Raw genomic sequence first — 114,157 nt, 5'->3', positions numbered from 1 at the left:
GGCTCGCCGCCGCCGGGCTGCAAACCGTGGAAGCCACCAGTTTCGTCCACCCCAAGTGGGTTCCGCAGCTGGCCGACGCGGAGGAGCTGATGCCCGAGCTCGCCGGGCTCACCGACCGCCACCCGGGCCTTCGGCTGCCGGTACTGGTCCCCAACGAGCGCGGCCTCGACCGCGCGCTCGCCCACCGCGCCACCGACATCGCGGTCTTCGCCAGCGCCACCGAGACCTTCGCGCGGCGCAACCTCAACCGGTCGGCCGACGAGGCCCTGGAGATGTTCCGGCCGGTCGTCGCCCGAGCCGCCGAGGCGGGCGTCCCGACCCGGGGCTACCTCTCGATGTGCTTCGGCGACCCGTGGGAGGGGCCGGTCCCGCAGGCCCAGGTCATCGATTTCGGTCTGCGCCTGCTCGACCTGGGCTGCACCGAGCTGAGCCTCGGCGACACCATCGGCGTGGCCACCCCCGGGCAGGTCACCACCCTGCTCGCGGGCTTCGTCCGGGCCGGCGTGCCCGTCGAGCGGATCGCCGTCCACTTCCATGACACCTACGGTCAGGCCCTGGCCAACACCCTGGCCGCGCTGCGCAGCGGGGTGACCGTCGTGGACGCCTCGGCCGGCGGTCTCGGCGGCTGCCCCTACGCCAAGAGCGCGACCGGCAACCTCGCCACCGAGGACCTGGTCTGGATGCTGCACGGGCTCGGCATCGAGACCGGCGTCGATCTGCGCGCCCTGGTCGCGACCAGCGGCTGGATGGCGCAGCAGCTCGGCCGCCCGAGCCCGTCCCGCGCGGTCCAGGCCCTGTTCCACCAACCGGCCTGACCGTCCCGGCCCGCACCCGGCCCGGGGTGCCCTGCTCCGGGGCCGCTCCGGGCCCGGGTCCCTTCCCGGGGCTCCCGCCCATGGACCACCGGCCGCTGCGGCCGCCCCACAGTCGACACCGTCGGCCTTCCGAGCCGCGACCCAGGAGGATCACCATGCTCGACCACCGCCTCGACCACGAATACGAGGAACTGCGGCGCACGGTCGCCGAGTTCGCCCAGGACGTGGTCGCCCCGAAGATCGGGGAGTTCTACGAGCAGGGCGAGTTCCCGTACGAGATCGTCCGCGAGATGGGGCGGATGGGGCTCTTCGGCCTGCCGTTCCCGGAGGAGTACGGCGGCATGGGCGGCGACTACTTCGCGCTCTGCCTCGCACTGGAGGAGCTGGCCCGGGTGGACTCCTCGGTCGCCATCACCCTGGAGGCGGCGGTCTCGCTCGGCGCGATGCCGATCTACCGCTTCGGGACGGAGGAGCAGAAGCAGGAGTGGCTGCCCCGGCTGACCTCGGGCGAGATGCTCGGCGCCTTCGGGCTGACCGAGCCGGAGGGCGGCTCGGACGCGGGCGCCACGCGGACCACCGCACGCTTCGACGAGGCCACCGACGAGTGGGTGATCAACGGTACGAAGTGCTTCATCACCAACTCCGGCACGGAGATCACGGGCCTGGTCACCGTGACCGCACTGACCGAGCCGATCACCCGTTCGAGTGAAGATGGCTCGGAGCCCTCGCCAAAGCGGGAGATCTCCTCCATCATCGTCCCCACCGGAACCCCGGGCTTCACGGTCTCGAAGAAGTACTCCAAGGTCGGGTGGAACGCCTCCGACACCCGCGAACTGTCCTTCACCGAATGCCGAGTCCCGGCAGCCAACCTGCTGGGTGCGCGTGGCCGCGGTTACGCGCAGTTCCTGCGGATCCTCGACGAGGGCCGTATCGCCATCGCAGCCCTGGCCACCGGCCTGGCCCAGGGGTGCGTCGACCAGTCGGTCCTCTACGCCGGTACCCGCCGGGCCTTCGGCCGGGCGATCGGCGCCAACCAGGCCATCCAGTTCAAGCTCGCCGACATGGAGATGCGCGCTCACACCTCCCGCCTCGCCTGGCGGGACGCCGCCTCCCGGCTGCTGCACTCCGAGCCCTTCAAGAAGGAGGCGGCGATCGCCAAGCTGTACTCCTCCGAAGCCGCCGTCGACAACGCACGGGAGGCCACCCAGATCCACGGCGGGTACGGCTTCATGAACGAATTCCCGGTCGCACGGTTCTGGCGCGACTGCAAGATCCTCGAGATCGGCGAGGGCACCTCCGAGGTCCAGCGGATGCTGATCGCAAGGGAGTTGGGCGTCACCTCCTGAGGTCGCACCACGACGACCACCCGGTGGTTTCGAGACCGCGCCCTGCGGCAGCCCGAGCTTCGGGCCGCCGCAGGGCGATCCCGGTATCGATCGGTGCGAGTCCGGCGACGGGCCCCGGACCTGACCGGGCCGGTCTGCCTGCCCCGACCGGCTCATCCCGCCTGCCCGGACTGACTCATTCCGTCAGCCCGGCCCGACCCGACCCATCAGTCCGGACCGATCCGTCTGCCTGACTCGACCCATCGGCCCGGGCCGATCCACCAGCCCGACCTGCTCCGTCTGACCGGACCGGTCCACCACCCCGGTCCGACCCAGCTGGGGCCACGTCAGGGGATCACGATCACCGGCCGGTTGGCCCGCCTGGCCAGCCTTCCGGAGACCGAACCGAAGAGCTTGCCGAGCAGGCCGTGGGTGCTCCCCACCACGATCGCGTCGGCGGCGTACTCCCGGCCGACCTCCTCGATCTCGTGGCAGATGTCGCCGCCGCGCTCCACCAGGATCCAGGGCACCCCGGCGAGGAAGTCCGCGCAGGCCAGCTCAAGGCCGAGGATCTCCGTACGGTGATCCGGGAGGTCGACGAAGACGGGGGGTTCACAGCCGGCCCAGACCGTGGCCGGCAGGCGGTTGGCAACGTGGACGATCACCAGCCCGCACTGGGAGCGACGCGCCATACCGACCGCGTACGCCAGCGCGCGCTCGCTGGAGAGCGAACCGTCGAAACCGACCACGACACCGTGCTGGAAGGCCGGGTCGCAGGGGCGCACGGGCTGCTCCTGCGGCGTCGCGCCGCTCTCCCCGTCGGCACTGCCGGCTGCGCGGGCACCGCGCGGTCGGCCGACGGGCACACCGGCACCGTCCGTCACGGCGTCCCCCATCTGCTCTCCCCTGTGATCGCCTCTCCGCTGCCGGGGCTTCGGCCAGCCCCTGCGGTCGATGTCCCGGGCAGAGGCCGCTGAAGGCCGTCGACTCTCCGGCACGGCCGATGCGGCGCCCCCGGGTGCGGTCGCGACACCGCGCACGAGGGCGGGCGCACCGTGCTCAGCGGGCTCACCCGGCGCAGGGGGCGCGGGGTCGTTCGGGACCGCGTCCGCCGGCGGCGCGACAACATCTGCGTCAGCAGATCTGGAGGACTCAAAACCAGCCATGGCTCAAGGCTCTTCGAGTGGGGTCGGCCAACAGGAAAGGACGTGGTTGTCGAGGCAACAGGCCCGCCCATGACACCGATTCGGTCTCCGCAGAGCAGCACCGACTGTGACCTGTTCCTTTCAGAGTACGACGAGGGCGAGGCCCGGCCCAGCAGCAGCGCCCCGTAACGGCGACGATCCCGCTAACGAGCGATGCGTGCACCGATATTTCGCGCCCCCTCTCGGCAGTCTCGCGCCTGCGAGAAAAGAGGTTCCCTGGAGCTTCGCCGAGGAGGCGCGCCGATGCAACAGCGCCCGCGCACAACGTGACCCGACTGTCATCGAGCACTTTCGCTCCGTCGGCGCTCCCCGGGCCAGCTGGCCGATCCAAACACCCCTACTGCCCCATGCGCCCCAGCTGTTCCGTTGGTCCATGACGCTCCGGTTTCAGCCAATTACGTACGGTTCGGGCCTACGTCTGGCAATTGCCTCATGCATACCCCGGGGCACTGGCAGCATGCTGCGCATGCCGCTGCTCTTGTTCGATCTCGACAACACCCTGCTGCCCAGGGATGCCGCGTTCCTGGCCTGGGCCCGGGACTTCCTCGACGAAAACCGACTGCCCGCCGGCGACCTGAGCTGGTTCGCCACCATCGACGGCGGCGGCTACGTGCCGCGCAGTACCGTCCTCGGGGCGGCCAAGCGCCGCTACGGGCTCGACCACTCCCTCGAGTTCCTCCTCGCGCACTACCGGCGAGGCATCAACGCCCACATCCACTGCCCCGCCTCACACGTAGCAGCGCTGCAGTCCGCCCGGGCGGCAGGCTGGACGCTCGGCATCGTCAGCAACGGCAACACCAAGCCGCAGCTGGAGAAGATCCACCGCACCGGCCTCGGCCCCCTGGTGGACGGGTGGGTGATCTCCGAGGAAGCCCGCTGCGTGAAGCCGGACCCGCAGATCTTCGAGATCGCCGCCAGGCGCTGCGGGGTCGTGCCGGCCCGCGACTGGACCTCCCAGACCTGGATGGTCGGCGACTACGGCCCCGCCGACATCGCGGGCGCCGAGGTGACCGGGCTGCGCAGCGTCTGGCTGCACCACGGCCGCCCTTGGGCCGAGGACGGCTACCGCCCCACCCTCAGCGCGGCCGGCCTGCCGGAGGCCGTCGGGCTGGTCCTGAGCGCCCGCACCGCCCCCGGCTCCCAGCCGCGCCAACGGCCCACCACCCGGTCCGGGTTCGCCACCGCAGCGTCAAGCCTCGCACCGCTGAGAGGAGTTCCGGAGGGGAAGCAGGTTCTGGGCGTCGGTGGTGCGCCGTCACCGCACCGGTACGCCACCGTCTCCCGGCTCGCCGACGGTGCGACCGGCTGAGCCGGCACCACGGGACCCCAGAGCCTGAGCAGTGCCCCCCCAGGCCCCAGGCCCCAGGCCCCAGGCCCCAGGCCCCAGGCCCCAGGCCCCAGGCCCCAGGCGCAAGGATGCAGGCGGAGGGAGCGGGGAGGCGGAAGGCACGGGGAGACGGAGGAAGCGCGGAAATCGGGGCGCCGGACCGGGGAGCACCGGGGAACGACCCTGCCCGGGGCCACGGCCAGGCCGGCCCCGCCCCGGCCTCCGACCCGACCGCCGTACCGGTCCGCGGTGGGCCGACCGAAGTGCTACCGCGAACGCCACCAGCGTGCCAGGCCCTGTTCGGTGAAGCCGAGTCTGCGGTAGAGGGGTTCACCGAGCAGTGTGGCCGTCAGTGTCGCCACCCGTCCCGGGTGGGCCGCCAGGGCCTGCGAGAGCACGGCGCGAGCAAGACCCTTCGAACGGTGGACCGGCAGGGTGGCGACCCAGTAGACGCCCACCGTCTCACCGTTGTCGTACGTCACACAGGCGGCGGCCGGCTGCCCGCCCACAGCCCGGCCACCCGTACCCCGCCCACCCATACCCTGGCCGCCCGCACTCCGGCCGATCAGTCCCCGACCGGAGGAGGCCGACCACCCGTCAGCTCCGTCAGCTCCGCCGACTCCCCCCGCTCCATCCGCTCCGCCCGCCGCGTCCACCCGGGCCAGCCAGAAGCGGAAGCCGGGTTGCTCCAGCAGCTCCGGTGGCAGCAGCCCGCCCCGGCCGCCGGGACTCCCGGCCGCCGCCAGCGCCGTCGCCACCGGGAAGCCGTCCACCACGGTCCGTTCCACCTCGGCGAGGCCTTCGGCGCCGGTCTCCTCACCGACCGTCAGAAGCGCTGCGGGGGCACCGCCTACCCCGTCCGGCCGGGCCGTCCCGGTGCGGCGCGGACTCGGCCGGTCCGCCACCGCATCGGGTTCGCGCGTCATCACCGGCATCGACAGCGAGGATTCGAGACCGGAGGCAGCGAGTTCCAGCCCCTGGTACGGGTCCTCCAGACAGCACCGTCCGGTGTCCCATTCACGGAGCAGAGTGCGTATTTCCGCAGTCAGTCGCTGCGGATCCGAGTAGGGGCGGGTGATCACGACCCTGGGGAGATCGGCGCCGTCGCGGGTACAGCGCACCGCCGTGAATCCGGGTCTGCGGAGGTGATCCCAACCACGCGCCCGCGCCTGGGCGGACCAGAAGTCCGCTGCGTTGTCGTTGGCCTGTTCGAGCCTGCTCCGCAGCTCCGAGGTGGGTCTCATGAGCCGACCCTAACCACCCGTCACAAAATCCCGGTCAGGCCCTTGAAGTCTGGGGAGTGGGCCGCGCAATGGGCTCGCAGCGGCGCACGGCGAAAGGTCGCGCGCCCCCTTCTCCAACCGTCTGTTTTCAGTCAATCTCGGCCCACCCCCTACCCATTGGGCAAAGCCGCAGCCCAGACCGCTCGGCGCAGCGCCGCCCGCCTCGATCCCCGGCAACGGGTCGTGCAACAACAAGCCACCGTTCCCCCCGCCCCCTTCCCAGAGGGGTCGCGGGATGCCACGCTTCGTGATCGAATGCATCACGCCAAATTGCCATGTCGACATAGCGTCGGATGGTGAACTTGTCACAACGGCAACGGTCCACCCAGTAGATTCGATCTTGGCGAACAGTGCGGCACCACCACACCACACCACCGAGGGGGCTGGAGCGCCTTGAGCAGGGTGAGCAGGAGCGACGCGGGTCCTGACGGCGGCCAGTCGCCGACCGGTCGCACGAGCCGGGCCGCCAGAGGCGACGCGCCCGCGCAGCCGCCGATGCCGACCCCGACGACCAGACTGCCCCGGGTGCCGCAGGCCGGCCCGCACACCGCCGTCCCCCGCTCCGCCAACGCCCCCGCCCCCCAGTCCGCGAAGCAGTACTACGGGCCGCAGAGCCCGCTCGCTTCCCGTCCGGGCACCACCGCGTTCACCAACCTTCCTGCGGGACAGGCGGGTTACCCGGCGCCCGCGCCCTCGTACGCGACTGCGGGCCCGACGGTGGAGCTGGTGCCCGACGGCGGCCCGCTGGTGGCCCCGGGGGGCGGCCCGGGTCAGTTCCCCACCCAGTTCAGCAGCCACCTCGCCGGGCAGCACGGCGGTCAGCACGGCGCAGCGGCGGGCACCACGGCCGCGACCGGCACCGCCGCAGCGGTCACGGTGGTCACCGCCGCAGCCGCCGCGGCTGCCGCTGCCGCCGGCTCCGCGGGCTCCTCGACGGCCGTCCTGGCCGCCGCGCCAAGGAAACTGTCGGGTCGTCGGCGGCGCGAGACGGTCGCCGTGCTGATCTTCGGCGGCGCTCCCATCTTCGAGAGTTCCATCCCGCTCTCGGTGTTCGGCGTGGACCGCCAGGACGCGGGGGTGCCCCGGTACCGCCTGCTGGTCTGCGCGGGCGAGGAGGGCCCGCTCGCCACCACCGGCGGCCTCACCCTCACCGCTCCGTACGGCCTGGAGGCTCTCGCCCGGGCCGGAACGATCGTCGTACCGGCCTGGCGGTCCATCTCCCAGCCGCCGCCGGTCGAGGCCATCGCCGCGCTGCGCAAGGCCCACCACGAGGGTGCCCGGATCATCGGGCTGTGCACGGGTGCGTTCGTCCTTGCGGCGGCGGGCCTGCTGGACGGCCGTCCGGCCACCACCCACTGGATGTACGCCCCGACGCTGGCCAAGCGCTACCCGCGGGTCCACGTCGACCCGCGCGAACTCTTCGTCGACGACGGGGACGTGCTCACCTCCGCCGGTACGGCTGCCGGGATCGACCTCTGTCTGCACGTCGTCCGGACCGACCACGGCGCCGAGGCGGCCAATGCGCTGGCCCGCCGCCTGGTGGTGCCGAGCCGTCGCGGCGGCGGCGGACAGGCCCAGTACATCGATCAGTCATTACCTGAAGAGATCGGCAACGACCCGCTCGCCGAGGTCGTGACCTGGGCGCTCGAGAACCTCAACCAGCAGTTCGACGTGGAGGTGCTCGCCGCCCGCGCCTACATGAGCCGCCGGACCTTCGACCGGCGCTTCCGTACGCTCACCGGCAGCGCGCCGCTGCAATGGCTGATCACGCAGCGGGTGCTGCAGGCGCAACGGCTGCTGGAGACCTCCGAGCTGTCCGTGGACGATGTCGCGCGCCGCTGCGGCTTCCGCTCCCCGGTCGCTCTGCGGGGCCACTTCCGCCGCCAGTTGGGGGTCTCACCGGCCGCGTACCGGACGAGCTACCGCGCCCGGCGGCCGATGCCGGCCAGCGCCACCGTACCGCCGCAGGGGCACCCGGGGCTGGGGCACCCGACGCCGGGGCATCCGGCATCGGGCGGCTACCCGGTGGAGCGTCTGTCGAGCCTGACGGGTGCTGCCGGTTCGCCCGGCACGGCCCCCGGCCCGGCGGGCGCGCCCGTCTCCGGGTCGAGCGGGTTCGCCGGAGCCGCAGGCGGCGTCGGCACGGCCGCCGCAGCGGTGGCCGGGACTGCGGCGGCCGGCGGTCCGGCGGGCGGCAGCTCACCGGCCGGCTCCGCGACGGGTTCGCCCTCCGGGTACCCGTCGTCGAACATGCCGGGCGCCGGAACGGCCGCGACCTCCGCCGTGTCGCCCGCCAGGGGGCGGTTCCGTCCGGTCGTTCCGCCGCAGCCGGGCGCGGGCGGCAGCCGGCCGTCCAGGCCCGGTGAGCGACCCGTGGAACGGTCGGTCGACCGCCCCTCGGAACGGCACGACCGGCAGGAGCGGCAGGGACGGCAGGCCGAACGGCCGGGGGAGCGGCTGACCGAGCGTCCGGCGGACCGTTCGCCGGAACGGGCCGTCGAACACGCGGTAGCGGAGGACGAGGCGCACGGCCGCCCCACCGCCCGGGGGCTCGGCCAGCGGCACCTCGCCGAGGGCACCGCCCTTCCGCACGCCCACGCGTCCGGCAGCCCGGCCCCCGGCAGGCGCCCTGCCGGTGACCGGCCGGGCGGCGGCTTCGCGGGCGCCGACAGCGGCCACGCGGGCGGCGCCGGCGCCGAACACCGCGAGCAGCACGGCGCGGACCGAACGGCCGACGCCCCGGACGGGGGTGCCGGGACCGGCGGCACGGCGCGCTCCTCGGAGGCGGGCCGTCAGCTGTCCGGCTCGCGTGATCGCGCCGTAGGCTGAGGTGCGTGAATGACCGTCTGGTATGGATCGACTGTGAAATGACGGGGCTCGACCTCGACCGGGACGCCCTGGTCGAGGTCGCCGCCCTGGTGACCGACTCCGAGCTGAACATCCTCGGCGAGGGGGTGGACGTCATCATCCGCCCGCCGGCCGAGGCGCTGGCCGGCATGCCCGAGATCGTGCGCACCATGCACACCTCGTCCGGGCTGCTGGACGAGCTGGAGCACGGCATGACGCTCGCCGAGGCGGAGGAGCGGGTCCTCGCCTACATCCGGGAGCACGTCCCGGAGGCCGGCAAGACGCCCCTGTGCGGGAACTCGGTCGCCACCGACCGGGGTTTCCTCTCCCGCGACATGCCCGCCCTCGAAGGCCACCTGCACTACCGGATCGTGGACGTCTCCTCGATCAAGGAGCTGGCCCGCCGCTGGTACCCGCGCGCCTACTACAACAGCCCGCAGAAGGGCGGCAGCCACCGAGCTCTCGCGGACATCCGCGAGAGCATCGCCGAACTCCGTTACTACCGCGAGGCCGTGTTCGTCGAACAGCCCGGCCCCGACACCGACGCCGCCCGCGCGATCGCCGCGAAGTACCAGCTTCCGGCCGAGTGACCGAGGTCCGGCCGCCCGCCCCCGCGACCCGGACGTCGACCCTGGCGCGAGCACCCTCTCGGATCCTGTAGAGTTCTCTGTGTCGGAGCGGGAACGCGAAAGCGGGAAAGCGCCGGACAGATGGTGGGTGTAGCTCAGTTGGTAGAGCACCTGGTTGTGGTCCAGGTGGCCGCGGGTTCGAGTCCCGTCACTCACCCCAACACCCTTGAGGGGCAGATCTCCTGGAGATCTGCCCCTCAAGGCGTTTTCGCGTTGCGGGTTTTCGCGCCGCACCGCCCCCGCCTCACCGCCCGCCTCCCCCCGCCTGCGCCGCCCGAGCCGCAGCCGGGCCGCCCGGGCGGGAAAGATTTCCGGCGCCCCTCCCCGAACAAGCTACCCGCTAGTAACATCATCGCCATGACCACACCTTCGATCGGCCAGCTGCTCGACTCCACCGTGCCGATGGCCCGCACCCTCAAGCTCGAGTACCTGGAGACCAGCCCCGAGCAGGCCGTGCTCCGGCTGCCGGACCAGCCGGAGTTCCACAACCACGTCGGCGGCCCGCACGCCGGTGCGATGTTCACCCTGGCCGAGTCGGCGAGCGGCTGCATCGTCCTCGCGGCCTTCAGCGACCAGCTGTCGCGCGCCGTGCCGCTCGCGGTGAACGCCGAGATCTCCTACAAGAAGCTGGCCATGGGCGTGGTCACCGCCACCGCGACGCTCGGCCGACCGGCCGCCGACATCGTCGCCGAGCTGGACAAGGGCGAGCGCCCCGAGTTCCCGGTGACCGTCGAGATCACCCGCGCCGACGGCGCCGTCACCGGCGTGATGACCATCACCTGGACCCTGCGCCCCAACTCCTGAGCCTGCGGCTCCGGGCGTCCGCTCGGCCCGGCCCCAGGACCCCGGCGGGGTTCCGTGGGGCCGGGCCGAGCGGACGACGCGGCGGGCGGCCCGCCCGACTCCGGGCCGGAATCCCGACGGGGCACCCCGGCAGGTCCTGACGCCGGACCTTTCCGAGGCATCGGAACCGGGAAGTACGCCGCCCACCCGAAGCGCCGTCAGATCGGCTGAAAGCCGCCCTCCGGACCACCTCCGCTCCGGCCCGGCGCGGTTGGCGCCTCCGCCGGGCCGGAGCGCCGGGCTGCGGCAGGCACCCGCGGCCGGTCCGCCGCGATGACGGAACGTCACCACGCTGCGTGACCAAACGGCCTCGCCGCTCGTTCTCCCATCACATGCGAGCCAATCACGCGGTCCCAGCGCAGCCGGCAGCCTCCCCCGTCCGACCCGACGGCCCGGGCCGCAGTGCGCGGCGGTCCAGCAGGCGGCTGCCCCGCGTCCTCGCCGCGGGCGGCGCGGTGCTCGCCCAGGCGTGGGGTCTGGGCCTGGGTGTCACCAGCGCGTACGCGGCGACGGCCGAACCCGACACCGACCTGGTCCGCAGGACCGACGCCCCCGCCCTGCTGGACGGGCTGACCGGCACCGCCGCACCCGTCCTGCAGCATCCGACCGCGCCCGTCGAGCAGGTGCTCCAGGACCGGATCAGGGCCGGCGGACTGCCGCTGCCGGGACAGGCGACCACCGTGCCCGACGCCTTCGCGATCGCCGCCGTGCTGCTGCCCGCCGTCCCGCCGCAGCCTCGCGGGGACGGCGTCCCACGCGCCTCGCGGTCGGACCCGGCCGGGGCGGAGGCCCGCCCGGCGGTCGGGACGGGCGTACCGGCCCAGCAGGCCGCCGCGCTCGTCGCCGGCCCCGCCGCGGTGCCGCCGCCGGTCGCGCCCGGTGACGCCGGTACGGGCGGTACGGTGCTCGCCCCCGGTGCGGCCGGGCCCGCCGACGAGGCCCGGGCGCTCTCCGTCCAGTTCCGGGATCCGGCGCAGCCGCTCACCGACGACGGGCTCGCGCTCACCGCCGCCGCCCCCGTCGAGGCGGGCGACGAACTCACCGCCGTACTCGTCCCGATCGCGGGGGGCATGCTGCTCACCGGTGCCGCGATGTACAAGCACCGGGGACTGCCGCGCGGCCACTGAGCGCGGACCGGGGCCCGGCCGATGGCTCGGGTCCGGGTCCGGGCAGGCAGCGCCGGCGCGGCCGGGGAGCGGGGCGCGCGCCCGGGCTCAGCGGAACACTCCGGGTGGCGGGGCGGGCGAGGGGGCTGCCGTGGCATCGGTGGCCGGTGCCGCACCGGCGGTGAAGTCGGCCAGCGACCGGCCGTGCTCGACCCGGCCGAGGTAGGAGTCCGAGGCCACCCGGCGGCTCAACTCGTCCAGCGGAAGCGGCTGCTGCGCCGCTGCGAGGGTCAGGTTCCCGAACCGCTTGCCGCGCAGCACCGCCGGGTCGGCCACCAGGCAGACCTCGGGGAAGACCGCACGCAGCGTGGCCACCTGGGACCTGGCGAAGAGCAGTGCCGAACCGTCCGCGATGTTCACGGCGTACCGTCCGCCGGGGGTCAGGGCCCGGGCGGCGAGGGTGGCGAACTCCACCGTCGCGCAGTGCGCCGGAACCCGGGCTCCGGCGAAGACGTCGGCGATGACCAGGTCCACCGCGCCTTCCGGGGTGCGCTCCAGCACGGCCCGGGCGTCGGCACCGCGGACCTTGATCTGCCAGCTGCGCTCCAACGGCAGTTCCGCCCTGACCAGTTCGGTCAGCGCGGTGTCGATCTCGGCGACCTGCTGACGCGAGCGGGGGCGGGTGGCGGCTACGTAGCGTGCCAGGGTGAGGGCGCCGCCGCCGAGGTGCAGGACGGTGACGGGCTTTCCGGGAGGGGCGGCGAGGTCGATCAGGTGGCCGAGTCGACGCTGGTACTCGAATCCCAGGTAGCCGGGGTCGGCGAGGTCCACCAGGGACTGCGGCGCGCCGTCGACCAGCAGCGTCCAGGCCTGCGGACGGTCCCGGTCGGGTACCAGTTCGGCCAGTCCGGAGTCCACCCGGCGGGCCAGCGGGCCCTGGGCGTGCGTCCGGGCGGCGCCGGGGGATCCGCCGGGGACGACGGGGGTCGGCTCGGTCTCGGTACGAGCCCTGCCGGCCCTGTTGCTGCGTCCCATGACGACCATTATCGCCGGGGCGACGGACGACGGCGCAGCTCAGCAGTGGTGGTGCAGCAGTGCGGCAGCAGTGTTCCGGGCGGTGGCGGCTCGGACCACGACCCTCGCGAGACGGGTGGAGCGGCTCCGGCGCGAGCGTGGTCGCAGCCCGGCGGAGCAGCTGCGGCCCGAGTCCGGGCGGCCTCAGAAAGGCCCGAAGCCGCCTGCGGTCAGCGTGCAGGCGGCTTCACAGAGTGCCGAGCGCAGCACCCACGCGTCCGTGGGCCGGGCCACGGAGTCGGGGCCGGAAGGCGGCATCACCCAGCGTGGATCGGTGGGCGGGTAGAGCACGGCTCCGGGTGTACAGCTACTGCCGGGCAGGTGCCAGAGATCGGCGGTGCCGGCCGGGACGAGGAAGGAGATCGCGGAGCCGCCCGCGGTCTGGAGCACCGCCCCGCAGGCGCGGCGGAGCCGCAGGATGTCGACCGTCTCCAGCCCGTGCCGGACGGCGACGGTGACCGTGTCGTAGCCGACCGGTGCTGGGGGTGGTGCGGTCGCGCCGCCGCCTCCGGCGAAGGTCGAGGGCCCGCCCTCGACGCCCCCGGCGGCCCTGGCCCCCCGGGCCCCTTCGGCACCGCGCGGGCCGTCCGGGAGCAGGGCGGGCGCGAGGCCCTGGGCGACCCCGCCGGCGACCGTCCGTCGGTACTGCGGCAATCCGATGGCCATGGCGGCCCTCCTGTCACCTCGTCAGGTTCGGAAGCCGGACCGCTGGGTCAGGTGGGGGCGCGGACCGGGGCTTCCAAGTATCAGGACAACGCGAAGAGTGCGCCCGAGGCCACGGGGCCGCCTACAGCAAGCCATGGCATTTCATGGCAGAACTCGGCAATGACGTCCGAAATATGGGGAATTGAGGGTACATCATCCGGCGACTCACCGTATTCATCACGTGACTCCGGGTACTGTCAGGAGCGCCCCGCCCGACCCACGACCCCATGCCATCACAACAGCCACCCGCGACACCAACCGGACCCGCACCAATCGCAGTTCACACCCCGAACAGCCCAACTCCACCGCCCCTCAACCGCCCTGGCGACAGCCGGCGGCAGCATCCAGACCAGCACCCCGCAACGACACCCCCCAGCGACATCCACAGCCCGAGCCCGGAGCGCAGACCATGGCAGCCAAGCGACCCGGCGGGCCGCAGTCCACGCCGACTGCCGCCGCCACCCCCCACGTCGCCCTCCCCGGCACCGCTGTTCCCGACGCCGCCGTCCCCAACGCCGCCGTCCCCAACGCCGTGATGCGGGCCCTGCGGGGCGACCGCTCCCCCGGCGAGTTCGCCACCGCGATCCGGCGGGCTGCCCGTGAGATCGGCGAGCACGTGTCCTGCGACGCCCGCTACGTGGGGCGGGTCGAGTCCGGTGAGATCCGCTGCCCCAACTACGCGTACGAGCGGGTGTTCCGGCACATGTGGCCGGACCGCTCGCTGCAGGACCTCGGCTTCGCCCCACGGACGGCGGTCCGCCGCCGGACCGTCGGCACGGCGGCACCGCGACCGCCCGCCCCGGGCGGCAACGGCCTGCTCCTGCTCACCGATTCGCACCATCCCCACGAGGAGAACGACGACGTGCGTCGCCGTACGTTCCTGAGCGGCGGCTCGACCGCCCTGGCGGCAGCGCTCGGCCTTGACCGGCCGGCCCACGCCGCAGCCCCCGCGCCCCCCGCCTCCGCTGCCGTGGCCGCCGTCGGCGCCCGGTCGCTTCTCGACCGGGGCGGGTCCCTCGACCGGGGCGGGTCGTTGTCCGCCGGGCCGACCGGTGTCCAGCCCACCGGCGCGGCGCCCGAGCTCGCCGGTCGTCCTGAACTCGGCTTCCCACAGGTCGGGTTGCCCCGGCAGGTGACCCAACTGCCGCCGCCGCGCAGGGTCGGTGCCGCCGAGGTGCGCGGGGTCGAGCAGGCGGTCCGGAACATCCGGCTACTGGACGACGCACACGGCGCGGACACCCTCTTCGAGTTGGCCGGCCAGTCGCTGCGCAATGCGTACGTCCTGCTCAACGACGGTGAGTACAGCGCCGACACCGAGCGCCGACTGCAGTCCGGGGCCGGGGAGCTGGCCATCTCGGTCGGCTGGCTGGCGCACGACTCCAACCGGCTGGCCGACGCCAGGTCGTTCTACTCCGAGGCGCTCGCCACCGCCCGGATGGCCGACGACGCATCGCTGGAGGCCCACGTCTTCTGCAACAGCGCCTTCCTCGCCAGGGACGCCGGGCGGCCGCGCGAGGCGCTGCGCGCCGCGCAGGCGGGCCAGGCCGCGGCCCGCAGGCTGGACTCGGACCGGCTGCTCTCGCTGCTCGCCATGCGCGAGGCCGGCGGCTGGGCCCTGCTCAAGGACCGGGCGGCCTGCGAGAGGTCGCTGGCGCGCGCCTACACGCTGTTCGACCGGGGCGAGTCGGAGGCCGACCCGGAGTGGATGTCGTTCTTCGGCGAGGCCGAGATCGCCGGCCTGGAGGCACAGTGCTGGTCCGCCCTGGGCGAGTGGGACCGGGCGAGCGAGCGGGCCGGGCGGGCCATAGCGCTTCAGGATCCGCACTTCGTCCGGAACCGTGTGCTGTACACCGCCGAGCTGGCCCACGACCGGCTCGGCCGGGGGGATCTGGCCGGGGCGGCGAACCACGGCTCGGCCGCCGTGGCACTGCTCCGCGAGGTCCGCTCCGCGCGGATCCGGAGCATGCTCGCCGACACCGCCGAACACCTGCGGCCGCACCAATCGGTGGCCGAGGTCGCCGAGTTCCTGACGGCGTACCGGAACGCGGTCGCGGCCTGAGCCCGGGCACCCGGTTGACCGGGGCCGCTCCCGGGGCCGCGGAACCGCAGGACCGCCGGGCCGCCTCCGCAGCGGGCTGTCGCACGTCCCGGATGCGGCGCTCCCACCACCGGTGACCGGTGGGAGCGCCGCATCCGGGACGGCCGCGCGGCCGCCGGCGGACGACGCCCCGGGATCAGTGGCCCTGGAGGTGGCTCAGGTCGTTCCAGACCTCCACGGCGGGCAGCCCGTACTCCCAGGACAGCACCGAGAGCGCTGCCGTCCCCAGCTTGAAGCGCTGGGCGTACTCGGGCGGCAGGCCCAGCCAGCGGGCCGTCAGGATGCGCAGCAGGTGGCCGTGGGCGAAGAGCACCACGTCACGGTCGGCGCAGTGCATGGTGGTGGTGTCGGGGTGCGGGGTGCCGTGCTCGTCGTTGAGCCCGGCGAGGAAGCCGTCGACCCGGGCGGCCACGTCCGAGAGCTTCTCGCCGCCGGGTACGCCGTCCCGCCAGATCAGCCAGCCGGGGTGGTCGGTGGCCCGGATGTCGGCGCCGGTGCGGCCCTCGTACTGCCCGTAGTCCCACTCCATCAGTTCCGGGCGGTCGACCGCCCGGTCGCCGAACCCGGCCAGTTCGCAGGTCGCCCTGGCCCTGGAGAGCGGACTGGTGTAGACGATGGCGTCCGGCAGGCCGTTCCACGGCTCCTCCGCCAGGCGGACCCCGAGCGCGCGCGCCATCGCGCGGCCCTCCTCGGTGAGCGGGATGTCGGTACGGCCGGTGTGCTGACCGGTGGCCGACCACTTGGTCTCGCCGTGCCGGACGAGCACGATTCGAGCGGGCATGGGGGTACTCCTCGCAGCTGGGGTGGCGGGTAGCCAGGGTGGGGTGCGGGCCGGGCTCACCATCGAGTCGCCGGGGACCATGATCCCCCACCGCCCCGTGCCCTCCCGGCACCGGCCCGCGACCCGCGCCGTGCCACCCCGTACCACCCCGCGCCGAGGGCGCGGTGCACCCTGGAGATCCGGCCAGGACGGCCGGCCGCGCCGAATTGTCGGACCCGGATGCGACACTGGGCCGCACCATGAACGTCTCGACCATCGGGCACGCGGAGTCGCCAGCACAGCGGCTCTCCGAGCTGCGCGGCCGGGCGCCGCAGCGCAGCCTCGACGCCCGCGCCCTCGCCGCCCTCGCCGCCAACCCGGGCTGCCGCCGCCGCGCCGTACTGGACGCCGCCGGGGTGGACAAGGCGGCCGTCGCCGGTCACCTCGGCCACCCCGCCCCCTTCGGCCAGTCGCCGTTCGCGATAGCGCGCGGCCATGTCTTCGAGGCCCGGCTCAAGGAGAACGGTTACGCCGCGCTGCTGGAGCCGCTGCGCCGCCACCTCGGACTGCTGCCCGAGCCGACCGCGCTCGCGGTGCCCGACCTGCTGACCCGGTCCGCCCCGGCCGTGCGGGCCGAGCGCACCCGGGAGGTACTGGCCGAGGCCGCGTCCGCGCCGGGGGTCTGGACACTGCTCGACCACCCGATGCTGCGCCTCACCGTGGCGGGCAGCCCGACCTACCTCGAGCCGGACGCCGTGGTGGTCCACGGCGGCCGGTGCACCGTCGTGGAGATCAAGTCGTTCCCCGTGCTGGACGGCGCCGCCGACCCGGCGAAGGTCGGGGCCGCGGCCAGGCAGGCGGCGGTGTACGTGCTGGCGCTCCAGGAGGCGGCGGCCGCGGCCGCGGGCCGGCCGGCCGACGACTCGCCGTACGCGGAGCAGCGACTGCCCGGCAGCCCGGAGTCGAGCGTGCTGCTGGTCTGCCCGAAGGACTTCGGCAACCGGCCGACGGCCGTCGCCGTGGACGTCCGGCGCGAGGTGGCCACGACCCGCCGTCAGCTCGGCCGGCTGACCCGGGTCGAAGAGCTGCTGGCCGCGCTGCCGCCCGGCATCACCTTCGACCTGGTGCCGGACGAGGCGGGCAGCCCCACCCGCCCCGCCGAGGAGCTGGCCACCGCGGTCGAGGCGCTGCCCGCCGCCTACAGCCCGGACTGCCTCTCCAGTTGCGATCTCGGCTTCCACTGCCGCGCGCAGGCGCGCTGCGCCGACTCGGTCGAGCAGCTCGGTCGCGGTGTGCGGGGCGAGCTCGGCAGCCTGCGTACCGTCACCGAGGCGCTGGCCGCAGCGACGCGGCACGTCACCGGCGACCCCGACCCCACCCGTGGCGTCGGTGACGCCGGCCCCGCCCGTGACGCCGACGGCGCCGAGGAGACCGAGGCCGCCGCCCGGCTGGCGCACGCTGCCGCGCTGCGTGCCGAGGCCCTGGGCAGGAGTACCGGATGACCCCGCCGCACGCACACCCGGCCCCGCACGCGCCCTCGTCCGCGCTCCCGTCCGCCGGCCGCCCGTCCACCCGCCCGGCCGGGCACCCGGCCGGGCACCGGGCCAAAGCCGCCGGGGAGTTCGTCCGATGAGCCTGTTGAGCACCCTGGCCAGGTTGGAGGCCGTCCGCAGCGGGCGGGCCGAGCCGCTCGCGACGGTGCGGCACCGGCACCTCTCGGAGCGGCCCATGGTGGTCGTCCCGCTCGCCGCCGCCGGCGAGTCGGGCGCACCGCTCGCCGTGCTGCTCGGCACCGACCGGTCGGCGCCGCGCCTGCACATCGTGCCGCAGCCGCTGAACCGCACCCAGCGCTTCGACTTCCTGGCCCGGTTCGCCGCCGACCTGCTCCCCTACCTGGAGTCCTTCGGCGGCGAGGTCGAGCAGATCGAGGGTTCCACGACGGACCCGGCGACCGGCGAGAAGACCCAGGTCCTCCGTGAACTCTGCACGGACGCCCCCCAGTTGATCGTCCCGAACGGTTCGGCCGTCCGGCACCTGGCGCTGCTCGGCCGGTCCACCCGGTTCCGCCGCACCGCCGAGGACGCCGACCCCGGCCCGTACCCGGCACCGACCCGGGTTCCCCTGCTGGGACGCTGGCTGACGCATCTGACCGAGCGGGCCCAGGTGCCCGGGTCCAGCCTGCTGCTGCCGATGACGGCGCTGCTGGCCCGGCACTGGGCGACCGGGCAGAGCCACCTGGAGGACCAGCACCTCGCCGCCCAGCTGGCCTGGCACTTCCCGCACCCCGGCCTGACCGGCGCCCAGACCGCCCTGCTGGCGGAGACCGAGCGCGACGCGCACGGCCGGCTCACCCACCCGCCGGCCGGTCCGGTCACCGATCCGCGCTTCGACGAGCTGCTGCTCGCCCCGGCCATCACCCGCCACGACACCGCCCTCGCCGCGCTGGCCGCACTGCAGGAACGACCGGTCCACGCCGACCACCTCGACCACGACGAACGGGTCGAGCAGGCCGAACGGGCCGAACGGGCCGAGCAGGCCCGACTCCGGGTCGACGAGGCGTCGCAACAGCTGCACGCGGTCCTGTCGCAGGCGCTGCTGCCCACCTGGGAGGACGTCTGGCGCGGCCTCGACCTGCTGCACGCGCTGCCGCCGGCCGCCCATCTCGGCGAGCGCTGGGAGTCCGACCGCTGGTCCTACACCGGCCACCGGGACCGGCTCGCCGCCGGGGAGCCGCCGCAGCCGAAGCAGGACGACGCGGTGACCGCCGCCCGCAAGCTGGCCCAGCGCGAGCGCGAGCAGGCCAGGCTGGACGTCCAGGAGGCGCTGGACGATCCGCTCGCGATGGCCGAGCACCGGCTGGCGGGCGAGGCGTTCGCCGGGACGGTGGTCGAGGTGACGCCGGACTACGACACCTCCGGCCGCTCGCCCAAGCCCCGCCCGCTGGTCACCGTCCGCACCGCCGACCGGCCGCACGCCGACCCGGGCCGCGAGGTGCACCGGGCAGGGGGGTCCGCCGGGCCGGCGTCCGGCGGCCCGTCCGCGCAGAAGGCCGTGATCGTCGAATCCGATCCGGCCGGTGGCACCGTCACGGTCCGGGTGCTGTCCGGAATGGGCCGGAAGAAGGAGCCCGAGCCGGGCAGTCTGCCGGAGCCCGGCGACCGGATCGTCTTCACCCTCTTCGAGCTGACGCCCCGCCAGTCGGCCCCGCTGCCCGAACCGGACGACACCCCGTGGACACACGGTGGCCCGCCGGGCGCCGCCGACCATTCGCTCACCGCTGCCGAAGAGTGGGAATGACCAGCACCATGACCTTCGACCCGAGCGCCTTCGACCCGGCCCCCGCAACCGCAACCGTCCCCACCGCACCGCCCGCCTCCCCCGGCGCCGCCGCGGACGCCGCCGTGGCCAGGATCCTGGCGGCCACCGTCCGCCCGGCCCCCGGTGCGCCGCGCGGCGTGGTGGTGGACTCGCCACCCGGCGCCGGAAAGTCGACGCTGGTGGTGAAGGCCGCCAGGGAGCTGGTCGGCGCGGGTGAACGGCTGATGATCGTCGCGCAGACCAACAGTCAGGTGGACGACCTGGTCGACAGGTTGGCCGAGAAGGGCCCCGAGCTGAGCATCGGCCGCCTGCACGCGAGCGACTCCCGCCCCTCGCCCGAGGCACTGCGGCACGCCAACGTCACCCCGTCCGACAAGGTGAGCGCCCTGCTGGAGCACGACGTGGTGATCTCCACGGCCGCCAAGTGGCAGTGGGTGAAGACGGAGGCGCCGTGGCGGCACGCGATCGTGGACGAGGCGTACCAGATGCGTTCGGACGCCCTGCTCGCGGTGGCCCGGCTGTTCGAGCGGGCGCTGTTCGTCGGTGACCCAGGCCAGCTGGACCCGTTCACGGTGGTCGGCACGGACCAGTGGGCGGGGCTCTCGTACGACCCGTCCGGCAGCGCGGTGGTCACGCTGCTCGCGCACAACCCGGAGATCGAGCCGCACCGGCTGCCGGTCTCCTGGCGGCTGCCCGCCTCGGCGGCGCCGCTGATCTCCTCCGCGTTCTACCCGTACGCGCCGTTCCGCTCGGGCACCGGGCCCGGCGAGCGACGGCTGACGGCATCGACGGCATCGGACGGCTCTGCGTTCGACAGGGCGATCGACGAGGCCGCCGAGCACGGCTGGGCACTGCTGGAGCTGCCCGCCCGGCACACCGTACGGACGGACCCGCAGGCCGTCGCCGCCGTGGCCTCGACGGTCGGGCGACTGCTGGAGCGCGGTCTCACCGCCCACTCCGAGCAGGGCGCGGTTCCGCTCGCCCCGGGCCGGATCGCGGTCGGCACCGCGCACCGGGACCAGGCCGCAGCCGTCCGCACGGCGCTGGCCGGGCTCGGCGTGCCGGTGGACCCGACCACCGGGCCCGCCGTGACGGTGGACACCGCGAACCGGCTGCAGGGCCGGGAGTACGACGTCACCGTCGTGCTCCACCCGCTCTCCGGCCGCCCCGACGCGACCGCCTTCCACCTGGAGACCGGCCGGCTGTGCGTGCTCGCCTCCCGACACCGGCACGCCTGCATCGTGGTCGCCCGCGCGGGCATCGCCGAGGTCCTGGACGAGCACCCCGCGACCGAGCCGGTCCAACTCGGCGTCACCGTCAAGTTCCCGGACGGCTGGGAGGCCAACCACCGGGTGCTGCAACACCTGGAGGAGCACCGGGTCCGACTGTGAGCCGGACCCGGCCGCACGGCGGGAGCGTGCCGTGCGGTGGCGGGCCGGGCCGGGCCGCTGCGGCGCAGCGTGGCGGGCCGAACGCACACCGTGGTGAACCGTCCGACCGGGCGCCCCGGACAAGCCACCCCGGCGCGTGGGCCGGGAATAGCGCTCTGCTCTCACACCGTTCCGCTACGGGCTGCCGTCGAGTGACAATGGACGGCGGCCGATACCGGTGGCCCATACCGGCCGCCCGTGCCCCGAGGCAGCAACCGACCCGTCACCCCGGAGGTGTCCCCCCATGCCCGATCGCCACTCGCCGGTCTCCGGCCAGAGCGGCCAGCACATCCCGAGCGGCCCCGCCGAACCGGCCGCACCGGGTCCGGGCACCCCCGTCCGCCGGCTGCGCCCGGCCCAGCTGCTCTTCGAGCCGCAGGCAGACGAGCCCGAACCGGAGCGCTTCTTCGACCTGGAGGCGATCGACGACCCGTCCGAACTGCTCCGCCGGTCGACCGAGTTGGCCCTGGCGTTCCGGGCCGCCGCCGAACGCGCCACCGACTTCCAGGCGATAGCGGCGGCGCAGCTCGCCGACACCCGCCGTTTCGACGCACTCTCCCCCGTCGAGATCGCCGACCGGGCCGACTGGACGCCGGACTATGCGGCCCGGATGGTCGAGTACGGGCGCACGCTGCTGCGGCAGCAGGCCGTCGGCGAGCACTGACCCCTGCGGGGGCGGGGGAGACGGGGAGCCGCCGAAGGGCCCCGGGGCTCCGTGAGGGGCGATCGCACACCTCCCCGAGGTCCGCCCCGGATGGGCGCGCCTCACCGAGGTCCGCACCCGCGCATGACCGCGCCGCGCGCCGGTGCGCCCGCCGCCGGATGGCGCGCGGGGCGACGGCGCCCCTGGACCCCGCCCCTGGTGGACGGCGGTGTGCGCGGCTTCGCGCACCCCCGGGAGGACGCCCGCCGGGCAGCTGAGCGGGTCGCCAGTGGCATATGCGGCTGGGAAGGGTACGCCCCCGCTCTCGGAGCTGTCCGGTGAATGCGGCTTTTCTTCCGTGCGGCACGGGCCGGGCGCCACGCTGCTGCACGTGGACATCTGGACCTATCAATCGGTTGAGTACGTCACGGTCGCCGGTGAGGCGTGGCTGGCCTCGGCGAGCGAGTATCCGAGCAGCATGCGTGCGTTGTGGGAGTCCCGGCCGTGGGCGCCGTCGGTGCTGCCCTGCGGGCGGGTCTTCGACGTGATCAGCATGCCGTCGCTGTTCGGCCGCAAGGTCCTGGACGAGCTGTGGGCGTCCGGCCCGGGCTGTGGGCCGGTCGCCCTGTACCGGGGCCGCACCCTGCTCTTCGTCCAGCCGGGCGCGGCGGCCCGGCTGCGGACGCTGCTGGCCTGGGAGGAGTGGGCCCGCGAGGTGCCGCCGCTGCTCTGCCACGGCACGGGCGACGCGGTGACGGTCCCGCCGGTGCAGCGGATGGTCGACGCGCCCGACTCCCCCGGCCAGGGGGCCGGCCGCTGGATCGTGGCGCCGGACACCCGGGAGCCCTGGCTGCCCGGCGCTCCCACGGTGCTCTGGGCCTGCGTCCGCGCCTCCAGGGGCCCGGCGGCGGTCGCCGCCACGGCACCGCGCCCGTCGGCGCACGCGCAGCCCTCGGCACCGTCCCGGTCGCACGGCCCGTGCACCGGGCGTGAGCCGTGGTCCTCCGCCGGTGCGGACGCCGGGAGTCCGCTGGAGCCGCTGCCCTCCGCCTGAGCCGGGTCGGTGCCGGGCGGCGGCCGCGACCCGGCCCGGGACCGTATTCGATTTTGGTTCCACCCGAGGGCACTGCTAGAGTTTTCTCTGTCAGCAGGCGCCGCTAGCTCAGTTGGTTAGAGCAGCTGACTCTTAATCAGCGGGTCCGGGGTTCGAGTCCCTGGCGGCGCACAGACAGCCGAAGGCCCCCTCGCAGCAGCGAGGGGGCCTTCGGCGTTCTCCCGTCGCACGGGTGCCCGTGGTGGGCCGCCCGCTGCGGGCGGCCCACCCGGAACGGTCCGTCAGCGCCCGCGCAGCGAACGGTAGCCCGCGACCAGGGCGGCGGTGGAGCTGTCCAGCTGCTCCGTGCCCTCACCGGTCAGCAGCACCGGCTCGATCCGCTTGGCGAGGACCTTGCCGAGCTCGACCCCCCACTGGTCGAAGGAGTCGATGTTCCAGATCGCACCCTGGACGAAGACCTTGTGCTCGTAGAGCGCGACCAGCTGGCCGAGCACCGACGGGGTGAGCTCGGCGGCCAGGATGGTGCTGGTCGGGTGGTTGCCCTTGAAGGTCTTGTGGGGGACCAGCTCGGCCGGGACGCCCTCCGCCGCAACCTCCTCCGGGGTCTTGCCGAAGGCGAGCGCCTGGGTCTGGGCGAAGAAGTTGGCCATCAGCAGGTCGTGCTGGGCCACCAGGCCGGGCAGCAGGTCGGCGACCGGCTTGGCGAAGCCGATGAAGTCGGCCGGGATGACCTTCGTCCCCTGGTGCAGCAGCTGGTAGTAGGCGTGCTGGCCGTTGGTGCCGGGGGTGCCCCAGACCACCGGGCCGGTCTGCCAGGCCACCGGGTTGCCCTGGCGGTCCACCGACTTGCCGTTGGACTCCATGTCCAGCTGCTGGAGGTAGGCGGTGAACTTGGAGAGGTAGTGCGAGTACGGCAGCACGGCGTGCGACTGGGCGTCGAAGAACGCCCCGTACCAGACCCCCAGCAGCCCGAGCAGCAGCGGGACGTTCTGCTCGGGCGGCGCGGTGCGGAAGTGCTCGTCGACCAGGTGGAAGCCGTCCAGCATCTGGCGGAAGTTGTCCGGGCCGATCGCGATCATCAGCGAGAGGCCGATCGCGGAGTCGTACGAGTAGCGGCCGCCGACCCAGTCCCAGAACTCGAACATGTTCTCCACGTCGATGCCGAAGTCGGCGACGCCCTGGGCGTTGGTGGAGAGGGCCACGAAGTGCTTGGCGACCGCGTCGAGCCCGCTGCGCAGCTCGGTCTGCAGCCAGTTCCGGGCCGAGGTCGCGTTGGTGATGGTCTCGATCGTGGTGAAGGTCTTGGAGGCCACGATGAACAGGGTCTCGGCGGCGTCCAGGTCGCGCACCGCCTCGTGCAGGTCGGCGCCGTCCACGTTGGAGACGAAGCGGACCGTCAGGTCGCGCTGGGCGTAGGAGCGCAGGACCTCGTAGGCCATCGCCGGGCCCAGGTCGGAGCCGCCGATGCCGATGTTGACGATGTTCCTGATGCGCTTGCCGGTGTGGCCGGTCCAGGCGCCGGAGCGGATCCGGTCGGCGAAGGCGGCCATCTTGTCCAGTACGGCGTGCACGCCCGGGACGACGTTCTCGCCGTCCACCTCGACGACCGCGCCGCGCGGGGCGCGCAGGGCGGTGTGCAGGACGGCCCGGTGCTCGGTGATGTTGATCTTCTCGCCGCGGAACATGGCGTCCCGCAGTTCGGCGACACCGGTGGCCTCGGCCAACTCCCGCAGCAGGCGCAGGGTCTCGTCGTTGATCAGGTGCTTGGCGTAGTCCACCCGAAGGTCACCGACCTGGAGCGCGTAGCGCGTGCCGCGTTCCGGGTCCGCCGCGAACAGCTCGCGCAGGTGCTGCTGTCCGATCTCCTCCCGGTGCTTGGCCAGCGCCGCCCACTGCGGCAGCCGGTCCAGCGGGGTACGGCCGCCGACAGGGTTCTCCGTCATTGGTTGCTCCTTGACTCATCCGGTTTCTCAGATACCGGCAGGGCCCAGCGGGGAGGGTTGCGCGAGGGTCTGGCGGTACGGGGTGCTGTGTGCGCCGACTCCGTTGACGGCCTGCCCCGGCAAAGCCTACGCGTCCGGCCCACTCGCCTGGCGCAGCGTCACCTGCGCCTCGGCCACGCCGTCCCACACGGCGTCACCTTCGCCGTCACCCACGCCCTCGGCCGCGCTCCGAGGTGCGCTCTCAGGTGCACTCTCAGGTGCGCCGGGAACGCAGGTCCAGCCCCCGCATCACCCGGTCGGCGATCTCCGGATCGGCGCCGACCTCGCCACGGGCCGCCAGCACCTCGCGCCGGGAGGCGGCGATCATCTCCTGCTCGACCTCGGCGGCGGCCCGCCACTGACTCATCCGCAGCTGCGACTCGGCGGCCTCCTCCTGCTCGTACTTCTCCGGACAGAGCCTGGCCAGCCGGTCGTGCTGGCGCTCCCGCAGCCGCTCGGTGATCTCGGGCGGCAGCCGGCGCTCCTCCTCCAGTTCGGCCAGCCGGTGCAGACCGGCCTTCGCCGCCCGCCACCACATCTCCCTGACCGCCTGCTCGTGCCGGTCGTGGTCGGCGTCCAGGCTGAGCAGCCGGACCAGCCCCGGCAGGGTGAGGCCCTGGACCAGCAGGGTGAACAGGACCACGCCGAAGGCGACGAAGACGATCTCGCTGCGCCCGGGGAAGTCCCGGCCGTCGTTCAGCAGCAGCGGGATACCGAGTGCCAGCGCGACGGTGGCCACCCCGCGCATCCCCGACCACCAGAGGACCACGGTCTCCCGCCAGCTGATCGGCGTGTCCTCCTCGCCGTGGCTGACCCGCCTGGAGAGCCAGGCGGCCGGCAGCAGCCAGATCAGCCGGACCAGGAGCACGGTGACGATCACCCAGGCGGTGTCGCCGAGCATGCCGCGCCAGCTGCCCCTGACGTCGGCGAGCACGGTGGCCAGTTCGAGCCCGATCAGGCCGAAGGCGACCCCGGTGATCAGGATCTCGACGATCTCCCAGAAGGCGTTGCCGACCAGCCGGTACGCGACCTCGTCGGCGTCGGCGGCCCGGTCGGCGAGGTAGAGCGCGCAGACCACCACGGCCAGCACACCGGAACCGTGCGCCTCCTCGGCCAGGACGTACGCGGCGAACGGGACCAGCAGGTTGAGCGCGACCTGCTGGGTGGGGTCGGCCAGCATCCCGGCCAGCCTGCTGTTGAGCCAGCCGAGCGCAATGCCGACGATCACGGCGACCACGGCGGAGAGGACGAAGCGCAGCGCCGCGTGGGTGGGCGAGAAGTCGCCGCTGACCACCGCCTCGATGGCCAGCGAGTAGATCACGATCGCGGTGACGTCGTTGAACAGGCCCTCGCTCTCCAGCACCGCCACCAGCCGGCGGGGCAGGCCGATGCTGCCCGCGACGGCGACCGCCGCGACCGGGTCGGGCGGGGAGACCAGAGCGCCGAGCGCGACCGCGGCCGCCACCGGAAGGGCGGGCACCAGCCAGTGGAAGACGCCCGCGACCGCCGTGGTGGTGACGATCACCAGGGCGACGGCGAGCAGCAGGATCGAGCGGATGTTGGCCTTGAAGTAGCGCACCGAGGAGCGTCTGGCCACCGCAAAGATCAGCGGTGGCAGCACCAGCGGCAGGATCAGCTCCGGCTCGACCTTCACGTTGGGGATCTGCGGCACCAGGGCCATCACGAGCCCGACCACCGTCATCAGCACGGGCTGCGGCACGCCGGTCCGCCGTGCCAGCGGAATGGTGACGACCGAGGCGAGCAGGACCACGAACAGCAGCGACAGTTGAGTCACCGACTCAGCATAAATGTGACAAACCGTCGTTTCCGGTCGTCCGACCGGTTCGTCCGGCCCGGGGCTCGCGCTTGACCTCAAGTCCGCTTCAACTTACAGACTGGTCGGCAGCCGAGAGACGAGGACGGGGACGACACAGATGCTGGCATCGATCTTCGAGGAGACCGGCGGACCCGAGGTGCTGCGGGTCGCCGAGCTGCCCGTGCCCGAGCCCGGCCCCGGCCAGGTGCTGATCCGGGTGCTGGCCTCCGGCATCCAGCCCGCGGACACCGCCATCCGCGGCGGCTGGACCCCGCCGGGCACCGCGATCACGCTGCCCGCCGTGCCGGGCAACGAGTTCGCCGGGGTGGTGGAGCGGCTCGGCGAGGGCTGCTCCGGCTGGCGGGAGGGGGACGCCGTCCTCGGCTTCCGTCTGCTCGGCGGCCACGCCCAGTACGTCGTGGTGGACGCCGCCCAGCTGGTGGCCAAGCCGGACCCGATGCCCTGGGCGGTCGCCGGTTCACTCTCCGCCTCCGGCCAGACCGCCCATGTCGCGCTGACCGGGCTCGGGGTCGGCCGGGGCGATACGGTCCTGGTCCACGGCGCCTCCGGCGGGGTCGGCACGGTGGCCGTCCAGCTGGCCCGCGCCTGGGGCGCCACGGTGATCGGCACGGCGAGCGAGCGCAACCACGACTACCTGCGCGAGCTGGGCGCGATCCCGGTGGCGTACGGGCCCGGACTGGTCGACCGGGTCCGCGGGCTCGCCCCCGGCGGGGTGGACGCAGCGCTGGACGCGGCCGGGCGGGGCGCGCTGGACGCCTCCGTCGAGCTGGTGGCCGACCGGGACCGGATCGGCACCATCGTGGACTACGAGGCCGCCGCCCGGCTGGGCCTGCGCGGGCTGCGCGGCGCACGGACGGCCGAACGGCTGGCCGTCCTGGTCGGGCTCTGGGAGGCCGGCGCGCTGCGCCTCGACATCGCCGGGACCTTCCCGCTGGCCCGCGCCGCCGAGGCCCACCGCCTGGTCGAGGACGGGCACGTCCGGGGCAAGGCGGTGATCACCCCCTGGTCGGCCGACTGACGCCCGCGTCCGGGCCCGACCGGGCGGGCCGTGCCGGCCCGCGCCGGGCCGATTGGAGATTTCGGCCGCTGACCAGGTAATGTTCTCTTCGTCAGCAGGCGCCGCTAGCTCAGTTGGTTAGAGCAGCTGACTCTTAATCAGCGGGTCCGGGGTTCGAGTCCCTGGCGGCGCACCGACAGACCGAAGGCCCCTCGCAACAGCGAGGGGCCTTCGGTCGTTTGCGGCTCAGCCGCCGCTCTCGAAGCCGCCGGCGGCCGGGCACCCGCCCGCCGTGGCGGAGCGCGCCGGGCCAAGGCCGACGGCGACGGCACCGGCTGCGGCGAGGGCCCGGGAGGTGCCGGCCGCGACCGGGCTCCGGCCGGCCGGTGGGCGGGTGGTTCGGGGAGTTCGCACGTGGGGGATGCTCCTGCCTCGACACGTGGGGGTGTCCGTGCGCCGGCGGGGTCGGCGGGGAGCGCACAGCCTCCCACGTGAACTAGACCACTGGAGCGAAACCGCGCAGCACGCGTCAATGGCCGGGGCGCCGCGGCCTTCTGGCACCCTTTCCGCCCGACCGGGCGCTGGGAGCAGCCCGGGTTGCGAGCCGCCGCGGCCCACCGAAGCATGGAGTGGTGACCGCGCCCGGCTATCTGAGGTACCCCCATCTGCGCGGCGGGCTGCTCACCTGCACCGCCGAGGACGACGTCTGGGCCGCCCCGCTCCTTCCCGACGGCACGGTCGGCCGGGCGTGGCGGATCAGCTGCGACCGGACCAGGGTCAGCCACCCCCGGCTCTCCCCCGACGGCGGCACCATCGCCTGGACCAGCTGGCAGACCCTCACCCCCGAGGTCTGGACCGCCCCGACCACCGGTGGCGAGGCGGTCCGACTGACGTACTGGGGCAGTCAGGACACCCGGGTGCGCGGCTGGCTGCCGGACGGCGAGATCCTCGCGGTGACCTCGTACCACGAGCCGTTCGGCCACTACACCTGGGCGCACGCGCTGCCGCCGGACGGCTCACCGGGCCACCGGATGCCCTGGGGCCCGGTCAACGACGCCCAGGTGGGCGGCGGGCACACGGTGCTGCTGACCGCCGCCGCCCCGCACGAGCCCGCCGCCTGGAAGCGCTACCGGGGCGGCGCCACCGGCCGGCTCTGGCTGGACCGCACCCAGCTGCTGCCCGACCACCGCGGCCACCTCTCCTCGCCCATGACGGTCGGCGGGCCCGACGATCCCCGGATCGCCTTCCTGTCGGACCACGAGGGCGTCGGCAACCTCTACTCCTGCCGCCCGGACGGCACCGACCTGCGCCGCCACACGGACCACGCGACCTACTACGCCCGCGAGGCCGCCACCGACGGCACCCGGATCGTCTACCAGCACGCGGGTGACCTCTGGCTGCTGGACAGCCTGGACGCCCCGGAGCCGCGCAGGCTTCAGGTCCCGCTCGGCGGCTCGCGGGCCGGCCGCCGCCCCTACCAGGTCACGACCGCCACCCAGGTCAAGGACCTGGTCTGCGACGCCACCGGCCGGGCCGGCGTGATCACCGTGCGCGGCAGCCAGTACTGGCTGAGCCACCGGGACGGCCCCACCAGGGTGCTCGCCGACACGCCGGGCGTACGGACCAGGCTGCCGGTGCTGCTCGGTCACACCGGTCAGGTCGCCTGGGTGACCGACGCCGTGGGCGCGGACGCCATCGAGCTGGCCGCACTGCCCACGCGCGGCGGTACACCGGACGGCCCCGTCGGAGCGGACGGACCGGACCGCCCCGTCGGCCCCGTCGGACCGGGCGGACCGGGCGGACCGCTCACCGCCAAGCCGCGCCGGATCGCCGCCGGGCGGATCGGCCGGGTGGTCGAACTGGCGGCCACCCCCGACGGCCACACCCTGGCGGTGGCCACCTCCGAGGGGCGGCTGCTGCTGGTCGCCACCGCCGACGGAGCCGTCCGCCAGGTGGCCGCCTCCTCGTACGGGCCGGTGAGCAGCCCGTCCTTCTCGCCGGACTCGCACTGGCTCACCTGGTCGCAGCCGGCCGCCGGCCGCTCACTGCGCAGCATCAAGCTGGCCCGGGTGGACGCGCCGGAGCACGTGATCGACGTGACCGGTGGGCGGTTCGAGGACGAACACCCGGCGTTCACCCGGGACGGCCGCTACCTGGTCTTCCTGTCCTGGCGCGGCTTCGACCCGGTGCACGACGTGCACACCGGCGACATGTCCTTCCCGCTCGGCTGCCGCCCCTACCTGGTGCCGCTCGCGGCCGACACCCCGTCCCCGTTCGCCTCACGCGCCGAGGGGCGGCCCCCGGTCGGGCTCGACCCGGACCAGGCGCAGGGCGACGGCACGGTACGGGTGGACCCGTCGGGGCTGGCCACCCGGCTGGTGCCGTTCCCGGTGATCGCCTCCAAGTACTCGGCCACGGCGGCTGTGCGCGGCGGCGTGGTCTGGCTGCGCTGGCCGATCTCCGGGGCGCTCGGGCAGACCTTCACCAATCCGGCCGACCTCTCGGGCCGCCCGGCGCTGGAGTACTTCGACCTGGCCCACGGCACCCGCAGCACCGTGGTGGACCGGCTGGACGGATTCTCGGTCTCCGGCGACGGCCGCGCCGTCTCGGTGTACTCGGGAGGGGCGCTGACGCTGCACCAGATCGGGTCGCCGAGCCCACCGCTCAACGTCGACCTGCGCAGGATCACGCACACCGTGCACCCCGGCCCGGAGTGGCGCCAGGCGTACCACGAGGCGGCCAGGATCGTCCGCGACCAGTTCTGGGACGCCGGGATGTGCGGCCTGGACTGGCCCGAACTGGTCGCGCAGTACGAGCCGTTGCTGGAACGCATCGCCAGCCCGGACGACTTCGCCGACCTGCTGCGCGAACTCGTCGGCGAACTGGGCACCTCGCACGCGTACGTCACCCCGGCGCGGCGCGGCGAAGGACCCGCGCCCGTCCAGCAGCCGCTCGGCCTGCTCGGCGCCAACGTCCACCGCGCGCCGGACGGGCGGTGGCTGGTGGACCGCATCCTGCCCGGCGAGTCCTCCGACCCCAGAGCGCGCGCCCCGCTCGCCGGGTTCGGCCTGCGCGACGGCGACGAGCTCCTGGCCGTCGACGGGCGACCGCCCGACCCGCTGCGCGGCGTGGGCCCGCTGCTGGCCGGCACCGGCGGCAGCACCGTCGAACTCACCTTCCGCTGCGGCCCGCAGAAGCGGGTGCGGCGGATCGCGGCGACCCCGCTGTCCGACGAGCGGCCGATCCGCTACCAGGACTGGGTGATCAAACGCCGCTACCTGGTGCGGGAGTTCAGCGACGGCAAGTGCGGCTACCTGCACATCCCGGACCTCGGCGGCTCCGGCTGGGCCCAGTTCAACCGCGACCTGCGGCGCGAACTCGACCGCCCCGCCGTGGTGTTGGACGTCCGGGGGAACGCGGGCGGGAACGTCTCCGAACTCGTCCTGGAGAAGCTCCGCCGCCGGGTCATGGCCTGGGACTTCAGCCGGGGCAGGGAGCCGGTCCGCTGGCCCAGGGACGCGGTGCGCGGACCGGTGGTCGCGCTCGCGGACCACGCCACCAGCTCGGACGGCGACGTCATCATCACCGCGATCAAACTGCTCGGCATCGGCCCGGTGGTCGGCACCCGCACCTGGGGCGGGGTGGTCGGGATGACCGGCAGGCACGTGCTCGGCGACGGGACGGCGATCTCGGTGCCGAAGAACGCGTCCTGGTTCACCGGCGGGATCGGCTTCTCGGTGGAGAACCACGGGGTCGACCCGGACGTCCAGGTGCTGCGCTCCCCGCACGACTGGGCCAGGGGCAACCACACCGAGCTGGTCACCGCCGTCCGCCTGGCGATGGACCTGCTGGAGGACGCCCCCGCCTCCGTACCGCCGCCGCCCGACGTCCAGCGGCCCGACCTGCGCAGGCCGCCCCTGCCGCCGCGCTCGCCGGGCTGAGCGGGCTCGCCGTGTGCCGGACGCACCGGACCCAGCGCAGCGGCACGCGCCCTGTCCGGTCGGGTGCGCCCCGCTGCGCGCCTGTTGATCAGCCCCGCGGGCCGATCAGTCCCAGGGATCGCCCTCGGCGGTCATGTCCGACGCCCGTCTGGCGTCCTGCTCTTCGAGTTCGGCCGCCTGCCGGGCCTGGTCGCGGGCCTTCTCGGCCTTGTCGTTGAAGGCGTCGGAGGCCTCGTCGTGGGCGATGGCGGCGCGCTGCGCCGGGTCCTCGTGCTGGTGGTGGGCCATGCCACGGAGCTTGTCCAAGATGCCCATGTCTCCTCCTAGCGTCCGATCGGACGATGGGCTTCCCTCACTGTCACACTACGCCGCCGCGCATGCCACCGGGGCGGCCCCGGAACGGGACCGCCCCGGCCGTTGCGGCAGAGCAGGGTCACCACGGCTTGTCGGTGTCGTCCCGGTCGCGTTCGCCCTGCTCGATGGCGTCCTCGGCGCTCTGCTTCGCCTTCGCGGACCGGTCGGACAGCGCGTCCGACGCCTGCTCGGGCTTGTCACCGAGGGCGCTCTTCGCCTGCTCCTTCGCCTCCTGAGCCTTGTCGTTGAACTTGTCCTTGAGGCCCATGTCTCCTCCTCGGGATGCGATGGACGATGGGCTGCGACCACTGTGGCACCGGGGACGCGGCAGCGCATGTCGGAGGGCTCGGGAGGCGCGCGGGCGCGGGTGGCCAGCGCGCCGGGGGCACCAGAAGGGTGTCGACGAGGTAGACGGTGGCGTTGGCGGTCCCGATGTCACCGCAGACCACCCGGGCACCGCCGTTCACCGCGAAGTCGTCGACCGCACCGGTCACCACCAGATCACCGCCCTGAAGCGTCGGGTGGGCGCCCGCGAGCGCGGTCGGGGCGACCCTGCGGGGGACGACGTGGTAGGTCACGACCTCGGCCAGCCTGTCCCGGTCCGCGAGCAGCGCGTGCAGCTCGGGTCCGGACAGCTTGGCGAAGGCGTCGTCGGTCGGTGCGAAGAGCGTGACGGCCTGGGCCGAGTCGAGGGTGTTCGTCAGTCCGGCGGTCCCGATGGCGGCGACCAGGATGGAGAGCCGCGGGATCCGGGAGGCGGCGGTGACCACCGGTTCCGAGGCCGCGGCGCCCCTCTCGGCTGCGTCGGGGCAGGCTGGCCCGAAGGGCTGCTCCGGGGCGGACACCGCCGTCCGGGCCGCCGGCTCGACCGTCGGCGGTGCACCGGTGCCGCGACCGGCCGGCTCGACGCGGCCGGCCGGGACGGTGCCGCCGCAGGCACCCAGGGTGAACGCGAGGACGCCGCTCGCCAGCAGCGCGGCGAGCTTGGCGGTGCGGATACCGGGCATGTCGGTTCTCTCGTGACGAAGGGGTGTTCGGTCACCCCGCCGGGTCACCCCGCCGGGTCGGTCAGCGGGCCGAGGCGGGCTGGATCTCGGGGACGAGCGGCACGATCCGAGCCCCCGTGTCCAGGACCGCCATGGCGCGTACGGTCCCCGAGCCGGGTCCCGGCACGGCCACGGGACCGCCGTTGCGGGTCGGGGCGAGGGTGACGGTTCCGGTGGCGACGAGGCCGGTGAGGGCGAGCAGCGCGGTGGCCGCACCCGCGGCGGCGACGTGCGTCCGGGTGCGGCGGCGCAGCAGGTCGGTGGGCTGGGCGCGGACCGCGCAGGGGTCGAACTCCGGTGACCCGGTGAGCCGTTCGGCGGCGTCCGGGTAGGCGGTGAGCAGCAGGTCACCGGCGCGTACGACGGCGATCGGCTCTCGGACGCCGAGCCGTCCGAGCCACTCGGCGGCCTGGGCGTCCGTCAGTCCGTCCAGCAGGCGCAGCAGACAGCCCGCCCGCGCCGCCGGGGGCAGCCGGGCGAGCGCCTGGTGGAGAGCGACGTCCTCGGGGCTGCCGGCGGCGGGGAACAGTCGCAGGCCCCAGACCAGCGGCAGCGGGAGCGGAAGGCGGTGCCGGGCGGTGGCCAGGGAGCGGCGCAGGACCCGGAGCCGGATGGTCTGGTAGGTGCGCTCGGCCGGGTCGGCGGCGGGCGCCGCCGCTGCCGCGACCACGGCGGTCAGCGGCCGGTGCGGGAGGGAGCGCTGGACGATCCCGTGGGCGGCGAGCACCCGGCGGTGCCGGTTCCCGGTGCCGGCCAGGACGAGGTACGCCAGCCTGGTCAGCTCCGTGTAGCCGCCGACCAGCGCGGCCTCGTGCTCGGCCGGCGTCGTGCGGGCCGCCCGCCCGGCGGGCATGCGCTGCCGGGGGCGGCGGGGCGACGGCGGCGCACCGTCCGTCCGCTGCTCCTCGAACCGTGTCCGACCGGCCACCGGGCCACCCCACTCTCCCGGTCCGTCCCGGGGGCTCGTGCTGTGCCGGCGGACCGGAGTCCGCCCCGGTGGGAAACGAACGGATCATGAGATGGTCACCACGCCGGGCGCCCGGAGCCCAGGACGCACACGGCGGACGGCCGCCCCCGGCCCCGGGGACACGCGTCCCTGGGGCCGGGGGCTTCCGGGCACACCCGAACGGGGCCGCCGCTCGGTGCGGGGTCGCCGCTCGGTGGGGCCGCCACTGTGCGGGTCAGCCGGAGATGCTGGCCGTGCCGGTCTCCAGGTGACCGGAGAAGCGCTGGGAGAAGGTCGGGTCGGAGCTGACGGTGACGGTGAAGTCGTACCAGCCGTCGGTGTAGGCAACGGCGTTGAAGTAGTCGCTGGTGCTGCCGCCGACCGGGACGGTGTAGGTCCAGGGGCCGTCGGTGCGGTAGGCGTTGGGCGCGACGGTGAAGGTGACCGGGGCACTGCCCGCGTTGTCGAGCTTGAACCAGATCGCCGGCCGGCCGGTGTCCGGGGCGTTCGCGTAGGACGCGGTGACGGTGACCGTCTTGCCGGGCTTGGTGGCGTCGCCCTTGAAGCGGCGCAGGAAGCGGTTGGGGCCCGTGACGCTCAGGTCGTACGGGCCGTTGCCGAAGTTGGTGCCGCAGTTGAAGAAGTCGCTCTGGTTGCCGCCGGGGTCGACCGTGTACTGCCACGGGCCGCCGCTGCGGTACGCGTTGGCGTAGGCCGCGAAGTGCGCCGAGTTCACTGCCGCCGCGCCCTCGTTGGCCATCTTCAGCCAGACCTTCATCACACCGCCGGAGCCGAACTCCAGGTGGTCGAGGTTGGCGTTCGGCTGGTAGGGCAGGGCGCGGGCCGGACGGGTGCCGGGCTCCTGCAGGGGCAGCGCGTTGTTGCTCGGCGACGGGTTGAACTGCGGGCCGCAGGTGGCCAGGCCGATGGTCTGCGAGGTGTCGGGCAGTGCGGGCATCCCGTACACCGGGTTGGCGAAGTCGAAGACGCCGGTGAGGTCGCCGCAGACCTTCCGCCGCCAGTCGCTGATGTTGACGCACTTGGCGGGCGTCCCGATGGCGGCCGTCCACTGCTCCAGGAAGCGCAGCACCGAGGTGTGGTCGAAGACCTCGGAGTTGACCCAACCACCCCGGCTCCAGGGCGAGATGGCTATCAGCGGGACCCGGAAGCCGAGCCCGATGTTGGTGCCGTTGTAGAACTCACCGGGCGTCCCGGCGGGGGCGGCGGGCGGCGGGACGTGGTCGAAGAAGCCGTCGTTCTCGTCGTAGTTGAGCAGCAGGATGGTGGAGTTGAAGACGTCGGGGTCGGCGTTCAGGGCGTCCATCACCATGTGCACGAAGTGCGCGCCGTCCTCGGGCGTGGCGTACGGGTGCTCGGAGGACTGCTGGTCGGCGACGATCCAGGAGACCTGCGGGAGCGTGCCGCCCAGGACGTCCGCCTTGATGGCGGCGGCGATGTCGTCCGGGGTCCGGCCGGTGGCCTTGGGGACGGAGCCCATCCCCTTGACCGCGAGCGCGCTGCCCGCCGGGGCGTTCGCGAACTGGCTGAAGTAGGCGAGCGCGTTGTCGCCGAAGTTGTCGGCGGCGTTCTGGTAGACCTTCCAGCTCACCCCGGCGTTCTCCAGCGCCTCGGCGTAGGTCTGCCAGCGCAGGCCCTTCTCGTCGCCGCCGTCGTACGCCGGCCCGCCGGCGCTGCCGGCCGGGTCGATCATGCCGCTCCAGTGGTAGGTGCGGTTGGGACCGGTGGCGCTGAGCACCGAGCAGAAGTAGGCGTCGCAGATGGTCCAGTTGTCGGCCAGCGCGTAGTGGAACGGGATGTCGGAGCGCTGCAGGTAGCCGAGCGTGCGGACGGTGCCCTTGGCGGACACCCAGGAGTCCATCTTGCCGCCGTTCCACGCCTTGTGCTGGTCGGACCAGGCGTGCGCGAGGTCGCCGTTGCACTGGGCCTGGGTCTCGGCGGTGGAACCGGGGCCCGAGCCGCTCGCGTTGAAGGCCCACGGGTACTGCCGGGAGAACAGGCCGTTCGGCTGGTTGAAGACGCTGTAGCCGCCGGCGATCTGGATGGCGCTGCGGTCGGCGAACCCGCGGACGCCCTTGAGCGTGCCGAAGTAGTGGTCGAAGCTGCGGTTCTCCTGCATCAGGATCACGATGTGCCGGGCGTCGGTGATGGTGCCGGTGCTGCCCGGGCCCGCACCGCCGCCGGCCGCCGAGGCGGACGCGGCGCCACCGGCCACCGACCCGGCGACCGCCGCGCTCGCCGCCGCGCTCGCGGACAGCGACATGAACTTCCTACGACTCAGCTCAGCCATCTCGGGCCGACCGTCCCTTCAGTCGCGATGTTGTGCACACACGTTGTGTCCACGCCACCGATCGCGCAGCATCTTTGCGCAGGTCCGGGCTCCGGGCCATGGCTGTGCAGTAAGGATTGTCGGACTGTTCAGACGTACTTAGCCTTTCTACCGCCAGATGAACGAAATGTCAGCGGTCCTTGACCGTGATCCCCAGGGCATGGGCGAACTGCGGCGCCAGCTCGAAGAGTTGGGTTGTGGAGATGAGGGCGCCGCGCAGCCCCTGCGGCCCGTCGGGGAGTCCGAGCCGGACCGCGCCGCGCAGGTCCACCTGGCGCAGCCGGGCGGTGCCGAACCTGACCTCGTCCAGGGTGCTGCCCGGGAACGAGACGTCCGTCAGCTTGGCGTCGCCGAAGTCGATGTCGCGCAGCAGGCAGTCCTCGAAGACCACGTCGCGCAGCAGGGCGCCGCGCAGGTTCACGGACTCCAGCTTGCAGTGGCGCAGCACCACCCGGCGCAGCGCGGAGCCGTACGCCGAGACCCCGGCGAGCACCGTGCCGAGCAACTGGGCGTCCTGCCACTCGCTCTCGGGCGCGGCGACCGCGACCCAGCGGCTGCCCTGGACCCAGACCTCGTTGAACCTGGCCTGGCGGAGCTTGACGCCGCTGAGCTCGACACCGGTGAAGGCGCACTCCAGGAAGCTCGCGCCGTTCGCCGGCTGGTCCTGGTAGGTGCCGCCGTCGAAGTGGACGGTGTCGTAGCGCTCGTCCTTGCGCAGCGGGCCCGTGTGCGGGCGGAGCAGGTGGCCGTAGGGCAGGTCGGAGACCTGTTCGTAGGCGGGTGGCATCGCTTCTCTTCTCCTCGGACCGGCGCGACGGTCATGCTCGCACGGGCCACCGACAGCACCCGCGCCGAGCGCCCGCCAGGGCTGACCGGGCGCCGACGCACGGCCGCCGGCGCGCCCGCTCAGCCCTGGCGGGCCCGCAGGGTGATCCCGGCGGCCACCGCGGCGGCCGTGACCAGTCCGGCCGGCAGCACGCCGTTCGCTCCGGCCAGGGTGCACAGCAGGGTCGCCAACGCTGCGACGGGAAGGACGAGTTGGGCCACTCCGTGCTTGACATGCCGGGCGTGCAGCAGCCAGACGGTGAACAGGTACAGCGCCGCCGGTACGGTCAGCGCGGCGGTCGCGGCAGCCCCGGAGACGTGCGCCTGTCCGACGGCGTACTCGACCGCGACCTCGAGGCCGGACCCGATCGCCGCCGCCGAGACGAAGACCAGGTAGTGCCCGTACCCCCAGACGAAGGCCTGCCGGTTGGAGCGCAGGTGGTCGTGGATCGGCTCGGCGAAGTAGATCCACCAGGCGCCGAAGCAGAGCAGCAGGCCGCCCACCGCGACGATCAGCAGCCGGGCGAGGGCCTCGTGTTCGTCCAGGCCGGACTGGACGGCGACGGTCGCGGCGGAGACCGTCTCACCGAGCACGATCAGGGTGAACAGGCCGTAGCGCTCGGAGATGTGGTGCGGGTGCCAGGTGCTCTGGACGCGGCGTTCGGCGAGGACCGGGACGGACAGCTCGGCGACGATCATCACGACCAGGGCGATGGCCCTGGCCGTCCCGTCGAGCACCAGCAGCGCCGGCCACCAGCCGAGCTGGCAGAGGGCGATGCCGCCCGCGTAGCGCAGGGCCATGGTGCGTTCGGCCCCGGTGGAGCCCGCCGCCGCGCGCAGCCACTGGGTGAGCAGCGCGACCCGCATCACGGCGTAACCAACCACGAACAGCGCGAAGTTCCGTTCCTCGAAGGCGCGCGGCACCCCGGCCGCGACGATCAGCACACCGGCGATCTGGACCAGGGTGGTGATCCGGTACGGGACGTCGTCCACGTCGTAGGCGGAGGCGAACCAGGTGAAGTTCATCCAGGCCCACCAGATGGCGAAGAACGACATCAGATAGCCGGGCAGCCCCATGCCGTAGTGGCCTTCGGCCAGCGCGTGGGCGAGCTCCCGGCCGGCCTGCGCCACGGCCACCACGAAACAGAGGTCGAAGAACAACTCCAGTGGCGTGGCGGTCCGGTGGGCCTCGTCGCGACGGCGCCCGGCCATCCGCCGCACCGGCTTCGCCGCGGCCTGGGACGGCGACTCGGGGGCTGTCTCGCTGCTCATGGCTCCGCCTTGCTCGGGGTGGGCGCGTCAGCGCGATCCTGGCACCCCGAAACCCCCGGCGCACGCACCGCTGCGGCACGCCGTATGAGCCGGTTCCAACCGATTTGCGCATCCGTCAGCGACAGTTGACGGTGCAGTGCGCGAACCGGGTGACAGCTCGTCCGCTTCCGGGCGTGCCCTGTGGAAGCCGTCCTGTCCGCCTCGATCGGCCCGCTAGATTCCCTCCCAGGTTGGAAAGCGACGACACGGGCGGTCTGCGAGCAACGCGGAAGGTCAAGGCCGATGGCGGGAGTGGGGGGCGGATCCACCGCCCTCCCGTGTCCACACCACCGGCCTCGTGATCACCGCGCTGCTCGCCAGTGCCGCCTGCTGTTCGTCATGCCCTCAGCCGCCCGCCGTCACTTCTCCCAGCCGACCTTGGTGATGTCCGTGTCCGCGAGGCTGCCGGCACCGTAGTTCGCCAGGCCCTTGCGGACGGCCAGGATGCTGGGCCGCTGGTAGAGCTCGACGGTGTGGCCGAGTTCCCAGATCTTGGCGTCGGCCTGGTTGTAGAGCTTGTCGGCCTCCGCCCGGTCGAGCGTGCTGGACGCCTTCTTCAGCAGCGAATCGATCTCCGGGGTGCTGAGCTTGGAGTAGTTCCCGAAGACGTTGTCGCCCTCGGGCTCACGGAAGATGGCCACCGTCTGGGAGAGCGGGAAGGAGCCGGTGTTCCGCCAGCTGGCCAGGTCGAACTTGCCCTGGTCGATGTACTTGGTGAAGTACTCCTTGCTGGACACCTTGTCGATGTCCAGCTTGACCCCCACCTGCTGCAGCATGTTCTGCACGGCGGAGACCATGTCCAGCTGCTGCTGGGGGCTGCCGTCACTGACCACGAAGTGCAGCTCCAGCGACTGGCCGTCCTTGGTGCGCGGCTGCCCCGGCGACGCCTCCTTCCAACCCGCCTTGTCCAGCAGCTGCTTGGCGGCGTCCGGGGAGAACGCGGCCCAGTCGCCCGAATTGTTCTGGTAGCCGGACTGGTTGATCATGTAGAGGTGGTTGTCGAGCTTCTTGAACTCGACCGGCACACCCTGGTTGACCACCTTGATGAGCGCGTCGCGGTCGATCGCCCGGCCGAGCGCCTGCCGGACCGCCTGGTCGGCCAGTGCGCCGTTGCCGCCGAAGGAGATGTGCACCTCGTCCCACGGGGTGCCGGTGCGGATCGTGGTGTCCTTGGCGTCCTTGAGCTGGCCGTACGCGGTGGCGTTGCCGGCCGGCGCGTCGTCCACCTCGTTGTTGAGGTACGCCTGGGTGATCGCGGGGGTGTCCATCACCCGGTAGGTGATCTTGTCCAGCTTGGCCGGGGTGCCCCACCAGTCGGGGTTGCGGACGAGCGTGATGGTCTGCGCGCTCTTGTCCATGCTCCCGATCTTGAGCGGACCGCCGAAGACCGGGACCTTCTCGACCAGTCCGCTGTTGAACACGTCCGCGCCGGAGAGCAGGGAGGCCGGCAGCAGCGGGCTGAAGAGCTTCTGCCAGTCCGCGTACGGGGAGCTGAAGGTCACCTTGACCTCCTGGTCGTCGGCGCCCTTCTCCACACTGGAGATCTGCTCGTAGCCGGACGGGTCCGCGATGTTGTAGCCGGCGGCCTTTCCGTTGGTGGACTGCCAGACGGCCTTGAAGTCCTCGTACGAGATCGGCTTCCCGTCGGACCACTTCGCCTTCGGGTTGATCTTGTAGGTCACCACCTGCGGCGAGCTGGAGGTGACCTCGGCCGAGGTCAGGTACTCCGGCACCGGGTGGTAGACGCCCTTGGCGTCGGTCCGGAATATCTTCGCCTCGACGTAGCCCATGATCTCGACCGCGTCGCCGTAGGTGCCGTCCACCTGGTACGGGTTCCACTGGGTGATCCACTGCTGGAGCGGGAACCGGACCTCGCCGCCGTCCTTGACCTTGTCCAGTGGCTGGGCGTTGACGTCCTCGGCGTCCTGGACGGGGGAGACCGTCTTGGCCGCATCACCCGTCGAACCCGAGCCGCCGGAGCTGCAGCCGGTGACGGTCAGCGCCAGGGCGATCGCGACGACGGCGGCCCGGCCGAGGCCACGGGCTGTGGTGGATGCGTCCATGAGGGGTTCCCCCGGAGAGTCTTCGAAAGATTCCGGCCGCCGGGCATGGCAAGCCTTGAGCGTGGGCAGCCAATTCGGGTGCCCAGCGAGGAGGAACGTAACAGCGGATCAGTTCCGCCACCAGGGGCAGGTGTTCACACCTGATCGAATCGCAACGGGACGAAACGCCGCCGCAATGCTCCGTAAGTACCCGACTGAAAGACTCCGACCTGCAATTTCCCCCACCCGGGAGGAAACGCCGACGCCGCAACCCCTGGACGACCGCCCGCTCGTGCCGTAGAACTGCTGCGCGAAAGTGCGTCAAGTACCCCCTCACCGAAGGCTATTGATCATGCGCAGCAGGCACCCGAACAGCACCCCCGGTGGCGGGCGGTGATCCGCTACCTGGCCAAGCGTCTGGCGTACTACGTCGCCCTGCTGGTCGTCGCGGTCTTCCTGGCGTACGCGCTCTCCAGCACCGCGCTCGGCCCCCGGACGTACTTCGAGGCCAAGCAGCCCCGCCCGTCCGCCGCTTCGGTGGACCGGCAGTTGACCGCGCTGAACATCAACGACCACACCCCGGTGGTGGAACGTTTCGGCACCTGGTCGAGCAGTCTGCTCCTGCACGCCGACCTCGGCCGGACCATCCACAACACCTCGGTGAACGCCGAGTTCGGGCGCCGGATCCTGGTGTCACTGCGCCTGCTGCTGATCGGCAGTCTGCTCGGCATGCTGCTCGGGGTCGCGGGCGGCGCCTGGAGCGCCGTTCGCCAGTACCGGATGTCCGACCGGGTGCTGACCCTGGTCTCGTTCGTCCTGCTCTCGACCCCCGTCTTCCTGCTCGCCCTGCTGCTGAAGAACGGCGCCATCGCCGCCAAGGACGCCGTCGGCCACGAGGTCGTGCCGTTCACCGGGTACGAGACCCCCGGGCTGTCCGGCGGGATCGGCGCCCACCTCGGCGACTGGGCGCTGCACCTGCTGCTGCCCACGCTCTCGCTGGCCCTCGGCGGGCTGGCGATGTACAGCCGCTACCAGCGCGGCACCATGCTGGACGTCCTCGGCTCCGACTACCTGCGCACCGCCGAGGCCAAGGGCCTGACCCGCAACCGGGCCCTGCTCAAGCACGGGCTGCGGACCGCGATCATCCCGATGTCGACCATGTTCGCCTACAGCTTCCTGGGCATCTTCACCGGCGCCACCTTCACCGAGACCATCTTCGGCTGGCACGGGATGGGCGAGTGGTTCATCCAGGCGATCAACGAGCAGGACGTCAACTCGGTGATCGCGGTCAACCTGTTCGCCGCCGTGGTGGTGCTGGCCTCGGGCTTCCTCGCGGACCTGCTGAACGCCGCGCTCGACCCGCGCGTACGGTCCTGAGGAGCCGACCGACATGACTGCCGTTCCCCCCACCGTTCCCCCCACGGCCGCGGCGATCGCGGAGGGCCCCCCGTCCCCGGTGCCCGAGCAGGCCGCACCGGCCGGCCGGCTGCGGCTGGTGCTGGGCAGGATGCTGGCCTCGCGCGGCGTGCTGGCCGGCGGCGCGATCGTGCTGCTGCTCTTCCTGCTCGCCTTCGGCGGCCCGTTCCTGACCCCGTGGAACTACGCCACCCCCGACTACCTGTCGATCCGTCAGGCACCCTCGGGCCAGCACTGGTTCGGCACCAACGGCCTCGGCCAGGACGTCTTCGCCCAGACCGTGCGCGGTCTGCAGAAGTCGCTGGTGATCGGCCTGCTGGTGGCCTTCTTCTCCACCGTGGTGGCCTCCCTGGTCGGCGCCTGCGCCGGGTACTTCGGCGGCTGGACGGACCGGGCGCTCACCTTCCTGGTGGACCTGATGCTGGTCTTCCCCAGCTTCCTGATCATCACCATCATCTCGCCCAAGCTGCGCGGGGCCGGCTGGATCGCCTTCGTGGCCCTGCTGGCCGCCTTCAACTGGATGATCACCGCCCGGGTGGTCCGCTCGATGACCCGCTCGCTCAAGGAGCGCGAGTTCGTCCGGGCGGCCCAGTTCATGGGGGTCAAGCCGCTGCGGATCATCCTGCGGCACATCCTGCCGAACGTCGCCTCGTTCCTGATCACCGATGCCACCATCGCGGTCGGGGCCGCCGTGATGAGCGAGACCGCGCTCTCCTACTTCGGCTTCGGCGTCCGCGCCCCCGACGTCTCGCTCGGCACCCTGCTCGCCGCCGGAACCGACCAGGCCCCGGTCTTCCCCTGGCTGTTCTACTTCGCCGCCGGGCTGCTGGTGCTCTTCGTCCTGGCGATCAACCTGATCGGCGACGGCCTGCGCGACGCCCTCGACCCGACCTCGGAAGGGACCCGGCCCGCACGGAAGTCCCGCACCCCTCGGAGCAGCAAGTGACCACCACCGTCGAGACCGACCTCCTGACCGTCAGCGACCTGAGCGTCGACTTCGACGGCGTCCCGGCCGTGCGCGGGGTGGACCTGCGGCTGCGGCGCGGCGAGACCCTCGGCATCGTCGGCGAGTCCGGATCGGGCAAGTCCGTCACCTCGCTGGCGATCCTGGGCCTGCTGCCGACCACCGCGACGGTGGGCGGCTCGGTCCGGCTGGACGGGCGCGAACTGGTCGGCCTGCCCAACCGGGAGCTGGCCGCCGTCCGGGGCCGGAAGGTGGCGATGGTCTTCCAGGACCCACTCTCCGCCTTCACCCCCGTCTACCGGATCGGCGACCAGATCGTCGAGGCCCTGCGCATCCACCAGGACCTCGACAAGCCGACGGCGCGCAAGCGGGCCGCCGAACTGCTCGACCTGGTCGGCATCCCCGCCCCCGAACGCGCGCTGGCCGGCTTCCCGCACGAGTTCTCCGGCGGCATGCGCCAGCGCGCGATGATCGCGATGGCGATCGCCAACGATCCCGACATCCTGCTCGCGGACGAGCCCACCACGGCGCTCGACGTCACCATCCAGGCCCAGGTGCTCGACGTCCTGCGCACCGCACAGCGCGAGACCGGCGCGGCACTGGTCCTGGTCAGCCATGACCTCGGCGTGATCGCCGGGATGGCCGACCGGGTCGCGGTGATGTACGCCGGGCGCGTGGTCGAAACAGCAGGCGTGGACGAGCTGTTCGCGCGCCCTAGGCATCCGTACACACTCGGCCTGATCGGCGCGGTGCCCCGCCTCGACACCGGTGGCGGACCGCTGGTCCCGATCCCCGGCGGGCCGCCCACCCTGGCCACCCTGCCGCCCGGGTGCCCGTTCGCGGCCCGCTGCCCGCTCGCCGAGGACCGCTGCCGCACCGGGGAACCCCCGCTGACCGGTGCGGACGGCCACCTGGCGGCCTGCGTACGAGCCGCGGAGCTGGCCGAACGCGGCCCCGCGCCGAGCGAGGTCTACCCGGTACCCGCGCTGCCGCCGGCCGCGGCCGCCCGGCCCCGGGACGAGCGCGAGAACGTGCTGCGGGTGACCGGGCTGGCCAAGACCTTCCCGGTGCTCAAGGGCAGCGTCTTCAAGCGGAAGGTCGGCGAGGTGTACGCCGTGGACGGCGTCGAGCTGGACATCCGGCGCGGCGAGACCCTCGGCCTGGTCGGCGAGTCGGGCTCGGGCAAGTCCACCACGCTCTTCGAACTGCTGCGCCTGGCCGAGCCCGAGGCCGGGCGGATCGAACTCCTGGGCCAGGACACCGCCCGGCTGGACCGGTCGGCCGCACACCGGCTGCGGTCCGACATCCAGATCGTCTTCCAGGATCCGATGGCCAGCCTGGACCCGCGGATGCCGGTCTCGGACATCGTCGCCGAACCGCTGCTGGCGCAGGGTGCGGCGCGCGAGCTGATCGGACGGCGGGTGCCCGAACTCCTGCGCCAGGTCGGGCTGGACGCGGCGCACGCCACCCGCTACCCGCACCAGTTCTCCGGCGGGCAGCGGCAGCGGATCTCGATCGCGCGGGCGCTCGCGGTGCAACCGCAACTGCTGGTGCTGGACGAGCCGGTGTCGGCCCTGGACGTGTCCGTGCAGGCGGGCGTGCTCAACCTGCTCCAGCAGCTCAAGGCGGAGCTGGGGCTCGCCTACCTCTTCGTCTCGCACGACCTGTCGGTGATCCGGCACCTCTCCGACCGGGTCAGCGTGATGTACCTCGGGCGGACCGTCGAGTCCGGCGCGGTCGACGAGGTCTTCGAGCGACCCCGGCACCCGTACACCCGGGCACTGCTCTCGGCCGTCCCGCTGCCCGACCCCGCCGCCGAACGCAGCCGGAAGCGCATCCTGCTGGCCGGTGACCCGCCCTCCCCCACCGAACGGCCCGCCGGCTGTCCGTTCCGCGCCCGCTGCCCCGTCTACACCACCCTGCCGTCCGACCTCCGCACCCGCTGCGAACAGGAGCCCCCCACCCTCACCGAAGCCGCCCTTGGCCGGGACCACCACGCCGCCTGCCACCACCCGGACGCCTGAGCCGCCGCACCGGGGGCGACACGCCTGCACGGGACGCGACCAGCGGACCCGGTGGACCGTCCGACCGGTCCGACGGTCCACTGGTCCGACGACCCGACGGCTCGCCGGGCCACGGAAAGCGACCGCCCGATCACGATTCGGAGATTCGGGCGAGGTCGCGTAGAGTCTTCCACGTCAGCAGGCGCCGCTAGCTCAGTTGGTTAGAGCAGCTGACTCTTAATCAGCGGGTCCGGGGTTCGAGTCCCTGGCGGCGCACAGACAGACCGAGGGCCTTCTCACGACGGTGAGGAGGCCCTCGGGCGTTTCCGGGTTCCACCCGGCCGGCAACCTCGCCCCGCGCAACCACGGTGTTGCAGTCTCTTGAACCGGCATGAACTCTGCCTTGAATCCGAAGGTAGATAGGCCGATCCATGCCTAGGATTCAAGGCAGGCGCCGACGCCCCACCGGGCCTTCCTCGCGCCCACTCCACCGCCCCGCCATCCCTGGATCGGTTCGCCATGCTCTCCTCCGCACCCCGCCGGGTCGCGGCCACCGCCGCCGCCTCCGTTCTCGCCGCCACCCTGCTGGCAGCCTGCGACAGCACCTCCGACGGCAGCGCCTCGGGAAGGGTCCGGATCGGAATCTCCGGCTCCGGCTCCGACTGGGACGTCCTCAAGGAGAAGGCCAAGGCCGAGGGCATCGACGTCGAACTGGTCACCTTCGACGACTACGCGCTGCCCAACAAGGCCCTGGCCGCCGGCGACATCGAACTCAACGCCTTCCAGCACCTGGCTTTCCTCAGCCAGTTCAACGCCAACACCGGCACCGACATCGTGCCGATCGGCGCCACCTCGGTCGCCCCGCTCGGACTGTTCTCGCTGAAGCACAAGAGCGTCGACCGGATCCCCGACAACGGGCAGATCGCGATCCCCAACGACCCGTCCAACCAGGGCCGCGCGCTGCGGGTACTGGAGCAGGCCAAGCTGCTGAAGCTCAAGGACACCACCGGGCTCTACGGCACCCCGGACGACATCACGGACAACCCCAGGCACCTGAAGATCGTGCCGGTGGACGCCCAGCAGACCCCGCGCAGCCTCCAGGACGTGGACGGCGCCGTGATCAACTCGGGCGTAGCCGGCCAGGCCGGCTACGAGCCCAAGCAGGCGATCTTCCAGGACGACCCCGAGGCGCCCACCACCCGCCCGTACGTCAACGTGATCGCTGCCCGGGCGAAGGACCGGGACAACCCCACCTACAAGCGGATCGCGGAGCTCTACCACTCCCCCGAGGTGCAGGCCGCGTCGGCGAAGGAGTCCAAGGGCTCCAGCGTCCCCAGCGACCTCGACGCCCCGGCCCTGCAGGCCGAGTTGGACCGGCTGACCAAGCAGGTGAAGGCCGGATGATCGAGCTCGTCAACGTCACCAAGACCTACCCCGGCAAGCGGTCGGGCGCCCCGGCCGCCCCCGCCGTGGACGATGTCACGCTCACCGTCCCGGGCGGCAGCGTCTTCGGCGTCATCGGCCACAGCGGCGCCGGGAAGAGCACCCTGCTGCGGCTCGTCAACCAGCTGGAGCGGGCGGATTCGGGATCCGTCCGGCTCGACGGGGTCGACCTGAGCGCGCTGAGCGAACGACGGCTGCGCCCGTACCGGCGCGAGATCGGCATGGTCTTCCAGCAGTTCAACCTCTTCAACTCCCGTACCGTCCACGGGAACGTGGCCTACCCGCTGAAGCTCGCCGGCCTCTCCCGGGCGGAGGTCCGCACCCGCGCCCACGAGGCGCTGGAGTTCGTCGGCCTCGGCGCGTACGCCAAGCGCCACCCCGACCGGCTCTCCGGCGGACAGCGCCAACGCGTCGGCGTCGCACGGGCCTTGGCCACCTCGCCGAGCGTCCTGCTGAGCGACGAGGCCACCAGCGCGCTCGACCCGGAGACCACCCGGGAGGTACTGGCCCTGCTCCAGCGGGTCAACACCGAACTGGGCGTCACCATCGTGCTGATCACCCACGAGATGGACGTGGTCCGGCGGATCTGCGACCGGATCGCCGTGATGGACGGCGGCCGGGTGGTCGAGACCGGCGAGGCGTACCGCGTCTTCGCCGAACCGGCGCACCCCACCACCGCCGCCTTCGTGCGCTCCGTCCTGCCCGACCGCCCGGACGGCGAGCAACTGCTGCGCCTGCGCGAACGGCACCCCGGACGCCTGGTCACCGTACCGTTCACGCACGACGGCGACCTCGGACGCGGACTGTCCCGGCTGCTGCGCGAACACCACCTCGACTTCTCCCTGGTGCACGGCGGCATCAGCGAGGTCGGGCGGCGCCCGCTCGGCACCGTGACCCTCGAACTGCACGGCGAGGACGGCGACATCGGCGCCTTCCTGGCCCGGCTCGGCCGAACGGGAGAGGTGGTGGCGGCATGAAGGTCGACTGGAACGCCTTCTGGCCGAAGGTGGTCGACGCGACCGGCCAGACCGTCTACATGGTGCTGGTCACCCTGCTGCTCTCCTCGCTCCTCGGGCTGGCGCTGGGCCTGCTGCTCTACGCCACCCGCCCGGGGAACCTGCTGCAGAACCGGGTGCTCTTCACGATGCTCAACCTGCTGATCAACCTGGTGCGGCCGGTGCCGTTCATCATCGCGATCGTGGCCCTGGCCCCCGTCACCCGGGCGGTCACCGGCTCGATGATCGGCACCGACGCGGCGGTCTTCCCGATGGTCCTGGTGGCCACCTTCGGCGTGGCCCGGATCGTCGAGAACAACCTGGTCTCGGTCGACCCCGGGGTGATCGAGGCGGCCCGGGCGATGGGCGCCGGCCCGGTACGGATCGTCCTCACCGTCCTGGTGCCGGAAGCCCTCGGCCCGCTGGTCCTCGGGCTCACCTTCGTCCTGGTCGCGCTGATCGACTTCTCCGCGGTGGCCGGCACGGTCGGCGGCGGCGGGGTCGGCAACCTGGCCATGACGTACGGGTACCTGCGGTTCGACACCTCCGTGATGGTGGTGACGGTCGCGATCCTGATCGTCCTGGTCCAGGCCGCCCAGCTGGCCGGCAACCTGCTGGCCCGCAAGGTCCTCCGCCGCTGAACCCCGCCCGCAGCACCGGCCGGGCCGGGCCCGGGGGCGCGGGACCTGCGCAAACGGCCCGCTCCCCGGGGACCAGCCCCCGGGAACAACGAGTGCACGACCGGCCCGGGCCCAGGGCCTGCGCCGCCGGGGCCCAGGGCCCGTGCCGGCGAGCCGCGGCGGTGCGCGGTGGCCCGCGCAGGTCCCCGGCGCTATCCGGTCGTACCGAGGATCGCCTCGGCCACCGCGTCCGGCCGGTCGAACATCAGCAGGTGACCCGCCGGAGCCACCGTGCGGTACTCGGCCCCGAGCAGCTCGGCGAGCCCTCGCTGCGCCTCCAGCCACCGCCGGGTGCGCCGCGAGTCCCGCCCGTCGTCGGCCGCCAGCACGGTGACCGGCACCCGCGGCAGCGGCGCGTCGCGGCGCAGCTCGGGGGGCGGCCGCTTCCCGCGCCGTGGGTCCCCCCCCTCCGCGGGGCCCGCCCCGGGGGGCGCGGGCGGGCGGCGGCCCCCCGGGGCGGCGGGCGCCCCCACGTCCCGGTAGCTGGTGTTCTCCCGCAGGACCGCCCGCAGCGCCCGGCCCGGCCGGTAGCACCGGCGCACCAGCTCGACGGGCGCCGGGTCATCGCGCCGCACCGTGCTCGCCCGCGCGACCAGCCTCCGCCCGGCCGGTCCGCACAGGTACGGGACCGCCAGCGCGGTCGCCGAGGCCGCGAGCGTACGCGCCGTCAGATCGCGCAGTCCGGGAACCGGGCGTGGCCGGGTCCCGGGCTCGACGCTGCCGTCCAGCAGGACCAGACCGGCCGTGCGATCGGGGTGGAGGCGGGCGAAGGCCTCGGCGTGGAACCCGGCGAGCGAGTGGCCCGCCACCGTACAGCGGCCGGTCAGGCCGAGGGAGTCCAGGACCTTGCGGATCCGCTCCGCCTCCCGTACCGCCGTCGGGACGAGCCGCGCCGGGGCACTGAGCCCGTAGCCGGGCCGGTCGAAGCGGACCACCGTACGGTGCGGCGCGAGCAGCGCGACAACGGCGTCCCAGTCGAACCAGCTGCACCCCAGACCACCGCTGAGCACGCAGACCGGGCCCCGGCCCTCGGACCGTACGTGCAGCGGAGTGCCGTCGATCAGCACGATCCGCACCACGCCAGCCCCCGGCTCCGGGGCGGGCCGCGCCGTGCCGGGGACCGGAGCCCGTTCGCCCCCGCCCGAAGCCCCTCTGCCCCCGCCCTCACCCTCGCACTCGTCCGAAGTCATGCCGCCTCGCCCTTCTCCTCCGGCGCGGACGTCGCGTCCGGCGCGGATGCGGTCCCCGGTGCGGATGCGGTCCCCGGCGCGGACGCGGACTCCGCAGTGGCCCGGACCCCCTTGGCCAGGACCGCCAACCAGATCCCCATCAGCAGCACCTGCAACCGCTGGCCCGCGCCGAGCGACCAGGTGCCCCGGCCGGCCTGGAAGGCGGCGATGGCCGACAGGCTCCAGGCGGTGGCCAGGAACTCGGCACCGATCAGCCAGGGGCCGAGGCGGCCGACCGGCGGCCAGCTGCCGTAGCGACGGGCGGCCACCGTGAGGGCGGTCAGTGCGGTGAGCGCGCCGATCACGGCAAGGCTGCTGCTGACGGCGTGCGCGGCATGGGTCGCGGGTACCAGCCCGGCGGTCTCGCGGGCCGCGCACTCCTCATCGCTGGTCGGGGCGCAGCTCAGCGGCAGCCGCGAGTCGGCGACGGTGGCCGCGCCGAACAGCGCCAGGGCCCACCAGCCGGTCAGCGACCACGGCCGGCGGTCGAGCCCGAGCAGCGCGGTCACGGCCGCCGCGAGCACCGCGAGCCCGGCGACGAGGTCGGTGGCACGGAAGACACCGCCGAGCGGCTGGTCCTCGGCGGCGAGCTCGCTGACGTACGCCTGTACCGGGTCGAGTCCGGTGCTCAGCAGCACTTCCAGCACCCAGGCGGTGTACGCGACGGCGCTGACCAGCAGCAGGGCGGCGGTGAGCCGGGCGGCACGCGGACGAGCGACACGCGGACCAGCGGCGCGCGGACGGGCGGGCTCATGACGGGCGGGCTCGGAGCGGCTGGGCACTCAACCACCCTAACCACCACAAGACGGACATCTTCTGGCGTGTGCGGTCCGGCCGTCGGAGCAGCCCGGTTCGGAGCACCCGCCCGGACCGTGTATTGTTTTCCAGGTCAGCAGGCGCCGCTAGCTCAGTTGGTTAGAGCAGCTGACTCTTAATCAGCGGGTCCGGGGTTCGAGTCCCTGGCGGCGCACAGACAAGCCTCAGGGCCTCCTCACGACGGTGAGGGGACCCTGAGGCTTTCCGCGTTCCCCCGCCGACCGTCCGGAACCCGCTCCGGTTACAGGATCGTGAAACAAAACAGGACAAAGGTCCCTAACGGCTCACAAAGACCTCAGGCAGGCTGAATCGGTCTGCCGTCCGACCTAGATCGCGTGAGCAACTGTCACAGGGCTCGCTGGAAAGGCGCCACGTTGCCGCGCATATCGCCCACCGGCCTCCGCCCGCTGCCGATCGGCCGCCGTACCGGACGCGGCCCCCTCCGCCGAGGCCCCCTCGGCCCCCGGCGCCCCCGCAGGACCGGCTGGCGCAGACTGCTGCCCACCTGGCGGCTGACCCTGCTCGGCCTGGTGACCTCGGTACTGCTCGGGGTCGGCCTGTTCGTCCTCGGCATGACCGTGATCACGGTCCCGGACGCCCACGCCGCCGCGACCGCGCAGAGCAACACCTGGCTCTACCAGGACGGCACCCTGATCGCCCGCACCGGCCAGACCAACCGGCAGAACGTCGGCCTGGACAAGGTCTCCCCCGCCGCCCAGCACGCCGCCCTCGCCGCCGAGGACCGGAACTTCTACCACGAGGGCGCGGTCAACCTGAAGGGCCTGACCAGGGCCGCGCTGAACACCGCCACCGGCAGCGCCACCCAGGGCGGTTCGACGATCACCCAGCAGTACGTCAAGAACACCTACCTGAACCAGAAGCAGACCGTCACCCGCAAGGTGAAGGAACTGTTCATCGCGCTCAAGGTGGACGCCACGCAGAGCAAGGACGAGATCCTCTCCGGGTACCTCAACACCTCGTACTACGGCCGGGGCGCGTACGGCATCCAGGCTGCGGCGCAGGCGTACTTCGGCGTCGACGCCGGTCAGCTCGACCCCGGCCAGGGCGCCTACCTGGCCACCCTGCTCAACGCCCCGAGCGCGTACGACGTCTCGACCACGACGGCCAAGGGCAAGCAGAACGCGGTCGACCGCTGGAACTACGTGCTGGACGGCATGGTCCAGCAGAACTGGCTCACCGCCGACCAGCGCGCCGCCGTCACCTTCCCCAAGGTGCAGGAGCCGAAGAGCGCCCCCGGCCTCTCCGGCCAGGCCGGGTACCTGGTCGGCGCGGCGACGGACTACCTGACCTCGCACGGGATCATCAGCGACGCGGAACTCGCCCAGGGCGGCTACACCGTCACGCTCACCGTCGACGCCGGGCGGGAGCAGGACCTGCAGGACGCCGTCCGCCGGCAGCTCACCGACAACCTCTCCCCCGACCAGCGGAAGAAGGACGCCGACGCCCAGGCCGGTGCGGCCTCGGTGGACCCGAAGACGGGCGCGGTGGTGGCGCTGTACGGCGGCACCGACGCCACGAAGCACTGGGTGGACAACGCCACCCGGCAGGACTACCAGGCCGGTTCGACCTTCAAGGCGATCGCGCTGGCCGCCGCCCTGAACAGCGGCGCCCACACCCAGAACGGGGTCCGGATCAGCCCGGACACGGTCTACGACGGCACCAGCGGCCGCCCGGTGACGGGCGGGACCGGCACGCCGTACGCCCCGCCGAACGAGGGCGGCACGAACTACGGCCGGGTGACCCTGCAGCAGGCCACCGACTGGTCGGTGAACTCGGTCTTCGCCCAACTCGCCCAGGACACCGGCCTGGAGGAGGTCCGCAGGACCGCCGTCGCCCTGGGCCTGTCCGCCGACACCCCCGGGCTCGACGCCCACCCGTCGATCCCGCTCGGCACCGCCACGCCCAGCGTCCTCGACATGGCCGGGGTGTACGCCACCCTGGACAACGACGGGCAGCAGATCACCCCCTGGATCGTGAAGTCGCTCCAGCACGAGGGCGAGCAGGTCAAGCTGCCCGCGCCCAAGACCACCCAGGCGATCAGCAAGGAGAGCGCGCAGGCCGTCACCACGATGCTGCAGGGCGTCGTGAGCGACCCCGGCGGCACCGGCTACCGCGCGCAGGCACTCGGCCGGCCGGTGGCGGGCAAGACCGGCACCACCGACGACTCCAGGTCGGTCTGGTTCGTCGGCTACACGCCCGAACTCGTCACCTCGGTGGCCCTGTTCGGCCAGGACCCGGGCAACGGAAGCCAGGTCACCCTGGACGGCGTCGGCGGCGTCTCGGCCGCGGCCGGCGGCAAGTTCCCGACCCAGGTCTGGACCGCCTACATGAAGGCCGCGCTGGCCGGGCAGCCGGTCAGCGACTTCGACGGCTCGTCCTCGGACAACCCGCTGCTGTCGGGCCCTTCGGGCGTCGGCTCGGGCTCCTCGACCTCCGCGCCGAACGGATCGGCGGGCCCCGGTGCGCAGGCTGCCTCGCCCTCGGCGTCCGCGCCGCAGACCGGTGCCACCTCCGGCGCCTCCGCCGGGACGGCCCCGACCACCGCAGGTGGTTCCGGCGGCGCCTCCGGCAGCACGGGCGGTGGCGGCTCCTCGCCGACCACCCGCCCGACCCCCCAGCCTTCGCCGTCCCGCACGACGCCGCCCAGGCCGGATCCGACGACCCAGCCGACCACCGCGCCGGCCCAGCCGGGACCGGGGCCGAGTGGGCAGCCGAACGGCCGGCCGCAAGCCGCGGGGTAGTCCGGAACCGGCACGCAACCCTGGCCGGGGCGGCAAGCGACGCCCCGGCCAGGAACAGTTGACGATCAGGACCAAAGGGCGAGATCGCGCCTTACAGAGATCGCTTCGAGCTGACAGAATGCCCCGATGCACAGCTCTACGTCCGCCACCGGCGCCACGGCCAGAAGGCTCGGGCTGCCCCTCGCACTGCTCTCCGCCCTCGCGTTCGGCGGCTCCGGTACGGCAGCGAAGCCGCTGATCGAGGCGGGTCTCTCACCGCTGCACGTGGTCTGGCTCCGGGTCACCGGCGCCGCGCTGGTCCTGCTCCCGCTCGCCTACAAGCACCGGCAGGCCGTCCGGCAGCGCCCCGGCGTGCTCCTCGGCTTCGGCCTGCTCGCCGTGGGCGGCGTGCAGGCCTGCTACTTCGCCGCGATATCCCGGATCCCGGTCGGGGTGGCGCTGCTGATCGAGTACCTGGGCCCGCTGCTGCTGCTCGGGTACGTCAAGTTCGTCCAGCGCCGTCCCGTCTCGCGGGCCGCCGCGATCGGCGCGGGTGTCGCGGTGACCGGCCTGGCCTGTGTGGTGCAGGTCTGGAACGGCCTGGCCTTCGACGCGCTCGGCGTACTGTTCGGCCTCGGCGCGGCCTGCTGCCAGGTCGGCTACTTCGTTCTCGCGGACGCCGGGCGCCAGGGCGACCGACCGGTCGACCCGATGGCCGTGAGCGCGTACGGACTGCTGATCGGCGCCATCGCGCTGACCGCGTTCACCCAGCCCTGGGAGGCCGACTGGAGCATCCTCGGCGGCCAGGTGATCATGAACGGGCACAGCCTGCCCGCTCTGCTGCCGGCCGCCTGGATGGTCCTGATCGCGACCGTGCTCGCCTATCTGACCGGCGTCATCTCCGTACAGCACCTGTCCCCGCCGGTCGCCGGGGTGGTGGCCAACCTGGAGGCCGTGGTGGCAACGGTCACAGCCTGGTTCCTGCTCGGCGAGCGGCTCGGCACCCCGCAGCTGGTGGGCGGTCTGCTGGTCCTGATCGGTGCCTTCGCCGCACAGACCAGCAGGCCCGCCAAGGCCACCGGGGCCAGCGACGTCACCGACATCACCGACGTCACCGAGGTCACCGGCATCAGCAAGGCCACCGGGGCCACCGGACCGGGCGGGTCGGCGCGGGAGAACGCCGGGGACGGCGCGGGCGCACCGCGGAACGCCGGCGTCCGGGTGGGCGTCGGCGGCTCCCCGGACGGCACCGGCGACCGTCAGATGCCCGTCCAGCCGAACCAGTCGACGTGATTGAGCGGCCAGACCACCGCTGACGCGGGACCGACCACGTTCGCCACCGGCACGGCGCCGCCACCCGGCCCCTCCCGGTGGTACCGGGAGTCGGCCGAGTCGCTGCGGTGGTCGCCCTCGACCCAGACGTAACCGCTGGGCACCGTCACCGGACCGAAGTCCAGACCGGCACACGAGTCGTCCCCGGGGTGGAGGTACGGCTCGGTGACCGGCCTGCCGTCCACCCGCAGGGTCGAGCCGCTGCACTGGACGCTCTGCCCGCCGGTCGCGATCACACGCTTGACCAGGTAGTTGTCGCCCTTGGGCGGCAGCAGCCCGATGAAGCTGAGCGCGTCCCCGACCACGCCGGAGGCCAGGCCGTCGGCGGGGGCCTGCGGAGGCAGCCAGCCGCCCGGGTCCTTGAAGACCACGGGTTCCCCGGCCTTCGGTTTCCACCCGAAGAGGGACACCGCCTTGTTGACGGCCACTCGGTCGCCGATCCGCAGGGTGTTCTCCATCGATCCCGAGGGGATGGTGAACACCTGGAACAGGCAGGTCTTGACGATCAGCGCCACCAGCAGGCCCACAGCCACCATCGCGGGCAGCTCCGCCCACCACGGCCAGCGCCGACGGGGCGTGCGCGCGCGGCGCGACCCGGCCACCGGCCGGGCGTCCTCGGCCGGGTGGGCCTGGTCCGGGTGAGCCGGACGCGCCGGAGCCGGCTGGTCGTCCTGCGGAGCGGCCGGAGCCGACCGTGGTCCAGTGTTCACGAGTCAGACCGCCAGTACGTCGACTGCGGGCGCCACAGCGGCACGCGCACGCTTGATCAGGACGTCTTCGCCCGGACCGGTGGCCAGGGCGGCGAGACCCGGCAGTTCACCGCCGCCACGGCGGTCGGCGCGGCCGTGCTGACGGCGCGGTCCGGCGTCGTGCACGTGGCGCCGCCCGTACTGCTGCCCGCACGGCTGCCCGTTGCTCCGGGCCTTGCTCTGCTGCCGTGTGCGTGCCACCACCGGACCACCTCCAGGGGAGTGGGGAAGACAGCACGCTAACGCCGCCCGGGGAGCGGCGCGAAATCAGGCCTTTAGCCGCCTCTGACGCAGACCGGCGACGGACGCCCGCGCGAGCAGCACTCGGAAACTGCTCGCCAGGTCCGTCCGGCCCGATCGGGTCCGTCCGTCCGGCCCGCTCAGGCGCGGGCGATCGCCTGGTCGCGGGCAACCACTCCGGCCCGGGCGACCGCTCAGGCGCGGGCGATCGCCTCGTGGTGGCGGATCACCTCGGCGATGATGAAATTCAGGAACTTCTCAGCGAACACCGGGTCCAGGTGGGCACCGGCCGCCAGCTCGCGCAGCCGGGTGATCTGGGCGCGCTCGCGCTCCGGGTCGGCCGGCGGGAGCTTGTGCTCGGCCTTGAGCCGCCCGACCCGCTGCGTCGCCTTGAACCGCTCGGCCAGCATGTGGACCACGGCCGCATCGATGTTGTCGATGCTCTCGCGCAGACTGGTCAGTTCCGCCCGCACGGCCTCGTCGATCGCTTCGGGGGACTCGGCGGCAGAGTTCGCGGGCTGGGTGGGCTGATCAGTCATCGGGGCGGCTCCGGAGGCTGGCTGCATGAACGGCACCCGGGTGACCCATGTTCCTCCTGGACCTCCCCGGGCCTCGGCAAATCTAACAGGAGAGCACTGATCCGCCCGCGGCATTTGGGCCGTCCGTCCGCTATGTGGACCGCCGTGCCGGGGACGCGGTCCAGCTCCTTCGCCTGTGCCGCCCACGGTGCCGCCGGGTGGCGCCGTAGGCTTGGCGCGCGCTGCACAGCACCGCGCAGCATCGCATCGCACCGCAGAGCACCGCACAGCACGGCCGGACGTGACGACCCAGCAGTTCCCCCATCACAGGAGGTATCTGATCGTGGCAACCACTCGCACCGCACGCACCGCGTGGGAAGGCAACCTGCTGGAAGGCAAGGGGCAGGTGACCTTCGCCTCCTCCGGCATCGGCGAGTACCCGGTCTCCTGGGCGTCTCGTGCCGAGCAGGCGAACGGCAAGACCAGCCCCGAGGAGCTCATCGCCGCCGCACACTCCTCCTGCTTCTCGATGGCGCTCTCGCACGGCCTGGCCGGGGCCGGCACGCCGCCCACCAAGCTCGACACCCAGGCGGACGTGACCTTCCAGCCCGGAACCGGCATCACCGGCATCCACCTCACCGTGACCGGCGAGGTGCCCGGCCTCGACGAGGAGGGTTTCGTCAAGGCCGCCGAGGACGCCAAGGCCAACTGCCCGGTCAGCCAGGCCCTGACCGGTACCACCATCACCCTGACCGCCAAGCTGGCGGGCTGACGCCGCGGAGCGCGGCTCCGCGTCATGCGCCCCTGGTGTGCATCTCACGATGTGCGTCAGGGGCGCAGCGCGTACCGGACGGGTTCGCGCGGAACCCGACGAATCACCCTGGCGGCGGTCGCCGCCGGATCTGCGCGCAGCCTATGATCAGCGGCAGTGCCCTGTTCTTCGCCGAGCGCCTGCAGCAAGCGTTCTTGCACCGCGTTCCAGGGGCGTCGACAGTGCGGGAAGCCGGCCACCGCGGTGCGGAACGTAGGCCGGATCAGCGTCAGCAGCGGACGGGAGCATGCCGTGCCGGGCCGGAACGAGGGGGCCGACGCACACCGCCAGCGCGTGCGGCACGGTGAACCGTGCCGTCCCGCCCAGAGCACCACCGACGGCGCCGAGGCCAAACACCAACGGCACGAGACCCACCGCCTCCCCGCCCTGTCCGACGAGCAGTCGTTCACCTACTGCCCCACCTGCTCGGCCCCGCTGGGTGGCAGTACCAGAGAGCTGCTCGCCGCCCTCCGGGCCAGCGAATCCCGGTTCCGGGCCGCCTTCGCCGACGCCGGCATCGGGATGGCGCTGATCGACTCCGACGACCGGATCATCGAGGTGAACCCGGCATTCGCGGCCATGATCGGTCACGACCTGGCCGACCTGGTCCGCACCCACATCCACGACATCATCGACCCGGAGGAGAACCACCGCCAGCACTACCTGGAACTGGTCCGCGGCGAACGCGACCGGCTCCGGGTGGAGAAGCGGCTCAAGCACCGCGACGGCCGCACCGTGTGGAGCAATGTGACGATCTCGCTCATCCGCGACGGCTCGGGCCACCCGCTCTACACCCTGGCCATGGTCGAGGACGTCACCGAGCAGCGGCTGCTCGGAGACCGGCTGGCGTACCAGGCGCTGCACGACCCGCTCACCAGGCTCCCCAACCGGACCCTTTTCTTCGAGCGCCTCAACGCGGCCTTCATGCCCGGCAACGGCGACGCACCGCCGCACCCGCAAGGTGCCGCTGCGGTGAAGCCCTGTTCCGCCTCTGCGCCCGCCCCGGAGAGGCCGACCGAGCCTGCGTCAGCGATCGGGGCGACATCCTCCGCCACCGGTGCCCGCGCCACCGGGGTCTGCGTCCCCGGAGTCGCCGTCCCCGGGACAGGGGGCCTGGGCCCGGAGCCCGGGGAGTCCCGGACCGCGACCGGGCTCCTGGGCACGGCGACTGCGACGGCGACCGCGCCCACCACGACGACGGCCGCTTCCGCCCCTGGTGTCCCTTCCGGTCCCACTCCCCCGCCCGGTCCCGGCCCCAGCCCCGCAGCCGTGCCGGGCAGCAGCCGCCCGACTCGTCGGGTCGGTCTCTGCTACGTCGACCTGGACGGCTTCGCCGCCATCAACGAGACCCTGGGACACCACGTCGGCGACCAACTGCTGGTCGCAGTGGCGGCCCGGCTGGAGCGCGGCTTCTCACGCGACCAGGAGAGCCTGGTGGCCCGGCTGGGCGGCGACGAGTTCGCCGTACTGGTCGCCGACAGCGCCAGCAGCGAGCAACTGACCCGGCTCGCCTCCGACCTGATCGCCGCCCTTGAGCAGCCGTTCGACATCGCCGGACAGCAACTGGTGGTCACCGCCAGCGTGGGCGTGGTGGAGCGCCCCGTTCAGGAGACCACTCCGACGGACCTGCTCAAGGACGCCGACGCGACCCTGTACTGGTCCAAGGCGGACGGTCGGGCCCGCTGGACGCTCTACGACCCCGACCGCGGCGCACACCAGCTCACCCGTCAGCGTCTGGCCACCGCGCTGCGCCCGGCACTGGAGCGTGGCGAGTTCACCGTCGAGTACCAGCCCCTGGTCGGGCTGGCGGACGGCGCGGTGCACGGCGCCGAGGCGCTCGTCCGCTGGCGCCACCCCCGGTACGGGACGCTCTCGCCGGACCGGTTCATCCCGCTGGCCGAGGAGTCCGGCGCGATCGTGCCGCTGGGCAAGTGGGTCCTGGAGGAGTCCTGCCGCCAGGCCCGGCAGTGGCTGACGGAGTTTCCGGACACCGAGACCTTCGTGAGCGTCAACCTGGCCGCCCGCCAGATCTGGGACTCCGACGTGGTGGCCGATGTCGCCCAGGTGCTGGAGCACACCGGGCTGCCGCCCCGGCTGCTGCAGCTGGAGATCACCGAGAGCGCCGTGCTCGGGCCCGGGGGCCGCCCGGTGCAGGCCCTTCAGGCACTGGCCGACATGGGCGTCCGGATCGCCATCGACGACTTCGGCACCGGCTACTCGAACCTCGCCTACCTCTCCCGGCTCCCGGTCCACGTACTGAAGCTGGACGGCAGCTTCATCGAGGGCTTCCGCGACCCGGCCCCGGGCGGCCGCCCTGACAACCGGTTCCGGCGGGCCGACGCGGACGAGCAGATCGTCGGCGCGATGGTCCAGCTCGCCCACGCCCTCGGGCTGACCGTGACGGCCGAGGGCATCGAGAACGCCTCGCAGGCCGAACGGCTCCGCCTCACCGGGTGCGACACGGCCCAGGGCTGGTACTTCGCCAAGCCCGGGGAGGCGGAGCGGGTCGCGGCCATGCTGCGCGCGAGGCAGGCACGCTGAGCCTCTGCGGCAGGCGGGCAGGCGGGCAGGCGGACTGATGGACAGCCGGGCAGACGGACGTCCGACACCGGCTGGCCGGCCACAGCCGATCGGCCAGAGCCGGCGTCGGCGGGCACCGGTCCCGGTCGGCGTCGGCTGTGGCATCTGTGACAGCCGGCGCCGGCCGTGACCTCCGTGCCGGTGGCGGTCAGCTCAGACCGTACGCCTCGGCGATCAGGCCGTACGAGCGGTGGCGTGCCTCGTGGCCGTGAATGTTCGAGGTGACCATGAGCTCGTTCGCGCCGGTCCGCTTGCGCAGGGCCTCCAGGCCGTCGGCCACCTCGCCGGGGGAACCCAGTACGACATTGGCGATCCAGGTTTCCAGGAAGTCCGCCTCGGCCTGGCTGTAGGGGTACGAGGCCGCCTGCTCGGGGGTCGGGATCGGCCCCGGCGCGCCACGCCGCAAGCGCAGCATGGCCAGCGCACCCGACATCGCCAGGCGGCGGGCCTCGGCCGCGCCGTCAGCGGCCACCGCACCGACGCCGATCAGCGCGTAGGGCTCGTCCAGCACGGCGGACGGCTTGAAGCTGGCCCGGTAGAGGTCCAGCGCGGGAACCGTGTTGGCGGCGCTGAAGTGGTGGGCGAAGGCGAAGGGCAGGCCGAGCCGGCCCGCCAGCTGGGCGCTGAAGCCGGACGATCCCAGCAGCCAGATCGGTGGGCGCTCCTTGCTCCTGGGCACCGCGGTCAGCCGCGCGTAGGGGTGTCCGTCCGGGAAGTCGCCGTCCAGGAAGTGTGTCAGCTCGGACAGTTGGCGGGGGAAGTCGTCGGCGTCGTCGGCGACTCCCCGGCGCAGCGCCCGGGCCGTCGCCTGGTCGGTCCCGGGGGCCCGGCCGAGGCCGAGGTCGATCCGGCCCGGGTGCAGGGCCTCCAGCATGCCGAACTGCTCCGCGACGGCGAGCGGTGCGTGGTTGGGGAGCATGACACCGCCCGAACCGAGCCGCAGCGTCCGGGTGTGGGCTCCCAGGTGCGACAGCAGAACCGCCGGTGTCGAGCTGGCGACCCCAGGCATGCCGTGGTGCTCGGCCACCCAGAAGCGGTGGTAGCCCCAGCTCTCGGCTTTGCGGGCGAGCTCGGTGGTCGCCGCCAGCGCTTCGCTGGGCGAGTAGCCCTCTCCCACCGTGGCCAGGTCGAGGATGGAGAGCGGTGCAGGTGCGGTGCCCCGGGCCACACCGCGGATCGGGTCGGCGAGTGCCTGTTCGGCGGACCGCACCGTGTCGGGGGTCTGCTCGTCCTCGGTGGTCATGCCTCGGTTCCTCCTGCTCGACCTGATCAGATGCGGCACTCCGCTCCCGCCTGGGAGGTCAACCCGGGGACGGGTCGGCGTGTTCCCTGGAGCAGGGCCCCCTACGTTGCGTCGCTGTCCGTCACGCCGCCGGCGCAGACGGTGTCCCAGCTGCAACCAGCGCAGCCAGCGCCGATCATCCAGTGCCTACGGTGCGGGCAGTGCGGACGGAGCCGGCCGCCGGTCAGCGCCGCACGGGTACACAGGCCGTGGACACCGGGCGGGTCAGAGGCGAGGCTGCGGCCCCTTCGGAGCTGAGCCACACTTTGATCGGTCCCTGGCCTCGCGTGCTTTCCCCGTGGCGGCGGCGATCCACCCGCCGGGCACACGAACCGAAGTGGTCCGCAGCTGACCGATCGACAGCACCCGCGTGCGGCTGGCGGCTTCACGCCAACGCCAGAAGTCGCCAGACGAATGGGTCGCGCGGTCGGCCCGGCTTCGGGCAGCCTTACTGACCAGTGAAGGTCGCGCACCAAGACCTCACGCATCGGCAAGGCAGGCGGGCTGGACCAGTTCCGCCTGACCCCGACGAGCCCCCGGAGCGGTACCCCGCTCCGGGGGCTCTCCCAATGTCCGCCCCGATGTCCGCCCTGCTGTCCGCGGCCCGCTACCGCGGGGGCTGAGCGCTGGGGCGCGGGTGACCGGAAGCACCTCCGACCCGAGTGGCGTGAGTGGCGTGAGTGTCGCGGGCGGCACGTCCGACCCGAGTGGCTCCCGAGACCGATGCCCTGGTCCGTGCCTGTGATCCCGCACACCCCGGGGGTGCTTTATGGCATGAAATGTCGAACGGCTAGCGTTGCCCCCTGCAGCCACCTGCTCCTCCGGGCGGTCTGGAGGGAGAACGACCTTGGGTGTCATAGCGCTGATCGGCCCGGCCTGGATCTGTGTCCTGGCTCTCTGCGCCGTCCTCGGCGACGCCTTCCTCCCCTTCCTGCCGAGCGGCACGCTGGTCATCCTGGCCGTACTCAGGACCTCCCAGGTCGCCGGAGCCCCGATACTCCTCGCGCTCGGGGTGGCGACCGCATCGTTCCTCGGCGATCTCCTGCTACTGGCGCTGGCCCGCCGGGGAGCGCCGCTGGTGGACCGACGGCTGGCAGGCAAGCCACAGCTCGCGGCGAGCGTCGAGCGCGTCCAGCAGAGCCTGTCGGACCGGGGAGCACGTACCGGCGCCGCCATGGTGATCATCGCCCGCTTCGTTCCGGGTGGGCGCACGGTCCTCGACCTCGCAGTGGGGCACTCTCCCGAGCAGTCCCGCAACTTCCTTCGCTGGTCGGCACTGGCCGCAGTGATCTGGGCCGGGTACATCGTCACGCTGGGCTGGCTCAACAGCCACTGGTTCAACACCGCCTGGCTCAGCCTCGCCGTCTCGTGCTGCGCGGCGACCACGATCAGCGCCGCCGTCGCCCAGGTGATCCGCCGTCACCGCCGACAGCCGGCCGCCTGAACCGACCCGCCCCACCGGCCGTTCCTACGGCGCCACAGCACTTCGCACCCGACCCATCGGCTTCCACCAGTGCCGATGCGCCCCGACAGTCGGCGATGGAGTGTCTCAGGACGGCAACATTGACCGGACTACCGCATCCATGCGGGCCTCCTCTGCGTGATGGCCGGTAGTGGGTGGGGCCCTTGGATGACGGCCTGCGCCCATGACATCCTGAAGAGGCAATAGTCAGCAATGTCCGTTTTCTCCTGGACGTCCGGATGCCCTGCGGCCTCCGGACGTTTTCTGGGTGTCGGACGCCAACCGGCAGGGGAGACCATGAGCAGCATCTCGCGCAGGACCATGCTGAGCGCCACCGCCGCCACCGCGGCGCTGGGAGCCGTGACAGCCTGTTCGAGTGGCGGGAGCTCCACTACCGGGGCGAAGGGCTCGGGTGACGGCGCCGCCGCGGGCGGCGGCAGCAGCAAGCCGGGCGCTCCTGCGGTCAAGGGCACACCGATCGGGGACGGTTCGACGTCCGACACCGGGGCCCAGCCCAACCAGCCGAAGCCGGAGAAGCTCAAGCCGGGTGAGCGCCCGCCGCAGTTCGTGGTGTTCTCGTGGGACGGCGCCGGTGGTACCGACGACGGCCAGTTCCCCCGTTTCCTCAAGCTGGCCGAGCAGTACAAGGCCACCATGACCTTCTTCCTCTCCGGCATCTACGCACTGCCGAAGAGCAAGTCGAGCCTCTACCACCCGCCGAAGCACTCGGTCGGGGCCTCCGACATCCCGTACCTGTCGGACGGAGCGGTGAAGAGCACGTTGAAGCTGGTCAGCCAGGCGTGGCTGGCCGGGCACGAGATCGGCACGCACTTCAACGGGCACTTCTGCTCGACCCGGTCGGACGGCAACGGGGTCAACAAGTGGACCCCCGAGGACTGGCAGAGCGAGATCGACCAGGCCGTCTCCTTCGTGACCCAGTGGCGCACCAACACCGGCTTCACCGATGTCGATCCGCTGCCCTTCGACTACAAGAAGGAGCTGATCGGCGGCCGCACCCCCTGCCTGGAGGGCCAGAAGGCGCTGCTGCCGACCGCCGCCAAGCTGGGCTGGAAGTACGACGCCAGTTCGCCCGGCGGCCTGCAGATCTGGCCGCAGAAGGTCCAGGACGGGAAGATATGGGACTTCCCGCTCCAGGGCATACCCTTCCCCGGGCACAACTTCCAGGTGCTGTCGATGGACTACAACATCCTGGCCAACCAGTCCGGCGGCAGCACCAAGGGCGACCCGGGCAAGTACGACGAGTGGCGCACCCAGGCCAAGGACGCGTACGTGGCCGGCTTCAACCGCGCCTACACCACCAACCGGGCGCCCTTCTTCGTCGGGAACCACTTCGAGCAGTGGAACGGCGGCATCTACATGGACGCCGTCGAGGAGACCCTCAAGGAGATCGCGGGCAAGCCCGAGGTCAGGCTGGTCTCCTTCCGCCAGCTGGTGGAGTGGCTGGAGGTCCAGGACGAGTCCACCCTGCGGAAGTTGCGGACGCTGGGCGTCGGCAAGGAGCCCTCGGGCGGCTGGGAGAGCTTCCTGGGCGCAGCCGGGTCGAGCGCCGCGGGCTGACGTCATCGGGCCCGCGGTGCGACGCCCCGCCTCACTCACGCACCGCGCGCTCGGCCACCAGCCGGTCCGCCACGACCGCCGCGCCGTCCTCGCCGGTCAGGATCGAGTAGTGGTTGGTGCCGGGTACCGGTGAGACCGACACCCGGGTCGGGTCGAGTGCTGCGGCCTCGATCCGATCCGGGTCGTAGAGGCCCTGGGGTTCGTCCTGCAGTCCCCGCTCGGCCCAGAGCAGTTCGGCGGGGCAGGAGATCCGATGGATCGCGGTTGCCGCGTCGGCGTCGACCATGACCTGGCGGCCGTCCTCCCGGATGGCTTCGGGGACGCAGGAGGACCGGAGGTCGGGCTCCGTTCCGACCAGGTCCCGCTGGGTGTAGGCGTCGGTCTCGGCGGTCCATCCGGCGGCGAAGGCCGGCAGGGCGCGCCAGAAGGCGCGGTAGGCCGCCCGGTCGGGGAAGGTCATCGACAGCCGGGCGAGGGCCGGTCCGAGGACGGCGGCCAACGCGTCGGCCTCGCGCACGCCGACGGGCAGCGGGAAGGTGACGGCGCCGTCCACCAGGAGCAGCCGTTCGACCAGTGCCGGGTGCCGGACGGCGGCCAGTGCCGCGACCCAGGCACCCATGGAGTGCCCCGCCAGCCTGACCGGCCCCAGGCCGAGGGTGCCGATCAGCTCGGCCACGTCGTCCGCATGCCGCGCGAGGCCGTAGGGAGCCCGAACAGTCCGGCTGGCGGCTCGGCCGCGCAGGTCGGGGGCGATCAGAGCGGCCCGCCCTGCCAGTTGGCGGGCCACCTGCCCCCAGGCCAGGGCGTTGGCGGTGATCCCGTGCACCGCTACCACGGTCGGTGCGCCGGAGACGGCGGCCGGCCACCGGAGCACCGTCAGGTCTCCGCCCGGGACGGCCACGGTCAGTTCTTCGAAAGCGGGGGCCTCGGGCCTCATTCGGCGCCACCTTCCGGGAGTTGGACGATCGGGGTTCCGCGCTCGGGGGACGGTCGGCGGCGCGCGGCACGGAGACGGGCGGGCAGTCCGGCCAGCCCGCCGGGCAGCAGGTAGACCACGGCGACGAACAGCGCGCCCAGCAGGAAGAGCGGTTGTGACAGGGGTACCCGCAGTACGGCGGGAAGGCCGGCGACAGCCGTGGAGTTGGCGAGATCACCGAGCCGGTGGCCGGCCCAGGTGTAGAGGACTCCGCCCAGCAGGGGCCCCCAGCGGGTACCCGTCCCGCCGAGGACGACCATGACGAGCAGGGCCAGGGTCGCGTCGGAGCCGGCTGTCTGCGGTGTCGCGCCACCGGTCAGCAGCAGGTGGACCACCCCGCCCGCCCCGGCGAGGCCGCCCGCCAGCACGAAGGCGAGCAGTTTGAACCCGTACGGGCGCAGACCCAGGACCTCGACCCGGCGTTCGTTCTCCTTGATGCCCGCCCAGACCCGGCCGGTGGGCGAGTGCACGGCCCAGTGGACCAGGGCCAGCGTGAGGACCAGGTAGGCGAGGGCGATCCAGTAGAGGTTGGCCGTGTGCTGGATTCCGACCAGGCCGGCGGGCAGGAGGTCCACGGGAGCGGCGCGGCCCTCCTCGCCTCCGGTCGCGCCGCCGGGGTTGCGTTGGACGAGGATCGAGCCGGCCTGTGCGAAGGCGAGGGTGACCATGGAGAAGCCGATGCCGGTCGCCCGCAGGCTCGCCGAGCCGAGCAGCAGGGCGAGCGAGACGGAGCAGCCGACGCCGAACAGAGCGGCGGCGGCGAAGGGGAGCCGGAGTTCGAGCATCGCGAGGTCGGTGGCGTAGAGCCCGGTGGCGAAGTAGAGCGCGTGTCCGAACGAGAGCAGTCCGGTGCGTCCGAGGAGCAGGTCGTAGCCGGTGGCGAGGGCCCCGTAGACCAGGCACAGGGCGATGAGTTGCAGACTTCCGGGGCTGCCGAGCGGGCCGTCGAGGAGCCCCGGGACGGGAAGCGCACTGTATGGGGCGACAAGGAGCAGGATCAGCAGAGCGATCGGCCACCACCGTAGTGCGGCGCGTCCGGGAGTCCAGGCTTTCCCGATTGATTCACCTGTTCGAGGGATGGTGCGCAGGCGTCCGAATGGTCCAGACTGTACGTCAGCTGAGCTGCCGGGGACGGCAGCAGCGGTGGCCGGGGGCCCGGCTGCCGCTCCATCGGCGCTCGCGGTCGAGGTGTTGGCGCTCACGCGAGCCTCCCGGTGAGTCCGCGCGGCCGTACCAGGAGCAGCACGGCCAGAAGTACGACGACCGAGAGGTCGCCGAGCCCGGCGGCGGCGTAGTAGTTGGCGAACTGCTGGACGATCCCGACCGCGACGGAGGCCGCTGCGGCTCCGGTGACCGAGCCCATGCCTCCCATGACCACCACCACGAACGCGAAGATCAGCAGACTGGTCCCCTGGCCGGGGTGGACCGAGCCGAAGTAGAGCCCACCGAGCGCGCCGCCGAGTGCAGCCGCGGCGCCGCCGATCGCGAAGACCAGGGTGAAGGCCCGGCGGACGTCGATCCCGAGAGCCGTGACCATGGCCCGGTCCTCGACGCCCGCACGGACCACCAGGCCGTACCGGGTCCGACGGAGGAACAGCCGCAGCCCCAGCAGCAACAGGACAGCCACAGTCATCAGAACGAACCGGTTGACGGGGACGATCGCGCCGAGCACACGCACCGTGCCGGACAGTCCGGCGGGCTGCGGGAACGGCCGGGGGTCCGCGCCCCAGACACCCGTCAGCAGCGCCGGTACCGCCAGGCCGACACCGACGGTGGCCAGGATCTGGTCCCGAGGCCGTCGGTAGAGCGGACGGATCAGCACCGACTCCAGTAGCACGGCCGCCGCGGTACCGACCGCCGTGCCGAAGACCACCGCCGTCCAGAAGCCCATGCCGCCTTCGGTACCGGCCCACCAGGTCCCGTAGGCGCCGACGGAGAGCAGTGCGCCATGGGCGAAGTTGAGCACGTCCATCAGACCGAAGATGAGCGAGAGACCGGAGGCCACCAGGAAGTAGAGGGCGCCCAGCCCGAGTCCGGTACAGGCGAGGAGGACGACGGTGTCCATCAGGGGGCCACCTCCGTGGCATCGACCGGCGGAACGACGGCAGTCGGAAGGTCGGGAGCGGGCGGAGGGTCAGGGGTGGGCAGGAGGCCGGGGGCGGCCTGACAGCCTGCGGGGGCCGGACCGGCAACGAGGGGCGGCCGGAGGGCGAGGGACGGGCCGCCGACGGGGAGGGGCTGGCCGGCGGCTTCGCGACGGCCGGCGGCGGCACCGACCCCGAGCAGGCGGCGGGACGCCTCCTCGTCCGCCAGCAACTCCGAGGCGGCGCCCCGGTGTGCGGTACGCCCGTCGGCCAGGACGGCGCAGGGGCCGGCCAGTCGGCGGACGAGCGCGAGATTCTGCTCGATCAGGAGTACGGGCACTCTCTCGGCCGCCCGCGCGAGGACGTCGGCGACCTCGGCCACGATCTTCGGCGCGAGCCCTTTCGTCGGTTCGTCGGCGATGATCAGCCGGTTGCCGTTCAACAGGGTGCGGCCGATCGCCACCATCTGCTGCTGTCCGCCGGAGAGAGTCCCGGCCAACTGGCCGGCTCGTTGGCGGAGTTCAGGGAAGAGATCGTGCACGAGACGGTAGGCGGGTTCGCGGTCTCGCTCCGCGAGGCGGAGATTCTCGGCCACGGTCAGACCGGCGAAGATCCCACGGTCCTCGGGGGCGTAGCCGATGCCCCGGCGGACCACGAGGTGAGTGGGCAGCGCGGAGATCTCCGCACCCGCGAAGCGCAGGCTGCCGCTGCGCGGAACCAGGCCCATGATCGCCCTGACCGTGGTGGTCTTGCCGGCCCCGTTGCGGCCCAGCAGCGCGGTAACGCCGGACGGCGCGACGTCCAGGTCCACACCGTGCAGGATGTGCAGCCCGTCGATCACCACCCGGAGGTTGCGTACGCACAGGAGGGGATCGGGTGAAGTGACCGTCGCTTCTGAGGAGTTGTCGTTCACAGCCCCTCCCCCAGATAGGCCCGCTGCACCGTGGCGTCGGCCATGACCGCCGCGGGGGTGTCGAGGGAGAGCAGGGTGCCGTGGTGCATCACGGCGAGACGGTCCGCGAGGTCGAGCAGGATGTCCATGTGATGCTCCACCATCAGCACGGTGCGGCCGAGGTCCCGGTGCACCGAGCGGATGAGCGCGGTGAGGGCCGGCACCTCCTCCGCGCTCACTCCCGCCATCGGCTCGTCGAGCAGGATCAGCCGAGGGTCGGAGACCAGCAGCACGGCCAGTTCCAGCTTCCGCTTCTCGCCGTGCGACAGGGCACCCGCCAAGGTGTCCGCGCGATGGGCGAGTCCGGTGCGTTCCAGGGTGTCGGCCACCTGGGTCGCGTACCGGTCCGCCCGTCGCCAGATCCGGTAGGAGGCTCGGGGTCCCGCAGCCGCTTGGGCGGCCAGCCGAACGTGGTCGGCGACTGTCATCCCGCTCCAGAGCGAGGAGGTCTGGAAGGTGCGGCCGATCCCCCGACGGGCGCGGGCGGGTACCGGTTCGGCGGTGATGTCGGCGCCGTCGAGTTCGAGCGTGCCGTGACTCGCCGGGTGGATCCCGGAGATCAGGTTGAAAAGGGAGGTCTTACCGGCTCCGTTGGGGCCGATGAAAGCGATGAACTCGCCCTCGGTGACGTCGAAGGAGACATCATCGACGATCGGTACGCCACGGACGGACCAGCCGAGGCCGCGCAGTCGCAGGACGGCCGCCGACCCGGGTGCGGGGTGACTCGGCGCGGGATGGACCGGCGCGAGGTGGGCCAGTGCCCCGTCTGCCTGTTCGGGGTTCGCCGGCGAGCGGGAGGTCATCGGGGTCAGCCCGCGATCGGGGTGACCGGAGGTGCCACCTCGCCGGCGGTGAGCGCCTTCTCGACCGTCGGCCGCGCGCCTGCGCCGGTTCCGGTCAGCTTGACCTGGAACATCGGTTGCAGCAGTGCGTGGTCCTCCGCCCGGACGGTCAGCCGGCCCTTGACGCCGTCGAAGGTCCACCCTTCGAGGGCCTTCACCAACGCGGCGGTGTCGTCGGCCGACCCGTGGTTCGACTCCACGGCGTGCACGACAAGTTGGGCGGCGGTGAAGCCGTCCGGGGTGAAGATGTCCGGCTTGGCGCCCGCCCTGGACACGGAGTCGGTCATCGCCTTCTCCACGTCCGTTCCGGCGGCGCCGGCGAAGTAGTGGTCCAGGAAGGAGATCTTCTCGGCGGCAGGGCCGAACAACGGGTAGGAGGCGGCAAGATCGAGCCCGGTCACCACCTTGGTCGAGGCGAAGACGTCCTGCTGGTTGAGGGACGTCCAGAGCGCGGACGCGGTCTCGCCCGCCCAGGCGACGAAGAGCAGGTCGGGCCTGGCGGCCTTGGCCTGAGTCACGAAGGGAGTCAGGTCGGCGGCACTGGGCGGCGCGAGCACCGCGTCCACCGTGGCACCCTGGCCGCCCTGGCCGCCCAGCACGGCCTTCACGGCGGCGACGTTGGCCTGGCCGAACGCGCTGTCCTGGGCAAGGACGGTCACCTTCCTGCCCCCGGCGTCCCCGATGAAGGCAGCGGCGGTCCGGATGTCCTGGTACGACTGGCGTCCCGAGCGAAAGGTGTACTTGTTGAGGCCGGTGATCTTGTCGGCGGCGGCCGGGCCGCTGATGAAGAGCACCTTGTTCTGGGCGGCGATCGGCGCCACCTGCAGAGCGACCCCGGACGCCGTCGAGCCCGCCAGGATCTTGTAGCCCTTGCCGATCAGGTCCTTGGCGGCCGAGACGGCCTTCGCCGGATCCCCCGCGTCGTCCTGCTCGGCCACCTCGATCCGGTGCCCGTCGACCTTCCCCGTGCCCTTGGTCGCATAGTCGAGCCCCGCCTTGAAACCCTCCAGGTACTGCTTGCCGTAGGCGGCCAGCAGTCCCGTCCTGGAGTACACCAGGCCGACCTTGACCGGCGCTTTCGCATCGCCGCCCGCATCGGCCACGGCCGTGCCCGCTGTCCCTGCCTCCGCACAGCCGGTCACGAGCAGACCGGCCAGCAGACCCGCGAGCAGACCGCGGGCGCCGCGAGCAGCAGGGGACCTGCCCGTTCGATCCTGGGACCTGGGCTGGGTGGTCGAACTTCGCATGATGGCCGGCTCCCGGGGCTGCGGTGGTGGATGCCGGAACCGTAGGTGGGGCAGGTTCGGCCGCGACATGTGGCAGAACGCCCTATCGCCACGAGGAGTTGTGTGCCCGTCAGCCATACCCGGGCGTCCGGGGTGCCCCGCACCCGGAGAACGGCATCCTCGCGGTCGACCCCCACCCGCACGAAGGCGACGGCCGTCGCTCCCGCACCCCGCAATCGAACCCACGTTCACAAGCCAATAGCATCGACCGGCCGTCGAACGCACCGATTCCGCCAGATCTTCACCCCCCGGGAAAGGTCGCCCTGAGATCTGTTGCGATCACCCTTGGCGCTGAGGAGAGTTGACAGGCAGTCATGAGCCTGCCGCCACATTCACATCCCGACTGCGGCGATGAACCGATCCGCCGGAACCCGTGAACCGGGCCAAGGCACCCGAAAGCCGGGATTCCGGCAGCGACGGCAGGGACGGCACGCTCGGCCGAAGCAGCCATGGTCCGGAAACGGCCATGGCTCCGACGGTTCATCAGACCGTCCTTCGTCCTGGAGACCGCAGTCCAGGAGGCGAGTCCGGGGGGACTCGCCACACCGAGTTCAGGGGCAGCAACAGAGCCGCAGAACCGTGGCTCTCGGGGGGAGTTACCGTCATGCCGAAGACCGAGGCATACCCGCAACCGCAGATACCGGAGCAGGCCCACGCACTACCGCGCCACCACCCTCAGCAGAACCACCAGAACCACCAGGGGCACCCGGACCACAAGGAGCACCGGCAGCACCGCCACTCCTCGGACGCCCTCGGCCGCATCGAAGCGCCCTACGACTACGCGCACTTCAGCCGACTCGCCGGCCCGCTGACCGACCCGGCCGACCCGGCCGACGGGACACCGTACCGAGTCCAGTACCGCAGCCTGCTGCACGAGGAGCCGCACCGGATCCGCGCCGCGCTGCTGCTGATCGCGGCACCCGTGGTCGAGGCGACACTGCTGATCTGGCTGCTGCTGCCGGGACACTGGCCGGTGCGGCCCGGCGAGACCCACCTGTGGCTGCTGGTCGCCGACAAGGTGATGATCGGGATCGTCGCCGTGATCGAGGTCTTCCGGCTGCTGAACGTGATCTCGAACGCGCACGCCACACTGGTCGCCCGCGATCCGGTTCCGGTGACCCCGCAGACCGGCACCAGAGTTGCGTTCATCACCACCTGCGTGCCGGGCAAGGAACCGCCGGAGATGGTCCGGACGACGCTGACGGCCGCGCTCGCCGTCCGACACGACGGGCCGTACGACGTCTGGCTGCTGGACGAGGGCGACGCCCCCGAAATGCGGCAGCTCTGCGCGGAGTTGGGGGTGCGGCACTTCACCCGCCACGGTGTCGGCCGGTGGAACCAGCCCAGGGGCAGCTACCGCGCGCATACCAAGCACGGCAACTACAACAGCTGGCTGCAGGCCCACGGCGACGACTACGACTACTGGGTCTCGGTGGACACCGACCACGTCCCGCTACCCGATTTCTGCGAGCGGATGCTCGGCTACTTCCGTGACCCGGACGTCGCGTTCGTGGTCGGCCCGCAGGTGTACGGGAACTACGACAGTTCGCCGTCGGCCGTCACCAGGTTCTCCGAGAGCCAGCAGTTCCTCTTCCACGCCCTGATCCAGCGGGCGGGCAACCGGTACGGCGCCCCGATGTTCGTCGGCACCAACAACGCCGTACGGATCAAGGCGCTGCAGTCCATCGGCGGCCTCTACGACTCGATCACCGAGGACATGGCGACCGGCCTGGAGTTCCACCGCCGCCGCAACCCCGCCACCGGCGCGCAGTGGAAGTCGGTCTACACCCCGGACGTGCTGGCCATCGGTGAGGGACCGTCCTCCTGGACGGACTTCTTCTCCCAGCAGCTGCGCTGGAGCCGGGGCACCTACGAGACGATCCTCACCCAGTACTGGCGGGCCGCCTGGCGGCTGTCCCCCGGTCGGCTGCTCAACTACACCCTGATGGTGTGCTTCTACCCGATGGCGGCGCTCACCTGGCTGCTCGGCGGGATCTCCAGCGTGCTCTACCTCGGCTTCGGGGCGTCCGGCGTGCACGTCTCCTCCCAGATCTGGATGATGCTCTACAGCGACGCCGCCGCCCTCCAGGTCCTGCTCTACACCTGGAACCGCAAGCACAACGTCAGCCCGCACGAACCGGCCGGGTCCTCCGGGGTCGCCGGAATGGTGATGTCCGCGCTCTGCGGACCGATCTACGCCGCCTCGCTGCTCCAGGCCCTCGTGCGCCGCAGGAGCCGGTTCGTGGTGACCCCGAAGGGCGACTCGGCCAGTCCCGACCGGCCTGCCACCTTCCGCATCCACCTGTTCTGGGTGCTGCTCTTCGGCGGTTCGGTCGCCGCGTCCTTCGTCACCGGCTACGACCACGTCGCCATGCGGACCTGGGCCTGCATCGCGCTGCTCTTCAGCCTGCTGCCGATGCTCATCCGGGCGTACGACGTACTGCGCTGGCGCACCAGCACCCGCACCCGCAGCGGCACCAGCGCCCGCACCAGCACCCGCGCCTGAGGCACCGCCCGAGGCGCCGCAGCGGCGCCCGCGACCGTGCGGCGCGCCACCCGCCGCGCTGCGCGCTGCGCACACACCGCCGCGCCACCGCACCACCCACACCAGCAGTCCAGTCCAGCAGCACCGGGGGGACCAGTCATGAAGATCCGCCACACCGGCGGCAGGACCAAGCGCTACGCGCTGGGCAGCACCGTCGCGCTCGTCGTCGCGAGCATGAACGCACCGGCCGTCCTCGGCTTCGCCGGGGACCAGTACCACCGCTACGTCATCAACCAGCCCGGCTACAAGGCCGAGTACGGCCACTGGCAGACGCTCGACCTGCCGACCAGGTTCCGGGTCAACGCGATCCACGCGACCCTGCTGCGCACCGGGAAGATCCTGATCGTCGCGGGCTCCGGCAACGACCAGAAGGCCTTCGACGCCAACACCTTCAAGACCCTGCTCTGGGACCCGGTGAAGAGCACCTACAAGCTGATACCCACCCCGGTCGACATGTTCTGCGGCGGGCACACCTCGCTCCCCGACGGCCGGGTCCTGGTGGCCGGCGGGACGCTCCGCTACGAACAGCTGGACGGCGCGGTCAAGAAGGCCGCAGGCACCATGCGGGTGCGCAACGAGAACCCGGACGCCCCGCGCACCTTCCCCAAGGGGACCGTCTTCACCGGTCCGGACGGCCGCGAGTACGCCTCCACCGCCGAGGTGACCGTACCCGCCGCCACCAAGGCGATCGACAGGGCCGACGGCCGGAACACGGTGACCGTCACGGCCGGTGAGCGGCAGGTCTTCGTCGAGGCGGTCGCCGAGGGCGGATCGTACGTCGACCAGAACCCGGCCCAGTACCGGATCAAGGGCCTCACCGGCGTCGACGCCCACAACCTCTACGGCATGGGCAGCAAGATGACCCTGGACAAGCAGGACTTCCAAGGCATCCGCAACGCCTACGAGTTCAACCCGGACACCGAGCTCTACGAGCAGGTCCCGGACATGGCGTACGCGCGCTGGTACCCGACCCTCACCGGGCTGGGCGACGGCAGGGTGGTCACGGTGTCCGGTCTCGACGACACCGGCCAGATCCTCAGCGGCAACGACAACGAGCTGTTCGACCCGGCGACCCGCTCCTGGTCCAAGGCCCCTGACCGGTACTTCCCGACCTATCCCTCGCTCTTCCTGACCGCGTCCGGCAAGCTCTTCTACTCGGGTTCCAACGCGGGCTACGGCCCGGCCGACAAGGGACGCACCCCCGGCCTGTGGGACCTCGCGAACAACAGCTTCCAGACCGTCGACGGCCTGCGCGACCCGGACCGGCTGGAGACCTCGTCCTCCGTACTGCTGCCGCCCGCGCAGGCGCAGAAGGTGATGGTGCTGGGCGGTGGCGGGGTCGGCGAGTCCTCCGCCTCCACCGCCAGGACCGGTATCGCCGACCTGACGGCACCCCAGCCCCGCTTCACCCCCGGCCCCGACCTGCCGGCCGGTGGCACCCGGTACCTCAACAGCGTGATCCTGCCGGACGACACCGTCTTCACCACCGGTGGCTCCAGCGACTACCGGGGCAAACACCGCAGCGACCTGCTGAAGGCCCAGACGTACCACCCCGACAGCAACAGCTTCACCACCGCCGCCGAGCCGACCGTCGGCCGGGACTACCACTCCGAGGCGCTGCTGCTGCCCGACGGCCGGGTGGTCGTGCTCGGCTCCAACCCGCTCTTCGCCGACAAGGCCGACACCCAGTCGGCCGGCTTCGAGCAGCGGATCGAGATCTACTCCCCCGCGTACCTCTTCCACGGCGACCGCCCCGAGATCACCGCCGCCCCCGGCAGGGCGAGCCTCGGCAGCGCCATCACCGTGGCCACCCCGTCCCCGGACCGGATCGCCACCGCCAAGCTGATCCGGCCGAGTTCGGTCACCCACGCCACCGATGTCGAGCAGCGCTCGGTCGCGCTGGACATCACCGCGCGCAGCGGTACCGGCATGACCTTCGCGCTGCCGCGCAACGCCGACCTGCTGCCACCGGGCTGGTACATGCTCTTCGCCACCGACCGGAACGGGACGCCCTCGGTGGCCCGCTGGATCCAGATCACCCGCTGAGCCCGGTGGCGGGCGGGGCCCTGAGGGCGCGGTCGGAGTACGGCCCACCCCCCACCAACCCGCCAACCCGCCAACCCACCAACCCGCCAGCCCACCAACCCGCCAGCCCGCCAACCCGCAGGCCCCCGCAGGCTCGCCCCCGCTGCACCGCCCCGCAGGACTCCCCCTGCGGGGCGGCTCGGTCAGCTGCGGGCCAGGCCCAGGGCGTACGGGAGCCAGAAGTCCCCCGCCTTGGGCTCACCCCGGCCGCAGTCACCGTCGGACTCCCCGGGGTTCTTGATCCAGAGGTAGGCGTCCACACCCGGCCGCCCGGTCGCGGTGGTCGGGGTCTCCCCCAGGGCCCGTCCGGAGGGGTTGCACCAGTCGCGGTCCCCGAGCGGACCGTTGCCGTTGCGACTGGTGTCGATCACATAGCGCTTGCCGCCGAGCAGTGCGGACAACCGGTCGCCGTACGCCGAACTCTGCTCGGTGGTGTAGAAGTTGGAGACGTTGACGGAGAATCCGTCGGCCGCCGCGATCCCGGCGGCGCGCAGCGCACCGGCCAGCCGGTCCAGGTCCTTGAGCCAGCCCGCGTTGCCCGCGTCGAGGTAGACCCGCACCCGGGGCTGCTTCTTCAGCTCCTGCACCGCGTACGTCAGCAGTTCGTAGCGTTCGGTGGCGGCCGCCGCGGTGACCCCGCAGCCGTCCAGGGTGTGCGCGACGGCGTCCGGCTCCAGGACCACCCAGGCGGCGCGGTCGGCCAGCCCGGCGGCGAGCTGGTCGATCCAGGCCCGGTACGCGGACGCGTCGGCAGCGCCGCCAGCCGAGAACCGGCCGCAGTCGCGGTGCGGTATGTCATAGGCGACGATCAGCGCGGTCCGCCCCACCGCGGCGGCCCGGACGGTGAGGTCCTCGGCCTTGGCGCGGACGTCCTGGCCGCCCAGCCAGAGCGCGGACGGCTGGTCGGCGATCCGGGTCAGGGTCTCGGCCTCCGCACCCGTCGTCCTAGCCAACTCCCGGGCGGCGGAGGTCTGGTCGGAGACGTAGAAGGACTGCCCCGGCTGCTGCGCAGGCAACCCGGGCCGCCCCTGGGCCGGCGGCGGTTTCGCGCCCCCCGACGCCGCACCGCCGCACCCGGCCACCGCACCCACCGACAGGGCGGCCAGCGCGGCCGCCGTCATCACTCGCCACCCCAGGCGCCCCACGGCTGCCCCTCCCCACCTTCACGGTCGGCACCAGCTTCGCACAGCCGGTGCCGACCGCGGCGGCAACGCCAACAAGTGTGCGGCAGCGGTGCGTTGGGGTGTAAGGCGGCAGTGTCAGGCGGACGCGAGGTCCGGCACCCGCCAGTCGATCGGCTCCGACCCGAAGCCCACCAGCGCCTCGTTGATCTGCGAGAACGGACGGCTGCCGAAGAACAGCTTGGCCGACAGCGGCGACGGGTGCGCACCCTGCACCACCACGTGGCGCGAGGTGTCGATCAGCGGCAGCTTCTTCTTGGCGTAGTTGCCCCAGAGCACGAAGACGCAGGGCTCCTCACGGTCGCTGACCGCCTTGATCACCGCGTCGGTGAACTTCTCCCAGCCCTTGCCCTTGTGCGAGTTGGCCTCGTGGGCGCGGACCGTCAGCACCGCGTTGAGCAGCAGCACGCCCTGCTCGGCCCAGTGCATCAGGTAGCCGTTGTCCGGTGCCGGGACGCCGAGGTCGGCGTTCAGCTCCTTGAAGATGTTCCGCAGCGAGGGCGGGGTCTTGGTGCCGGGCAGCACCGAGAAGCTCATACCGTGCGCCTGGCCGTCGTCGTGGTACGGGTCCTGGCCGAGCACCAGCACCCGGACACCCCGGTACGGCGTGGCCTCCAGCGCGGAGAACTCCTGCCCGCTCGGCGGGAAGACCTGGTGCTCGGCCCGCTGCGCCGCCACGAAGGCGGAGAGCTCGGCGAAGTACGGCTTCTCCAACTCCCCCGCCAGCGCTTCGCGCCAGGACTCCGGCACCTCGAACTCCGTGCCCACGGCCACCTCAGCCAGCTCCGTCACGACTCAACCTCCCACCGGGCCAGGGGCAGCACTCGGCTGCGCGCCCTGACCGCACGTCCACTTCCACCGAGAACGCTACACAGCCCCACCGACAGCCGGCGGCGCCAGCCCGCTCGGGGGATTCGGGGGATTCGGGGAAGTTCGGGGAAGGAGCCGCACTGCCCCACCCCGAACCCTGCCGCTGCCTCGACGCTGCCCCGGCCCCCGGCCCCCGGCCGACCGTCGCCGCCACCGCCGCCGGCTCCCGATACCCGCGGTCGCAGTCGGCATCGCAGTCGCAGTCGGCGTCGGCGTCGGCGTCGGCGTCGGCGGTGACGGTGACGGTGACGGTGACGGTGACGGTGGCTAGATCAGCTCGATCAGGTCCGCGATCGACTTGACCACCCGGCCCGGCCGGTACGGGTAACGCTCGACGTCGGCCGCGCCGGTGAGCCCGGTGAGCACCAGGATGGTCTCCATGCCGGCCTCCATGCCCGCCACGATGTCGGTGTCCATCCGGTCGCCGATCATCACGGCGGACTCGGAGTGCGCACCGGCGGTGTTCAGCGCCTCGCGCATCATCAGCGGGTTGGGCTTGCCGACGAAGTACGGCTCGACACCGGTCGCCTTGGTTATCAGCGCCGCGACCGAGCCGGTGGCCGGGAGGACGCCCTCGGTGGAGGGCCCGGTCTCGTCCGGGTTGGTGCAGATGAACCTGGCGCCCGCGTTGATCAGCCGGATCGCCTTGGTCAGCGCCTCGAAGCTGTAGGTGCGGGTCTCGCCGAGCACGACGTAGTCCGGGTTGTTGTCGGTCAGCACATAACCGGCCTGGTAGAGCGCGGTGGTGAGACCGGCCTCACCGATGACGTACGCGGTGCCGCCGGGGCGCTGGCCCTTGAGGAACTTCGCGGTCGCCAGCGCGGAGGTCCAGATGCACTCCTCCGGCACCTCCAGGCCCATCCCGGCCAGGCGGGCACTCAGGTCCCGCGGGGTGTAGATCGAGTTGTTGGTCAGCACCAGGAACGGCTTGCCCGACTCCCGCAGGCGGCGGAGGAACTCCTCCGCGCCCGGGATCGGCGTGCCCTCGTGGATGAGGACGCCGTCCATGTCGGTCAGCCAGGACTCGATGGGCTTGCGGTCTGCCACGTGCGTTTCTCCAGAGATCGTGCGGTGGTCGTCCGGGCGGCATCCGGCCCGGACGGAACTGCGGACCCCGCCGCCGGGCACAACCGGACGGTCGGGGGTGCTACTGGCTGCCCCAACGGCTCCAGCCTAATCCGCACGCGTGCTCGACGGCAGTGCGTCCCGGCCACCGGACTCGCGCTGTGCACCGGCCGTACCCGAAGCCTTCATCCGCGCCGTCCGGGACGCCGCCGCCTCAACGGAGGCTTAAGCCGCCCCTAAGCGGGCCGACTTCGCGTCAACTGCCCCACCGGGCACGGATAGCGTGCCGGAAGAGCGATCCCCCACCGCTCGGGCACCACCCGAGGTGTCTCCCGACCGAGCGCACCGAGCACGTAGTCCCGTCCCACCCGAAGGAGCGTCCCCCACCATGTCTGCCCGCCGCACCACCACCGTCGGCGCCCTGGCACTGGCCGGCTGCGCCCTGGCCGGAGCCCTCGGCTCCGGCACCGCGTACGCGCACGGCTCGATGCAGAACCCGCTCAGCCGGGTCGAAGGCTGCTACCTGGAAGGCCCCGAGGCGCCGAAGTCGGATGCCTGCAAGGCCGCCATCGCACTCGGCGGCACCCAGGCCATGTACGACTGGAACGGTGTACGGATCGGCAACGCCGCGGGGCAGCACCGGCAGCTGATCCCGGACGGCCGCCTGTGCAGCGCCAACAACACCGAGTTCGCGGGTCTCGACCTGCCGCGCACCGACTGGCCCGCCACCAACCTCACCTCGGGCGCCGACTTCACCTTCCGGTTCCGTGCCACGGCGCCGCACCGGGGCACCTTCCAGCTGTTCATCACCAACGGCAGCTACAACCCGGCCCAGCCGCTGAGCTGGTCCGACCTGGAGTCCACGCCGTTCCTGACGATCACCGACCCCCAGCTGGTGGACGGCCAGTACGTGCTGCCCGGCAAGATCCCGGCGGGGAAGACCGGCCGTCAGCTGATCTACGCGATCTGGCAGCGCTCGGACAGCCCGGAGGCGTTCTACTCCTGCTCGGACGTGGTCTTCGACGGCTCCGGCCACACTGCGGGCACCGCGGCCGTACCGGCCTCCGACAGCGGCGTGAAGCATGTGCACGACGCCGCGGGCCCGGCACAGCAGGCACCGGCGGCTCCCCAGGCGGGCTCCGTCAAGGCCGGCTCCGACAAGGCGGGCTCCGTCGGCGCCACGCCGGTCACCGCCCCGGTCGCCGCAGCAGTCGCCGCTCCGGCCGCTACTCAGGCCACCGCTCCCGGGCAGGCCGCCGCCCAGACCCAGGCCGCGGGCCAGCCGGCCGCCGAACAGCTCGCCCAGACCGGTACCGGCCGCGCGACCGGCCTGATGGTCGCGGTCGGGGCCTCCTTCCTGCTCGCCGGCGGCACCGTCGCCCACCTCAACCGCCGCCGCCGCGCCGCCGGAGCGCATGTCCGCTGAGCCCCACACCGAACCACCCGCGCGGGACCCCTCGAACCGGACACGCGCACCGAACCGTACGCACGGAACCACCTTCACCGAACCGGTAGTTCACCCTCGACCCCCGGGTACCGGCCGCGCCCGCGATCCCCCCTCCCCGGCGCACCCGGTACCCGGGCCCACCCTCTTCGCCGGTCCGCGGACACGGCCCCGCCCCGGGCGCGGCCGTGTCCGCGGACCGGCGGCCGCGTGATTGAGTAGGGGCATGAGCAGCACGTCCCGCCCCCCGTTCCGCGTCGGTCTGGTCGGCTACGGCCTGGCCGGCTCCGCCTTCCACGCCCCGCTGATCGCCGCGACCCCCGGCCTCCGGCTGGACGCGGTGGTCACCGCCAACCCCGAGCGCCGGGCGCAGCTGCACCGCGAGCACCCCGGCGCCCGCCCGCTGGACACGCCCGAACAGCTGCTCGCCGAGGCGGACCGGTTCGACCTGGTGGTGATCGCCTCACCCAACCGCACCCACGTCCCGCTCGCCCGGGCCGCCCTGGACGCCGGCCTGCCGACCGTGGTGGACAAGCCGCTCGCCGCCACCGCCGCCGAGGCGCGTGAACTCTGCGAGCTGTCGGCCCGGACCGGGGTGCTGCTCTCGGTGTTCCAGAACCGCCGTTGGGACGGCGACTTCCTGACCGCGCGCCGACTGGTGGAGTCGGGTGCGCTGGGCCGGGTGCACCGCTTCGAGTCCCGCTTCGAGCGGTTCCGCCCGAAGCCCAAGGCGGGCTGGCGCGAACTGGCCGACCCGGCCGAGGCCGGCGGCACGCTGTACGACCTGGGCAGCCACCTGGTGGACCAGGCGCTCGCGCTGTTCGGCCCGGTGGAGACGGTGTACGCCGAGGTCGACGTCCGGCGGGACGGCGCGGTGGTGGACGACGACGCCTTCCTCGCCCTGACCCACACCGGCGGCGTCCGCTCGCAGCTGTGGACCAGCGCACTGGCACCGCTGGCCGGCCCGCGCCTGCGGGTGCTCGGCGACACGGCCGGGTACGTGAAGTCCGGCATGGACCCGCAGGAGGGCGACCTGCGCGCCGGCCGCCGCCCGGACGACGGTGGAGCCTGGGGCGCGGACAACCCGGCCGCGTACGGCACCCTCGGCACCGACGAGTCCGCCGTGCGGATCCCCACCGACCTGGGCGACTACCCCGCCTACTACGCCGGTGTCGCCGCCGCTCTGGCCGACGGCACCCCGCCGCCGGTCGACCCCCGTGACGCCGTCGCCGCCCTCGCCGTCCTGGAGGCCGCCCGGGCCTCCGCCGCCACCGGCACGGTGGTCCGGCTCCCGTAGCCGTCCGGGAACAGCAGTCCGGGAACAGCTCTCCGCGAACAGCTCCCGTGAACGGCCTCCCGGCGAACGGCTCTCCGCGAACGGCCTCCCGGCGAATCCGGTCGAAAGGCCCCGTCCAGCGGCACGGCCACCGCTCGTACGGTTCCCCGCACTTGGCCGCAGTTCCTCGCCCTTGCGGGACCGCGTCGCGTACGATCGCCGCTGAGTGCCCGTTCACCGCCCGAGGAGGTCCGCAGTGCCGTTTGTCGCCGTACTGCTCGGCCTGCTCCGGGTGTTGACCGGTGAGCTGCTCACCGGCCCCGCTGGCCTGACGGCCGTGGCCGCCGCCGCGACCCTGGTGCTGTTGGCCGGTGTCGCCGCCGGCGTGCTGGCCACCGGGCGCCGGCTCGGGGCGCGCGCCCCGGCGATCGTCCGGTCCGGGGCACTGCGCAGGCGCGCGTTCCGGACCGCCTTCCTTCCTCAGCGTGATCCGGACGCCCGGGGCCGACGCCGCCCCAGGGCGCCGGGCGCGGCCCTGGCGGCCGCGTAACTCCCGCTCCCTCCTGGAGCGTTGACCCGCCATGGCCCTGCGCGGCCGCCCTCCGCCGACCTCTCATCCCACGAGACCCCGGAGGGCTCGCTCCCCATGTCCGTTTTCGCCTTGCTCGACCCTGCCGTACAGCTGGCCCACGACGCCGTCTCGGCGCTCGCCGCCGTGGTGCCGACCGCGCTCGCGATCGTCCTCTTCACCGTCGGCGTGCGACTGGCGCTGCACCCGCTCGCCCGCGCCGCCGCACGCGGTCAGAAGGCCCAGGCGCGGCTCGCCCCGAAGGTCGCCGAGCTGCGGCGCAGGCACGCCGAGCAGCCGGAGAAGCTGCAGGCCGCGCTGACCGAGCTGTACCGCGAGGAGAAGGCGTCGCCGTTCGCGGGCTGCCTGCCGATGCTGGCGCAGGCCCCGTTCTTCTCGGTGATGTACCGGCTGTTCACCACGCCCAACGACCTGCTGCACCACACCGTGGCCGGTGTTCCGCTCGGGCTGCACGTGGACGCCGCGCACGGCCAGGGCCAGTTGCTGGTGTTCGGCCTGCTGTACCTGGCCCTGGCCGCCGTCGGCTTCGTGTCGTTCCGCCATGCCCGCCGGGCGGTGGCGGACCCGGCGGCGCCCGGTGCGGCGCTGATGCCGTACCTCTCGTTCGGCACCGTGCTGTTCGCCGCGCTGGTGCCGCTCGCGGCGGGGATCTACCTGCTCACCACCACCGCGTGGAGCGTCGCCGAGCGCGCCTGGCTGCACCGGGACAGCCGTCCGGTTCAGCCCCTGGCGGTCCAGCCCGCGAGGTAGGCGTCGATCTCGCCGGTCAGCCTGGCCTTGCCGCTCTCGTCCAGGAAGGACGCCTCGACGGCGTTCCTGGCGAGGGCGGCGACCCCGGTCTCGTCCAGGCCGAGCAGGCGGGCTGCGACGGCGTACTCGGTGTTGAGGTCGGTGCCGAACATCGGCGGGTCGTCGCTGTTGACCGTGACGAGCAGGCCGGCGTCGACCATCTGCCTGATCGGGTGCTCCTCGATCCGCTCGACGGCCCGGGTGGCGATGTTGGAGGTCGGGCAGACCTCCAGCGGGATGCGGTGCTCACCGAGGTAGTCCAGCAGCGCCGGGTCCTTGACCGCCTGGGTGCCGTGGCCGATCCGCTCGGCGCCGAGGACCCGGATCGCGTCCCAGACCGTCTCGGGACCGGTGGTCTCACCGGCGTGCGGGACACTGCGCAGGCCGGCGGCCCGGGCCCGGTCGAAGTACGGCTTGAACTGCGGGCGCGGCACACCGATCTCCGGACCGCCGAGGCCGAAGCTGACCAGGCCCTCGGGGGCCAGCTCGACGGCCATCCGGGCGGTCTCCTCGGCGCTCGCCAGACCGGCCTCGCCGGGGATGTCGAAGCACCAGCGCAGCACGATGCCCAGGTCGCGCTCGGCCGAGATCCTGGCGTCCTCGATCGCCTCCATGAAGGCGACGTCCGGGATGCCCCGGTTGGTCGAGGAGTACGGGGTGACGGTCAGCTCGGCGTAGCGGATCTGCTGGCGGGCCATGTCCTCGGCGACGCCGTACGTCAGCGCGCGGACGTCCTCGGCGTCCTTGATCAGGTCGACCACGCTCAGGTAGACCTCGATGAAGTGCGCGAAGTCGGTGAAGGTGAAGTACTCGGCGAGCGCCGCCGGGTCGGCCGGCACCCTGCTCTTCCCCGCGTGCCGGGCAGCCAGCTCCGCGACCACCCGGGGCGAGGCCGAACCGACGTGGTGCACGTGCAGTTCCGCCTTCGGCATCCCCGCGATGAACGCCTCGATACCGCTCTTGCCCTCGGTCACCGGACACTTCCCTTCAGGTTGGTTCGATCCTGCATGCTAACCGCCGAACGCCACCGCCACGGTGTGGATCAGCAGCCCGGCCAGCGCACCGACCACCGTGCCGTTGATCCGGATGAACTGGAGGTCCCGTCCGACGTTGGCCTCGATCTTGCGCGAGGCGTCGTCCGCGTCCCAGCCGGCCACGGTCTCCGAGATCAGCGACGTGATCTCGGTCCGGTAGGTCTGCACCACGTACTGGGCGGCGTCCTGGAGCCAGCTGTCGGTCTTGGCCTGGAGCCGCCGGTCGGTGGCGAGGCGGCGGCCGAACGAGCCCAGCCCGGCCGCTATCCGGCGGCGCAGCTCGCTCTGCTCGTCCTCGGCGGCGGTCAGCACCAGCGTGCGGACGGCCGACCAGGAGGAGGCGATCAGGTCCTGCACCTCGGGGCGGGCCAGCAGGTCGGACTTGGCGCGCTCGACCCGGGCGATGATCGCGGGGTCGTGCTGGAGCTCGTCGGCGAAGTCGGCGAGGAAGTTGTCTATCGCGCCCCGGGCGGGGTGCTGCCGGTCGTCCCGGATGTCGGTGACGAAGCGCATCAGCTCCTTGTAGACCCGCTCGCCGACCTGGTGGTCGATGAACCTGGGGGTCCAGCCGGGCGTGCGCTGGGTGACCCGCTGCACGACCTCCTCGTGGTGCTCGGTCAGCCAGTCGTGCGCGCGGACCGCGATCAGGTCCACCACGCCCCGGTGGCCGCCGTCCGCGACCACCCTGCCGAGCAGGCGTCCGGCCGGTTCGGCGACCGAGGTGGCGGCGGCGCGCCTGGTCACGGCCTCGGCGACGACCGCCTGGACGTCGTCGTCGCGCAGCACGGCGAGGACGCCGCGCAGGGCGGCCGCCGTCTCCCGGGTGACCCGCTCGGCGCTGCCCGGCGCGGCCAGCCACTCGCCGAGCCGCCGGGCGATCCCGATCGCGGCCAGCCGCTCGCGCACCACCGCTCCGGACAGGAAGTTGTCGCCGACGAAGTCACCCAGCGACTTGCCGAAGGCGTCCTTCTTGGTCGGGATGATCGCGGTGTGCGGGATCGGCAGTCCGAACGGGCGGCGGAACAGCGCGGTGACGGCGAACCAGTCCGCCAGGGCGCCGACCATGCCGGCCTCGGCCGCCGCCGCGACGTACCCGGCCCAGGCACCGGCTCCCGCCGCCCCGGCCCAGGTCGCCAGGCCGAACACGACCGTCGCGAAGGCCAGCAGACCGGTCGCGATCGTCTTCATCCGCCGGACTCCCCGGCGCTTCTCCTCGTCGGCCGCGGTGAAGCTGACCCCGGAGGCCGTCCTGACCCTCTCTTCGACGCTCACCCGGACAGTCTGCCCCGCACGCCCCCGCCCCGGGCCCTCCACCCCGCCGAGTCCGGGTCGCCCCGGGGGCGCCCCCTTACGGGCAGCGCCCCCGGGGGGTGCCGCGTTTCGCGACGGGTCCCCACCCGCGCCGCCCGGGGGACGTGCGAAGCCGCGCGAGCGGAACGCCCTTCCCGCCCCTGGAGCGCTGGGACGACGAGTTGCCCGCGGCCGCCCCGGGGTTGGCGCCCCGCGCCCGTGGCGGCACGGCCCGGCCGCCCACCGGGCCTGGGGTCAGCCCCCGCCGCCGAGGACAATGCGGCGGACACCGTCCCACCGGGCCGGATCAGTCACCCGGCGGCCGTCCAGCAGGACCCGGATGCCGGGGAAGTCCGCCGCGGAGAGCTCGCGGTACTCGGGGTGGTCCGCCTGCACCACCACGGCGGCCACCGGCTCGCCCTGGTACGGCGGCAGTCCGAGCGCGGTCAGCTCCGCCGCCGTGTAGAGCGGGTCGCTGACGTACGGCACCGCCCCGGCCGCCCGGACCGCCTCGACCAGCGGGAACACCCCGGAGTACGCGGTCTCCTTCACCCCGCCCCGGTACGCCGCGCCGAGCACCCGCACCCCGACCCCGGCGAGCGGCCCGAGCACGCCCTCCAGCAGCCCGACCGCGTACCCGGGCACGGTCTCGTTGGCCTCCCGGGCGACCCGGACGACACTCGCGTGCGGGTCGTTCCACAGGTACAACCTCGGATAGACCGGGATGCAGTGGCCGCCGACGGCGATACCGGGGCGGTGCAGGTGGCTGTACGGCTGCGAGTTGCACGCCTCGATCACTTCCGCGATGTCGACCCCGCAGCGGTCGGCGAAGCGCGCGAACTGGTTCACCAGAGCGATGTTGACGTCGCGGTAGGTGGTCTCGGCGAGCTTGGAGAACTCGGCCGCCTCCACCGAGTCGAGCGCCCAGACGCCGTTGCCGCGCGCCAGGTCGGGGCGCGGGTCGAAGTCGAGCACCGCCTGGTAGAACTCGACGCCCCGCCGGGTGGAGCGGGCGTCCAGTCCGCCGACCAGCTTCGGGTAGCGGCGCAGGTCGGCGAAGACCCGTCCGGTGCGCACCCGTTCGGGGCTGAACACCAGACCGAAGTCGCGTCCGGCCACCAGGCCCGAACCGGCCTCCAGGCACGGCGCCCAGCGGCCCCGGGTGCTGCCGACCGGCAGGGTGGTCTCGTAGCTGACCAGGGTGCCCCGGCGCAGCCCGGCCGCGACCGCGTCGGTGGCGGCGTCCAGCAGCGAGAAGTCCGGGGTGCCGTCGGCGGCGGTGACCAGGGGGACCACGATCACCACGGCCTGGGCCGTGCCGACGGCCGTCGCCGTGTCGGTGGTGGCGGTCAGCCGTCCGTCGGCCACCGACTGCTTGAGGCGGTCGGCGAGTTCGGCCTCCCGGGGGAACGGCGGCCGGCCGTCGTTGACCGTCCGCACCACCTCGGGGGAGATGTCCGCGCCGGTGACCCGGTGGCCCTTCCCCGCGTACTGCACTGCCAGCGGCAGGCCGATCTTGCCCAACCCGACCACGCAGATGTCCATACCGCTCACCCCTCGTCCGCTCGCGCGCCCGCCGGCGCACCGACCCGCGCACCGGCCGCACCGGCGTCGGCCGCCGCGCCCGCAACCGCAGCCGCCGGCACGCCCGCTCGCGCCGGCGGCCTTCGCCGGACCAGCCATCCCAGTCGGCGCCGCACCACCTTCCGCGCCCCCGGCGGCAGGCTCCGCATGACCCGCCGCCGCAGTCCGGCCGGCCACCCGCCGTCGGGGCCGGCCCCGCCCAGCGCGAACAGCTCGTCCGGCAGGCGCGGTCGACGACTGCGGAAGAGGGGGTACCCGGCGTACTCGCGACCGCGCCGGCGGACCGGCGGCGGGGTGCCGTTGGCGAGCTCGTACTCGATCACGCCGCGCAGAGCGGCGAGTTCACCGCGCCGGGCCAGGGCCAGTCGCAGCCGGTCGCCGACCGGCAGGCGGGTGAGCAGCTCGGGGGTGCAGAAGTCGTCCAGCAGTCCGGCGATGCCAGCGCAGAGCTGCCGCTGCAGTGCCTGGTCCAGGTGCAGGAAGTCCGCCTGGAGCAACTGCGGCACCTCCCAGCCGAAGTGGCGGCTGCGGATGGCGTCCCGCACGGGCCCGGGGCCGGTGAGGCGTTCGACGACCTCCTGGATCGCCCGCACGCCCCGCAACCGGTCCAGCGGACCGGCGCGGTGGGTGACGTTGCTGCGGTCCCGGCGCAGGACCAGGTGGTAGTAGTCGTAGTCGGCGAGGACGGAGACCCGTTCGGCGCGCAGCAGGGCTTCCAGCGTGAACGGCTGGTCGCTGTGGACGGGGAGGTCCTCCAGCCTGCGCAGGCCGTGGCGTTGCAGCAGGTCGCGGCGGAAGAGCTTGGTGTCGGCGAGCGCCCAGGCGAGCGCCGAGTCGGTGAAGGTGACCTCGCGGGCGGTGCGCTCGAAGATGCCCTGCGGGACCAGCCGGCCGTTCTCGCCGACCTGTTTGGGCACCAGGACCTCGGACTCCCACCGGTCGGCGGCCTCGACCATGCGTTCCAGCGCCTCGGCCCCGAGCCAGTCGTCGGCGCCGAGGTAGAGCACGTAGCGTCCGGTGGCCTCGGCCGTCCCCCGGTTGGTGGGGTGGGCCGGGCCACCGGAGTTGGCCTGGTGCCTGACCTTGAAGAGGCCGGGGTGCCGGGTCGCGTACCGGTCGAGCTCCGCACCGCTGCCGTCGGTGGAGCCGTCGTCGACGGCGACGATCTCCATCCGCCGGTGGCCGATGCTCTGGCCGACCAGCGAGTCCAGGCAGGCGGTGAGGTACGGCATGGTGTTGTAGACCGCGATCACCACGCTGACGTCTGGTGGTTCCGACTGCCGTGCAGTCCCTCGGGAGGTCGTTGCCCCTCGTGAAGTCACAAGGGAGTCAACGCCGTTGCCCGCCCCGGGGTCACTGCCCCGTCACCCCGATGGCCTAGGCGGATCGTCTTGCCGACGCCCGGGGGGCTGTCCGCCGTTGACCGGCGGGAGGGGCGGGCCGGCACCGGCGGCGCAGGCGCACGCCCCCGGCGGGGAGGCTCAGCCGATGGCCACCTCCGCGTACATCCGGGCGATGACGTCCTCGATGGCGGGCTCGCGGACCGAGAGGTCGGCGAGCGGGTAGCGGGAGGCGACGGCGGCGACGATCGGGGCGGCGCTCTCCTCGGCGGGGAAGGCCAGCCACTGGCGCGGGCCTTCGACCTTGACCACCCGGGCCCCGGCGACCTCGATCGCGGGCCCGGCCTCGGCGAGGTCGACCACCAGGGTGCGCTCGCTCCGGCCGGCGGCGTGGAGGCCGTCCTGGCTGCCGTCGTAGACCACCCGGCCGTGGTCGATCACCATCACCCGGCCGCACAGCTGCTCGATGTCGACCAGGTCGTGGGTGGTGAGCAGCACGGTGGTGCCCTGGTCCGTGTTGACCTCGCGCAGGAACTCCCGGACCCGGGCCTTGCTGACCACGTCGAGCCCGATGGTCGGCTCGTCCAGGTAGAGCACCTGGGGATCGTGCAGCAGCGCGGCGGCCAGGTCGCCGCGCATCCGCTGGCCGAGCGAGAGCTGGCGCACCGGGGTGTCCAGCAGTGCGCCCAGGTCGAGCAGTTCGACGCAGCGGTCGAGGTTGGCCCGGTAGCGGGCGTCGGGGATGCGGTAGATCCGCCGCGCCAGCTCGTACGAGTCGCGCAGGGGCAGGTCCCACCAGAGGGTGGTGCGTTGACCGAAGACCACGCCGATCCGGCGGGCCAGCCTGGCCCGTTCGCGGGCGGGGTCGACCCCGGCGACCCGCAGGCGTCCGCTGCTGGGGACCAGGATGCCGGTGAGCATCTTGATGGTGGTCGACTTGCCGGCGCCGTTCGGGCCGATGTATCCGACGCACTCGCCGGCGTCGATGCCGAAGGTGAGCCCGTCCACGGCGTGCACCTCGCGCTTCTCGCGGCGCAGCCGCCCGGCCCTGGTGCGGATGGTGAAGCTGCGCCGGACGTCCTGCAGTTCGATCAGGCTCATGGTTGCCTCTCCTGTCGGGGGTGGGTCAGTTGCCGGTGCCCCGGTACGCGCGCAGCCCGGCCCGCCAGGCCGCGGCGGCGGCGAGGACGCAGAGGGCGGCGGCGATCGGGGAGGCGTACTGGAAGGCGGTGGGCAGGCCGAGCGGGTCGGGCCGGTCGAGGATGCGCAGCGCGGGCAGCCAGTTGACGAAGGCCAGCGGTACGCCGAAGACGACCCCGGCCACCAGCTCCTTGGCGAAGATGGTGGGCGGGTAGTGGATCAGCGTGGCGCCGCCGTAGGTGAGGGAGTTCTGGAGCTCCCTGGCCTCGCCCCACCAGAACTGCAGGGTGGCGCCGCCGATGTAGACGGCGCTGAAGATCACGGTGCCGCAGACCAGCAGCAGCGGTACGAGCAGCAGCCGGTCGGCGGTCCAGTGCACCGGCAGCACGGTGAGCGACCAGACGAGGACGGCGGCGGCCTGGAGCGGGCGGCCGAGGCGGCGCAACGAGAAGCGCTCGGCGCAGAGTTGGGCGAGCGCGGGGGCGGGCCGGATCAGCATGGTGTCGAGGGTGCCGGTGCGGATCCGGTCCCCGAGGGCGTCCACACTGCCGACGAACAGGTTGGCCAGCCCCAGGCAGAGCCCCGACGTCCCGTACAGGAAGCCGAGTTCGGCCAGCGACCAGCCGCCGAGCCGGTCGGTGTGCTGGAACATCAGCAGCAGCACGACGAAGTCCAGCGAGGTCGCGGCGAGGCTGGCGGCGAGCATCAGGAAGAAGGAGGCCCGGTAGGCCATGGTGGCGCGGGTCCACATGGCGGCGACCAGCAACCAGGAGCGCAGCGCCCAGCGCACCCCGGCCGACCGTGTCCCGTCGGCGGGCAACAGCCGCTCGGGAGTGCGGGGTTCAGCCACCCTGGACCACCACCTTGCGGGTTGCGAGCAGCTGGGCGGCGCGCCCCGCGGTGAGCAGCAGGAGCGCCCAGAGGAGCTGGAAGCCGAGTCCGGTGAGCACGGCGAAGCCGGAGCGGCGCTCCAGCAGGATGTCGGTGGGGATCTGGATCAGTGCCGCCCAGGGCAGCACGTGGGCGAGTTCGCCGAGCCAACCGGGGAAGAGTCCGATCGGCAGCAGCATCCCGGAGAAGAACATCGCGACCACCAGCATCACCGCCCGGATGCCCTCGGAGTCGTGCAGCCAGAAGCCGGTGAGCGAGACCAGGAAGCGCAGTCCGAAGCTGACCACCACGGCGAGCAGGACGGCGAGCAGGAAGACCGCCCAGACCAGCGGGTCGGTGGGCAGGGCGAGGGTGAAGGCCAGCGCGCCCGCGAGGGTGGGCAGCACGCCCCGGGCGAACAGGTGGAAGGCGGCCCGGCCGAGGTCGGTGGCCAGCCACCAGCCCTGGAAGTCCACCGGGCGGTAGAGGTCGATGGCGATGTCCCCGGTGCGGAACCGCTCCTGGACCTCGTCCTGGAAGCCGCCGCCCCAGACCGCGACGGTGACCAGCAGCGACTGGCTGATCCAGATGTAGGTGACGGCCTGGGCGCTGTCGTAGCCGCCGAGTCCCGGCCTGGCCTGCCAGAGGGCGAGGAAGGTGTAGGCGAGGATGAAGCCGAAGACGGTGTTGGTGACGGCACCCGCGATGGTGGCGGCGCGGTAGGTGGAGTAGCGGCGGAACGCGCCCTCGGCGATGGCCAGGTAGAGCCGTCCGGCCTGTCGCCGCCCGGCCGGGCCCGGCCCTCCGCTCTCCGGTCCGGGCCGAGCACGGCTGCCTGCGGCGACATCCACAGAGGTATCCATATTGTCTCCTTGTCGACTTTTCATGGCGCGGTACTCGGCGGCTCTCCACATGCACACGCGCAGCGGCGACCGGCTCCGACCGGCGGACCCCCGGGGGTGGCGGGGCGCGGGCGGAGCTGCGGCTGACGAGGTGCGCTATGTGGTTGTCACCTTTCACCGTAGCGCCGCCGGCCACCCGGCGCAGCCGCTTTTACCGGCGCTCGAGCCCCTTGGGGCGCGAAGGGCCGACCCTTACGCCGATTGGCCGGAAAAACCATCTGATTACGCGTCAAATCGCCCATAATCCACCCATGAGCCAGGAGTCACCGGACCAGCCCCCCACCGCCGGACGTACGCCACCGCGCACCCCGAGCCCGCACGACCCGCTGGAGGGCGAGGACCGCGCCGAGGGCTCCCGCCGCAACCGCCGCCGCACCAGGCGGACCGCCCGCAGGGCCCGCCGCCGCGCGCTGCCCCGCCGCCGCCGGCTGCTACCGTCCTGGCGGATGACGGTCGGCGGTCTGCTCGGCCTGCTCCTGCTGGGCATCGCGGCCTTCGTGACGCTCTACCTGGTGGTCCCCGTCCCGGACCCGAACGCCCACGCCGTGGCGCAGAGCACCGTCTACTACTACGCGGACGGCACCACCGAACTGGCCCGCACCGGCGCGGTGAACCGCCAGGACGTGGCGATCGGCCAGATCCCGCCGGCCACCCGGCAGGCCGTGGTCTCCGCCGAGGACCGCTCCTTCTACCGGAACAAGGGCGTCGACCTCAAGGGCATGCTCCGGGCCGCCTGGAACACCGCCGCCGGCAAGGGCACCCAGGGCGGCTCCACCATCACCCAGCAGTACGTCAAGAACCACTACCTCACGCAGGACCAGACCATCACCCGCAAGGTCAAGGAACTGTTCATCTCGCTCAAGGTCGACCAGCAGCAGAGCAAGGACGACATCCTGGCCGGCTACCTCAACACCAGCTACTTCGGCCGCAACGCCTACGGCATCCAGACCGCCGCCCACGCCTACTACGGCATCGACGCGGCCAGGCTGACCCTCGCCCAGGGCGCCTACCTCGCCACCCTGCTCCAGGCCCCGAGCGCGTACGACGTCAGGACCAGCACCCCCGCCAACCGCGGCAAGGCCATCGCCCGCTGGAACTACGTCCTGGACGGCATGGTCTCGCTGGGCTTCCTGCCACCCGCCGAACGCGCCTCGCTGACCTTCCCCGAACCGATCGACCCCCAGCCCACCAAGGGCCTGAGCGGGCAGGCCGGCTACCTGGTCGGCATCGTCGACGACTACCTCGCCGCCACCGGCGTCCTGGACACCGCCAGCCTCAAGGCCGGCGGCTGGAAGATCACCACCACCTTCGACAAGGCCAAGCAGGACGCCTTCGTGGCCGCCGTCCGCAGCGAGCTCACCACCCAGCTCGACCCCAAGGCCCGCCCCGACTCCGACACCGCCGTCCGGGTCGCCGGCGCCTCGATCGACCCCGGCACCGGCCGGATCGTCGCCGTCTACGGCGGCCCCGACTACTCCGGCCAGCCCTTCAACGACGCCACCCGGCAGGACAACCAGGTCGGCTCCACCTTCAAACCGATCGACCTCGCCGCCGGCCTGGAGGGCGACCACACCACCCACGACGGCTACCGGATCACCACCCAGACCCTGTACGAGGGCGACAGCCGCCTCCCGGTCATCGGCGGCCCGAGCGTCTACGCGCCGCCCAACGAGGACGACATCGACTACGGCCTCGTCACGCTCCGCTACGCCATGATGAAGTCGGTCAACTCGGTCTTCGCCCAGGAGGGCGTGGACGTGGGGCTGGCCGCCGTCCGGCGGACCGCCGTGCAGCTGGGCCTGCCCGAGACCGTACCGGGCATGGACCCGGCCAACACCTCGATGACCCTGGGAACCGCCACCCCCAGCGCGATCGACCTGGCCTCGGTGTACGCCACGTTCGCCAACCACGGCCAGGCAATCACCCCTTGGCCGGTCCTCAGGCTGGAGCGCCCCGGCGACAGCGAAGTCCCCAAGCTGCCGGGACACCCCGCCCGCACCGCCGTCAGCCGGGGCACCGCCGACGCCGTCACCGACGTCCTGCAGGACGTGATCAGCTCCAGCGGCACCGGCGCCCTCGCACTCTCCCTCAACCGCCCGGCCGCCGGGAAGACCGGCACGACCGACAGCAACCGGTCCGCCTGGTTCGCCGGGTACACCCCCGAACTCACCACCGCGGTCGGCCTGTTCCGCGAGGACCCGAAGACCCACGCCAAACTTCCGCTCACCGGGACGGCCGGCTTCACCCGGATCAACGGAGGCGCCTTCCCCACCGCGATCTGGACCGCCTACATGAGCGCGGCGCTGCACGGCGGCCCGGTCCGGTACTTCGACCTCCAGGTGGACCGCGACAACACCCTGCCCGCCGAGGCCCCGCCGCCCAACCCGGCCCGGCACAGGCCGCACCCGCCGGCACCCTCGCACCCGCTCTCCCCGGCGCCCGCCCCCAAGCCCGCCCCCACGCCTTCGCCCTCGCCGTCGCACGCCCCCGGCCCGACCGGACTCCCGACGGGGCTCCCCACCCGGTTCCCCTCCGGCAGCCCGTTCCGGTTCCCCGTCGGCACCCCCGCTCTCCCCAGGCCGTGAGGCCCGACGCGGCACAGCACCCCTCCAGCCCCACCCGTCCTCGGGAGTAGGGTGGCGCCATGCATCGCGGAGTTCTGCCACCTCCTGCCGCCTAGGCGGGCGGCAGGCCACTGAAGACCCCGTCCCGGGCGGCCTCGGCCCCCGGGCCGGTCGTTGCTGCCCGCAGCCGGAGCACACGACCGACATCCGAGTCTTCCGTGGGAGAACCCCCGTGTCCTCTGCCGTACGCGCCCTGTCCACCGGACGGGGCATGCTCTACATCACCGTGGCCGCCACCTCCTGGGGCACCGCGGGCGCAGCCGCCGCCCTCTGCTTCGACGGCAGCGGCCTGGGCCCGATGGCCCTCACCTTCTGGCGCGCCCTCGGCGGGCTGGTCCTGCTGCTGATCGCCTCCCGGGCGACCGGCCGCCGCCCGCTCGGCGCGACCCCGCAGCCGCGCCGCCGCAGGGTCACCGACACCCTGGTCAACGGCCTCGGCCTGACCCTCTTCCAGGCCGCCTACTTCGAGGCCGTCCAGGGCACCGGGCTGGCCGTGGCCACCGTGGTCACCCTCGGCGCGGCACCGGTCATGATCGCCGCCGGTGCCCGGCTCACCATGGGCGAGCGGATCGGCGGCGCGGGCACCGTCGCCGTGACCGGTGCGCTGACCGGCCTCGCCGTGCTGGTCCTCGGGGACGGCGGCGGCAGCGAGGTCCGCCCCGCCGGGGTGGCCTGGGCGCTGCTCTCGGCCGCCGGCTACGCCTGCATCACCGTCCACACCCGCCGGCAGGGCCGGGCCGGGCGGCAGTCGGACGCCTTCGGCACCACCGTCCGCTCCTTCGCGGTCTGCACCGTCTGCCTGCTCCCGCTGGCCGCCGCCGAGGGACTCTGGCCGCACGCGGCCGACCTCGGGCGCACCGTCGCACTGCTGCTCTACATCGCCGCCGTACCCACCGCCCTCGGGTACGCGCTGTACTTCGCCGGAGCCGCGATCGTACGGGCGACGACCGCCTCGGTGATCGCCCTGATCGAACCGGTCAGCGCCACCGTGATCGCGGTCCTGCTGCTCGGCGAGCACCTGACCGCCGCGACCGTGGGCGGCACCACCGTCCTGCTGGCCTCCGTCACCGGCCTCGCCCTCGCCGAGGCCCGCGTCGCCGTCCGCAGCCGCCCGGCCCCCGCCCCGCGGTAGGCCGCTCCCGACGACCACGCGGCACCAGGCGCGCGGACCTCCCGCCCGGCCGGCCGGAGGCCCGCCGCCACTCGCTCCGCACCCCGAACTCGCTCCGTACGCGGCAGAGCTGAGCGCGCAGCAGAGCCGGGGGCACAGCAGAGCCGGGGGCACAGCAGAGCCGGGGGCGCGGCGACCCGCGAGGCCCCCCGACCGTGAGACCTCGCGCCGCCGCGCGAACCGTCCACGGGACCCGGCAGCGAGCGGGCCCTCTCCCGACACCGGGAGAGGGCCCTACCGCGCCGCCGAGCGGCACGCCGGATCACAGGTAGAGGCCGGTCGAGCCCTCCGTGTCGCCGAAGCGCATCGCCGCCACCGCGTGCAGGTCGCGCTCGCGCAGCAGCACATAGGTCGCGCCGCGCACCTCGACCTCCAGCTTGTCCTCCGGGTCGTACAGCACCCGGTCGCCGGGCTCCACGGAGCGCACGCTCTGGCCGACCGCCACCGCCTCCGCCCAGGCGCAGCGCTTCGAAAGCTCGGCCGTCGCGGGAATGAGGATGCCGCCGGTCGAACGGCGTTCACCCTCCCCGCCCTCGGTCTTCACCAGCACCCGGTCGTGCAACATCTTGATCGGCAGCTTCTCGCCCAACCGGTCGTGACGGGGCGCCTCGTGCTGCTGGCTCTGCTCTGCATTCGTGCTCACGTCCCCGACGGTACCCGGCCCGTGCCGCCGCCGTGACGCTGACCCGGCAGGCGGAACGGATGCACCGGACCGGCGCGCCGAAGGGGCGTGCGGGAAGGGACATGCAGAAGGGGCCGGTCTCCCGGCCCCTCCGCCCGACTCCCCGGGGTGGATCAGCCCCGCTTGCGCTTGCTGCGCGCGGAGGCGATCAGCAGCAGCACGCCGACACCCACCAGCGCGGCCGGAACGACCCGCTCCCGCCGCGGCCGGCCGTCCGCGTCCGTGAACTGCGCCTTCAGCTGCTCGACGGCACCGCTCGCCGCGACGTAAGCACGCCCGGCCTTCTGCTCGACCGAGGCCAGCATCTTCGCCCTGGTCTGCGCGGCCACCGTGCTCGGGTGGACCCGCATGGCGAGCTCGTCGAGGTTCACCGCCAGCTGCTTACGGGTCCGCTCGATGTCGGCCTCGATCTGGGCGGTCGTCCGCGCCGCCTTGCCCTCAGTGCCGGCCTTGCCCACTCGGGCCACCCCTTACCTGATCACTCGTCCTGTCCGTCAGGGCCAGTCTGTCAGTTGCCCCGCCCATCCGCGCGGCCCACCCACCATCGGAAGGTAAGTTTGCCGTGGTACGACCACCAGTCCACGCACGAGGAGAGATCCACCGTGAGCGAGCGCCTCAAGGCCGGCGAGACCGCCCCCGCCTTCACCCTGCCCGACGCCGACGGCAAGCAGGTGTCCCTCGCCGACCACCTCGGCCGCAAGGTGATCGTCTACTTCTACCCCGCCGCCCTCACCCCGGGCTGCACCACCCAGGCCTGCGACTTCACCGACAACCTGGAGGTCTTCGCGGGCGCCGGGTACGACGTCATCGGCATCTCGCCCGACAAGCCCGAGAAGCTCGGCAAGTTCCGCGAGACCGAGGACCTCAAGGTCACCCTGGTCTCCGACGAGGACAAGTCCGTCCTGGCGGCGTACGGCGCGTACGGCGAGAAGCAGCTGTACGGCAAGACCGTGGTCGGCGTGATCCGCTCCACCATCGTCGTCGACGAGCAGGGCAAGGTCGAGCACGCCCTCTACAACGTCAAGGCCACCGGTCACGTCGCCAAGCTGCTCCGCGACCTGAAGATCCCCACCGCCTGACCTCCGGCGCACCGGCACGGACGGGGGCCGCGTGCGGGACCGGCCGCCGCCGTGGCGGGCCGGTCGCGCGGTTCCCCGCGCCGCTGTGCACGGTACCGCCGGTCTCCGGGTGGTCGCCGGGTGGTCTCCGCGCTTCTGCGGACCGGGTGGTGAGACCTTCCCGCTCACGGTGGCGGAACGCAGCGGTGGCGGCACACCCCCCGACTGGGTGCACCGCCACCGCCGTCCGTCACCTCGGGTCAGCAGGGCCCGAGGTCGCTCCAGACACCCCACTGACCGGTGGTCGAGGGGTCCTCACCCGTGGTCCACCACTTGTTGCTGTAGTAGTGGCCCCTCCAGGACACCTTGGTGCCCGTGGTGGCGTAGACGGTCGCCGCACTCCAGCTCGGCGCGCCGGTGCAGCTCGTCGGCGTGCTCGGGCCGCTGCTGGGACTGCTGCTCGGGCTCGACGACGGAGAGCCGCTCGGACTGGAACTCGGGCTGCTGCTCGGGCTCGACGAGGGGGAGGGGCTCGGGCTGCCCGACGGCGGGGAGCCCGGCGACGAGGACGTCCCGCCGCTCGGGCTCGGCGAGGAGGTGCTGCCGCTCGCACCCCGGGTGTAGTCCCCGGCGAGGCCGTACAGCGTGCCGCCGACGTTGACCGTCCAGTTCGCCGGGGTGGTCACCGGCAGGTAGTAGACGAAGTCCACGTCGATCGAGGCACCGGGCGCCAGCGACTGCCAGCCGGGCAGCTTCACCGAGACGCGGTTGTACGTCCCCTTCAGGCCGCCGATGTTGTTGCCCCCGGTGTTGTCCTGCCGGATGACCGTCAGCCCGAAGCCGGACTGGTCCTTGGCGTTGCCCGGAGCCGAGTTGCCGTAGTCGAACTGGAACTCGGTCCCGCCCGGCAGGGTCAGCTGCGAGTTGTTGACGATGTGGATCTTCGGGTTGATCGGGTAGTTGGAGTCACCCAGCGCGAAGTTGGTGAACGACACGTCGATCGGCAGCGTCCGGTCCGGCAGCGGGACCGTCGAGCGGGTCGCGCCGTACGGCGACGAGGCCTTGAACTTGTCGTACAGCAGCGAGGTCAGCGTCGACCCGGGCACGTACTCGCCCTTGCCGCCGTTCGCGGTGGCGTCCCACCTGTAGTCGCCCGCCAGCTCCCAGATCATCGCGCCGCCCGCGCCCTGGTTCACCAGGTAGTCCGCCTTGGCACCGACCGACTGCTCGTCCTCGGTGGAGAGGAACACCTTCTTGGTGTCGTTCCACAGCCACGGCGCGACCAGCGAGGAGCTGTAGTTGCGGCCGTAGGTGCCCTGCAGCGCGGTGTCGCTCACGCCGTACTTGCCCAGGTAGTCCGGCAGGACGCCGTTCTCCAGGTTCTTGGCGTGCCACATCGGGTTCGAACCCGCCGGGGACTCCTTGCCGTTGTCGTCCAGGTCGTGCCACAGGTTGTCGATGCCGACCGCACCGTCACCGCAGGTGGTCAGCCCCGATCCGGCCGGACAGGTGTTGGTGGACGAGGTGCCCCAGAGACCGTTGGTGCCGCCGGTGACGTTCCTGAACCCCCGGGTGTAGTACGGCAGGCCCATGTTGATCCGGCCGGCCGGCATCGCACCGCGGAAGTAGTGGTACGCCCAGTCGGTGTTCAGGTAGCCGATCCCGCCGTACTGCGAGGTGCCGTACACGTTGGCGGCGGCCAACTCGGCATCCTTGCCGTCGTCGTAGAGCGCGGCGTTCGGGCCGACGTACTTGTTCCAGGCGCCGTGCAGGTCGTACGACATCACGTTGACGTAGTCCAGGTACTGGGTGACCTGGAAGGTCTCGATGCCGCGCAGCAGGTAGCCGGAGGAGGGCGCGGCGATCGACAGCAGGTAGTACCTGCCGTCGGCGGCCGAGGCGCGGTCCAGCTTCTCGCGCACGGTCCTCAGCAGCGCGGCGTACCCCTTCACCAGCGAACCGCGCTTGGCGTTGGCGGTCGACCAGTCCAGCGGATTGCCCGCGTCCTTCATCGAGGTCGGGTACTCGTAGTCGAGGTCGACCCCGTTGAAGCCGTACTTCTTGACGAACGCCACCGCGGAGTCGGCGAAGGTGTCGATACCGGCCTGGTTGACGCTGCCGTCCGCGTTGACCGTCATCGAGTAGAAGCCGCCCGATCCGACGCGCTTGCCGTCGTCCCCGAAGTAGCCGCCGGTCTCGGCCCAACCGCCCACCGAGATCATGGTCTTGACGTTCGGGTACTGCTTCTTGTACTTGCCCAGAAGGTTGAAGTGCCCCTGGTACGGGAGTGACGGGTCCATCTCCGCACCCGCGACACCCGGGAAGGTCATCCCGGTCGCGGCGTTGTCCGGACCGTCCGAGCCGACCGAGAGCCTGTTGTCGCCGCCGACGTGCGCGAAGGCGTAGTTGAGGTGGGTGACCTTGTCCCAGGGAATGTTGTTCACCAGGTAGGCGGGCGTGCCGTCCTTGCCGGTCCGCCAGCCGGTGAAGTAGCCGATGATGCGGCGCTGGTGGTCCGCGCCCATCAGCTCGCGGCCGGAGCTGTCGTAGACGTTGCAGTACGGCACGTCCACCCCGGGAGTGGTGTACATGCCGTCGGGGCGACAGGACTGGTTGTCGACCAGGGCCGACGCCCGCGAGGGCGCGGCACCCAGCGTGGCGACCAGCAGGCCGGCCAACCCGGCGGCGGCCGCGGCGGCGAACGCCACCCGCGGACCGGTGGTCCGGCGGCCGGCGGCGGGGGGACGCTGCTCCGCCCTGGTTCGGATCAACACTCGGCCTCCAGGAGTGAGTGTCGGCGCGCTGTGGGGACGCGCGGGTGGGGGTTACGGGCACACCCCGCAGCCGACCCCCGGTCAACTCGCCCGGCTGCCAAGCTGCAGGTTGGCGTGACCGTATGTGGTCTGAACCACATGGGTCAATAGGTCTGTACCAATTGGCAGCCATCCACTGTCAAGTCCCCCCGGTGACTCTCATCACGTCCTCACCCCCCGCCCACCCGTGACCCCCACCCCCCACCACTCGTTCCCCCCTCGGGGGACGGGCGCACCACAAGGCCCGGGAGGGGTACCAGTGCCGGTCAAGTACACCCGCGAACTACTCACCGCGCTCGCCGCCGAGTCCGCCAGCATCAACGACATGATGCGCAGGCTCGGCGTCCCCATGGCGGGCGGCACCCACAGCTACCTCAGCAGACGGCTCAAGCACTACGGAATCGACACCTCGCACTTCAACCAGGGCCGGCCCGACTACGGACGCCGTCGGTACACCCGGGAGCAGCTGGCAGCGGCCGCGGCAGACAGCACCAGCATCAACGGGATGCTCGACCACCTGGGCATCACCCCGTACGGCAGCATCTACTCGCACTTCAAGAAGCAGCTGTCCCGGTTCGGCATAGACACCTCACACTTCGCCTTCCGGGGCGACGGCACGGCTCGCACGCTGCAGGTCCCCGAGGCCGAACTGGCCCGGGCGGTCGCCGACAACCGCAGCATCGCCGGCACTCTCCGCGCTCTCGGCCTGGTCGACGGTGGGGCGGCACGCGCGAAGCTGAAGGCGAGCATCGAGCTGCACGGGATCGACACCGGCCACTTCACCGGGCAGCAGCACGGCAGAGGCCGCAAGACCGGCCCGCGATGCAAGCCGGAGGAGCTGCTCAGGCGGCTTCCGCCGGGGAGTCCCCGGATTCCCGGCGACCGCCTGCGGGCGATGCTGGTGCACATCGGCCACGCCGACGTCTGCCGGATGTGCGGCACCCCACCGGTCTGGCTGGGGCAGCCGATGACGCTGGAGGTGGACCACGTCAACGGGGACTGGCTCGACAACCGGGTCGAGAACCTGCGTCTGCTGTGTCCCAACTGCCACTCCGTCACGCCGACCTACTGCGGCCGGAACAGGCAACCCCCGGCCGTGTCCTGACGACGCCCAGCCGACCTCACCGGCTGCCGCTACCCACGCGCGATTCGCAGACGGTAGGCTGGCTGTGCCAGGCGCCCGTACCCCAGCTGGCGAGAGGGCTGCGGTTTAGGTCCGCAGGGTCGTGGGTTCGAGTCCCACCGGGCGTACCTGTCAAAGAAGCCCTTCTTCCTTCGATTCGAAGGAAGAAGGGCTTTCACTTTCCCGGCCGACGTCGTGTCAGCCGAGCAGTTCGCGGACCACCGGGGCCAGGGCGCGGAAGGCCTGGCCGCGGTGGCTGATGGCGTTCTTCTCGGCGGCCGTCAGCTCGGCGCAGGTGCGGGTCTCACCGAGGGGTTCGAGGATCGGGTCGTAGCCGAAGCCGCCGTCGCCGGCGGGGGTGGTGCGCAGGGTGCCGGTCAGGCGGCCCTCGACCACGCGCTCGGTGCCGTCGGGGAGGGCGAGCGCGGCGGCGCAGGCGAAGTGGGCGCCCCGGTGCGGGTCGGAGATGTCGGAGAGCTGGGCGAGCAGCAGGTCCAGGTTGGCGCGGTCGTCGCCGTGCTTGCCGGCCCAGCGGGCGGAGAAGATACCGGGGGCGCCGCCCAGCACGTCCACGCAGAGGCCGGAGTCGTCGGCGACGGCGGGCAGTCCGGTGGCGCGGGCCAGGGCGTGCGCCTTCAGCAGGGCGTTCTCGGCGAAGGTGACACCGGTCTCGGGAACGTCCGGGATCTCGGGGTAGGCGTCGGCGCCGACGAGTTCGACGTCCAGGCCCGATTCGCCGAGGATGGCGAGCAGCTCGGCGACCTTGTGCTGGTTTCGGGTGGCGAGGACGAGGCGTCGGGTAGTCATGCAGCCCACCCTACTGACCTGCGGAGCGGGGCTCAGCCGGTGCAGACCTTGGTGAGCTTGGACGCCGCGTCGCTGAGCGGCTGCAGGTCGGGCACCCGGTTGGCGTCGATCGCGGTCTGCGCCTTGTCGACCTGGGTCTGGAGGTCGCCGACGGCCTTGGCGACGTCGGTGTCGCTGGAGTTGCGGCCGAGCTGGTCAAGGTCCTTCTTGAGCTTCTGCAGGGCCTGGCCCGCCGCCTGCGGGTCCTTGTCGGCGTTGTTGAAGGCGGTTCCGGCGTCCGCGACATCGCCGGTGATCTTCACGGCGGTGTTGCCGCAGTCGATCGCCTTCTGGGCGGCGGAGCAGCTGACGGCGCTGAGTGGCAGGAGGAGGATGAGTGCGGCCACGGCAAGGGTGGTGGAGCGGTTGATGCTGTGCTGCATCGCTGTTCCTCCGGTGATGGCGCTGGGCTGGTCCGGTAACGGATGACGACCAGCGAGGTGCCGATGGTTCCCGGAGTCGGACCACTGCGGCGAACGGTACGGGTTCCGGGCCCGGCCTGTACAGCGGCCGCACCCGGAACCCGTCCGGTGTTGACGGGGGGTCAGCCCTGCAGGGCCTTGCGCTGGATCTCGTCCAGTTCGGCGCAGCCGAGGGTGCCGAGGTCGAGCAGCTGGTCGAGCAGGTTGCGGTCGAAGGGGGCGCCTTCGGCGGTGCCCTGGACCTCGACGAAGCGGCCGTCGGAGGTGCAGACGATGTTCATGTCGGTCTCGGCCCGGACGTCCTCCTCGTACTGGAGGTCGAGCATCGGGACGCCGTCGATGATGCCGACGCTGACGGCGGAGACGCCGCCGGTGATCGGCTGGCCCTTGGCGCGCAGCAGCTTCTTGTCGCGGGCCCAGGAGACGGCGTCGACCAGGGCGACGTACGCGCCGGTGATGGCGGCGGTGCGGGTGCCGCCGTCGGCCTGGAGCACGTCGCAGTCGAGCACGATGGTGTTCTCGGCGAGCGCGCGGTGGTCGATGACGGCGCGCAGGGAGCGGCCGATCAGCCGGCTGATCTCGTGGGTGCGGCCGCCGATCTTGCCGCGGACGGATTCGCGGTCGCCGCGGGTGTTGGTGGCGCGCGGGAGCATGGAGTACTCGGCGGTGACCCAGCCTTCGCCGCTGCCCTTGCGCCAGCGGGGGACGCCTTCGGTGACGCTGGCGGTGCAGAGCACCTTGGTGTCGCCGTAGGTGATGAGGACGGAGCCTTCGGCGTGCTTGCTCCAGCCCCGTTCGATGGTGATGGGGCGGAGCTGGTCGGGGGTGCGGCCGTCGATGCGTGACATAGCCTCCGAGCCTAGTCGCTCGCGGCAGGTGTGCTCGCGGCATGTGCGAAGGCCCACCGGCCGGGTGGTCGGTGGGCCTTCGCGGTGAGCCCGTGGGCTCAGTCCATCATGTCCTCGATCTCACCGGCGATCGGGTCGGCGTCGGTGCCGATGACGACCTGGATCGCGGTGCCCATCTTCACCACACCGTGGGCTCCGGCGGCCTTGAGGGCGGCTTCATCGACGAGCTCGGGGTTGACGACCTCGGTCCGCAGGCGGGTGATGCAGCCCTCGACCTCTTCGATGTTGTCGATCCCGCCGAGGCCGGCGACGATCTTCTCAGCCTTGCTGGCCATGTCTTTCTCCCTCTGTCTCGGCGCGTCGGCTGCTCTGCCGGGTGCCGTCCTGCTCGGTGCGGTGTGGTCACTGCCGGAGTTGATGCGGGCTCAGATGTCGCGCCGTCGGGCAGCGCGACCAGCATCACCCGAGACCGACCGGTATGCCACGTTAGTCCACTTTTGGAGCATTCCGGCGCGCAGGTTACTGATCTTCATCCGAGGATGACGATCAGTGGGACCGGGTCCGGCGCAGCCGAATCTGCCAACAGTGGTCTACACCAATATTAGGTGCACTTCACTCAACGCGGGACCGGGCCCCGGTGTTCCGCGATCGGCGGTTCGGCGATCGATCGACCGTCCGGCGGCAGGCCGTCCGGCGATCGGCTGTTCGGCGATCGGCTGTTCCCGTCGGCCGCTCCGACCCGACGACCACCGCACCCGGAGGGCGAGGATGAGTTCAGCAGGCGCCGCGGTCCCCCGGGCCCGGTGGTGGCACAACCTCTACGGCGGCCTGCAGAAGATGGGGCGCAGCCTCCAGCTCCCGGTGGCGGTGCTGCCCGCGGCGGGCCTGTTGAACGGGCTCGGCCAGGACGACGTCTTCGGCAGGGACGGTCTCGGCTGGGACAACGTGGCCCGGGTCTTCGCCGCCGCCGGCGGTGCGTTGCTGGACTCCTCGCTCGGCCTGCCGCTGCTGTTCTGCATCGGCGTGGCGATCGGCATGGCCAAGAAGGCCGACGGCTCCACCGCGCTCGCCGCCGTCGTCGGCTTCCTCGTCTACTACAAGGTGCTGCACGCCTTCCCGGTCGCCTGCAAGGCGCCGACCGTGCTGGTCGGCGACCAGTGCGTGGACTTCTCCTCGGCGCGGGCGGCAGCGGCGACGTACCAGAACCCGGGCGTGCTGGGCGGCATCCTGATCGGCCTGGCCTCCGCCTGGCTGTGGGTGCGGTTCCACCGGACCAGACTGGTGGACTGGCTCGGCTTCTTCAACGGCCGCCGGCTCGTCCCGATGATCACCGCCCTGGTCGGGCTCGCCTTCGCCTGCCTCGCCCTGTGGGTCTGGCCGCCGGTCGGGGACGCGCTCACCTCCTTCAGCAGGTGGCTCTCCGACCTGGGCGCGGTCGGTTCGGGCATCTTCGGCCTCGGCAACCGCGCGCTGCTGCTGATCGGCATGCACCAGCTGCTGAACACCTTCGTCTGGTTCCAGTTCGGCGACTTCGTCAAGCCGGACGGCAGCGTGGTCCACGGCGACATCCCGCGCTTCCTGGCGGGCGACCCGACGGCCGGGCAGTTCACCTCGGGATTCTTCCCGGTCATGATGTTCGCTCTGCCCGCCGCCGCGATGGCCATCGCGCACTCCGCGAAGCCGCACCGCCGCAAGGAGATCTACGGCCTGATGACCTCGGTGGCGCTGACGTCCTTCGTCACCGGCGTCACCGAACCGATCGAGTACTCCTTCGCCTACGTCGCGCCGGCCCTGTACGGGGTGCACGCCGTGCTGACGGGTGCGTCGATGGCCGTCACCTGGGCCCTCGGGGTGCATGCGGGCTTCAGCTTCTCGGCGGGCCTGATCGACTACGTGATCAACTGGGGGCTGGCCACCAGGCCGTGGCTGGTTATTCCGATCGGACTCTGTTTCGCACTGGTGTACTACACGCTGTTCCGATTCATCATCGTCAGGTTCGACCTGAAGACCCTGGGGCGCGAGGACGAGTCCGACGTCGAGGACGTCACCAAGGACTGACCTGCGCCTTCGCCGCCGACGGTGTTTTTGTTGCGCAACTCTCCAAAATCACGGTCACGCCGGGTAATCATGATCATTAATCGGCAACAAGGTTTCGATTTCATAGCGCTTCCGACCTGCGCGGCTCCTGACCCTTCCCCCCCTTGTCCGCACGTGCTACAAAACTGGTCTACACCACTAGTGGTGTAGACCAGTTCGCGGTTTCGGAACCCCTCCAGCACCGTCCCCGATCCGGGCCGCCCTGTCGTTAGGAACCATCCCCCATGAGTACGACTGCGCAGGCATCGACGCCCGCTGCGGCACCGGCCCCTTCCCCCGCCAAGCAGTTCGGCCAGAGCCTGCTGCAGGGCCTGCAGAAGATCGGCCGCAGCCTCCAGCTCCCGATCGCGGTCCTGCCCGCGGCCGGTCTGCTGCTTCGGCTGGGCCAGGATGACGTCTTCGGCAAGGACCGTCTCGGCTGGGACAAGGTCGCCGCGGTCTTCTCGACCGCCGGCGGTGCCGTCTTCGACAACCTTCCGCTGCTCTTCGCGGTCGGTATCGCGATCGGCTTCGCCAAGAAGGCCGACGGCTCCACGGCGCTGGCCGCCCTGGTCGGCTTCCTGACCTACAAGAACGTGCTGACCGCGTTCCCGATCACCGAGGGCCACATCGACAACGGCAAGTGGGTCGCCGCGACGTACCAGAACCCGGGCGTGCTCGGCGGTATCGTCATCGGCCTGCTCAGCGCGGTCCTCTGGCAGAAGTACCACCGCACCAAGCTGGTCGACTGGCTCGGCTTCTTCAACGGCCGCCGGCTCGTCCCGATCATCATGGCCTTCGTCGGCACCGCCGTCGGCGTGCTCTTCGCCCTCTGCTGGGGCCCGGTCGGCGACGCCATCGGCAGCCTGAACAACACGCTGATCGGTGCCGGTGCGTTCGGCGCCGGCGCGTTCGGTCTGATCAACCGCGGTCTGCTGCCGGTCGGCATGCACCAGTTCGTCAACTCCTACGCCTGGTTCCAGGCCGGTGACTACACCAAGGCGGACGGCACCGTCGTCCACGGTGACCTGACCCGCTTCTTCGCCGGCGACCACACCGCCGGACAGTTCATGTCGGGCTTCTACCCGATCATGATGTTCGCGCTCCCGGCCGCCGCCATCGCCATCGCGCACTGCGCCCGCCCCGAGCGCCGTCCGGCCGTGCTGGGCATGATGATCTCGCTCGCGCTGACCTCCTTCGTCACCGGTGTCACCGAGCCGATCGAGTTCTCCTTCATGTTCATCGCCCCGGTCCTGTACGCGATCCACGCCGTGCTGACCGCCCTCTCGATGGGCATCACCTGGGCCCTGGGAGTCCACGACGGGTTCACCTTCTCCGGTGGTCTGATCGACTACGTCCTCTCGTACAGCAAGGCGACCGAGCCGTGGCTGATCGTCCCGATCGGCCTGGTCTTCGCGGCGCTCTACTACGTGCTCTTCCGCTTCGCGATCACCAAGTTCAACCTCCCCACCCCGGGCCGTGAGCCCGAGGAGGAGCTCGAGGACATCACCAAGGCCTGACGCCCACCCCGGCCACGGCCACGGACCCCGCCCCGCTCAGCAGGGCGGGGTCCGTCCGTCCGGCACGCCTCCCGCCCCGGGGCTACCGCCGACCGGGACGGGAGGCGTGCACACGGCTCGGAACCGGCGCCGCCGCCGTGCGGACGCGGGTCCCACGATGCGGACCGCTCGCGTCGCGGCGCCCGCCCCTCGACGGCAGGGAACTCGGCCCACCGGCCGCAGAGTTGACGCCCGGGCGGGAGGAACCCCCCGAAGCCCTCCAGGCCCCGGCCCGCCCACCGAGGACGCCGGGGACGGCCGCGCTAGACCTCGTACGTGGCGCCCGCACGGGCGAGTTCGATCGGGCCGCGGTACTCCTTGGCGGCGTCCAGCCGGTTGCTCTCGGCGTCCGTCCACGGCGGGATGTGGGTGAGCACCAAGCGCCCGACCCCGGCGGCCTCGGCGTGCTCGCCGGCCTGACGGCCGTTCAGGTGGACGGCCTCGATCTCCTCCTTGCCGTGGGTGAAGGCGGCTTCGCAGAGGAAGAGGTCGGCGCCCCGGGCGAGTTCGACCAGCTCGGCGCTCTCGCCGGTGTCCCCGGAGTAGACCAGGCTGCGGCCGCCGTGCTCGATCCGGAAGGCGTACGCCTCGACCGGGTGGTTCACGGGCACGGCGGTGACCTGCAGCGGCCCCAGCCGGATGGTGCCCGAGTTGAGGGTGTGGAAGTCGAAGACCTCCTTCATGCCCGGCTCCTCGGGCATGTCGTACGCGCGGGCCAGCCGCTCGGCGGTGCCGTGCGGACCGTAGACCGGGATGGCCTCGGGGCAGCCCTCCACCCGGTAGTTGCGGGCGACCCAGTAGGCGCAGAGGTCGATGCAGTGGTCCGCGTGCAGGTGGCTGAGCAGGACCGCGTCGACCTCGTACAGCCCGCAGTAGTTCTGCAGGGCGCCGAGGGCGCCGTTGCCCAGGTCGAGGACGGCACGGTAGCCGTCGGCCTCGACCAGGTAGCTGGAGCAGGGCGAGTCGGCGGACGGGAAGCTCCCCGAGCACCCCACCACGGTCAGTTTCATGCCGAGCCCCTCCGCCCCATTGGGTCATGGTCCGCACCTGCTGCCACTACCTGCCGGTAGCGCTGTGTTCGCCTGTCGAGAGTAAGGGCGCGGAGGCACTCTGTCCCCGTCCCCGTGCCGTGCTGTGGCTGGAATCACCAGAACGGGCCGGGCGCGCGGCGGTCGCCGGCCGGGGACCGCACAGGCCTTCGACCGCGGCGGCTCAGCGGTGACCAGGCCGATTGCGGGCCCAGGCTCTGATGGTGTCCGGGTACCAGCGCGGGTGGCCGCCCAGGTCGGTGAGGTCCGGCTCGGGGAGCAGGCCGTGCCTGCGGAGGTTGCGCACGCTGTCGGGCTGGACGTTGATGTGCCGGGCGATCTCCGCGTAGGACCAGAGTTCGTTGCTGCGCTGGCTCATCCGGACCACCTCGGGTCGTGCTCCCCCGAGGCCGACCTCGGGGTTGTGCGGCCCAGCCTCTTCGGGCCGCCCGCACGGCCCCGGCACACGACGGCCCCCGTCGCCGTACCGTGACCGACCCGCAGCCGGGAGGGGACAAGTTCCCGAATGTCACAGCCCCGGGAGAACGCGCAAAAGGCGCGGCACCGGAGCGGTACCACGCCTTTCGCCAGCGCTGTTGACGTGCCGTCAGGCCCAGAGCTGCCCCTGGAGCGCCTCGACGGCCTCCTCGGTGGAGGCGGCGGTGTAGATGCCGGTGGACAGGTACTTCCAGCCGCCGTCGGCGACCACGAAGACCACGTCCGCCCGCTCGCCCGCCTGGGCCGCCTTGCGGCCGACGCCGATCGCCGCGTGCAGGATCGCGCCGCTGGAGACCCCGGCGAAGATCCCCTCCTGCTGGAGGAGTTCACGGGTACGGCGGACCGCGTCCGCCGACCCGACGCTGAACCGGGTGGAGAGCACCTCGGCGTCGTACAGCTCGGGGACGAAGCCCTCGTCGAGGTTGCGCAGCCCGTACACCAGGTCGTCGTAGCGCGGTTCGGCGGCGACGATCCGGATGCCGGGGACCTTCTCCCGCAGGAAGCGGCCGACGCCCATCAGGGTGCCGGTGGTGCCGAGCCCGGCCACGAAGTGGGTCACGGTCGGCAGGTCGGCCAGGATCTCGGGGCCCGTGGTGGCGTAGTGCGCACCGGCGTTGTCCGGGTTGCCGTACTGGTAGAGCATCACCCAGTCGGGGTGCTCCGCCGCGATCTCCTTGGCCATCCGCACGGCGGTGTTGGAGCCACCCGCGGCGGGCGAGGGGATGATCTCGGCGCCCCACATCCGGAGCAGCTCGCGGCGCTCCTCACTGGTGTTCTCCGGCATCACGCAGACCATGCGGTAACCCTTGAGCTTGGCCGCCATGGCCAGCGAGATGCCGGTGTTCCCGCTGGTGGGCTCCAGGATCGTGCAGCCCGGGGTGAGCCGGCCGGCCGCCTCCGCCCGCTCGATCATGTGCAGGGCCGGACGGTCCTTGATCGAGCCGGTCGGATTGCGGTCCTCCAGCTTGGCCCAGAGGTTGACCAGGCCCTCGGTGTTGCCCGGAACGGCGGCGGAGATCCTGGGCAGGCGGACCAGCGGCGTGTTGCCGACGGCTTCCAGCGGACTGTCGTAGCGCACGGGGCCTCCGGCGGTTGCGAATCGGACGGGGAAGGGGGCGGTCAGCGCGCTCCGCCGGCCACGGCCGGGAGGATGGTGACGCTGTCGCCGTCGGCGAGCTCGGTGGCGACACCGGCCAGGAAGCGGACGTCCTCGTCGTTCAGGTAGACGTTGACGAAGCGGCGCAGCTCGCCGGTCTCCTCCAGCAGGCGGCCGGCGATGCCCGGGTGGCGGGTGTCGAGGTCGGCGAAGAGCTCCCCGAGGTTGCTGCCGCTGCCCTCGACGGCCTTGTCGCCGTCGGTGTAGGTACGGAGGATGGTCGGGATGCGGACCTCGATGGCCATGGCTGCGCTCCTGAAGAGTCAAGTTCGGGTGCCGCAGGGCTCGCGGCAGGGAGGGGTGGCCCCGGGGGCGGGGCGGCGGTCGGTGCCGAGGTCAGCTGGCGTCGGCGGTGGCGGGACAGATCGAACTGGCTAGCCGGCACAGGTCGACGTGCAGGCGCGCCACGAGGCGGATGCCCGGGGCCTGGGTGCTCACATCGACGGAACGCATGGGCTCATCGTATCGATTCCCGCCCCCGCTCCGACATCTCCGTCTTGCGATTCGGATGTTTTCGTTCCTCTCCTTGAGACGGAACCGGAAGGCGAAGGGCCCGCCGCACCACCCGAGGGGGTGCGGCGGGCCCTTGGGTCCGCGCCGAGCCGGGCCGCTAGGCGTCGACGACCTGGACGTCTTCCTCCGTGATCACACCGTCCACGATCCGGAACGAGCGGAACTGGAACGGGTCGCCCGCGCCGTTGCCGTCGGCCGTGGAGACCAGGACGTAGTGCGCGTCGGGCTCGGAGGCGTAGCTGACGTCGGTGCGCGAGGGGTACGCCTCGGTGGCGGTGTGCGAGTGGTACACCACCACCGGCTCCTCGTCCCGGTCGTCCATCTCGCGGTAGAGCTTCAGCAGGTCACCGGAGTCGAACTCGTAGAACGTGGGCGAGCGGGCCGCGTTGAGCATCGGGATGAAGCGCTCGGGACGGCCGCTGCCGGCCGGTCCGGCGACCACGCCGCAGGCCTCGTCCGGGTGGTCGGCGCGGGCGTGGGCCACGATCGCGTCGTGCAGCTCTCGGGTGATGGTCAGCATGCGGTCAGGATAGCCAGGTCCCCGCGAGTGCCGTTTCCGCCGTCTCAGCTGCCGGACTTGACGTGCAGGTGGTCGTGCGCCTGGCCGCGCACGGCCTCCGGACGGTTGCGCTTGAGCACCAGGTAGCTGATCACCAGCAGCGCCGCCCAGACCGGGAAGACGTAGAGCGAGATCCGGTTGTCCGGGTCGAAGCCGATGAGGACGATGACCAGGGCGAGGAAGAGCAGGGCCGCCCAGCTCGCCACCACACCGCCGGGCGCCTTGAAGGTGGGCGGCGGCAGGTGGCCCTTCTTCCAGGAGGCGTGGTAGCGGATCTGGCAGATCAGGATCATCGCCCAGGTCCAGATGCCGCAGACGGTGGCCACGGAGGTGATGTACTCGAACGCCTTGGCCGGGGCGAGGTAGTTGAGCACCACGCCGAGGCCCATCAGCACGCAGGAGACGGTGATCGCGGGCGCCGGGGCCTTCCGGGCGTTGAGCGCGGTCAGCCTCCCGGGGGCCTGGCCGCGCAGGGCGAGGTCGCGCAGCATCCGGCCGGTGGAGTACATGCCGGAGTTGCAGGAGGAGAGTGCGGCGGTGAGCACCACGAAGTTGATGATCCCGGCAGCGGCCGGGATCCCGATCTTGCCGAAGGCGGCCACGAACGGGCTGACGCCGGGCCGGAACTCGGTCCACGGGACCAGCGACAGGATGATGACCAGCGCGCCGATGTAGAACAGCGCGATGCGCCAGGGCAGCGTGTTGATGGCTCGCGGCAGGGTCCTGGCGGGGTCCTCGCTCTCGCCCGCGGTGACGCCGACCAGCTCCACGCCGAGGTAGGCGAACATGACGATCTGCAGGGTCATCACGGTCGCGCCGATGCCCTTGGGGAAGAAGCCGCCCTCGTTCCACAGGTGGCTGACCGACGCCGTGTCACCCGCCTCGCTGAAGCCCAGGGTGAGCACCCCGATGCCGATCAGGATGATGCCGATGATCGCCGTCACCTTGATCATCGAGAACCAGAACTCGATCTCCCCGAACACCTTCACCGAGATCAGGTTGGCCGCGTAGAGGACCACCAGGAAGCCCAGCGCGCTGATCCACTGCGGGATGCCGGGCTCCCAGAACTTGATGTAGACGGCGGCGGCGGTGGTCTCGGCCATGCCGGTGACCACCCAGAACAGCCAGTACGTCCAGCCGGTGACGTACCCGGCGAACGGCCCGATGAACTCCCGGGCGTACTCGGAGAAGCTGCCGGAGACCGGGCGGTAGGTGAGCAGCTCGCCGAGGGCCCGCATGATCGCGAAGATCACCAGGCCGGCCACCGCGTAGCTGAGGATCAGACTGGGGCCGGCCTTGGAGATGGCGGTGCCCGCGCCGAGGAAGAGGCCGGTGCCGATGGCGCCACCGATGGCGATCATCTGGATCTGGCGGCTGCCCAGCCCGCGCTCGTAGCCCTCCTCGTCCGGCTCGGTGTCGACGACTTCGTCGTACGCCTGTTCGGCCATGGCAAACGTCCTTGGTTCGTGGGGGAAGAGGAGAAGTCCTACCACGGTGCGCTCGGATATCGGCGCCCATCTGAGCGTTATTTGAGCATGGCATGTCCGGTTTTGCGACGATTCGCCGGAAATGAGATAACCCCCTGTCCAAAAGGTGGACAGGGGGTTACCGGTCGTTAACGTTCCGTCGGCCTCAGCCGGTCATCGCGGCGATCAGCGACTCCTGCATCCCGCCGAGCCAGAGGTACGCCATCACCAGCGGCTTGCGCGGGTCGCTGTCGGGCAGCCGGTAGAACGTCTCGTCGTCGTCCTCGTCGACCTCCAGCCGGGCACCCAGGGTCAGCCGCAGGTCGTTCAGCGCGCCCAGCCAGTTGCGGCACTCGGCCGCCGGGACCTTCACCACGCCGCCCTCGCCGCCGAGTCCGTCCAGCGCCTTGATCACGTTCAGCGCGTCGTCCCGCTTGCGGGCCCGCAGGTCCAGCTCGGTGTAGCGGCGGAACTCACCCGCCATCGCCCGGGTCTGCGGGTCGGCGGTCGCCCCCGGCTCCCCGTACGCGTCCGGGAAGAGCCGGGCCAGCGCCGGATCGGCGGGCGCCTCCGTGGGCCCCTCGGCGAACAGCGCCGCCAGCGGGTCGTCGCTCTCCCCGCCCGGACCGGGACCGATCAGCTCCAGCATCTGCACTTCCAGCGAGCGCAGGATGGATGCCTCCAGCTCGTCCAGCGCGATCGCCGCTCCGCCGCCACCGGCACTCTCGAACAACCCAGCCATGAGTCTCAGTCAGCCCGTCTTCGTCGTGTGTCACAGGTCCAGCAGGTCGAGCGCGGCGGTCAGTCGTGCTGGAGCGTGGCCCACAGCCCGTAGCCGTGCATCGCCTGCACGTCCCGCTCCATCTCCTCGCGCGTGCCACTGGAGACCACCGCCCGGCCCTTGGTGTGCACCTCCATCATCAGCTTCCTGGCCTTGTCCTTCGGAAAGCCGAAGTAGGCCTGGAAGACGTACTGGACGTAGCTCATCAGGTTGACCGGGTCATTGTGGACGATGGTCACCCACGGGGTGTCCGGCTCCAGTGCCGGAATGCCTTCGACCTCCGGGCGCTCGATCTCCACGGGCGCGACACTCACGGCAGACACTCCTCATCAGGGCACGGTTTCCGCCTCTCATGCTTCCATCCGGGGGAGGTCCGGGCGAATCCGGGTTCACTCCGCCCGACAGAAATCGTCAATCTGACGCTAAGTGGTAGTAGCATCATCGCCATGGACGCCATCACCGCGCACCGCTCCACAGCGCTGCTCACCGACCGTTACGAGCTGACCATGCTGCAGGCCGCCCTGCGCAGCGGGGCGGCACACCGCCGCTCGGTCTTCGAGGTGTTCACCCGGCGACTGCCCAACGGCCGCCGCTACGGCGTGGTGGCCGGCACCGGACGGCTGCTGGACGCGATCGAGGGCTTCCGCTTCACCGCCGGGCAGCTGGACTGGCTCGCCGACCAGGGCGTGGTCGAGGACGACACCCTGCGGTTCCTCGCGGACTACCGGTTCACCGGAGACGTGCACGGCTACCCCGAGGGCGAGGTCTACTTCCCCGGCTCGCCGATCCTCACCGTCGAGGGCAGCTTCGCCGAGGCGGTGATCCTGGAGACCGTCGTCCTGTCGATCCTCAACCACGACTCGGCGATCGCCGCCGCCGCCTCCCGGATGACCAGCGCCGCCGGCGCCCGCCCCTGCATCGAGATGGGCGCCCGCCGGGCCCACGAGGGCGCCGCCGTGGCCGCCGCCCGGGCGGCCTACATCGCCGGCTTCAGCGCCACCTCCGACCTGGAGGCCGGCTACACGTACGGCATCCCCACCGCCGGGACCGCCGCGCACGCCTTCACCCTGCTGCACGACAGCGAGCGGGACGCCTTCACCGCCCAGATCGACTCGATGGGCCGCGGCACCACCCTGCTGGTCGACACCTACGACCTGGCCGAGGCCGTGCGCACCGCCGTCGAGGTGGCCGGGCCCGGTCTGGGCGCCGTCCGGATCGACTCCGGCGACCTCACCCTGCTCGCCCACCGGGTCCGCCGCCAGCTGGACGAGCTGGGCGCCGAGAAGACCCGGATCATCGTCACGTCCGACCTGGACGAGTACGCCATCGCCGCGCTCGCCGCCGCGCCCGTCGACGGCTACGGCGTCGGCACCAGCCTGGTCACCGGCAGCGGGCACCCGACCTGCGCGATGGTCTTCAAGCTGGTCGCCCGTGCCGGCACGCCGGGCGGCCCGCTGGTCCCGGTCGCCAAGCGCTCCGCCGGCGGCAAGAGCAGCGTCGGCGGACTCAAGTGGGCCGCCCGCCGCCCCGACGCGGACGGTGTGGCCGAGGCCGAGGTGGTCGGCACCGGTCCGGTACCCGAGGAGCTGGCGCCGCACCTGCTGCACGTCCCGCTGATCCGGGGCGGCGAGGTGGTCGGCCGCGAGCCGCTCGCCGCGGCCAGGGAGCGCCACCAGCGTGCCCGGGCCGCCCTGCCGCTGTCGGCCACCCAGCTGTCCAAGGGCGAGCCGGTGCTGGCCACCGAGCTGCTCACCGACAACGCCTGAACGCACGTACCGTCCCGACGCGTACCGTCCCGGCCGGGCCACCGCGCGGGGCGCGGCGGGAGAGCGCGGACCACCGGGCAGCTCCGCAGGTGCGTCCGCGCGGGCCGTCGCGCAGGCTGGTCCCGCACCCTCGCACCGGGGCCACACGGCGGGAGAGCGCGAAGCGGGCCGGAGAGCGGGCCGAGGAGCGCCGCCAGGCTTCCGCCTACGCGCGTCACTCCCTAGAGTGGCCACACCACCGAGCCACTGCTCCGAGCAGCCGTACCGCCTCATCCACCCAAGGAAGCACCCCATGCACCGGGCACTGATCGTCGTCGATGTGCAGAACGACTTCTGCGAGGGCGGCAGCCTCGCCGTCGCCGGCGGCGCCGAGGTGGCCGCCGCGATCACCGACCTGATCGCCGAGTCCGCCCCCGGCTACGCGCACATCGTCGCCACCCGGGACCGCCACATCGACCCGGGTCCGCACTTCTCCGCCGAGCCCGACTACGTCGACTCCTGGCCCGCGCACTGCGTCGCGGGCACCGAGGGCGTCGGCTTCCACCCCAACTTCGCCCCCTCCGTCACCTCGGGCGCGATCGAGGCGGTCTTCGACAAGGGTTCCCACTCCGCCGCGTACAGCGGCTTCGAGGGCGTCAACGAGAACGGCGAGACGCTCGCCGGCTGGCTGCGCGGGCGGGACGTCGCCGAGGTGGACGTGGTGGGCATCGCCACCGACCACTGTGTCCGGGCCACCGCGCTGGACGCCGCCCGGGAGGGGTTCACCACCCGGGTCCTGCTGGACCTCACCGCCGGGGTCGCCGCCACCAGCACCGAGGCCGCACTCGCCGAACTCCGCCTGGCGGGCGTCGAGTTGACCGGCACCCCGGTCGTCGGAGGCTGACCGGGGAGGCGGGCGGCCGCGCGGACGGAAGGGGCACGAGCGGGCGGCCGCACGGGCGAGGAGCCGCACGGACGGGGCGGCCGTCTTCGCGGCGGCCCCGGCCCGGCGCCGCCTCGGGGTTCGCGGCCCGGCGCAGGCTGTGCGACCTGGGGCAGGCGCAGGCCGCGCCGCCCGCCGGGCCGCAGCTCAGTGTTCGGTGACAACCAGTTCGACCACATCCGCCCCACCCGCCACGAACGCCTCCCGCAGTTCGGCCCCCACCGCGTCGGGCTCCCCGGCGACCCGCTCCCCCGAGACGTACACCACCCGCACCCCGAGGTACTCCATCCGGTGCTGGCCGCCCCTGACCCAGGCCGCCTCGCCCTCGCTGACGCACCGCAGCTCCGAGTCCAGCTCGACCGCGACGCCCACCGCCGGCCAGTACAGGTCGGGCACCGCGACGTAGGTGCCGCCGCGCATCCGCAGCTCGGGCCCGGTCAGCGGGACCGGCAGCAGCCACTCGTCCACCAGCTCGCCGATCCGGTCCAGCACCGACTCCCTTTCCGTCGCGAGGAGTTCGTCCAGCGCTGCTCGGACCCGAGGCTCCTCCAGCAGCCCGGCCTCCCGCAGCTCGGCCACCAACTCGCGCAGCGTGCAGCGCGATTCGCCGCCCGAGACGGCCTCCCGCAGGACCGCCCGCAACAGCTCGGGCCGGAGCTCGCCGCTGTCGAAGACCCCCTCGTCGATCCACTCCCGCACCGTGTCCGCGACCGCCCGCGACACCGGGGCGCAGGCCAGGCCGTGCACCGAGCGCGCCTCCAACTCCCTTTCGGTGCGCCGGATCCGGACCTCGCCGACATCCCGCAACCGGCGCTGCCTGGGCACCAGGACGTTCACTTCGGTGACCGCGGGCAACCGGGGCGCCGAGGCGAAGCCGTACAGCGCCAGCGCCGCCGCCCCGGTGATCACCGCCCGCGCACGGCGCCCCTCCTCGCGGCCGTTCTGCGCCGCGTACAGCAGCGCCGCCCACATCCGCTGCTCGGGCGTGGGGTCGCCGCCCTGCAGCAGGTACACCCGGGGCAGCACCCGCTGCCACGGGCCGCCGCGCCGGCAGTGCTCGCTGACCAGCCTGGCCGGCACGCCCCGGGCGCGCAGCTGACTGGCCGTGATGACGTTCTGCTGACGGCGCGCCAACTCCTCGAGGGAGGGGTGCGACGGGGGAGTCTGGTAGCT

At 72.4% G+C, this 114,157-nt stretch carries 95 protein-coding genes, 6 tRNA genes and 2 pseudogenes (2 of these 103 running past the window's edge); 48 read left to right on the top strand and 55 right to left on the bottom strand.

The window, feature by feature from the left end:
• Positions 1-815, top strand: the 3' portion of a protein-coding gene (locus ACFC1R_RS07745; RefSeq protein ID WP_375934348.1) for a hydroxymethylglutaryl-CoA lyase. The gene continues 217 nt to the left of window position 1, outside the view; 815 of the gene's 1,032 nt are visible here — the last part of the coding sequence; its start codon lies beyond the left edge, outside the window; its stop codon occupies positions 813-815.
• Between the two features lie 155 nt (positions 816-970).
• Positions 971-2,161 (top strand): acyl-CoA dehydrogenase family protein, encoded by a 1,191-nt coding sequence (locus ACFC1R_RS07740; protein WP_375934346.1) that lies wholly within the window; start codon positions 971-973, stop codon positions 2,159-2,161.
• Between the two features lie 326 nt (positions 2,162-2,487).
• On the opposite strand, the gene ACFC1R_RS07735 is transcribed toward ACFC1R_RS07740, so the two are convergent.
• Positions 2,488-3,036 carry a universal stress protein gene (locus ACFC1R_RS07735; protein WP_375934343.1) on the bottom strand — a complete coding sequence of 183 codons (549 nt, stop codon included), beginning with the start codon at positions 3,034-3,036 and terminating at the stop codon, positions 2,488-2,490.
• 775 nt (positions 3,037-3,811) lie between these two features.
• On the opposite strand from ACFC1R_RS07735, the gene ACFC1R_RS07730 reads away from it, so the two are divergent.
• The gene (locus ACFC1R_RS07730; protein ID WP_375934340.1) at positions 3,812-4,654 is read left to right on the top strand and encodes an HAD family hydrolase; all 843 of its coding nucleotides are present in this window, start codon (positions 3,812-3,814) and stop codon (positions 4,652-4,654) included.
• Positions 4,655-4,938: 284 nt separating this feature from the next.
• Here the strand turns inward: ACFC1R_RS07730 and ACFC1R_RS07725 are convergent, their stop codons facing one another.
• On the bottom strand, positions 4,939-5,916 hold the full coding sequence (locus ACFC1R_RS07725) for a GNAT family N-acetyltransferase (RefSeq protein WP_375934337.1): 978 nt from the start codon (positions 5,914-5,916) through the stop codon (positions 4,939-4,941).
• A 981-nt stretch (positions 5,917-6,897) separates the two neighbouring features.
• Here ACFC1R_RS07725 and ACFC1R_RS07720 point away from each other — a divergent pair.
• The 5 genes and pseudogenes from ACFC1R_RS07720 to ACFC1R_RS07700 form a co-directional block, all read left to right on the top strand.
• Positions 6,898-7,893 (top strand): annotated as a pseudogene (locus tag ACFC1R_RS07720) (helix-turn-helix domain-containing protein); the annotation flags it as partial.
• An 896-nt stretch (positions 7,894-8,789) separates the two neighbouring features.
• Positions 8,790-9,392, top strand: coding sequence for an oligoribonuclease (gene orn / locus ACFC1R_RS07715; protein ID WP_375934334.1), 603 nt, complete (start codon positions 8,790-8,792; stop codon positions 9,390-9,392).
• Between the two features lie 123 nt (positions 9,393-9,515).
• Positions 9,516-9,591 (top strand) — tRNA-His (locus ACFC1R_RS07710).
• A 197-nt stretch (positions 9,592-9,788) separates the two neighbouring features.
• Positions 9,789-10,235, top strand: a complete 447-nt coding sequence (locus ACFC1R_RS07705; protein WP_045300706.1) for a DUF4442 domain-containing protein — start codon at positions 9,789-9,791, stop codon at positions 10,233-10,235.
• A gap of 494 nt (positions 10,236-10,729) precedes the next feature.
• The gene (locus tag ACFC1R_RS07700) at positions 10,730-11,401 is read left to right on the top strand and encodes a hypothetical protein (RefSeq protein ID WP_375934331.1); all 672 of its coding nucleotides are present in this window, start codon (positions 10,730-10,732) and stop codon (positions 11,399-11,401) included.
• 87 nt (positions 11,402-11,488) lie between these two features.
• Here the strand turns inward: ACFC1R_RS07700 and ACFC1R_RS07695 are convergent, their stop codons facing one another.
• Entirely contained in the window at positions 11,489-12,415 is a 927-nt protein-coding gene (locus ACFC1R_RS07695; RefSeq protein ID WP_375934328.1) for a spermidine synthase, read from the bottom strand.
• Positions 12,416-12,598: 183 nt separating this feature from the next.
• Entirely contained in the window at positions 12,599-13,120 is a 522-nt protein-coding gene (locus ACFC1R_RS07690) for a hypothetical protein (RefSeq protein ID WP_375934325.1), read from the bottom strand.
• A 448-nt stretch (positions 13,121-13,568) separates the two neighbouring features.
• Between ACFC1R_RS07690 and ACFC1R_RS07685 the strand changes: the two genes are divergently transcribed.
• Positions 13,569-15,218, top strand: coding sequence for a tetratricopeptide repeat protein (locus ACFC1R_RS07685; RefSeq protein ID WP_375934322.1), 1,650 nt, complete (start codon positions 13,569-13,571; stop codon positions 15,216-15,218).
• A 175-nt stretch (positions 15,219-15,393) separates the two neighbouring features.
• Here ACFC1R_RS07685 and ACFC1R_RS07680 read toward each other — a convergent pair whose 3' ends face one another.
• Positions 15,394-16,038: a histidine phosphatase family protein gene (locus ACFC1R_RS07680; protein ID WP_375934319.1), complete on the bottom strand. Its 645-nt coding sequence runs from the start codon at positions 16,036-16,038 to the stop codon at positions 15,394-15,396.
• 239 nt (positions 16,039-16,277) lie between these two features.
• On the opposite strand from ACFC1R_RS07680, the gene ACFC1R_RS07675 reads away from it, so the two are divergent.
• The 7 genes from ACFC1R_RS07675 to ACFC1R_RS07645 all read left to right on the top strand — a co-directional run bounded on the left by ACFC1R_RS07675 (position 16,278) and on the right by ACFC1R_RS07645 (position 22,633).
• Entirely contained in the window at positions 16,278-17,519 is a 1,242-nt protein-coding gene (locus tag ACFC1R_RS07675) for a hypothetical protein (protein WP_375934316.1), read from the top strand.
• Positions 17,516-17,650, top strand: coding sequence for a hypothetical protein (locus ACFC1R_RS07670; protein ID WP_375934313.1), 135 nt, complete (start codon positions 17,516-17,518; stop codon positions 17,648-17,650). Before ACFC1R_RS07675 ends, ACFC1R_RS07670 begins: the two co-directional genes overlap by 4 nt.
• On the top strand, positions 17,647-19,314 hold the full coding sequence (locus ACFC1R_RS07665; protein ID WP_375934310.1) for a hypothetical protein: 1,668 nt from the start codon (positions 17,647-17,649) through the stop codon (positions 19,312-19,314). Before ACFC1R_RS07670 ends, ACFC1R_RS07665 begins: the two co-directional genes overlap by 4 nt.
• Before the next feature lie 8 nt (positions 19,315-19,322).
• Positions 19,323-20,726 (top strand): AAA domain-containing protein, encoded by a 1,404-nt coding sequence (locus ACFC1R_RS07660; RefSeq protein ID WP_375934409.1) that lies wholly within the window; start codon positions 19,323-19,325, stop codon positions 20,724-20,726.
• A gap of 283 nt (positions 20,727-21,009) precedes the next feature.
• Entirely contained in the window at positions 21,010-21,429 is a 420-nt protein-coding gene (locus ACFC1R_RS07655; protein WP_375934308.1) for a hypothetical protein, read from the top strand.
• Positions 21,430-21,799: 370 nt separating this feature from the next.
• On the top strand, positions 21,800-22,462 hold the full coding sequence (locus ACFC1R_RS07650; protein ID WP_375934305.1) for a bifunctional DNA primase/polymerase: 663 nt from the start codon (positions 21,800-21,802) through the stop codon (positions 22,460-22,462).
• Positions 22,463-22,559: 97 nt separating this feature from the next.
• Positions 22,560-22,633: transfer RNA gene (locus ACFC1R_RS07645), tRNA-Lys, on the top strand.
• 110 nt (positions 22,634-22,743) lie between these two features.
• On the opposite strand, the gene pgi is transcribed toward ACFC1R_RS07645, so the two are convergent.
• Together pgi and ACFC1R_RS07635 are read right to left on the bottom strand one after the other, a co-directional pair.
• Positions 22,744-24,405 (bottom strand): glucose-6-phosphate isomerase, encoded by a 1,662-nt coding sequence (pgi, locus tag ACFC1R_RS07640; protein ID WP_375934302.1) that lies wholly within the window; start codon positions 24,403-24,405, stop codon positions 22,744-22,746.
• A gap of 253 nt (positions 24,406-24,658) precedes the next feature.
• Positions 24,659-26,239, bottom strand: a complete 1,581-nt coding sequence (locus ACFC1R_RS07635) for a Na+/H+ antiporter (protein ID WP_375934299.1) — start codon at positions 26,237-26,239, stop codon at positions 24,659-24,661.
• 139 nt (positions 26,240-26,378) lie between these two features.
• On the opposite strand from ACFC1R_RS07635, the gene ACFC1R_RS07630 reads away from it, so the two are divergent.
• Positions 26,379-27,299 carry an NADP-dependent oxidoreductase gene (locus ACFC1R_RS07630; protein ID WP_375934296.1) on the top strand — a complete coding sequence of 307 codons (921 nt, stop codon included), beginning with the start codon at positions 26,379-26,381 and terminating at the stop codon, positions 27,297-27,299.
• A 98-nt stretch (positions 27,300-27,397) separates the two neighbouring features.
• Positions 27,398-27,471, top strand: a tRNA-Lys gene (locus ACFC1R_RS07625).
• 53 nt (positions 27,472-27,524) lie between these two features.
• On the opposite strand, the gene ACFC1R_RS07620 is transcribed toward ACFC1R_RS07625, so the two are convergent.
• Positions 27,525-27,692, bottom strand: coding sequence for a hypothetical protein (locus tag ACFC1R_RS07620; RefSeq protein ID WP_375934293.1), 168 nt, complete (start codon positions 27,690-27,692; stop codon positions 27,525-27,527).
• A 218-nt stretch (positions 27,693-27,910) separates the two neighbouring features.
• Here ACFC1R_RS07620 and ACFC1R_RS07615 point away from each other — a divergent pair, with 218 nt between their 5' ends.
• Complete coding sequence (locus ACFC1R_RS07615; RefSeq protein WP_375934290.1) at positions 27,911-31,219, top strand: S41 family peptidase; 3,309 nt, start codon at positions 27,911-27,913, stop codon at positions 31,217-31,219.
• A gap of 105 nt (positions 31,220-31,324) precedes the next feature.
• Here ACFC1R_RS07615 and ACFC1R_RS07610 read toward each other — a convergent pair whose 3' ends face one another.
• The 8 genes from ACFC1R_RS07610 to ACFC1R_RS07575 all read right to left on the bottom strand — a co-directional run bounded on the left by ACFC1R_RS07610 (position 31,325) and on the right by ACFC1R_RS07575 (position 40,111).
• The gene (locus ACFC1R_RS07610; protein ID WP_375934287.1) at positions 31,325-31,534 is read right to left on the bottom strand and encodes a hypothetical protein; all 210 of its coding nucleotides are present in this window, start codon (positions 31,532-31,534) and stop codon (positions 31,325-31,327) included.
• A 118-nt stretch (positions 31,535-31,652) separates the two neighbouring features.
• The gene (locus ACFC1R_RS07605) at positions 31,653-31,841 is read right to left on the bottom strand and encodes a hypothetical protein (protein ID WP_375934284.1); all 189 of its coding nucleotides are present in this window, start codon (positions 31,839-31,841) and stop codon (positions 31,653-31,655) included.
• Positions 31,771-32,580 (bottom strand): fasciclin domain-containing protein, encoded by an 810-nt coding sequence (locus ACFC1R_RS07600; RefSeq protein WP_375934281.1) that lies wholly within the window; start codon positions 32,578-32,580, stop codon positions 31,771-31,773. Before ACFC1R_RS07600 ends, ACFC1R_RS07605 begins: the two co-directional genes overlap by 71 nt.
• Positions 32,581-32,641: 61 nt before the next feature.
• Positions 32,642-33,547 (bottom strand): hypothetical protein, encoded by a 906-nt coding sequence (locus tag ACFC1R_RS07595; protein ID WP_375934278.1) that lies wholly within the window; start codon positions 33,545-33,547, stop codon positions 32,642-32,644.
• Between the two features lie 253 nt (positions 33,548-33,800).
• Complete coding sequence (locus ACFC1R_RS07590) at positions 33,801-35,873, bottom strand: phosphocholine-specific phospholipase C (RefSeq protein ID WP_375934275.1); 2,073 nt, start codon at positions 35,871-35,873, stop codon at positions 33,801-33,803.
• Between the two features lie 169 nt (positions 35,874-36,042).
• Entirely contained in the window at positions 36,043-36,699 is a 657-nt protein-coding gene (locus ACFC1R_RS07585) for a pentapeptide repeat-containing protein (RefSeq protein WP_375934272.1), read from the bottom strand.
• Positions 36,700-36,818: 119 nt separating this feature from the next.
• Positions 36,819-38,009 carry a low temperature requirement protein A gene (locus ACFC1R_RS07580; protein ID WP_375934269.1) on the bottom strand — a complete coding sequence of 397 codons (1,191 nt, stop codon included), beginning with the start codon at positions 38,007-38,009 and terminating at the stop codon, positions 36,819-36,821.
• Between the two features lie 398 nt (positions 38,010-38,407).
• Positions 38,408-40,111: an ABC transporter family substrate-binding protein gene (locus ACFC1R_RS07575; RefSeq protein WP_375934266.1), complete on the bottom strand. Its 1,704-nt coding sequence runs from the start codon at positions 40,109-40,111 to the stop codon at positions 38,408-38,410.
• 372 nt (positions 40,112-40,483) lie between these two features.
• Between ACFC1R_RS07575 and ACFC1R_RS07570 the strand changes: the two genes are divergently transcribed.
• The 7 genes from ACFC1R_RS07570 to ACFC1R_RS07540 all read left to right on the top strand — a co-directional run bounded on the left by ACFC1R_RS07570 (position 40,484) and on the right by ACFC1R_RS07540 (position 47,552).
• Positions 40,484-41,467: an ABC transporter permease gene (locus ACFC1R_RS07570; protein ID WP_375934263.1), complete on the top strand. Its 984-nt coding sequence runs from the start codon at positions 40,484-40,486 to the stop codon at positions 41,465-41,467.
• A gap of 13 nt (positions 41,468-41,480) precedes the next feature.
• Complete coding sequence (locus tag ACFC1R_RS07565) at positions 41,481-42,452, top strand: ABC transporter permease (RefSeq protein ID WP_375934260.1); 972 nt, start codon at positions 41,481-41,483, stop codon at positions 42,450-42,452.
• A complete protein-coding gene (locus ACFC1R_RS07560) occupies positions 42,449-44,494 on the top strand; it encodes a dipeptide ABC transporter ATP-binding protein (protein WP_375934257.1) in 2,046 nt (681 codons plus the stop codon). Before ACFC1R_RS07565 ends, ACFC1R_RS07560 begins: the two co-directional genes overlap by 4 nt.
• A gap of 181 nt (positions 44,495-44,675) precedes the next feature.
• Positions 44,676-44,749 (top strand) — tRNA-Lys (locus ACFC1R_RS07555).
• Positions 44,750-44,992: 243 nt separating this feature from the next.
• Positions 44,993-45,877, top strand: a complete 885-nt coding sequence (locus tag ACFC1R_RS07550) for a MetQ/NlpA family ABC transporter substrate-binding protein (protein ID WP_375934254.1) — start codon at positions 44,993-44,995, stop codon at positions 45,875-45,877.
• Complete coding sequence (locus ACFC1R_RS07545) at positions 45,874-46,893, top strand: methionine ABC transporter ATP-binding protein (RefSeq protein WP_375934251.1); 1,020 nt, start codon at positions 45,874-45,876, stop codon at positions 46,891-46,893. Before ACFC1R_RS07550 ends, ACFC1R_RS07545 begins: the two co-directional genes overlap by 4 nt.
• Positions 46,890-47,552, top strand: coding sequence for a methionine ABC transporter permease (locus tag ACFC1R_RS07540; protein WP_375934248.1), 663 nt, complete (start codon positions 46,890-46,892; stop codon positions 47,550-47,552). The genes ACFC1R_RS07545 and ACFC1R_RS07540 overlap by 4 nt, the downstream gene beginning before the upstream one ends.
• A gap of 191 nt (positions 47,553-47,743) precedes the next feature.
• Here ACFC1R_RS07540 and ACFC1R_RS07535 read toward each other — a convergent pair whose 3' ends face one another.
• Complete coding sequence (locus ACFC1R_RS07535; RefSeq protein ID WP_375934246.1) at positions 47,744-48,670, bottom strand: alpha/beta fold hydrolase; 927 nt, start codon at positions 48,668-48,670, stop codon at positions 47,744-47,746.
• 107 nt (positions 48,671-48,777) lie between these two features.
• Positions 48,778-49,503 (bottom strand): DUF998 domain-containing protein, encoded by a 726-nt coding sequence (locus tag ACFC1R_RS07530; protein ID WP_375934406.1) that lies wholly within the window; start codon positions 49,501-49,503, stop codon positions 48,778-48,780.
• Positions 49,504-49,716: 213 nt separating this feature from the next.
• On the opposite strand from ACFC1R_RS07530, the gene ACFC1R_RS07525 reads away from it, so the two are divergent.
• The 3 genes from ACFC1R_RS07525 to ACFC1R_RS07515 all read left to right on the top strand — a co-directional run bounded on the left by ACFC1R_RS07525 (position 49,717) and on the right by ACFC1R_RS07515 (position 53,670).
• Positions 49,717-49,790, top strand: a tRNA-Lys gene (locus tag ACFC1R_RS07525).
• A gap of 220 nt (positions 49,791-50,010) precedes the next feature.
• The gene (locus ACFC1R_RS07520; protein ID WP_375934243.1) at positions 50,011-52,398 is read left to right on the top strand and encodes a transglycosylase domain-containing protein; all 2,388 of its coding nucleotides are present in this window, start codon (positions 50,011-50,013) and stop codon (positions 52,396-52,398) included.
• Positions 52,399-52,524: 126 nt separating this feature from the next.
• Positions 52,525-53,670, top strand: coding sequence for a DMT family transporter (locus tag ACFC1R_RS07515; RefSeq protein WP_375934241.1), 1,146 nt, complete (start codon positions 52,525-52,527; stop codon positions 53,668-53,670).
• Here ACFC1R_RS07515 and lepB read toward each other — a convergent pair.
• The 3 genes from lepB to ACFC1R_RS07500 all read right to left on the bottom strand — a co-directional run bounded on the left by lepB (position 53,637) and on the right by ACFC1R_RS07500 (position 55,237).
• Positions 53,637-54,419 (bottom strand): signal peptidase I, encoded by a 783-nt coding sequence (gene lepB, locus ACFC1R_RS07510; RefSeq protein ID WP_375934238.1) that lies wholly within the window; start codon positions 54,417-54,419, stop codon positions 53,637-53,639. The genes ACFC1R_RS07515 and lepB overlap by 34 nt on opposite strands.
• A 3-nt stretch (positions 54,420-54,422) precedes the next feature.
• The gene (locus ACFC1R_RS07505) at positions 54,423-54,659 is read right to left on the bottom strand and encodes a hypothetical protein (protein ID WP_375934235.1); all 237 of its coding nucleotides are present in this window, start codon (positions 54,657-54,659) and stop codon (positions 54,423-54,425) included.
• A 233-nt stretch (positions 54,660-54,892) separates the two neighbouring features.
• On the bottom strand, positions 54,893-55,237 hold the full coding sequence (locus ACFC1R_RS07500; protein ID WP_375934232.1) for a chorismate mutase: 345 nt from the start codon (positions 55,235-55,237) through the stop codon (positions 54,893-54,895).
• Between the two features lie 322 nt (positions 55,238-55,559).
• On the opposite strand from ACFC1R_RS07500, the gene ACFC1R_RS07495 reads away from it, so the two are divergent.
• Both ACFC1R_RS07495 and ACFC1R_RS07490 read left to right on the top strand, forming a co-directional pair.
• Entirely contained in the window at positions 55,560-55,988 is a 429-nt protein-coding gene (locus ACFC1R_RS07495) for an OsmC family protein (RefSeq protein ID WP_375934229.1), read from the top strand.
• A gap of 291 nt (positions 55,989-56,279) precedes the next feature.
• Positions 56,280-58,568, top strand: a complete 2,289-nt coding sequence (locus tag ACFC1R_RS07490; RefSeq protein WP_375934226.1) for a putative bifunctional diguanylate cyclase/phosphodiesterase — start codon at positions 56,280-56,282, stop codon at positions 58,566-58,568.
• Positions 58,569-58,755: 187 nt separating this feature from the next.
• On the opposite strand, the gene ACFC1R_RS07485 is transcribed toward ACFC1R_RS07490, so the two are convergent.
• Complete coding sequence (locus tag ACFC1R_RS07485) at positions 58,756-59,850, bottom strand: LLM class flavin-dependent oxidoreductase (protein ID WP_375934223.1); 1,095 nt, start codon at positions 59,848-59,850, stop codon at positions 58,756-58,758.
• 886 nt (positions 59,851-60,736) lie between these two features.
• Between ACFC1R_RS07485 and ACFC1R_RS07480 the strand changes: the two genes are divergently transcribed.
• Together ACFC1R_RS07480 and ACFC1R_RS07475 are read left to right on the top strand one after the other, a co-directional pair.
• Positions 60,737-61,333 (top strand): DedA family protein, encoded by a 597-nt coding sequence (locus ACFC1R_RS07480; protein ID WP_375934220.1) that lies wholly within the window; start codon positions 60,737-60,739, stop codon positions 61,331-61,333.
• A 315-nt stretch (positions 61,334-61,648) separates the two neighbouring features.
• Positions 61,649-62,929 carry a hypothetical protein gene (locus ACFC1R_RS07475; RefSeq protein WP_375934218.1) on the top strand — a complete coding sequence of 427 codons (1,281 nt, stop codon included), beginning with the start codon at positions 61,649-61,651 and terminating at the stop codon, positions 62,927-62,929.
• 31 nt (positions 62,930-62,960) lie between these two features.
• Here the strand turns inward: ACFC1R_RS07475 and ACFC1R_RS07470 are convergent, their stop codons facing one another.
• From ACFC1R_RS07470 to ACFC1R_RS07445, 6 genes and pseudogenes are all read right to left on the bottom strand, one after another.
• On the bottom strand, positions 62,961-63,866 hold the full coding sequence (locus ACFC1R_RS07470) for an alpha/beta fold hydrolase (protein WP_375934215.1): 906 nt from the start codon (positions 63,864-63,866) through the stop codon (positions 62,961-62,963).
• Positions 63,863-64,984, bottom strand: coding sequence for a branched-chain amino acid ABC transporter permease (locus ACFC1R_RS07465; protein WP_375934403.1), 1,122 nt, complete (start codon positions 64,982-64,984; stop codon positions 63,863-63,865). Before ACFC1R_RS07465 ends, ACFC1R_RS07470 begins: the two co-directional genes overlap by 4 nt.
• Before the next feature lie 119 nt (positions 64,985-65,103).
• The gene (locus tag ACFC1R_RS07460) at positions 65,104-65,970 is read right to left on the bottom strand and encodes a branched-chain amino acid ABC transporter permease (protein WP_375934212.1); all 867 of its coding nucleotides are present in this window, start codon (positions 65,968-65,970) and stop codon (positions 65,104-65,106) included.
• Between the two features lie 206 nt (positions 65,971-66,176).
• Positions 66,177-66,902 (bottom strand): annotated as a pseudogene (locus tag ACFC1R_RS07455) (ABC transporter ATP-binding protein); the annotation flags it as partial.
• A complete protein-coding gene (locus tag ACFC1R_RS07450) occupies positions 66,899-67,744 on the bottom strand; it encodes an ABC transporter ATP-binding protein (RefSeq protein WP_375934209.1) in 846 nt (281 codons plus the stop codon). The pseudogene ACFC1R_RS07455 and the gene ACFC1R_RS07450, both read right to left, overlap by 4 nt.
• A 5-nt stretch (positions 67,745-67,749) precedes the next feature.
• The gene (locus tag ACFC1R_RS07445; protein ID WP_375934206.1) at positions 67,750-69,030 is read right to left on the bottom strand and encodes a substrate-binding domain-containing protein; all 1,281 of its coding nucleotides are present in this window, start codon (positions 69,028-69,030) and stop codon (positions 67,750-67,752) included.
• Positions 69,031-69,673: 643 nt separating this feature from the next.
• Between ACFC1R_RS07445 and ACFC1R_RS07440 the strand changes: the two genes are divergently transcribed.
• The gene (locus tag ACFC1R_RS07440; RefSeq protein ID WP_375934203.1) at positions 69,674-71,575 is read left to right on the top strand and encodes a glycosyltransferase family 2 protein; all 1,902 of its coding nucleotides are present in this window, start codon (positions 69,674-69,676) and stop codon (positions 71,573-71,575) included.
• 138 nt (positions 71,576-71,713) lie between these two features.
• Positions 71,714-73,660, top strand: coding sequence for a galactose oxidase-like domain-containing protein (locus ACFC1R_RS07435; protein WP_375934200.1), 1,947 nt, complete (start codon positions 71,714-71,716; stop codon positions 73,658-73,660).
• 182 nt (positions 73,661-73,842) lie between these two features.
• Here the strand turns inward: ACFC1R_RS07435 and ACFC1R_RS07430 are convergent, their stop codons facing one another.
• The 3 genes from ACFC1R_RS07430 to ACFC1R_RS07420 all read right to left on the bottom strand — a co-directional run bounded on the left by ACFC1R_RS07430 (position 73,843) and on the right by ACFC1R_RS07420 (position 76,797).
• On the bottom strand, positions 73,843-74,844 hold the full coding sequence (locus tag ACFC1R_RS07430) for a glycoside hydrolase family 6 protein (protein ID WP_375934197.1): 1,002 nt from the start codon (positions 74,842-74,844) through the stop codon (positions 73,843-73,845).
• A gap of 114 nt (positions 74,845-74,958) precedes the next feature.
• Complete coding sequence (locus ACFC1R_RS07425; RefSeq protein WP_375934194.1) at positions 74,959-75,672, bottom strand: uracil-DNA glycosylase; 714 nt, start codon at positions 75,670-75,672, stop codon at positions 74,959-74,961.
• Positions 75,673-76,017: 345 nt separating this feature from the next.
• Positions 76,018-76,797: an HAD-IIA family hydrolase gene (locus tag ACFC1R_RS07420; protein WP_375934191.1), complete on the bottom strand. Its 780-nt coding sequence runs from the start codon at positions 76,795-76,797 to the stop codon at positions 76,018-76,020.
• A 406-nt stretch (positions 76,798-77,203) separates the two neighbouring features.
• Here ACFC1R_RS07420 and ACFC1R_RS07415 point away from each other — a divergent pair, with 406 nt between their 5' ends.
• From ACFC1R_RS07415 to ACFC1R_RS07400, 4 genes are all read left to right on the top strand, one after another.
• A complete protein-coding gene (locus tag ACFC1R_RS07415; RefSeq protein WP_375934188.1) occupies positions 77,204-78,241 on the top strand; it encodes a lytic polysaccharide monooxygenase in 1,038 nt (345 codons plus the stop codon).
• Between the two features lie 244 nt (positions 78,242-78,485).
• Complete coding sequence (locus tag ACFC1R_RS07410) at positions 78,486-79,556, top strand: Gfo/Idh/MocA family oxidoreductase (RefSeq protein ID WP_375934185.1); 1,071 nt, start codon at positions 78,486-78,488, stop codon at positions 79,554-79,556.
• A 235-nt stretch (positions 79,557-79,791) separates the two neighbouring features.
• Positions 79,792-80,085, top strand: a complete 294-nt coding sequence (locus ACFC1R_RS07405; RefSeq protein ID WP_375934183.1) for a DUF6412 domain-containing protein — start codon at positions 79,792-79,794, stop codon at positions 80,083-80,085.
• A gap of 96 nt (positions 80,086-80,181) precedes the next feature.
• On the top strand, positions 80,182-80,874 hold the full coding sequence (locus ACFC1R_RS07400) for a YidC/Oxa1 family membrane protein insertase (RefSeq protein WP_375934180.1): 693 nt from the start codon (positions 80,182-80,184) through the stop codon (positions 80,872-80,874).
• Here the strand turns inward: ACFC1R_RS07400 and ACFC1R_RS07395 are convergent.
• From ACFC1R_RS07395 to ACFC1R_RS07365, 7 genes are all read right to left on the bottom strand, one after another.
• A complete protein-coding gene (locus ACFC1R_RS07395) occupies positions 80,844-81,845 on the bottom strand; it encodes an adenosine deaminase (RefSeq protein ID WP_375934401.1) in 1,002 nt (333 codons plus the stop codon). The genes ACFC1R_RS07400 and ACFC1R_RS07395 overlap by 31 nt on opposite strands.
• 78 nt (positions 81,846-81,923) lie before the next feature.
• A complete protein-coding gene (locus tag ACFC1R_RS07390; RefSeq protein WP_375934177.1) occupies positions 81,924-83,219 on the bottom strand; it encodes a DUF445 domain-containing protein in 1,296 nt (431 codons plus the stop codon).
• Between the two features lie 273 nt (positions 83,220-83,492).
• Positions 83,493-84,782 carry a nucleotide sugar dehydrogenase gene (locus ACFC1R_RS07385; RefSeq protein ID WP_375934174.1) on the bottom strand — a complete coding sequence of 430 codons (1,290 nt, stop codon included), beginning with the start codon at positions 84,780-84,782 and terminating at the stop codon, positions 83,493-83,495.
• A gap of 5 nt (positions 84,783-84,787) precedes the next feature.
• Complete coding sequence (locus ACFC1R_RS07380) at positions 84,788-86,077, bottom strand: glycosyltransferase family 2 protein (protein ID WP_375934171.1); 1,290 nt, start codon at positions 86,075-86,077, stop codon at positions 84,788-84,790.
• Between the two features lie 225 nt (positions 86,078-86,302).
• On the bottom strand, positions 86,303-87,262 hold the full coding sequence (locus ACFC1R_RS07375; RefSeq protein WP_375934168.1) for an ATP-binding cassette domain-containing protein: 960 nt from the start codon (positions 87,260-87,262) through the stop codon (positions 86,303-86,305).
• Positions 87,263-87,287: 25 nt separating this feature from the next.
• Entirely contained in the window at positions 87,288-88,151 is an 864-nt protein-coding gene (locus ACFC1R_RS07370) for an ABC transporter permease (protein WP_375934165.1), read from the bottom strand.
• A complete protein-coding gene (locus ACFC1R_RS07365; RefSeq protein ID WP_375934162.1) occupies positions 88,144-89,034 on the bottom strand; it encodes an ABC transporter permease in 891 nt (296 codons plus the stop codon). Before ACFC1R_RS07365 ends, ACFC1R_RS07370 begins: the two co-directional genes overlap by 8 nt.
• Positions 89,035-89,324: 290 nt before the next feature.
• On the opposite strand from ACFC1R_RS07365, the gene ACFC1R_RS07360 reads away from it, so the two are divergent.
• Together ACFC1R_RS07360 and ACFC1R_RS07355 are read left to right on the top strand one after the other, a co-directional pair.
• Positions 89,325-91,658: a transglycosylase domain-containing protein gene (locus ACFC1R_RS07360; RefSeq protein WP_375934159.1), complete on the top strand. Its 2,334-nt coding sequence runs from the start codon at positions 89,325-89,327 to the stop codon at positions 91,656-91,658.
• A gap of 211 nt (positions 91,659-91,869) precedes the next feature.
• Positions 91,870-92,829, top strand: a complete 960-nt coding sequence (locus tag ACFC1R_RS07355) for a DMT family transporter (RefSeq protein ID WP_375934157.1) — start codon at positions 91,870-91,872, stop codon at positions 92,827-92,829.
• A 301-nt stretch (positions 92,830-93,130) separates the two neighbouring features.
• On the opposite strand, the gene ACFC1R_RS07350 is transcribed toward ACFC1R_RS07355, so the two are convergent.
• Both ACFC1R_RS07350 and ACFC1R_RS07345 read right to left on the bottom strand, forming a co-directional pair.
• On the bottom strand, positions 93,131-93,433 hold the full coding sequence (locus ACFC1R_RS07350) for a GroES family chaperonin (protein ID WP_375934398.1): 303 nt from the start codon (positions 93,431-93,433) through the stop codon (positions 93,131-93,133).
• A gap of 230 nt (positions 93,434-93,663) precedes the next feature.
• A complete protein-coding gene (locus tag ACFC1R_RS07345; protein ID WP_375934154.1) occupies positions 93,664-94,008 on the bottom strand; it encodes a DUF3618 domain-containing protein in 345 nt (114 codons plus the stop codon).
• A gap of 144 nt (positions 94,009-94,152) precedes the next feature.
• On the opposite strand from ACFC1R_RS07345, the gene bcp reads away from it, so the two are divergent.
• On the top strand, positions 94,153-94,629 hold the full coding sequence (bcp, locus tag ACFC1R_RS07340) for a thioredoxin-dependent thiol peroxidase (protein ID WP_375934151.1): 477 nt from the start codon (positions 94,153-94,155) through the stop codon (positions 94,627-94,629).
• 239 nt (positions 94,630-94,868) lie between these two features.
• Here bcp and ACFC1R_RS07335 read toward each other — a convergent pair whose 3' ends face one another.
• Positions 94,869-97,316, bottom strand: coding sequence for a chitinase C-terminal domain-containing protein (locus ACFC1R_RS07335; RefSeq protein WP_375934395.1), 2,448 nt, complete (start codon positions 97,314-97,316; stop codon positions 94,869-94,871).
• Between the two features lie 364 nt (positions 97,317-97,680).
• Between ACFC1R_RS07335 and ACFC1R_RS07330 the strand changes: the two genes are divergently transcribed.
• Positions 97,681-98,526, top strand: a complete 846-nt coding sequence (locus tag ACFC1R_RS07330; RefSeq protein WP_375934148.1) for an HNH endonuclease — start codon at positions 97,681-97,683, stop codon at positions 98,524-98,526.
• Between the two features lie 71 nt (positions 98,527-98,597).
• A tRNA-Leu gene (locus tag ACFC1R_RS07325) sits at positions 98,598-98,672 on the top strand.
• A gap of 70 nt (positions 98,673-98,742) precedes the next feature.
• On the opposite strand, the gene rdgB is transcribed toward ACFC1R_RS07325, so the two are convergent.
• The 4 genes from rdgB to ACFC1R_RS07305 all read right to left on the bottom strand — a co-directional run bounded on the left by rdgB (position 98,743) and on the right by ACFC1R_RS07305 (position 100,995).
• Positions 98,743-99,351 carry an RdgB/HAM1 family non-canonical purine NTP pyrophosphatase gene (gene rdgB, locus ACFC1R_RS07320; protein WP_375934145.1) on the bottom strand — a complete coding sequence of 203 codons (609 nt, stop codon included), beginning with the start codon at positions 99,349-99,351 and terminating at the stop codon, positions 98,743-98,745.
• Between the two features lie 32 nt (positions 99,352-99,383).
• Positions 99,384-99,773: a hypothetical protein gene (locus ACFC1R_RS07315; protein WP_375934142.1), complete on the bottom strand. Its 390-nt coding sequence runs from the start codon at positions 99,771-99,773 to the stop codon at positions 99,384-99,386.
• Positions 99,774-99,934: 161 nt separating this feature from the next.
• A complete protein-coding gene (gene rph, locus ACFC1R_RS07310) occupies positions 99,935-100,660 on the bottom strand; it encodes a ribonuclease PH (protein WP_375934139.1) in 726 nt (241 codons plus the stop codon).
• Positions 100,661-100,758: 98 nt separating this feature from the next.
• A complete protein-coding gene (locus ACFC1R_RS07305; protein ID WP_045306667.1) occupies positions 100,759-100,995 on the bottom strand; it encodes a glucose PTS transporter subunit EIIB in 237 nt (78 codons plus the stop codon).
• Positions 100,996-101,428: 433 nt separating this feature from the next.
• Between ACFC1R_RS07305 and ACFC1R_RS07300 the strand changes: the two genes are divergently transcribed.
• Together ACFC1R_RS07300 and ACFC1R_RS07295 are read left to right on the top strand one after the other, a co-directional pair.
• The gene (locus ACFC1R_RS07300) at positions 101,429-102,718 is read left to right on the top strand and encodes a PTS transporter subunit EIIC (protein ID WP_375934136.1); all 1,290 of its coding nucleotides are present in this window, start codon (positions 101,429-101,431) and stop codon (positions 102,716-102,718) included.
• A gap of 263 nt (positions 102,719-102,981) precedes the next feature.
• On the top strand, positions 102,982-104,256 hold the full coding sequence (locus ACFC1R_RS07295; RefSeq protein WP_375934133.1) for a PTS transporter subunit EIIC: 1,275 nt from the start codon (positions 102,982-102,984) through the stop codon (positions 104,254-104,256).
• A 302-nt stretch (positions 104,257-104,558) separates the two neighbouring features.
• Here the strand turns inward: ACFC1R_RS07295 and ACFC1R_RS07290 are convergent, their stop codons facing one another.
• From ACFC1R_RS07290 to clpS, 9 genes are all read right to left on the bottom strand, one after another.
• The gene (locus ACFC1R_RS07290) at positions 104,559-105,305 is read right to left on the bottom strand and encodes an MBL fold metallo-hydrolase (protein ID WP_375934130.1); all 747 of its coding nucleotides are present in this window, start codon (positions 105,303-105,305) and stop codon (positions 104,559-104,561) included.
• Positions 105,306-105,507: 202 nt separating this feature from the next.
• Positions 105,508-105,702, bottom strand: a complete 195-nt coding sequence (locus ACFC1R_RS07285) for a MarR family transcriptional regulator (protein WP_375934128.1) — start codon at positions 105,700-105,702, stop codon at positions 105,508-105,510.
• Between the two features lie 228 nt (positions 105,703-105,930).
• Entirely contained in the window at positions 105,931-106,899 is a 969-nt protein-coding gene (locus ACFC1R_RS07280; RefSeq protein ID WP_375934125.1) for a PLP-dependent cysteine synthase family protein, read from the bottom strand.
• Positions 106,900-106,940: 41 nt separating this feature from the next.
• Positions 106,941-107,222: a MoaD/ThiS family protein gene (locus ACFC1R_RS07275; protein WP_375934123.1), complete on the bottom strand. Its 282-nt coding sequence runs from the start codon at positions 107,220-107,222 to the stop codon at positions 106,941-106,943.
• Positions 107,223-107,313: 91 nt separating this feature from the next.
• The gene (locus ACFC1R_RS07270; protein WP_331386646.1) at positions 107,314-107,430 is read right to left on the bottom strand and encodes a putative leader peptide; all 117 of its coding nucleotides are present in this window, start codon (positions 107,428-107,430) and stop codon (positions 107,314-107,316) included.
• Positions 107,431-107,587: 157 nt separating this feature from the next.
• Positions 107,588-108,010 carry a Mov34/MPN/PAD-1 family protein gene (locus ACFC1R_RS07265; protein ID WP_375934120.1) on the bottom strand — a complete coding sequence of 141 codons (423 nt, stop codon included), beginning with the start codon at positions 108,008-108,010 and terminating at the stop codon, positions 107,588-107,590.
• 44 nt (positions 108,011-108,054) lie between these two features.
• Complete coding sequence (locus tag ACFC1R_RS07260) at positions 108,055-109,497, bottom strand: amino acid permease (protein ID WP_375934118.1); 1,443 nt, start codon at positions 109,495-109,497, stop codon at positions 108,055-108,057.
• A gap of 184 nt (positions 109,498-109,681) precedes the next feature.
• Complete coding sequence (locus ACFC1R_RS07255; RefSeq protein WP_375934117.1) at positions 109,682-110,257, bottom strand: DUF2017 domain-containing protein; 576 nt, start codon at positions 110,255-110,257, stop codon at positions 109,682-109,684.
• Positions 110,258-110,316: 59 nt separating this feature from the next.
• Positions 110,317-110,610: an ATP-dependent Clp protease adapter ClpS gene (clpS, locus tag ACFC1R_RS07250; protein ID WP_045302819.1), complete on the bottom strand. Its 294-nt coding sequence runs from the start codon at positions 110,608-110,610 to the stop codon at positions 110,317-110,319.
• Between the two features lie 132 nt (positions 110,611-110,742).
• On the opposite strand from clpS, the gene ACFC1R_RS07245 reads away from it, so the two are divergent.
• Together ACFC1R_RS07245 and ACFC1R_RS07240 are read left to right on the top strand one after the other, a co-directional pair.
• Positions 110,743-112,062, top strand: coding sequence for a nicotinate phosphoribosyltransferase (locus ACFC1R_RS07245; protein ID WP_375934114.1), 1,320 nt, complete (start codon positions 110,743-110,745; stop codon positions 112,060-112,062).
• 292 nt (positions 112,063-112,354) lie between these two features.
• Positions 112,355-112,945 carry an isochorismatase family protein gene (locus ACFC1R_RS07240; RefSeq protein ID WP_375934111.1) on the top strand — a complete coding sequence of 197 codons (591 nt, stop codon included), beginning with the start codon at positions 112,355-112,357 and terminating at the stop codon, positions 112,943-112,945.
• 186 nt (positions 112,946-113,131) lie between these two features.
• Here ACFC1R_RS07240 and ACFC1R_RS07235 read toward each other — a convergent pair whose 3' ends face one another.
• A protein-coding gene (locus ACFC1R_RS07235; RefSeq protein ID WP_375934108.1) for a type IV toxin-antitoxin system AbiEi family antitoxin domain-containing protein crosses the window boundary here: on the bottom strand, positions 113,132-114,157 show its 3' portion. It continues 3 nt past the right edge of the window; 1,026 of the gene's 1,029 nt are visible here — the last part of the coding sequence; the start codon falls outside the window, past its right edge; the stop codon is at positions 113,132-113,134.

The organism is Kitasatospora sp. NPDC056138 (assembly GCF_042264695.1).
GTDB lineage: Bacteria > Actinomycetota > Actinomycetes > Streptomycetales > Streptomycetaceae > Kitasatospora.
This window is presented reverse-complemented; position numbering and strand designations above follow the sequence as displayed.

Bases quoted from the DNA above. Each gene is read 5' to 3' on its own strand.
- ACFC1R_RS07740 (WP_375934346.1), top strand. From the start codon at position 971: ATGCTCGACCACCGCCTCGACCACGAATACGAGGAACTGCGGCGCACG.
- ACFC1R_RS07735 (WP_375934343.1), bottom strand. From the start codon at position 3,036: ATGGGGGACGCCGTGACGGACGGTGCCGGTGTGCCCGTCGGCCGACCG.
- ACFC1R_RS07730 (WP_375934340.1), top strand. From the start codon at position 3,812: ATGCCGCTGCTCTTGTTCGATCTCGACAACACCCTGCTGCCCAGGGAT.
- ACFC1R_RS07725 (WP_375934337.1), bottom strand. From the start codon at position 5,916: ATGAGACCCACCTCGGAGCTGCGGAGCAGGCTCGAACAGGCCAACGAC.
- ACFC1R_RS07705 (WP_045300706.1), top strand. From the start codon at position 9,789: ATGACCACACCTTCGATCGGCCAGCTGCTCGACTCCACCGTGCCGATG.
- ACFC1R_RS07695 (WP_375934328.1), bottom strand. From the start codon at position 12,415: ATGGGACGCAGCAACAGGGCCGGCAGGGCTCGTACCGAGACCGAGCCG.
- ACFC1R_RS07690 (WP_375934325.1), bottom strand. From the start codon at position 13,120: ATGGCCATCGGATTGCCGCAGTACCGACGGACGGTCGCCGGCGGGGTC.
- ACFC1R_RS07685 (WP_375934322.1), top strand. From the start codon at position 13,569: ATGGCAGCCAAGCGACCCGGCGGGCCGCAGTCCACGCCGACTGCCGCC.
- ACFC1R_RS07680 (WP_375934319.1), bottom strand. From the start codon at position 16,038: ATGCCCGCTCGAATCGTGCTCGTCCGGCACGGCGAGACCAAGTGGTCG.
- ACFC1R_RS07675 (WP_375934316.1), top strand. From the start codon at position 16,278: ATGAACGTCTCGACCATCGGGCACGCGGAGTCGCCAGCACAGCGGCTC.
- ACFC1R_RS07670 (WP_375934313.1), top strand. From the start codon at position 17,516: ATGACCCCGCCGCACGCACACCCGGCCCCGCACGCGCCCTCGTCCGCG.
- ACFC1R_RS07665 (WP_375934310.1), top strand. From the start codon at position 17,647: ATGAGCCTGTTGAGCACCCTGGCCAGGTTGGAGGCCGTCCGCAGCGGG.
- ACFC1R_RS07660 (WP_375934409.1), top strand. From the start codon at position 19,323: ATGACCTTCGACCCGAGCGCCTTCGACCCGGCCCCCGCAACCGCAACC.
- ACFC1R_RS07655 (WP_375934308.1), top strand. From the start codon at position 21,010: ATGCCCGATCGCCACTCGCCGGTCTCCGGCCAGAGCGGCCAGCACATC.
- pgi (WP_375934302.1), bottom strand. From the start codon at position 24,405: ATGACGGAGAACCCTGTCGGCGGCCGTACCCCGCTGGACCGGCTGCCG.
- ACFC1R_RS07630 (WP_375934296.1), top strand. From the start codon at position 26,379: ATGCTGGCATCGATCTTCGAGGAGACCGGCGGACCCGAGGTGCTGCGG.
- ACFC1R_RS07610 (WP_375934287.1), bottom strand. From the start codon at position 31,534: ATGGGCATCTTGGACAAGCTCCGTGGCATGGCCCACCACCAGCACGAG.
- ACFC1R_RS07605 (WP_375934284.1), bottom strand. From the start codon at position 31,841: ATGGGCCTCAAGGACAAGTTCAACGACAAGGCTCAGGAGGCGAAGGAG.
- ACFC1R_RS07600 (WP_375934281.1), bottom strand. From the start codon at position 32,580: ATGCCCGGTATCCGCACCGCCAAGCTCGCCGCGCTGCTGGCGAGCGGC.
- ACFC1R_RS07590 (WP_375934275.1), bottom strand. From the start codon at position 35,873: ATGGCTGAGCTGAGTCGTAGGAAGTTCATGTCGCTGTCCGCGAGCGCG.
- ACFC1R_RS07585 (WP_375934272.1), bottom strand. From the start codon at position 36,699: ATGCCACCCGCCTACGAACAGGTCTCCGACCTGCCCTACGGCCACCTG.
- ACFC1R_RS07580 (WP_375934269.1), bottom strand. From the start codon at position 38,009: ATGAGCAGCGAGACAGCCCCCGAGTCGCCGTCCCAGGCCGCGGCGAAG.
- ACFC1R_RS07575 (WP_375934266.1), bottom strand. From the start codon at position 40,111: ATGGACGCATCCACCACAGCCCGTGGCCTCGGCCGGGCCGCCGTCGTC.
- ACFC1R_RS07565 (WP_375934260.1), top strand. From the start codon at position 41,481: ATGACTGCCGTTCCCCCCACCGTTCCCCCCACGGCCGCGGCGATCGCG.
- ACFC1R_RS07550 (WP_375934254.1), top strand. From the start codon at position 44,993: ATGCTCTCCTCCGCACCCCGCCGGGTCGCGGCCACCGCCGCCGCCTCC.
- ACFC1R_RS07545 (WP_375934251.1), top strand. From the start codon at position 45,874: ATGATCGAGCTCGTCAACGTCACCAAGACCTACCCCGGCAAGCGGTCG.
- ACFC1R_RS07540 (WP_375934248.1), top strand. From the start codon at position 46,890: ATGAAGGTCGACTGGAACGCCTTCTGGCCGAAGGTGGTCGACGCGACC.
- ACFC1R_RS07515 (WP_375934241.1), top strand. From the start codon at position 52,525: ATGCACAGCTCTACGTCCGCCACCGGCGCCACGGCCAGAAGGCTCGGG.
- ACFC1R_RS07500 (WP_375934232.1), bottom strand. From the start codon at position 55,237: ATGACTGATCAGCCCACCCAGCCCGCGAACTCTGCCGCCGAGTCCCCC.
- ACFC1R_RS07485 (WP_375934223.1), bottom strand. From the start codon at position 59,850: ATGACCACCGAGGACGAGCAGACCCCCGACACGGTGCGGTCCGCCGAA.
- ACFC1R_RS07475 (WP_375934218.1), top strand. From the start codon at position 61,649: ATGAGCAGCATCTCGCGCAGGACCATGCTGAGCGCCACCGCCGCCACC.
- ACFC1R_RS07470 (WP_375934215.1), bottom strand. From the start codon at position 63,866: ATGAGGCCCGAGGCCCCCGCTTTCGAAGAACTGACCGTGGCCGTCCCG.
- ACFC1R_RS07460 (WP_375934212.1), bottom strand. From the start codon at position 65,970: ATGGACACCGTCGTCCTCCTCGCCTGTACCGGACTCGGGCTGGGCGCC.
- ACFC1R_RS07450 (WP_375934209.1), bottom strand. From the start codon at position 67,744: ATGACCTCCCGCTCGCCGGCGAACCCCGAACAGGCAGACGGGGCACTG.
- ACFC1R_RS07445 (WP_375934206.1), bottom strand. From the start codon at position 69,030: ATGCGAAGTTCGACCACCCAGCCCAGGTCCCAGGATCGAACGGGCAGG.
- ACFC1R_RS07440 (WP_375934203.1), top strand. From the start codon at position 69,674: ATGCCGAAGACCGAGGCATACCCGCAACCGCAGATACCGGAGCAGGCC.
- ACFC1R_RS07435 (WP_375934200.1), top strand. From the start codon at position 71,714: ATGAAGATCCGCCACACCGGCGGCAGGACCAAGCGCTACGCGCTGGGC.
- ACFC1R_RS07415 (WP_375934188.1), top strand. From the start codon at position 77,204: ATGTCTGCCCGCCGCACCACCACCGTCGGCGCCCTGGCACTGGCCGGC.
- ACFC1R_RS07410 (WP_375934185.1), top strand. From the start codon at position 78,486: ATGAGCAGCACGTCCCGCCCCCCGTTCCGCGTCGGTCTGGTCGGCTAC.
- ACFC1R_RS07400 (WP_375934180.1), top strand. From the start codon at position 80,182: ATGTCCGTTTTCGCCTTGCTCGACCCTGCCGTACAGCTGGCCCACGAC.
- ACFC1R_RS07395 (WP_375934401.1), bottom strand. From the start codon at position 81,845: ATGCCGAAGGCGGAACTGCACGTGCACCACGTCGGTTCGGCCTCGCCC.
- ACFC1R_RS07385 (WP_375934174.1), bottom strand. From the start codon at position 84,782: ATGGACATCTGCGTGGTCGGGTTGGGCAAGATCGGCCTGCCGCTGGCA.
- ACFC1R_RS07375 (WP_375934168.1), bottom strand. From the start codon at position 87,262: ATGAGCCTGATCGAACTGCAGGACGTCCGGCGCAGCTTCACCATCCGC.
- ACFC1R_RS07365 (WP_375934162.1), bottom strand. From the start codon at position 89,034: ATGGATACCTCTGTGGATGTCGCCGCAGGCAGCCGTGCTCGGCCCGGA.
- ACFC1R_RS07360 (WP_375934159.1), top strand. From the start codon at position 89,325: ATGAGCCAGGAGTCACCGGACCAGCCCCCCACCGCCGGACGTACGCCA.
- ACFC1R_RS07350 (WP_375934398.1), bottom strand. From the start codon at position 93,433: ATGTTGCACGACCGGGTGCTGGTGAAGACCGAGGGCGGGGAGGGTGAA.
- rdgB (WP_375934145.1), bottom strand. From the start codon at position 99,351: ATGACTACCCGACGCCTCGTCCTCGCCACCCGAAACCAGCACAAGGTC.
- ACFC1R_RS07315 (WP_375934142.1), bottom strand. From the start codon at position 99,773: ATGCAGCACAGCATCAACCGCTCCACCACCCTTGCCGTGGCCGCACTC.
- rph (WP_375934139.1), bottom strand. From the start codon at position 100,660: ATGTCACGCATCGACGGCCGCACCCCCGACCAGCTCCGCCCCATCACC.
- ACFC1R_RS07305 (WP_045306667.1), bottom strand. From the start codon at position 100,995: ATGGCCAGCAAGGCTGAGAAGATCGTCGCCGGCCTCGGCGGGATCGAC.
- ACFC1R_RS07300 (WP_375934136.1), top strand. From the start codon at position 101,429: ATGAGTTCAGCAGGCGCCGCGGTCCCCCGGGCCCGGTGGTGGCACAAC.
- ACFC1R_RS07295 (WP_375934133.1), top strand. From the start codon at position 102,982: ATGAGTACGACTGCGCAGGCATCGACGCCCGCTGCGGCACCGGCCCCT.
- ACFC1R_RS07290 (WP_375934130.1), bottom strand. From the start codon at position 105,305: ATGAAACTGACCGTGGTGGGGTGCTCGGGGAGCTTCCCGTCCGCCGAC.
- ACFC1R_RS07285 (WP_375934128.1), bottom strand. From the start codon at position 105,702: ATGAGCCAGCGCAGCAACGAACTCTGGTCCTACGCGGAGATCGCCCGG.
- ACFC1R_RS07275 (WP_375934123.1), bottom strand. From the start codon at position 107,222: ATGGCCATCGAGGTCCGCATCCCGACCATCCTCCGTACCTACACCGAC.
- ACFC1R_RS07270 (WP_331386646.1), bottom strand. From the start codon at position 107,430: ATGCGTTCCGTCGATGTGAGCACCCAGGCCCCGGGCATCCGCCTCGTG.
- ACFC1R_RS07265 (WP_375934120.1), bottom strand. From the start codon at position 108,010: ATGCTGACCATCACCCGAGAGCTGCACGACGCGATCGTGGCCCACGCC.
- ACFC1R_RS07260 (WP_375934118.1), bottom strand. From the start codon at position 109,497: ATGGCCGAACAGGCGTACGACGAAGTCGTCGACACCGAGCCGGACGAG.
- ACFC1R_RS07255 (WP_375934117.1), bottom strand. From the start codon at position 110,257: ATGGCTGGGTTGTTCGAGAGTGCCGGTGGCGGCGGAGCGGCGATCGCG.
- ACFC1R_RS07245 (WP_375934114.1), top strand. From the start codon at position 110,743: ATGGACGCCATCACCGCGCACCGCTCCACAGCGCTGCTCACCGACCGT.
- ACFC1R_RS07240 (WP_375934111.1), top strand. From the start codon at position 112,355: ATGCACCGGGCACTGATCGTCGTCGATGTGCAGAACGACTTCTGCGAG.